We start from the raw sequence: 112,467 nt of genomic DNA on the forward strand, positions 1-112,467 counted from the left end.
CCTCGAAGATCTCCAGGGCCGAGCGCAGCGGCGCGCGGGCGTCGGCCCGGCGGCGGTTGCGGCGCAGCCACCTCCCGTACAGCAGTTCGGTCCGGGCGCGTTCCAGTGGACGGCCGCCTTGATGGTGCGTCCGGACGGCCGCGGTGAAGTGGCGTTCGGCTGAGGCGGTTGGTGCGAGCAGGGCGCGACAGCGATGCGCCACGGCCTGGGCCCATGGCTGGCCGCAGTCTTCGGCGAAGCGCGCGAAGCGGGGGAAACTCCACTCGGCCAGGTCGCGCTGGCCGGACGCGACGGCGGCCTCCACCAGGTCGGGGACGGCGAAGTCGCAGACCATGGTGTGCCGGGTCGTCCCGGAGAGGGCGGCGCGCAGGTGCCGGAGCGCGTCGTCCGGGTCGTCGCGTCCGAGGGCGAGCAGGCCGAGCGAGCAGTCGGCCCAGGCGACGGCCGGTGAATCGCCGAGCGCGCTGCGCGCCGCCTCGGCCTGGGCCTGGCAGTTTTCGGCGTCGCCGATGGCGGCCGCGACGCGCGCGAGGATGCCGTGGACGTGCCCGGCCCGGTGCGCCCGCGCGGTGTCCTCGGCCAGGGTGACCGCCTCGGCGGCGGCCGCGTGCGCCTCGGCATGCCGGTCGAGGAACAGCAGCGCCGAGGCGAGAGCTTGCAGCGCGTCGGGCAGCAGGCCGATCGTCCCGCGGTTCCGGCAGTCCCGGACGGCCCAGGCGGCCAGGTCGCAGGCCCGCTGGTCGGCGCCGACCTGCAGGGTGTGCCGGGCGAGCGCGACCTGCGCGGACGGCGGCAACCGGTCGGCCGGGACGTCCGCGGACACCGCCTCGCGGACGACCGGCCATCCGCGGTCGCCGGATAGCACCGCGGCCAACCCCTGGGCGGCCTGCGCCAACGCGCGCGGCGCCGGATCCAGCGACGGGAAGAGTGGGGCGAGGCGTTCGGCGGCGCGGACGGCGGTTCTGGTGTCCCCGGCGAGCCAGGCGTCCACGGTGGCCTCGTGCAGCATCGCGGCGGCGGTGCGCGGATCGGGCACCGCGGACGCGGCCGCGAGCCGGGTCCGTCCGGCCTCCTCCGGTGACCCCTGATCGAGCCGCACGGTCGCGCGGATGCGAGCCAGCGCCGCGCCGGTGACGGGATCGCCGAGCGAGCGCCCATCGGGCCCGGCCCTGCTGTCTGCGCGATCGGCCAGGTGGACGGCCCGGTCCAGCAGCCCCGCGTCGGCGGCGGCCTGCGCGGCGGCGACCAGGCGGCGGTGGCGGTCGGAGGGATCGGGACTGAGCCGGGCCGCGCGTTCGTAGGCGGCAGCCGCCGCGGCCGGCCCGCCCCGAGCGCTCGCGCCGTCCCCCGCCGCCTCCAGCGAAGCGGCGGTCGGCTCGTCGATGCCTGCTGCGGCGGCGGCCAGATGCCAGGCGCGCCGGTCGTCGTCGCCTGCATCTCGGTGGCTGTCGGCGAGCGCGCGGTGGGTGGCCTGGCGTGTGCGATCGGGCGCGAGGCGGTAGGCGGCGGCGCGGCTGAGCGGGTGGCGGAACACGACGTCCGCCGTGGTGAGGTCGATGAGCCCTTGCTCCTCGGCCGGCCGCAGATCCGGCAGCGCCAGGCCGAGGCGCTCGGCTGCGGCCAGGATGATGCCGAGGTCGCCGGTGTCCTCGGCGGCGGCGACCAGCAGGACGTCCCGAGTGCGCGCGGGCAGCCGTTGGATGCGGTCGCGGAACGCGTCGTGCAGGTGCCCCGAAGGGGACGCGGGCACGGTGCCGTCGGGGTGCCGCCGGGCGGTGAACGCGGTAGTGATCTCGATGAGGGCGAGCGGATTTCCCCGCGCCAGCTCCAGCACGTGCCCGCGCTCCCCGGGCGACAGGGCGGACGCACCAGGCACGCTGCCGACCAGCGACAGCGCGGCGTCCCGGGCGAGCGGCGCCGGGCGCAGTAGCGGCAGGCCGGGAGCCTGCCAACCGGATTCGCTGCGGGCGGCGAACACCAGGGCGATGCCCTCGCTGCCCAGCCGCCGCGCGGCGAACAGCAGGGTCTCGGCCGAGGCGTGGTCGAGCCACTGCGCATCGTCCACCAGGCACAGCAGCGGCGCGTCCTCGGCCAGATCGGTCAGCAGCGACAGGACGGCCAACCCGACCAGGAACCGGTCATGCCCGCTTGGGGAGGACGACGCCGACGACAGGCCGAGCGCTTCGCGCAAAGCCCGCGCTTGCGGGCCAGGCAGTGCGTCAATCCGGTCTCTGTCCTCTCGCAGCAGCAGGTGCAGCGTCGAGAAGGGCAGCTCGCCCTGCGCCTCGATGCCGGCTCCGCGCAACACCCGCATTCCGGACGCCGCCGACGCGGCATGCTCCAGCAGCGCGGACTTGCCCATACCGGTCTCACCATCGATCACCAGCGCTCCGCTACCGCCGTCCCGGACGGCCGCGAGCAGGTCGTCCAGCACGATGGTCTCGGCGGTGCGGCCGACCAGCCGGATCACGACGGCTCACACACGCGTGCCAGCTCGCTGCGCGACGTGAGGCCGAGTTTCGGGAACGCCTTGTAAAGGTGGTAGCCGACCGTGCGGTGGCTGAGGAAAAGACGCGCGCCGATCTGCCGGTTGCTGAGCCCGGTGGCCGCGAGCTGGACGATCTGCCGCTCCTGCGGGGTCAGCACCGCGAGCGGATCGTCCAGCGGGACGGGCGGGACCGCCTCGCGCGGCCCGCCGCTCGCGCCCAGCTCGGTGCGCGCGCGCCCGGCCCATCCGGCGGCGCCGAGCCGCTCGAACTCCGCCAGCGCCGCGCGCAGCATGCGTCCGGCCTCAGCACGGCGGCGCGCGCGACGCAACCATTCGCCGTACAGCAGCCGGGTGCGGGCCGCTTCCAGGGGACGTCCGCCGTCGGCATGCGCATCGACCGCCTCGGCATACAGTGCACCCGCCTCGCCGTCCGCCCCGGACAGCGCCCGGCAGCGCAACGCCACAGCCCGGGCCCACGGCTGGCGGCAATGCGCGGCATACTCGGCGAACCGGACGAGCGAACCGTCCGCCAGATCGGGACGGCCGGTGCGCGCCGCCGCCTCGACGTGATCAGGAAGCGCGAACAGGGCACCGAGCGAGTTGTGCCCGGGGCCGGACACCACCGGATCGAGCCGTTCGAGCGCCGCTTCGTAGCGTCCTTCACCGAGATCGAGCAGCCCCAGCGCCGCGTCGCCCCAGGCGTCGATCGCCGGGCTCCCGCCGGACGCCCGCCGCAACTCGGCCGCCTGCCTCCGAACCGCCTCGGCGTCGCCCTCGATGGCGGCGACCCGCGCCAGCACGCCGGCGAACAGCGCGTTCCAGTGCCCCTGCCCGACGTCCCGGGCCAGCCGGACCGCTTCGGCGATCAGCATCCGCGCCTGCCCGTGCCGTCCTTCGAACAGCTCCACCTGCGCGGTGAACTGGAGCGCCTGCGGCAACAGGTCAAGCGCGCCGCGCACCCGCAGATCGGCCAGGACGGGCTCCATCATCTCCAGCGCCGCCGCATCCGCCCCCGCCCGATGCGCCGCAAACGCCGCCATCATCCGCGTCTGCGGATCCCCCAACCCCGCACCTGTATAAGGGCCAGCACGAGCGCCCCCCACACCCAAACACCCAGCCGCCCCGCCGGATCGGCCCGACTCCGAGCCCGAATGCCCGGACGTCGCGTCCAGATGCCCGGGCATTCCGCCGGGTTGGCCGGCGGCTTCGAGGATGCGGGGGAGACCGCCGGCCAGGTCACCGGCGGCCATCGCGGCGAGGCCCGAGAGCCAGGCGGCCTGCCCCTGGACGGACGGTCCGAACGCGGCGACGCGGTCGGCGGCCTCGGCGATGAGGAGGCGGTCGGCGCAGAACCAGGCGTGCCGCGCGGCCTCCATCAGCAGCGGGACAGCCACCGACGCGTCGTCCACGGTCGCGGCGGCGGCCAGCAGCGTCCGGCCCGCCGCCCACGGCGATCCGCGCACCAGATCGACGGCCGCGTGCAGCGGAGCGAGCCGCGCCTTCTCCACGGGATCGGCGAGCAGGCGTTCCGCGCTCGTAGCCAGCGCCGCCGCGCCCGCCGGGTCGCCGCTCATCGCGGTGCTGTGCGCGGCCTTCGCCAGCCGCCGCCCGCGCTCGTCCCCGGACGCGGTGAGCTCGGCGGCGCGCCGGTAGGCGGTGGCCGCTGCGCCGTGCGCTGCTCGCGCGCCCGCGCGTTCGGCGGCACGGTCGAGCGCGGTCGCGGCCTCGGAGTCGTGGCCGTAGGCGCTGGCGGCCAGGTGCCAGGCGCGCTGGTCCTCGGCCCCGGCTCCGGCCAGCGCGTGCGCGAGAGCGCGGTGCGCGGCGAGCCGTCCCTCCAGCGGCGCACCCCGGTAGGCGGCCGTCCGCATCAGCGGGTGCCTGAACGCCACACCAGACGCCGTCCACCGGATCAGCCGGGCCTCCTCAGCGGGAAGAAGGTCGTCGCGCGAAATGCCGATCGGCGCAGCGGCCCGCAGCACCAACTCCAGGTCCCCGGTCGCGTCCGCGGCGAGGACGGTCAGCAGGTCACGCGTGCGTCCAGGCAACGCCTGAATCCGCCGCAGGAACGCATCATGAACCCCCGAGGCAGCCACCCTCTCGCCGACGCTCCCCGCGCCCGAACCGTCGGGATCGCGCGCGGCCACAATGTCGCGAGTGCGCGCGTTCGGGCCGCCAGCACTGCGCGCGACCAGGCCGCCCGCCCCCTCCGCAACCGAGCCCCCGGCAGCGTGCGCGGCCCGGCCGCCGAGCGTGTGCGCGGCGGGGGTGTTGGGGCTGTCGGTGGGCGGGGCGCTGGGCGCGTGCGGTTCCGAGCTGGCGGGAGTCTTCGCGCTCAGGCTTCCAGGTGCGTGCGCGCTTGGGCCGCCGGGAGTGTGTGCATCCGGGCTGTTGGCATTGTGTGCGGGTGGGGGAGGGGGCGGGGTGTGAGGGTGGTAGGGGGCTGGTTCGGGGAGTTCTATTAGGGCCAGGGGGTTGCCTGCTGCGTCGTGCAGGATGCGGTCGCGTACCGGGGGTGGGAGGTGTGCGCGGCGTTCGGTGAGGAGGTCGGCTGCGGCGTCCGGGGGGAGGCCGGTCAGGGTGAGTTCGGGTAGGCCGGGCGCGGGGAACGCGACCTCGCCGTCCCGGGCGGCGAACACCAGGGCGATGCTCTCGCTGCCCAGGCGGCGGGCGGTGAACAGCAGTGCGTCGGCGGTGGCGTGGTCGAGCCATTGCGCGTCGTCGATCAGGCACAGCAGCGGCGCGTCCTCGGCGAGGTCGGTGAGCAGCGACAGGACGGCCAGCCCGACCACGAAGCGGTCCTGCCGCACCTCGGAGGAGAGGCCGAGCGCGCCGCGCAGTGCCGCTGCCTGCGGTGACGGGAGCGCGTCGATGCGGTCCAGGTCGCGGCGCAGCAGCAGGTGCAGCGCGGCGAACGGCAACTCGGACTCCGACTCGATGCCGACCCCGCGCAGCACCCGCAACCCGTCCGCGGACTGCCCGGCCCGTGCCAGCAGCGTCGACTTGCCGATGCCCGCCTCGCCGCGGACGACCAGGCAGCCGCTCGCGCCGTCCCGGACGTCCCGGACGAGCCGCTCGATCCGCGCCAGCTCCTCCGCCCGCCCGAACACCGTCCGGCTCCGAGGCGAACTCGCGGCAGGCACGAGGACGCGGTCAGGGTCTCGCAATCATGCTCCTTGAGAGTCAGTGCGCCCGCGCCTGGCAGCGCGGCTCGCGAGAATAATAGAGCAGCTGCTCTGTTACGCTCCCGGGCATGCCACGTCCCCGCGTCCACGACCCTGACCGGCTGCTCGACGTCGCCGAGCGGCTGGTCGCCAGCGAGGGCCCGGACGCCGTGACGATCCGGCGGCTCGCGGCGGAGTCGCGGGTGTCCAACGGCGCGATCTACCACGCCTTCGGCTCGCTGCCCGCGCTGCTCGGCCGGATGTGGCTGCGCGCGGCGGCCGACTTCCTGAACGTCCAGGAGCGGCTCTCCGAGGACCCCGACCCGGTGTCGGCGGTGGTGGCGGCGGCTGGCGCGCCCGCGATGTTCGCCGACCGCCGCGCCTACGCCGCGCGCATGCTCGTCGGGATCCGCCGGGACGACCTGCTCGGCCCGGACGTCCCCGCCGACCTCGCCGAGGCGATGCTCGCCCAGGACGAGCGGCTGCTCGCGCTGCTAGTCCGGCTCTCCCGCGCGCTGTGGGGACGCGCCGACGGCCCCAGCGTCGAGGTCGTTACGCTGTGCCTGGTCGACCTGCCGACCGCGTTCTTCCACCGCGCCCTGTCCGAACCGTCCGCCGGCACCCCGGCGATCGCCCTGGACACCCGGCGCCGCCTGGAAGCCGCCGTCCGCGCCGTCCTCGCGCTCCCGCCGCCCCCACGCCCCACCGTCAAGGGACGGTCGTGACCGACGCATCGCCGCCGACCGGTTCGTCCTGACGCACAGTACGAGCCCCGCGCATCATCCGGGACGCGGCGACGGCGGCCCCGGCCAGCAGAACCAGCGCAACGCAACAGGCGCGCTCGGTGGCCCGCGCCGGGCCGTGCGCAGGCGCCGCCGCCAGGAACGTGCTGCCCAGCATCGCGACACCGAGCGTCCCGCCGAACTGCTGCACGGCGTTGAGCAGCCCGGCCGCCGATCCGGTCTCGTGCGGCCGGACGCGGTGCAGCGCGGTGGTGAAGAACGGCACGGTGAACAGCCCCAGCCCCACCCCGGCGACGCCGAGCGCCGGTTCCAGCGCCCAGGGGAACCCGGTCGCGGGCGCGGCGGCCTCCGCGGCGATCATCCCCAGCACTCCGGACGCCAGCACAGCCAGCCCGGCGTACATCAATCGCGCGCCAAACCGCGGGACCAGCCAGGTCCCGGCCGTCCACGATGCCAAAGCCATCCCGCACGACCAGGGCAGCATCGCCAGCCCGGCCGTCCGGGCGTCGGCGCGTCCGCTCTGCAGGCTCATCGCCACCACCAGCGACAACCCGGTCAGCGCAGCCGGGAAGCCGCCATTGCCGAACAAACTCGGCTCCACCAGCGGACTCCGCCCCCGGCGCGCGCTCCACCGCACATACGGCACCAGCCCCGCCAGCGCCACCGCACCGGCCGCGAGCGCCGCCCACGCCCACGACGGCCAGGACCCATCGCCCGCTTGGACGAGCGGGAACACCACCAAACCGCTGCCGAGCATCGCCAGCACCGTGCCCGGCGAATCCAGGCGCGGCCGCCGCTCGGCGCGGTCCTCGCGCAGTGCCCCCGAGGCCGCCAGCACCGCCACGCCCAGCGGGACGTTCACCAGGAACACCCACCGCCACGAAAGCGCCTGGGTCAGCAGCCCGCCCAGCACCGGCCCGCACACCGCCGACAGCCCCATCACCGGGCCGATCATGCCCATCGCGCGGGCCAGCGCCGGACCGTCGAACCGCGCCCGGATCAGCCCGATCGTCTGCGGGATCACCAGCGCCGCGCACGCGCCCTGCACCGCCCGCGCGGCGATGAGCGTCCCCGGCGAGCCCGCCAGCGCGCAGGCCGCCGAGGCGAGGGTGAACCCGGCGACGCCGACGCGGAACGCCCGCGCCCGGCCCGCGATGTCCCCCAACCGTCCGCCGGTGATCAGCAGCAGCGCGAACGGCAGGGTGTAGGCGGCGGTGAACCAGGGGATGGCGGCGGCCGGTCCGCCCAGCCGGGCGTGGATCACCGGGGCGGCGACGTGCACGATCGTGCCGTCCAGCATGTTCATGGCCTCGGCAGTCAGCAGCACCGCCAGTGCTGCGCGTCCTCGGGTAGCGGTCATCGGCTCCTCCGTCTCGTCTCGTGCCACGAGACTGGAACCGGCCCCCGCCGTCGCTCCATCCGAGCCGAGCAAACTGCGGATTCATTCCATGAACCGGGCTTTCGATGCAGAATGCTTCCATGCTCGATGAGCTGGACCGGGCCGTCCTGCACGCCCTGCGGATCGACGGACGCGCGCCGTTCGCCCGCATCGCCGCCGTCCTGGACGTGTCGACGCAGACCGTGGCGCGCCGCTACCGGCGGATGCGCGCCGAGTCCGCGCTGCGCGTGGTCGGGCTCGCCGACCCCGACCAGGCCGGACGGCCGCGCTGGCTCGTCCGCATCACCACCGTCCCGCGCGCCGCGCCCGACCTGGCCCGCGCGCTGGTCCGCCGCCCCGACACCACGTGGGTCAAGCTCGCCTCCGGCGGCACCGAGATCGTCGCGGTCGTCGAGGGCGGCGACGACCATGCGCTGCTGCTGCAGGACATCCCGCGCACCCCGGCCATCACCGCCGTGTCCGCGCACTGCCTGCTGCACACCTACCGCGGCGGACCCACCGGCTGGCACGGCCACACCGCCGTCCTCACCGCCGCGCAGCGCGCCGCACTCGCCCCCGACCTGGAGGCCCCGAGCCCGCGCGGCACCCTGACCGCGGACGCCCCGAGTCCGCGCGGCACCGTGACCGCGGACGCCCCGAGTCCGCACGGCGTCCTCACCGCGGACGCCCCGAGCCCGCGCGGCGCCCTGACCGAGGACGATGCGGACCTGCTCGCCGCCCTGCATCGCGACGGCCGCGCGTCCCTGGCGGACCTGGCGGCGGCGACCGGCTGGTCACCGGCCACCACCGCGCGCCGCCTGACCGACCTGCGCGCGTCCGGCGCGCTGTTCTTCGACGTGGAGTTCGACAACGCCCAGCTCGGCGTCACCACACAGGCGCTGCTGTGGCTGGCGGTCGCCCCGACCCGGCTGGACCGCGTCGGCTCCGTCCTCGGGACCCACGACGAGCTGGCCTTCGTCGCCGCGACCACCGGCCCCACCAACCTGGTCGCGCACGCGTTGTGCGAGAGCCCCGCCGCGCTGCACCGCTACCTGACCCGCGGCCTCGGCGGCCTGTCGGCCATCCGCACGCTGGAGACCTCACCGGTGCTGCGGACGGTCAAGGCCGCCAGCCCCGTCCCCTAGACCCTCGCGCTGTGTTCGGGGGCCGGGCCTTGGCGCGTCGCGTACCACACGGTGCCGATCACCATCACGCACCCGGCCAGTTGTGTCACCGTGGGCCGCTCCCCGATAGCGAACCCGACGAGAATGGCGAGGACGGGGTGAAGGAGCAGGAGCCCGGCACTGACCGAGGGGTGAAGCCGTGGCAGCGCGGTGGTGATCAGAAGCCAGGCGAGCACCTGCCCACTGAGCGCCAATGCCGCCAACCAGCCAAGGGAACTTGCCGGGGGCGCGGGGTCGAGCCCGCCCCACAGGACGCCCATCACGGCTGCAACGACGGCAGCCGCGGCGGTGGACACAGTGACGGAGCTGACGGCTGACCCGCCTCCGCCCCCGATGCGCATCAGGTGGAGATACCCGGCATAGGCAAGCCCGGCCAGCACGCCGAAAACCAGGCCGGAGACAGAGGCACCGCCCGGCCCGCGCGTCGACTCGATCGCACCACTGGCGAACACGACACCCGTGAGCAGCACGGGGACAGAGGCGAGAAAGCGCCGGGAAAGAGCCGTCTTGCTGAAGACCGCCGAGAGGAGAGGGAAGGCCAGAACCTGAATGTTGATCAACACGGTGGCGATCCCGGCGCCAACCTCGTGGATGCTCGCCGCCCAGAACACATAGTCGACGCCGAGGAGCACGCCCGCCGCCAGGGACGCCAGCCGCGAGCGCCAGGTGGTGGCGGCACTCCGCCGACGGACTGCCGCTGCCATGGGGACGAGCACGATGAGCGCGATCGCGCACCGGAAGAAGGCCGCGGTCCCGGCGCTGGTGTCGGCCAGCTTGACGAACGCGGCGGAAACCGAGGTGCACACGGCCCCGCCGGCCACCAGGACACCCGGATGCAGGCCCCCGTGTCGGCGCGCGGGCGCCTGATCGGAGGCTGCGGGACGGATCGGATTCGCCTCAGTAGTCACACCACCCACCCTGCGTCCGAACACCCGTAAGCTCTAGCGCGCATTTCTCGCGAGTATTCGGTAGCGTGGCTTAGGTGTTCAGCTTGGACAGGCTTCGCGCGCTGTCCGCGGTGGCGTCCCACGGGTCCATCGCGGCCGCGGCCCGGGAGCTGCACGTCACTCCGTCGGCCCTCTCGCAGCAGGTGAACAAGCTGGAACGGGAAACCGGCCACCAGCTCCTCGAACCCCACGGCCGCGGCGTCCGCTTCACGCACGCCGGCCGGGTGCTCGCCGCCCATGCGAACCAGGTGATGCGCTCGGTTGCGGCGGCCGAGTCCGACCTTCTCGACCTGGGGACGGAGGTCGTCGGCCCGCTCCATATCGGAGCCGTCGGCAGCGCCATCCGCGCCCTGGTGGTCACCACGCTGGCCGCCCTGGCGCAGGAGCACCCGCGCATGACGCCCACGCTCCGGGACGGCGAAGTCGTCACCCTGCTGCCCGCCCTCCTGGCAGGGGAGCTCGACCTGCTGGTCATCGACAGCTGGGCAAGCAGACCGCTCCCACTGCCCGAGGGCGTGGTGACGCACACGCTCCTCGTCGAGCCCATCAGCATCGCCCTGCCCGCCCGCCATCCGCTGGCAGAGTCCGCGTCCCTGGATCTGGGCCAACTGGACGGCGTCCCGTGGACGAGTTGCCCGGCAGGCACCGAACCGTACGAATCGCTCCTGCAGCTCGCCCGCGCGCACGGCATGGAACCGGACATCCGCTACGCCGTCGCCGAATACGCCTCGCAGCTCAGCCTGGTCGCGGCGAACCTAGCCGTCGCGCTCGTCCCCGCGATGACCCAGCGCGAGGCCTCTCCCGGCGTCCGCTTCGTCCCATGCAAGACACCTCTCCAACGAGAGATCAAAGTCGCGTGGAGAGCGCACGCCGGCGGCCCGCTGATCCGCGCCTGCCTGGAGTTCCTCACGGACGCGGTCGCTCAGGACGCTGGAGACTTCCTACCGACCGCCGGCTCCGTCGCCTAGACCATCTCGTTGGGGTTCTCGCTGTGCTCGGGGATGTCCTGCATGACGTCCCAGTGCTCGACCAGCTTGCCGTTCTCCAGGCGGAACATGTCCATGATGGCCACGCCGCGCTGGCCCGGCACCCGCACCGCGTGGACGCGCGCGGTGACGTAGTCGCCCTCGGCGACCAGCTGCCGCACCTGGACGTGCAGGTCGGGAAAGGCGTCGGCGAGCTGCCGCAGCCGCACCCGCAGCCCGTCCCGCCCGTCCGCGATCTGCGGATTGTGCTGGATGTACCGGTCGCCGAGGAACGCGGTCACACCCGCGACGTCCTTGCGGTTGAAGGCGGTCTCATAGAAGTCCAGGACGGTCTGCTTGTTCGCATCGAGCTGGGCGGACGAGCCGGTCATGCGCATCTCCTTAACTGAACACATGTAGCGCTACGACTGTAGCGTTACACAGGTCTCGCTACAACGCCCGCCACGACGGGCGGGGCTCCGGGAGGTCTCCGAAGAGCGGAGCCCCGCCCTCCCTCGTCCGTCCGGACGCTGTCACCGAACTCCCTGGACGCGGCAGCGGCCGGAGTGGGTTCGGACGAGGGGGCTGGCGGGAGGCGAACGCGGTCAACGGGGCACGCGAACCCGGGGGATCGCATGGCCGGATCGTCGCCCGCCTCCCTGCTTATGCGAGCGAATGAAGCTTGTGCACAGCGCGCTCGACGGCGTCGGGATCTGCGTCGCCGAGCGCCTGCGCGAGGAGATCGCAGGAGGTGGCAATGACGTGCGTCGGGCCCTTGGCGATCCAGCGGCCTTGGTCATCGACCGTGATGCGCCATGCGGGGAAGATCCGGGCGAGCATGGTCAGCATGACCGCTTGAACGGTGATGGTGTGATTCGCGTTGATCATTTCACCACCGTGGGCAGCGCGGCCCAGACGACCTTTCCGCGCCCTTCCAGCATCGACCAACCCCAGTAGGCGGCCATTTTCGCGATCATGGCCAGACCACGACCGCTGTCGAAATGCTCGGCCAGCGAGTCCCTTTCGTCCGCAACTTCGATAATCGGACGAATCTGGGGGCGCGCGTCGCTCCCGTCCTCGACTTCGATCACCGGTCGGCCGTCCTCCGCGACGACCACGCGGACAGGGACGGCGTCGTTCGCCGTGTGGACCAGCGCGTTCGTCGCCAGCTCGGTCATGATCGTCTTCCCGATGTAGATCATGTCGGCATCGCAGCCCATCACACCGAGGACGTCACCCAGGAAATCCCGCGCATCCTTGAGCCCCCTTTCGTCGGTCCGATCGATAATCCAGTGAGGCGTCGGGCTCTCCCGCGCGAGCTGCACAGTCACCCGGTGCCCTCCCTCCATCGACGCGTTTTGCATCTGTCGCCAATGTGATATCCCTCAACTCGGTACACAGGCAATCGACCGAGCTAAGCTGTCGGGAACACGAAAAAATCATGGTCTGTCAGTCAACCGAGTCGAAAGGGTCGGGGGTCCATGGCGGCAGGAGGATCGCAGCCGGCTCTCAGAGCGTTCGGGACGCAGATGCGTCGATACCGAAACCGTGCAAACGTGATTCAGGAGTCCATTGCGACTGCGACGAACACGAGCGTCTCGTTCGTTTCCCTGGTCGAAACAGGCAAGCGGGCATGTAAGCGACGCTTCGCCGAAATAGTGGACGAAATGCGTCAGGCGTCAGGGCAGCTCGTGGAGCTGTGGGACGACCTGTACCGCGACGGAAGCCCCGTGCCGTCCTGGTTCGTGGACTGGGCCACCGTGGAAGGCGAAGCGGCCGAGCTGCTCACGTGGCAGCCCGTGGTGGTGCCGGGCCTCCTCCAGACGGAGGACTACGCGCGTGCCCTGCTGCCCACCGAGGAGGCGCTTGCGAACCGCATCAAGCGGCAAGCGATCCTCCTGCGAGACGACCCGGCTCCGACCCCGATAGTGGCGCTTCTCGGCCGAGCCGTGCTCACCTACTGTGCGGGAGGGGTCGCGACCCAGCGGGCCCAGCTTGATCACCTCATCGACATGGCCGCCCGGCCGAACGTGCTTATCCAGGTCGTACCCTACGAGCGGACCGCGGTGGGTACCGGTGGAGCCTGCGTGCTCGCTACGATGCCCGACCGCAGCGAGATAGCATATTTGGACACGACCACTCGAGGCATCACGACAGATGCCCGCGAGGACATCGCGGGTCTGTCGAGAGCCTTGATGCTCCTGCGAGCTGAGGCACTACCGGAATCAATGTCCCTCGACTTGATTAAGCAGGTACAGGAGGATCTGGAATGACTCCCGACATCAAGTGGCGGAAGGCCACTCGCAGCGCTGGCAACGGCGGGGACTGCGTCGAAGTCGCGTCCCTCACCGGTGCAGTGGCAATTCGCGACAGCAAGGATCCAAACGGCCCCCGACTCGTTCTGACCCCCAGCAGCGCCCACGAAATCGCCGCCGCGATCAAGAACATCTGAGCCTCAGCCACAAGAACGCCCCCTCGTTCCGCCACGAGGTGGAGTGAGGGGGCGTTTCACATCGCTCGTCACACGACGTATCAACCGTCACTCCGAAGCATGCCCATCGACGCGATCCGAAAGGCACGAGAGGCACTATGACGGCGGTCACGCCAGTATGGCGCAAGAGCAGCTACAGCGGCGGAAACCAAGGCGACTGCATTGAGCTGGCCGACATCTCCTCCGAGGTGGGCGTTCGGGACAGCAGGAACACCCAGGGCCCCTACCTCACCATGACTCGCGAGAATCTCGCAGCTCTCACCGAAATTCTCAAGAGCATCTGAGCCTTCGCGTACTTCATAGAGCAGCTGTATCGCGACGGCTGTAGCGTTACGGGTGTCTCGCTACAATGCCCGTCATGACGAGTGCCGCCGAACCCGCTGCCAAACCCCGAGGGCGGAATCCGCGGGGGCAGGGGGAGCGGCTGCGGGAGGAGATCGTCAGCGCCGCGCTGACGCTGCTCGAAGAGCTCGGCGATGACGAGGCGTTGTCGATGCGGGCGGTGGCGCGGGCGACCGGGACTGCCGCGACCTCCGTATATCTGCACTTCAGCGACCGCGATGCTCTGGTCCTGGCGGCGTTGGAGCGCTGCCATGGCGACCTGGTCCGGACGGTCGACGCGGTCGGGGGAGAGGCCGGTGACCCGGTCGCCGGGTTGCGGGCGCGGGCACTCGTGCTTGGGACGTGGGCTTACGAGCATCCCGGCCTTTACAAGGTGCTGCATGAGAGCACGCTCGGGCGCCGGGCCGAGATGCCGTTCAAGAGCCAGGTCGGCGATCGGATGACCGCGGCGGTGCGCGAGTGCATGCGCGCGGGGCTGGTTCCCGAGGACGACGCCGCCCAGGTCGCGCTCGACCTGCGGGCGGCCGTCCACGGCGCGGTGTCGATGCGCCTCAACCAGCCGGACCATGCGTGGCCGCCGCTGGAGGAGCAGATCGAACGGTTCCTGGTCAAGCTCGTCGGCGTGCCGGCCTCCTAGGCGGAGACCGCCGCGCGGCCCGACAGCGCCTCGCGGTAGAAGACTGCGAGAGCGTCGTCGATGGGATGGGCGTCCGGCGCTCCGAGCTTGTTCCACCGGACGAGGTTCATCGCGATCGTCATCTGCCGCGTCCCGTCGGCGCTGGTCACCGAGAGGGCCTGCGCGCCCCAGACCGTGCCGTCGTGACCCCAGAAGGTTCCGGCGCCGGGGATCTCCACGCGGTGCAGGCCGAGCCCGTAGTCGATCTCGCTCTGGCCGTCCTGGGTGAGCACCGGGCCGGTCTTCTGCATCTGCGCCAGCGTCGCCGGTTCCACGACCTCGCCCGCGAGCAGCAGGCGGTAGAAGCGGTTGATGTCGGCGACGGTCGAGACCAGCGCGGCTCCCGTCCCGACCCAGGACATGTCGTAGACGCTGTAGTCGCGCGGCGGGTCGATCGCGCCGAAGAACGCCTCGTACATCCGCGGATGCGGCTCCTCGATGCGCGGACCGTCGGGGAAGGCGGTGTGGGTCAGTCCGGCGGGTTCGATGACGTCCCGCGTGATGTGCTCCTCGGGCGCGAGGCCGGTCAGCTCGCGCAGGAGTTCGCCCAGCAGCAGGTAGTTGGAGTTGGAGTACACGCCGGACGGACCGCCGGGGCGTCCGGCCGGCGGGGCCGCGAGGCCCATCGCGATCAGCTCGGCCGGAGCGAACCGCCGGTCCCGGTTGCCGTCCAGGCTCGCGGTGGAGAACTCGCCGGTGAGGATGCCCGCCAGCGACGGGAACGCGGCGAACAGGTACTCGGGGATGCCGCTGGTGTTGTTCAGCAGCATCCGGACGGTGATCTCCCGGCCGCGCTCGCCCGGCACCAGGTGCGGCAGGTGGATGCCGATCGGGTCGTCCAGGCCGACGCGTCCGCGCTCGACCTGCCGCAGCACGGCCGCCGCGGTGAAGGTCTTGGTGATGCTGCCGACGCGCTGCCGCATACCGGCGGTCATCGGGCGTCCGGTGTCGAGGTCGGCGACGCCCGCCGCGCCGCGCCACACCTGCTCGCCGTCGCGGACCTCGGCGACCACGCCGGGCATCCCCGCCCGGTGGACGCCGTCCAGCGTGGCGGCGAGCTTGCCGGGATCGAACTCGTGCGGCCGGTCGGGGGAGTTTCGGAACACGTTTCGGAACATGTTCCAAAAGTAGCTCGGGCGCCGGGCCCTGTCGATCCCTGAGACCGGGATCACACCCCCGCGCTGCGGGATGGCATGGGCTCGGACCAGGTGGTGGGACGGCATGATGGACCGGTGCCTCGAAGCAACGCGTCCCGCGCCCGGACCGGCCGCCCGCCGGCGACCTCGCGCGCCGAGATCCTCGCCGCCGCGCGGCTGATCATCGAGCGGGACGGCTGGGAGCGGCTGACCGTCCGGCGGCTGGCCGCCGAGCTGGGCATCGGCACCACGACGCTGTACCACCACGTCCGCGACCGCGAGGACCTGCTCGTCCAGCTGCTCAACGAGCACAGCGGCCAGACCCTCCGCGCCGACCTGCCCGCCGACCCCCGCGACCGGATCGTCGCCGCCGCGCTCGCCATGCACGACGCGCTCGCCGCCTGGCCCTGGGCCGCCGAGGTCCTCACCACCGACGGCTTCATCCCGCGCCTGGGCGAACCGGCGCTGCGCGTGGTCGAGACGATCCTGGCCGCCGCGATCGAGTACGGCTGCGGCCGCGAGCAGGCCGTCCACCTGTTCCGCGCCCTGTGGTACTTCACCGTCGGGGAGATCCTCGTCCGCGCGCACACCCGCGACCGCCGCACCGACGCGCTGCGCCCCGGCGACCCGTTCTTCAGCGACGACCTCGACATGTCGGCCCTGCCGAGCCTCGCCGCCATCGGCGACCAATGGCCCGCCCTCGCCGCGCAGGACACCTACCCCCAGGCCCTCGAAGCCTTCGTGGACGGCCTCCTGACCCAAGCCACCTCCTAGCCCCCGTCCCGCCCCCGACCCTCACCGCCGCCGACGCGGCGGCGCCTGCTTCGCGCTGACGAGCAAAGGGTTTACCGCCACGGCGGACCTCTTTCGGACACGGCTTTCCTTTGTGACGCGGACGCGCCGGACGCAAGGCTGGGCGCATTCGAAATCGCGACGGAAAGCGGTTGAGCATGCGCGCATATCTCGGGGTCGTGGCGAAGCGAGGACGCGTTGCCCCAGACCTCCTGGCGGCTGCCACATCGGCCGCCAGGCAGGCGATTCCCACCCCCGAACAGGACGTCCGCCACGACCGGTGGCTGAGTGACCGCGGAGACGTGGCTCTGCTCGGCTGGACGAACGAACCACAAAGCCCGTTACTGCCCGCGGTCATTCGGAAAGAGCGCGACCGCGCACTCGGCTACACCGGCTACCTCGACGATCCCGGCCATGATGAAGTTTCGGTGTGCAATGCGGAAACACTCGCCGACGTGAACGGCGAATTGGGCGGATGCTTCGCGCTGTTCCGCGCTGACGCGATCGGCGCCGAGGCCGCGACCGCTTTCGCGCGCGTCAATCCGGTGTATTACGCCGAGACCGCCGAATGCCACGTCGTCGGCAGCCGCGCGCTGCTGGTGCACCTGGTCGCGCGAGCGTCCGCGACCGGACTGCTCAGGCCGCCACCGGCGCTGGACGTGGCGGCGATGCAACCCATGGTCCGGCACGGCTTCTACACCAACGACGAAACGCCCTTCGATGGCGTCCGCGCGCTGCCCGCCGCCGCGACCCTGACCATCCGTCCCGCAGGCGCGCGCATCACGCAGCAGGAGTTTCCCGAACCCGAACCGGCGCCGCGCTCGACCTCGGCCGCCCGCGCGCGCATCGCCGGGCTGGCCGAGGCGCTGCTCGCCGCCGCACGACCGATCGCCCGCCACGGACAGCCGGTCGAGCTGGCACTGTCCGGCGGACGCGACAGCCGGCTCATGGCGGCCGTCCTCACCGCGGCCGGCGTCCCCATCACCGCCCGCACGCACGGCTTCCCCGACGACCCCGACGTCATCCTCGCCCAGCGGATCGCCCGGGCCCTCGGCATTGACCACCACGTCGACCACCACCGCGAACTCACCGTTTCGCAGCAGCGCCCCGATGCGATCGTCGTGGAACATCCGCTGGCCCGCGCGCACCACGTCATCGGCATGTGCGAGGGCATGACGTCCGCCTACGAACGCATCGACAACCCGACCCCCTACGCACTGGTGCCGCGCACCTCCGGATCCGGCGGCGAAACACTGCGCGGCGGGTTCCTCTACGACCAGCACGACCAGAGCCAACCCGCCCTCGAACGCCGAGTGAAGACCATCTTCCGCTCCGCCGACGCCTTCCTCACCCCCGACGCCCAAGCCCGCGCCGCCAACGACCACGCACCCTGGGCCGAACGTGCCCGTCGCGACGCCCCCGACGTCCTGGACAAGCTCTACCTGCTCTACCGCTCCGGCCGCTGGATCGTCGGCTCGCACACCGCGACCCTGCTCAACGGCCCCTACTACCACCCGTTCTTCGACAACCGGGTCGTCCGCCACGCCCTCATGCTCCCCGCGACCTGGCGGAGCAGCGAAGAGGTCGTCTTCCGGCTCCTGGAACACCTCGCGCCACCGCTGGTCAACATCCCACCGGAAGGCCAGCGCTGGCGCTTCGAACAGGAACGCGCCCGCTCGCTGCGCGACTGGTGGGGATGGCGGCAGCGCGAGGCGCTCCGCCCGCACGGCCGCACGGCCGGATTCAACTGGCGCAAGCACTACGACGACGGCTTCCTCTCGCTGCTACGCGACCAGGTCATGACCGGCCCGCGCGAACTTTTCGACATCGTGGACGAAGTGCAGTGCAAGAAGCTGTTCGCCCAGCCGCCCACCGGCTGGCACAACCAGATCTGGCACATCTTCACCCTCAGCGTCCTGCTGACCGGCAGCTGGCGAACCGAACGACCCGACCTTCCGGACGTCACCATCCCGATACCGCACGGCTGACCTCCCAGCTCCAGCGGCGGGTCAACGGGCGCGGCGCGGCGGCGGCACGTAGCGTGGGCGCAACCGCGACGAGGAGGACGGGACGTGCCGGTGGAACGCGAGGTGGAACCGCAGGTGCGCGAGCTGCGGGAGCTGGAGGAGTTCGCCGACGCGGTCCGGCTGGTCGACCGGATATGGGGACCCAACCAGGACGGTCCGCCCGTCCCCGCCGAGATGATGCGGGCGCTGTCCCACGCGGGCAACTACGTCGCCGGCGCCTACCTGGACGCCGCGCTCGTCGGCGTCTCGGTCGCGTTCTTCGGCGCCCCCGCCGGAACCACCCTGCACTCGCACCTGACCGGCGCACTGCCCGGCGGCGGCATCGGCATGGCGCTCAAGACCCACCAGCGCGACTGGGCCCGCGACCGCGGCCTGACCCGCATCACCTGGACCTTCGACCCGCTCGTCCGCCGCAACGCCTACTTCAACCTGGTCAAGCTCGGCGCGCGGCCGGTGGAGTACCTGCCGTCCTTCTACGGCGAGATGGCCGACACGATCAACCGCGGGGACGAGAGTGACCGCGTCCTCGCCGCCTGGGACCTGACCGGAACCGCATCCCACACCCCGCCGAAACAGCCCGAATACGCGCTGCGCAGCAAGGACGGCCACCCCGAGATCGCCGCGACCGACGCCGCCACCGTCCTCGTCGAGCTGCCCGCCGACATCGAGACGCTGCGCCGCAGCGATCCCGGCGCCGCACGCGCGTGGCGGCTGGCCGTCCGCGAGGTCCTGGGCGGGCTGCTCGCCGGCGGCGCGCGCGTCACCGGCTTCCACGAGCGCACCAGCTACATCGTCGAGCACGCCACCGACCCGTCCACCGGGAGCCGCGGATGAAGATCGAGGGGATCGAGCTGCGCCGGATCGCGATGCCGCTGGTCGCGCCGTTCCGCACCTCCTTCGGCACCGAGACCGCCCGCGACGTGCTGCTCGTCCGCGCCGTCACCCCCGACGCCGAAGGCTGGGGCGAGTGCGTCGCGATGGACCTGCCGCTCTACAGCCCCGAATACGCCGACGGCGCGGCCGACGTGCTGCGCCGCTTCCTGATCCCCGCGCTGCCGAAGAACGACGCGGACGCCTACGCCGTCGAACGCGCGCTGGAGCCGTTCAAGGGCCACCGGATGGCCAAGGCCGCGCTGCAGACCGCCGTCCTGGACGCCCAACTGCGCGCCGCCGGGCAACCGCTGGCCCGCTACCTCGGCGCCGATCGCGATCGCGTACCGTGCGGCGTTTCGGTCGGGATCATGGACTCGGTCCCCGAACTGCTGGACGCCGTGCACGGCTACCTCGACGAGGGCTACGTCCGGATCAAGCTGAAGATCGAGCCCGGCTGGGACGTCGAGCCCGTCCGGGCCGTCCGCGAACGGTTCGGCGACGACCTGCTGCTGCAGGTGGACGCCAACGCCGCCTACACCCTGGTCGACGCGCCGCGCCTCGCCCGCCTCGACGCCTTCGACCTGCTGCTGATCGAGCAGCCGCTCGCCGACGACGACATGGTCCAGCACGCCGAACTCGCCCGCCGCCTGCGCACCCCGATCTGCCTGGACGAGTCGATCGAGTCGGCCGCAGGGGCCGCCGCCGCGCTCACGATCGGCGCCGCGTCCATCATCAACATCAAACCCGGACGCGTCGGCGGCTACCTGGAGGCCAAGCGCATCCACGACCTGTGCCGCGCGCACGGCGTGGCGGTCTGGTGCGGCGGGATGCTGGAGACCGGCATCGGCCGCGCCGCCAACATCGCCCTCGCCGCCCTGCCCGGCTTCACCCTGCCCGGCGACACCTCCGCCTCCCACCGCTACTTCGCCGAGGACGTCACGCCGCCGTTCGAGCTGGACGACGGCCACCTGGACGTCCCGGACGGGCCCGGCATCGGCGTCGAACCCGTCCAGGACCGGCTGCGCGCCTTCACGACCGCAACCGAATGGATCACGCTCTGACCGTCAGGCCCCGAGCTGCTCCGACGCCAGCGCCGTCCCCCGGATCCGCGCGCTGATCTTGGCGAACGCCGTGTCGCGCGAGGTGGAGGTGTCGTCGGCGAACGGGGAGAAACCGCAGTCGTCGCACGTCCCGAGCCGGTCCACCGGCACGTACCGGGCCGCGGCCAGCACCCGGTCGCGCACCTGCTCGGGCGTCTCCACCTGCGGGTCGATCGGATCGGTCACCCCGACGAACAACCGCGCCTCCGGCGGCAGGTGATCTGCGGCGATCGCCAGCACCTTGTCCGGCTCGGCCTCGCTGGCCAGCTGGATGTAGAAGTTCCCGGCCCGCAGCTGGAACAGCTTCGGCAGCAGCTGCGCATAGTCGACGTCCAGGCTGTGCGTGGAGTCCTGGTCACCGCCCGGGCAGCTGTGCACCCCGATCCGGGCGCGCTCGGTCGCCGAGAACCGTTCGAGGACGCGGTTGTTGAGCGCGATGAAGTCGTCCAGCACGCCGCCGCTCGGATCGAGCTTCAGCGACAGCCGCCCCTCGGTGAAGTCCAACTGCACCACATGCGCACCCGTGTCCAGACACCCGCGGATGTCGGCCTCAGCCTCGTTGACCAGATCGTCCAGGAACTGCTCGCGCGAATAACCAGCAATACCCTCGCCCGGGTACAGCAGACTCAGCGCGGACGGCGCGATGACCGCCTGCTTCACCGGCACCTGCGCGATGCTCTGCGCCGCCCGCAGATAGTCGACCGCGTGATGCTGGTACCGGAACGGCCCGGCGGTCAACCTCGGCAACTGCCGGGTGTGCCCGTCGGCGAACGGGATGACGGCCCCGTCGGGCGCCAGGCTGTCCAGCCCGGCGATCGGATAGGTGGCGAAACTCGGCTTGGACTGCTCACCGTCGGTGACGACCGGCGAGCCGACCTCTTCGAGCCGCCGGATGGTCTCGGCGATGGCGATGTCCTGCGCGGCCGCGGCGTCACCGCCGGACGCCAGCGCGGCCAGGACCTCTGCGGAGCGGGGGATGCTGCCGATCGGTTCGGTGGGGATTCCCATGCCTGCGACCGTAAATCACCCTACGAAAACCGTCAATCACTTCAAGTAACACCAGGCCCTCTCTCAGCTGACCGGGGAAGTGGCTTCTAACGTCCGGGCTCGGCGGATCTCCTGCGTGGGCGGTAAGGGCCGAGGTCGGCGGGAATGCGCGCCACGGCGAGAGCGATGGCCTCCTCCAGGCGGAGGCCCTCGAAGAGTGGCGGGGCGGACCAGGAGCTCATGATGGTGTAGCCGCTCCGTGTGGCCGGAAGAAACTCGAGCTGAGGTGTGTCGAATGGGACGTCCGGTTCGGTGGCGAAGCCCAGAGCCCACATGCTGGTGTAGGGATAGAACGCGCGCAGGCGAGGCGTCGCATGCGCGGCTTCGTAGAGAGCCAGAATCTCGGGCCAGTCGGCTTGCTGCCGCGCCATGTCGAGTATTCGCTGCCACTCCGCGGCGATCGCGGACTCGTGATCGTTGTCCTGCGGCCGACTGTGATCTCTCAAGACGTCCGAGGCGTCCGAGGCGTTGGCCGGACCAGGTTGCTCGACGATCGGCCCTGCCTCTTCGCTCACATCGGCTCCGATCAAGAACTCAACCGCCGTCCCCCGATTGTCCGCCTTCCAGGCAAGGCGATCAAGGCACCGGCTCCGCGCCTGATCCAGGAAACAGGCTCAAGTCGCGGAGGACGAGTCGCGGGACGACGACGCGCGCACCATGGGCGAGCATCGACAATTGGGGAGTCGCCAGGCAGCGGAGGCGGGAGAGTCTGATGGCAGAGCTTGCCGATCTTGAAGGCATCATCGGACCCTCGGTGATCGCGCCCCGTCCGGTGGACTGGACAGCGATGGAGGAGACGTTCGGCCTGCGCCTACCTGCGGACTACAAGCGCCTGTTCGACCGGTACGACAACCTCGACTTCGACAACTTTCTGGGGGTGTTCAACCCCGGGCCCGACGCCGATGCCGTCCTGGCCGACGTCGGGGAGGCTCTCGAACCTCTGAGGATCTTGACGGCCGCACACGAGACCATCCACCTGATGGACGACCACGGCCGGTCCCGTCACGCGCCCCGCTTTCCGATCTACCCTCAGCCCGGCGGTCTCCTCCATTGGGGGACGACCCAGAACGGGGACTCCTGCCTCTGGCTGACCACGGAACCCGACCCCGAGCGATGGGACGTCGTGGTCACCGACGGCGGAGACTGGTGGCGCTTCCACGGCACCTTCGTGGACTTCCTGGTGGGCGTGATGGAACGCAGCGTCCGTTGCCCGATCTTCCCGGACGGCTTCCCGTCCAGCCGCCGGGTGGACCAGTTCGAGGTGCACGGCCAGTAGTTGCGCCCGAAGGTGCTCCCATTGTCGCTTCGGTGGCCCGGCGAACCCGTACCGTCGGTCGCGCGAGGGCTGGCGCGACTTCTCTGAACGCCGGACCCCCGGGCGGTCTGGTCGGGGGCGGTGCCGGGTTAGCGTGCTGATGGGCGTGTGGTGCTGTCGTTGCGGAGTGTTTGGTGGTTGGAGGTTTCGTTGTTGATGCAGGATGCGGCGGTGTATTCGCTGCGGATCATCTGGGCGTAGCAATTGCCCAGGGCGGCTTGGCCCCAGTAGTTGGGGTGCAGTGGCTCCTGCGGTGACCCCTGGCTGGGCAGGGGCGCGATGTGGTAGGTCACGAAGCGCACCCATTCGGATTTGCGGTCCGAGCCGGCCTGGGCGGCGTTTTCGGGATGTTCGGTGCCTTGCTGGCACAGGAGATGGCCGTCGAGCGCGTGTCCCTGGTCCATGAAGCGGACGTGCTGTGCGGCGGCGATCGAGCCGAGCCCGGCGTTGAGCTTCTTGGCGAAGGTGTTGAACCAGGTGAAGTCGTCGCGGTGTCCCTCGTCGTCGCGGGTGGACAGCGGGCAGGAGCCGGTCTTCACCCGCCATGCCCAGCCGCTCTTGATGACTTGAGCGGACGGTGGGACGGGCGGAGGGTAGCTCACGAGGTAGAAATCGTAGGTCCCGTCGCCGTACCCGGCGTCTTTCATGACCTTGCGGACCGACTTGATGGCGGACGGGACGCCGCGCGCGCCGGAAGCGGTGGGGATGCCCCAGTGCGGGACTTTGGTCCCGTCCAGGACTCCCTTGTAGTTTCCATCGAGCCAGTTCTGCCATTCATGGCACCGCTTGCGGTCGGACGCCCCGGCCGTGTCGGGTTTGACGTAGCCCTTCACGCATTCTTTGGCGACGTCACTGAGATTGAGGTCGTTGCCGCCGATGGACAGGACGATGGCCTTGACCTTGGGCCTGCTCTTCAGCCACGCGGCCAGCAGCCGTGATTGGGAGACCTCCTGCTGCTTGAAGGGCTGGTCGATGATGTGCGGAGAGCTGGCACCCGAACATGCGAAATTCTTCGACTTCAGGTCGAGTGCGCTCGCCGCCACGGCGATAGGGGCGTGATCGGGGGACCGGTGGCACTGCCCCTCCTGTTCGGTGCCTGGCTCGTACACTTTCGTCAGGTCGTAGTGGCAGCCGAACCCTATGGTGGGCTTGTAGGCCAGGTCGGTGTTATGGCGGCTGCAGCGCATCTTGAGGTCGCTGGCGTTGTTCCCGCGGAAGCGCGCGGCCTCCCCGGACGCGTAACTATCGCCCAGCATGACGATGTACTGCTCCGCAGCCGCCGAGCGGATGGCGCCGTGCGCCGGCGATGCCGCCACCGACAGCGCCGAACCTGCGGCCAGAACCGCGGCCAGAGCCGCGAGGGACTTGTGAGGCCTCATGCAGAATCCCCGGATCAATTGATTACTTAGAGTAGTCAGTTGATCACATTAGGCGATGGGGGCGACGGTTGTAGCGCCGGGGTCGGTGCGTCGCCGTCCATCGTGTCCTGGACGGAGAGGCGAGCCCGGGGTGAGGGCCGGTGCAGCATCTCTACGCGGGGGGTTGGACGAGCAAGGGGGACGGGTGGTGGTGGGTGAAGCGGGCGGGGCCCAGGTTGAGGGCTTTGGCGGTGGTGTTGAGGAGGGCGGGGGAGGTGGTGTTGGCCCAGCGGCCGGTGGTGATGCGGCGGTCGACGGTGTTGATGGCGGCGACGTATTCGGCGTCGGTGAAGGCGCAGTGGCCGATCGCGGCGACGTAGGCCTGGCGGAGCATGGCGGAGTCGCCTGCGGCTCGGACGCGGGCGGCGTAGGTGGCCTCCTGTTCGACCGGGACCAGCTGGTCGGAGACCGTGTGGACGGTGAGTTCGGGGAGCGGCAGGCGGCCGGTGTTGGTGGAGGTGCGGCGCATGGCGTTCAGGGAGTCGCCCTCTGAGGCGTAGCGGGTGCCGTGGTTCAGCGCCGACAGGTCGGCCCGCAGGTTGAGGCTGGCCTTGCGGTAGAGGAACTCGATCTGCCGGCGGTGGGGGGAGCGGCGGATCAGGCGCGAGTAGTCGACGCCGATGTTGGAGCCGCTGTCGCCGCCGGCGGCCTTGGCCAGCGCGTAGCGCCCGGACTCGATGAAGATCAGCTGGCCGGAGGTGAGAGTCCGGGCCTGCTGCTCTTCCTGGCTGGTGTAGTCGCGGGGAGCCGGGGGAGTGGCGCCGGTGGCCCAGGTGGACTGGTTGAGCAGGGCGGCGGCCAGCGCGATGCGGGCGCGGCCCGCCGCGGTGGACTGCGCGGCGGTGACGGCCTTGGTGAGCGCCTGGCCGGACGCCGCGCCCTCGGCCTCGGAGGCGAAGTCGCGGATCTTCACGCCCGCCGCCTGCGGCAGCAGGGTCGTCAGGGCGTACTCGGCGTTGAGCTGGTAGTCGTTCAGGTCGACGCCGCCCGCCACGATGCCGCAGAACGTGGCGGCCCCGGCGATCTTCCCTCTGCCCTGCTGGGCGATGAGGCTGTTGACCAGACCGCCCATGGACTGGCCGACCGCGATCGTCCGGCGGGGTTTGCCGACGCGTTCGCCGAACGCCTGCAGCGTGCCCATCTGGTCGGCGACGGCGGAGTTCAGCGCCCACATCGAGCCGTGCGGGTCGTAGGACGATCCGGCGAGCGCGTAGCCCTGGGCGAGCAGGGCGGCGGCGCTGCCCTTGCTCGGGGCGTTCTGCGCGACCAGCGGGCCGAAGCCGTGGCTGAACAGCACCAGGGTGCCGTTCCATCGGGCCGGGACGTCGGCGATCCAGGTGGCGCCGTCGGGCAGCGTCCCGGTGTGGTGGGTGGTGGCCGGGGCCGGTTGGGCGACGGCGTGGTCGTTCAGCGCGGAGGCGCTGACGGCGAGGGCGGCGGAACCGGCGATCAGGACGGACAGGGTGCGTCGGCGGGTCACGAGTCGTCTCCTCCGGGGGGTGAAGTCCGGCGAATGTACGTCGAAATTCTGACGCTAGTCAAGAATGTGCCCAACAAGCCTCGGCGAGGAGTGGCCGGAGGGGCGCGGGCACTACGCTGCCGGGGTGACCAGCGCCGAAGAACCCGAGCCGCGCCCGCAGTCCCTGCTGCTGTCGTTCTGCGGCATCCACCTGCTCGGACGCAGCCGCGCGGTCTCCTCCGGCAGCGTGATCGAGGTGCTCGGACGGCTGGGGGTCGGCGAGGGTGCGACGCGCTCCACGCTCAGCCGGATGGTCCGCAGCGGCCTGCTGGAGCGGCACCAGCGGGGACGCAAAACCTACTTCGGCCTGACGCCGCACGCCGAGGACGTGCTGGCCGACGGGCGCGACCGGATCTGGAGCACCGGCGCGGTCAACGCCGACTGGGACGGCCAGTGGACCCTGGTCGGGTTCTCGCTGCCCGACTCCTGGCGCAGCGAGCGCCATGACCTGCGCTCGCGCCTGATCTGGGCCGGGTTCGGGCCGCTGCAGAACGGCCTGTGGGCCGCGCCCGGGCCGGTCGACGTCGCCGAGGCCGTCGCGGGGCTGGGGCTGGAGTCGCACCTGCGGGTGTTCCGCGCGAGCGTGCTGCCCCCGACGCAGGTCCGCGAGGTGCTTGAGCAGGCGTTCGACATCCCGGCGATCGCGGGTCGGTACCGGGGCTTCCTGGAGCGCTGGGACCGCACCGACCCGCCCGGCCCTGAGGGGGACGCCCTGGCGCAGCAGCTGCTGCTGCACACCGAGTGGCTGGAGGTCGTCCGCCGGGATCCGCACCTGCCCGCCGAGTACCTGCCGGCCGACTGGCCCGCGGCGCGCGCGGAGTCGGTGTTCCGCGGGCTGTCGGGCCGCTGGCAGCGGGCGGCCGACCGGTCCGCCGCCAAGCTGGACGTCATCGACCCGGCCGGCTGACGTTCGTCACTCTATTGACGGCCGTCAGATTTTCGCCTTACATTCAACGCTCCGGGCTGCGCAGCCTCCCACCCCTGCATCGTCCCAGGAGCACCCGTGTCCCACTCGTCCGCGGCCGCGCCGCCGGCCTCCCCGGCCCAAGCGTCACGGCTCACCACCGGCACTCTGACCGCCGGACTCCTCGCCGTCTGCCTCGCGCAGATCGGCCTGGCCGTCCCGGCCACCCTCAACGGCCTGTTCCAGAGCGACCTGCACCCCGTGGGCGCGCAGCTGACCTGGGTGTCGGACGCGTTCCTGCTGCCCGTCGCCGTCCTGGAACTGACCTTCGGCCTGCTCGGCGACCTGTTCGGCCGCAAGCGGCTGCTGGTCGCCGGCGCCCTGCTGGTCGCGGCCGGCGAGCTGCTCAGCACCGCCGCCGACGGCATCCACCTGCTGTGGGCCGGTCAGGCGGTCGCCGGACTCGGCGCCGCCGCGCTCTTCCCGACCTCGCTTGCCGTCATCGCCGCGGGCACCAGCACGCACGCCGAACGGGCGCGGGTGATCGCGCTGTGGGCGGCGCTGCTGTCCACCGGCGGCTTCCTCGCGCCGCTGCTCGGCGGCATCACCGCCACCTACGGCTCCTGGCGGTGGGCGTTCGTCGGCGTCGCCGTGATCGCCGGGGCGAGCGCGCTGGTCAGCGCGTTCCTCGCCCGTGACTCCCGGTCCCCGGAGGGACGCGGGCTGGACCTGGCCGGGCAGATCACGGTCGGCCTCGGCCTGTTCGCCCTCCTGTACGCGATCATCCAGGGACCCACGGACGGCTGGGGCTCGGTGCGGATCGTCACCGCGTTCGTCGCGGCGGCGGTGTTCCTCGTGCTGTTCGTCGTCGCCGAGCTGCGCGCCCGCTCGCCGCTGCTGCGCCTGGACCTGTTCCGCAACCGCGCCTTCGCGGTCGCCTCCTTCGTCGCCGTGGTCGGCATGTTCGCCTTCCTCGGCACCGCCTACTCGGTGAGCATCCGGCTGGGCGCCGTCCAGGACCAGCCGCCGATGCGCACCGCGCTGGCGTTCCTGCTGCTGAACGGCCTGGCTCTGCTCCTGCTCCCGGTGACCGAACGGCTGCTGCGCTCGGTCGCGCCGTGGAAACTGCTGACGGTCGGTCTCGTCCTCATGGCGGCGGGGGACTTCTGGGCCGCCACCCTGCCCATCCACACCCTGGCCTTCCCACCGCTCATCCTGCCGCTCGGCATGGTCGGCATCGGCTTCGCCGTCACGGTCTCCTCGGTCACCGCCAGCGCGGTCAACACCGTCCCGGTGCCGCTGGCGGGCATGGCCAGCGCCACCACCAACCTGCTCCGCGACTTCGGCTTCACGCTCGGCCCCGCGATCATCGGGGCGGTCGCGCTGAGCCGGGCGAGCACCGCGTTCGGCACCTCGCTGCACGGCTCGGGCCTGCCCGCTGGGCTGCAGGGCGCCGCCTCGGGCATCCTCGCGGAGGGCGGGCCGCTCGCGGTGAACGCGGCGTCGGAGAAGTCGCCGAAGCTCCACCCCGTCCATGACCTGGCGATGTCGGCGCTCGGCCACGGCTACTCGGTCGGCTTCGTCGTCTGCGGCTGCGCCGCACTCCTCAGCGCGCTCCTCGCCCTGGCCGCGCTGCGCGGGCACGGCGCCACCGACGACGAAGCCCTGTAACCCATCTGACGGCCCTGTAACAGCAATCCGGTTGACCCACGCAAGTGAGAGGGAGTGTTTTGAGTACCACTTCGGTGCGGCGGCACGACGACGTCGCGGTCCTGTGCCTCTGCCGGGAGGCCAAGCGCAACGCGATCGACGACGCGACGCTCCTGCGGATAGGGGAGTTCTTCGCCGCGCCGCCCACCTGGGCGAAGGCCGTCGTCATCGCCGCCGAAGGCGACCACTTCTCGGCCGGCCTCGACCTGTCGGAGCTCACCGAGCGCCGCACCGAGGAGGCCCTGGAGCACTCCCTGATGTGGCATCGCGTCTTCCAGCTCATCGACGCGGGGACCCTTCCCGTGGTGGCCGCGCTCAAGGGCGCGGTCATCGGCGGCGGGCTGGAGCTGGCCGCGACCGCGCACATCCGGGTGGCGGAGAGGACGGCGTTCTACGCCCTGCCCGAAGGCCAGCGCGGCCTGTTCGTCGGCGGCGGCGGCTCCGTCCGCGTCCCGCGGCTGATCGGCGCGCAGCGCATGGCCGACATGATGCTGACCGGCCGCGTCTACGATGCGGACGAGGGGCAGGCGATCGGCCTGTCGAACTACCTCGTGGACGAGGGCGACGGCCTTCCGCGGGCGCTGGAGCTGGCCGAACGCATCGCCGCCAACGCCCCGCTCACCAACTTCGCGGTGCTCCAGGCGCTGCCCAGGATCGCCGAGTCCGCGCCCGGCGCGGGCCTGCTGATGGAGTCGCTCATGGCGGCGGTCGCGGCGGGCAGTGACGAGGCCAAGGGCCGGATGCGAGAGTTCCTGGAACACCGAGCGGCGAAGGTGGCGCGATGAGCGAGATCCTCAGCGTCCTGGACACGGAGGTGGCGCGATGAGCAGCGAGAACCTCAGCGCCCCGGAGGTGGCGCGATGAGCGAGATCCTCAGTGTTCCGGCGGCGGACGTGCGCGAACGGTCCGAGATCGGGCGCTACCTGCGCTGGCTCCAGGACGAGCGGAGCCTGTCCTTCGACGGCTACGACGACCTGTGGCAATGGTCGGTCACCGACCTGGACGGTTTCTGGTCCTCGATCTGGGACTACTTCGGCGTCCGCGCGCACACCCCGCCCACCGCCGTCCTGGCCGACCGCTCGATGCCCGGGGCGCAGTGGTTCCCCGGCGCGACGCTCAACTACGCCGAGCACGCCTTCGGACACCCAGCGGACACCGACCGAACGGCGGTGATCGCACACTCGCAGACCCGTCCGCCGATCGAGCTGACTTTCGGCGAGCTGCGCGACCGGGTCGCGCGGGCGCGCGCCGGGCTGGTGCGGCTCGGGGTCGGACGCGGTGACCGCGTTGTCGCCTATCTTCCCAACATCCCCGAAACCCTCATCGCCTTCCTCGCCACCGCGAGCCTGGGCGCGATCTGGGCGAGCTGCGCCCCCGAGTTCGGGCCGCGCAGCGTCGTCGACCGATTCGCCCAGCTGGAGCCCAAGGTCCTGCTGGCCGTCGCCGGATACCGCTACGGCGACCGCGACATCGACCGGCGGGACGAGCTGGAGCAGATCAAGGCCGGACTGCCGGGCCTGCAACACGTCGTCCACGTCCCGTACGGGGAACAGACGATTCCGGACGCGCTGCCGTGGCACGACCTGCTGTCCGAACCGGCCGAACTGGAGTTCGCGCCCGTCCCCTTCGACCATCCGCTGTTCGTGCTGTTCTCATCAGGAACCACCGGCAAGCCCAAGGCGATCATCCACCGGCACGGCGGCATCCTCCTGGAGCACTTCAAGAACCACGCACTCAGCTGGGACCTCCGACCGGGCGACCGGATGCTGTGGTTCAGCACCACGGCCTGGATGCTCTGGAACTCCCTGATGTCGGCGCTGCTGGTCCGCGCCTCGATCGTGATGATCGACGGCAACCCGGTCCATCCCGACCTCCGGGAGCAGTGGCGGCTGGCCGAGCAGACCGGCGCGACCCTGATGGGCGTCAGCCCCGGCTACCTCATGGCCTGCCGCAAGCAGGGCGTCCGCCCGGCAGAGGAATTCGACCTGTCACGGCTGCGCCAGCTCGGCGCTGCAGGCAGTCCCCTCCCCGCGGACGGCTTCCGCTGGGTCTCCGAGCAGTTCGGCGACCGCGTCCTGCTGAACGTGGGGAGCGGCGGCACCGACGTCTGCAGCGGCATCCTCCAAGGCAGCCCGCTCCAGCCGGTCTGGGCAGGGGAGATCTCCGGCGCGTGCCTGGGTGTCGCGGCGCGCGCCTACGACGCCGACGGCCGGCAGATCGTCGGCGAGCTCGGCGAGCTGGTCATCACCGAGCCCATGCCGTCCATGCCGGTCGGGTTCTGGGGCGATGAGGACGGCTCGCGCTACCGGGCCGCCTACTTCACCGACTACCCGGGCGTGTGGCGGCACGGCGACTGGGTGCGCTTCGCGCCCGAGGGTCACTGCGTCGTCGCGGGCCGCTCCGACGCGACCCTCAATCGCGGTGGCGTGCGGCTGGGCACCGCCGAGTTCTACAGCGTCGTCGAGGATCTGCCCGAGATCGACGACAGCCTGGTCGTCCACCTGGAGGACGCCGAAGGCGGCAACGGCGAACTGCTCCTGTTCGTCGTCGCCCGCACCGAACTGGACGAGGCGTTGCGGAGCAAGCTCGTCCGGAGCCTGCGCAGCGCCCTGTCGCCGAGGCACGTGCCCGACGTCATCGGCGCGGTGCCCGCCATCCCGCGCACCAAGACCGGCAAGAAGCTGGAGGTGCCGGTCAAGCGGATCCTGCTGGGTGCCCGCCCCGAGGACGTCGCCAGCGCCGACGCGCTAGCCGACCCCGACACCTTGCACGCCTTCGTCGCCTACGCGCACAAGGAGGACCGATGAGGATCGCCGTCGTCGGCACCGGCGTGATCGGCGCCAGCTGGACGGCCCTGTTCCTCGCCCACGGACACGAGGTCATCGCCACCGACCCCGCCCCGGACGCCGAGGAACGCCTCCGCTCCGCCCTCCCCGACTCCGCCCGCCTGACCTTCACGCATGACCTCGCCGAGGCCGCCCGCAGCGCCGACTTCGTCCAGGAGAACGGGCCCGAGCGGCCGGAAGCCAAGGACGAGATCTTCGCCGTCCTGGACGAGCACGCCCGGGCCGGCGTGGTGCTGGCCAGCAGCTCCTCGGGACTGCTCCCTTCCCGCATCCAGCAGGCATGCACCCGCCATCCCGACCGCGTCCTTGTCGGCCATCCGTTCAACCCGCCCCACCTGCTCCCGCTCGTCGAGGTCGTCCCCGGGACCCTCACCTCCGAGGAGACCGTCGCGGCGGCGATGGACCTCTACACCGCGCTCGGCAAGCGCCCGATCCGGCTGCGCGCCGAACTGCCCGGCCACATCGCCAACCGCCTCCAGGCGGCGCTTTGGCGGGAGGCATACTCGCTGGTCGAGCGCGGCGCGGCCACCGTCGCCGACATCGACACCGCCATCGCCAACGGGCCCGGGCTGCGCTGGGCCCTGCTCGGCCCCTTCCTCAACCAGCACCTGTCCGGCGGCCCCGGCGGCATCGCTCACGTCCTGGAGCACCTCGGCCCGCCGATGGAGGACTGGTGGGCCGACCTCGGCGACCCGCGCCTCACCCCCGAGCTCACCCAGAAGATCGTCTCCGGTGTCGCGCACGAACTCTCCGGAACGGACGAATCCACTGTGGCCGCCGCCCGTGACGAACTGCTCACCGGCCTGCTCGCCGCCAAGGCCCGCACCCAAGGGATGCCATGAACCCCGACACCCTCGCCGCGATCGACTTCCACGTCCACGTCGAGCAGGACGCCCACGGCCACCTCGCCCTCGACGGCGAGCTGATGGACGCCTCCGCCGCCTACTTCAAGGCAGGCACGAACCGCACTCCCACCGTGGAAGACCTCGCCGCCTACTACCGCGAGCGCTCGATCGCCGCCGTGATCTTCACCGTGGACGCCACCCGCGGCCTCGGCCACCCCGCCCTGTCCAGCGAGGCCATCGCCGACGCCGCCCGCGAGCACGCCGACGTCCTGATCCCATTCGGCTCGGTCGACCCGCACGACCCGGACGCCGCCGAACGCGCCCGCAGGCTGGTCACCGACCACGGCGTGCGCGGCTTCAAGTTCCACCCGAGCCTGCAGGCGTTCGAACCCGACGACCAGCGCTACTACCCGCTCTACGAGACCATCCAGGACCTCGGCGTCCCGGCCCTGTTCCACACCGGACAGACCGGCATCGGCGCGGGCCTGCCCGGCGGGCGCGGCATCAAGCTCCGCTACTCCAACCCCATCCTCCTCGACGACGTCGCGGCCGACTTCCCGGGCCTCACCATCGTGCTGGCCCACCCGTCCGTCCCCTGGCAGGACGAGGCCATCTCCATAGCGACCCACAAGGCGAACGTCTACATCGACCTTTCAGGCTGGTCGCCGAAGTACTTCCCGCCCCAACTCGTCCGCGCGGCGGGCAGCATCCTCAAGCACAAGGTGCTGTTCGGCTCGGATTTCCCCGTCCTGACGCCCGACCGCTGGCTCTCCGACTTCAACGCCCTCGACACCATCAAGCCCGAGGCCCGTGACCTGATCCTCAAACAAAACGCCACGCGCGTCCTAGGTCTATAAAGCCCGCAGCACCGCTCAGCCACGCCCGTCGAGCCCGGCTCAGGCCGGCGGAAGAAACTCCTCCGCCGACCTGAGCAAGAGCGTTGGGCTTATTTGCAGGCCAGGACTTCCTGGACGTAGTAGGGGTTGGCGTTGAACCCGGACGGCGGGGTGGGCTTCCAGGTGTGGGAACCGGCGAGGATCACCTCAAGGTCCGCTGTGACGCTGTAACGCGCGTCGAAGGTGAATTGGTGGAGGATGGTGGTCTTGCCACCCCGCTTCAGCGGTTTGCCGACGAATCCGTTGTAGCCGCGGATCGCGTCCTGCGTGAGCTGATCGGCGGTGAAGGCCGGCACGGTCGCCACCGGAATGTCCGAGGGCTTCAGAACGGGAAGTGCGGGTTTATGTGCGGCCCGCTGCTTGTTGAGCGTGGGAAGAACCGTGCGAATGATGGTGTCGCGCTGGGCGTTGAGCGCGGCCTGAACCTTGCCCGGGTAGCGGGACGCGGCACCCTTCTGCGAGTTGTACAGGGCAATGCCCCCGAGCACGTTGGTCTTCCAGTTCCACTGCTGCGTCGGGTAGTCGGCGGGGTCGAGCTGCATGATGCCGATTCCTGCCGGAGGCCCGAAGAGCGGACGGTTCGCCGCGGGATTGGGCAGATTCGACGGGATGTCGGTTTCCTTGGCGGCGGCCGGGCTCTTGGCGCCGAACTGCCGGTAGTGGCTCTCCTTGCAGGCGATCTGCGTGATCGTCGTGGCCAGCGCCGCATTCTTGCCGGTGCTGGCCTTGATGAAGTCGGTCAGATCGCCGCGGACGGGGTCGGTACCGGGCATGTCGAACCAGCGCGGGCTGGATGTGACCGTGCCGCCGGAGACCCCCGGAAGCGCGGCCTTGACCACCAGGCGCCCCCAACCGCCGATGAGCTTGCCGCCGTAGCCGGGCGTCCAGGCCGCCGAGACACCCACGGTCGTGCCCTGCGCCAGCGGCAGCGGCCCCTGCTTCCACTGGGCCTTCTGCTTCGGCGGCCGGATCACCCACCGGTTAAAGGCCTGGAGCGTCCAGGAGAAGTTCACGGTCTGCGGAACGCCGCCAGGGAACCCGGCCACCTCCAGGGTGGCGTTGAGCGCGGGCATCGCGGGTGCGCCGGTGACGGGCAGCCGGGCCCGGTCCTTGGGCGTGACGACGCGCAGGTCGATCAGCGTGACCTGGATGTGCTCGCTCTTCCCGTCACTGGCGACCGCGTCGATGTCCAGCGGACCGGGATGGACGTTCGGCAGGACGACGTGCCAACCGGTGCCCTTCACCGTCGCGGCCCTGCCGTTGACCTTGACCGTGCACTTGCAGGGCAGCGTCCCGACCACCTTGAGGCCGTACGGCCCGGGCACGCTGCTCTTGTCGGGGGGAGGGCTCTCAACCCGCGTGCGGTCGGTGAGCGCGATGATGCTGCCGCCCACGGGACCGGTGATGAACTTGGCCCCCGACAACAGCGTGAACTGGGCGGTGGCCGGATGGGCATAGCAATTGCCGGTCACCACCGACGACACCGAGATCGTGTACGTCCCGGGCTTGGCGTAGGGATGGCTGAAGAAGGCCAGCTGCGCCCCGTTCTGGCCCCCTGGGAAGGTCTGCTTGCTCGTCGCGTGGTCGCCCCAATCAACGCTGGTGGTGAACGTGCACGAACTGGTGGAGCCCACGCTCACCATGTGGAAGCTGACCACCGGATCGGTGCTCTGGCAGTTGGTGAACGGCCCCGAACCGAAACACGGATCGGACGGCGAGGACGCACTGGCCTTCATGCCGTACGTCCCGCCGATCGCGACCCCTCCGCCGCCGTGCCCCGCACGGTAGGTCGCTCCCAGCGCGACCGTCCCCGTGCCCAGCACGAGCATCATCATCAGGACGACGGTGAACCACCGCCGTCCTCTGAACACCCCTGGCATGACGTCCCTCGCTCCGTCGCAGCCGGTGCGCCCCCCGTCGCACGAGTCCATGCCTGGACCCGCCGCAAACGTAACTTTCCGCCCACCCCCCCACCCCGATCGAGACGCTTCCGTGTCCCCGTCTGTCCTCCTATGGACACCCGAACCCCGCAGCCACCCGAAAGACACATCCGCTAGTTATGCTCAGCGCTCAACTGACTTCTTTGGGCAAATGCCGGGCTCTGGCCGGTTGGTATCGAGCCCGGCTCGCGGGTGGCGAGCTTGCGCCACCGTTGGCTCCAGTCCGGCCAGCTCGCCTCGGCAAGGTTGCAGGCGTGTGAGACCGCTAGGGCTTGCGTCCGGTACCGGGGTACAGGCTTACCGTCGAGGAATGGAGCCAAGACAGACGCAGGCCGGTGAGGCGTGGGTGGCGGGCGAGGAGTGGGCGCCGGATGCTTGCAGGCTGCCGACGGCTGAGCGGCCGGTGCGGGAGGCCGAGTTCGACGCGTTGTTCGCCGAGGCGGTCATCGCGGTGGAGCAGGTGGCGGCTGGGCGGGTGCGGTTGCGGTTGAAGGCCGAGCCGCAGGTGGCCGGGCGTGCGGCCGAACTGGCGGCGCGGGAGACCCGGTGCTGTTCGTTCTTCACCTTCGTCCTGACCGCTTGCGGTGGTGAGCTGGCATTGGAGGTCAGCGCCGCCGACCAGCACGCCCCGGTGGTGGCGGCGCTGGCCGAACGCGCCCGCGCGGTTGCCGGGGCCGGGAGGTGACCGAGCTGCCGGGTCTGCGGAGTGGGCAGGTCGCGGCGGCGGCCGGGGTGAACCTTCAGACCCTGCGCTACTACGAGCGGCGGGGGCTGCTGGCGGAACCGCCCCGATCGCCCGGCGGGCACCGGCTGTACCCGCCCGAGGCGGTGACGGTGCTGCGGATGATCAAGACCGCGCAGCGGCTCGGGTTCACCCTGGAGGAGGTCGCCGACCTGCTGGACGCCGGATCGCACAGGCACCGGCGGCCCGACGCCGGACTCCGGGAACGCGCCCGGACCAAGCTGGCCGAGGTCGAGCAGCGCATGACCGACCTGGAGACCATTCGCGGCACGCTACGCCAAGCCATCGACGCCGGCTGCGATGACCTTCTGGCCTGTGCCGACCAGCCCTGCTGCCCGCTGCCGTTCGCCGAACTCGCCCACCCCCGTTCTGAAGAGACCCCCCGATGATGACCTTGGGGACCTATGTTCGCTCGCGATGTCGTCCTGCATGGGGCCAAGAATGCGGAAGGGGTCGTATTGATCCGGTGCGATGCCAAACCTGGTGTGGGGTCTTGGTGGCGTCGTGGGAGGTGCTTGGGGGCTAGGGGACGAGTTGGGTGTAGTGCTTTTGGAGGGACTGGCGGTCTTCGGGGGGCCAGTCGGGGATGGGTTCGCCGCGTAGGCGGAGTTCGATGGTGTCGAGCAGGTGGTGCCAGCCTGCGCCGTTGCGGGCGAGGATGGTGGTGGGGTCGACGTCCTGGCCGGTGGAGACGGCGCGGATGTCGTCCATGTCCAGGGCGTGGGTGAGGGTGAGGCGGGAGCCGCCGCCCATCTCGGAGACCTCCCAGGTCACCACGGCGCTCGGGTTGGCCTGTTTGAAGTAGGTGTGTTCGAGGCGGTGCGGCGGGTCGACGGCCAGCACCTCGTCCTCGACGCGGTGGGTGCCCATGTGGACCATGACGATGCGGCCGCCGGGGCGCAGGTCGAACTCCTCGACGCCCACGCCCATCCAGCGGGTGATCTCGGCGGGGTCGGTGATCGCCTGCCAGGTCATGGCGACCGGCTGGGTGAGCGGCCGTTCGTAACGGAACGTGACCCGGTCGCCGTCGCGCTCGATGATGCCGTCGGTCATCGCGGACTCCTTCCGGTCAGCGGGCTCGCTTTGTTCACTCTGAGTAAGATTTCATGTGCGGAGGTGGGGGTCAAGGACGGGTGGTGGAGGCGGGGAGAGGTTTCTGTGCGTCCATAGCCGAATGCGGGGCGTTGCGGCACGACGGAAGTTGCCAAAGAAAGGGCGCGCGGCTCAAAGAACGGATCAAACGCGTCGGACGGTCTTCGCGAGGGGATCGGAGCCGGGTTATAACCGCCGCAGCGTCTCATTCGTCCCCTCGCCCACAGGAGTCGTCCCATGGCCCCTCTCCGCACCCTGCTCTCGGCCGCCGTGTCCGCCGCGCTCGCGGCGGGAGCGCTGGCGGCCGTCGCCCCGGCCGCGTCCGCCGCCCCCGACCCCGCGGCCGCCCCGGCCGGGAACGGTCCCGAGCGGCACTGGCTCGGGTCGCAGGTCGTCAAGCACGAGCACTTCACCAACGCGCCCGTCGCGCCCTCCCTCGCCGTCACCCAGACGCCCGGCCTGGACGTCAGCGGCTGGCAGGGCAATGTCAACTGGTCGTCGGTGGCCGCCAACGGCGCCAAGTTCGCCTACGTCAAGGCCACCGAGTCGACCAGCTACACCAACCCCTATTTCGCCCAGCAGTACAACGGCTCCTACAATGTCGGGTTGATCCGCGGCTCCTACCACTTCGCCGTGCCGAACAACTCCTCCGGCGCGACGCAGGCGGACTACTTCGTCAACCACGGCGGCGGCTGGTCGGCCGACGGACGCACGCTGCCGGGCATGGTCGACATGGAGTGGAACCCCTACGGCGCCGCCTGCTACGGCCTGTCGCAGAGCGCGATGGTGAACTGGATCCTGTCGTTCAGCAACCGCTACCACTACCGCACCGGCCGCTACCCGGCCATCTACACCGCCACCAGCTGGTGGTCGCAGTGCACCGGCAACCTCGGCGCGTTCGCCTCCACCAACCCGCTCGTGATCGCCAACTACAACGGCTCGCCGGGTGCGATGCCCTACAACTGGAGCTACCAGACCATCTGGCAGTGGGCCGACCACGGCACGTTCCCCGGCGACCAGGACTACTTCAACGGTGACCTGAGCCGCCTGCAGGTCTTCGCCAGCAGCTGACCGCAGCGCCCCGGCCCGTCCATCCGCGCGGGTGGACGGGTCAGGGGTCGATGCGGCCGTTGACGTACACCCACGCGTCGTCGTGCCGGACGAACCGGCTCACCTCGTGCAACCGGCCGCGCTGCCCGTCCTGGACGAAGTGCGCCCGGAACTCCACCACGCCTCGGTTGTCGCCCGGCGCGCCGTCCGCCGTCCGGACGATCTCCAGCCGCTCCCAGTACAGCCCCGGCTCGAACTCCAGGCTCTCCGGACGCGTCGCCGGATGCCAGCTGCGCATCAGGTACTCGTCGTCCAGCTTCACGAACGCGCTGAACCGCGACCGCATCAACTGCTCAGCGGTCTCGGCGGCCGCCTCGCCGCGATGCAGCCGGCCGCAGCAGTCGCGGTAGGACACACCCGACCCGCACGGGCAGGGCTCGGATCGGCGCTTGGGCATGCCGCTATTGTCCTCCCGCCGGCTCCCCGTCCGGCCCGCCGGTCTCGGCGCGGCGGGTGTGGAAGGTGCGGCGGTAGGTGTCGGGCGGGACGCCGACGGTGCGGTTGAAGTGGCGGCGCAGGGTGGTCGCGGTGCCCATGCCGGTGGCCGCGGCGATGGCGTCCACGCTTTCGTCGGTGGTCTCCAGCAGTTCTTGGGCGCGGCGGATGCGCTGGGTGAGCAGCCATTGCAGGGGAGTGGTGCCGGTGGTGGCGCGGAAGTGGCGCCCCAGGTGGCGGGAGCTCATGTTCGCGCGGCGCGCCAGGTCCTCGACGGTCAGCGGCTGGTCGAGGCGCCGGCCGACCCAGGCGAGCAGGTCGCTCAGCGGGTGCTCGCGCGGTTCGGGGACGGGTGTCGCGACGAACTGGGCCTGGCCGCCGGGACGGTGCGGCGGCACCACCAGCCGCCGCGCCGCGGCGTTGGCGACCGCCGAGCCGTGGTCGAGCCGGACGATGTGCAGGCACAGGTCGAGTGCCGCGGCCTTGCCCGCCGCGGTCAGGACGCGTCCGTTGTCGACGTACAGGACGTCCGGATCGACCTCGACGGTCGGGTAGCGCGCGGCGAGGGCCTCGGTGTGCGCCCAGTGGGTGGTGGCGCGGCGTCCGTCCAGTAGACCGGCGGCGGCCAGCACGAACGCGCCGGTGCACAGGGACGCCACGCGCGCGCCGGCGTCGTAGGCGGCACGGACGGCCGCGACCAGCTCGGCGGGGGGATCGGCGTCCGGTTCGGCCCAGCCCGGCACGACCACGGTATCGGCCAGGGGCAGCCGGTCCAGGCCGCAGTCGGGTTCGAGCAGGAAGCGGCCGTCGGCCCGCACCGGACCGGCGCCGCAGATCAGCGGCCGGTACCAGGGGCCGGTGCGGGGCGCGGAGCTGAACAGCTCGTAGGCCAGGGCGAGTTCGAAGTGCAGGATCCCGTCGGCGACGGCGATCGCGACGGTGTGCGTGTCTGAGGCCACGTCCGGAATTGTACGCACCTTGTCGTTTCGGACACTGGCGGGGTGTTCGCGCTGGTCGCGACGATATCCCCATGAACGATCTTCAGAACGCCACCGTCACCGTGCTCGGCGCCTACGGCCACACCGGACGGTTCGTCGTCGCCGAACTGGTCGCGCGCGGCTTCGTTCCCATCCTCGCCGGACGCGACCAGGCCAAGCTGGACGCCTTCGCCGCCGCCTACCCCGATCTGGACGTCCGGCTCGCCTCGGCCGACGACGCCGCCTCGCTCGACCGCGCGCTGGCCGGCGCGGACGCGGTGATCAACGCCGCCGGGCCGTTCGCCGCGACCGCCGCGCCGGTGATCGAGGCCGCGCTCCGCGCCCGCATCCCGTACGTGGACGTCGCCGCCGAGATCGAGGCGAACACCGACACCTTCCGCCTGTTCGCCGACCGCGCCCGCGAGGCCGGGATCGTGGTGCTGCCCGCGATGGCCTTTTACGGCGGGCTCGGCGACCTTCTGGCCACCGCCGCGATGGACGACTGGACCGAGGCCGACGAGGTGCACATCGCCTACGGCCTGGACGGCTGGCACCCGACGTCGGGGACGCGCGCCACCGGTGCGGTGTCCCGGCGGCGCAACGGCGGCCGCCACGTCCGCTACACCGGCGGCGAGCTGACCTACCACGACGACGAGCGGCAGCTCCAGAAGTGGTCCTTCCCGGAGCCGACCGGTGTGCGGGAGGTGTTCGCCGAGTTCTCGATGGCCGACGTGGTCACCGTCCCCAGCCACCTGCCGGTTCCCGAGGTGTGCACCTACATGGCCGTGGAGGCGGCGCGGGACCTGATGTCCCCCGACACTCCCGAGCCGGTCGCGGTGAGCGAGGACGGACGCTCGGCACAGCTGTTCGTGGTGGAGGCGGTCGTGGTCTCGGGCCTGCTGGAACGCTCCGCCGTGGCGTCCGGCCGCGACATCTACGCCGTCAGCGCGCCGCTGGCGGTCGAGGCCGTGCACCGCATCCTCACTGGACAGACCACGACGACCGCCGGGGTCGCCTCGGCGGGCGCGCTGTTCGACGCCGCCGACGTCCTGCACGCGCTGGCCCCGCACCTCACGGTGGACCTGCGCACCGAGAGCGTCCCGGGCCGCCTGGAGGTCCAGTGATGCGCGCCATCAGCCAGGACGTCCTGGGCGGCCCGGAGGTGCTCAAGCAGGTCGAGGTGGAGCGGCCGCATCCTGGCCCGAGCGAGGTGCTGATCCGAGTGCGGGCCGCGAGCGTCAACCCGACCGACTGGATCCACCGAGCCACCGGCCTCATCCTCGGCACGCCGCCGTTCATCCTCGGCTGGGACGTGTCGGGCGTGGTGGAGCAAACCGGACTCGGGGTGACCCTCCACCAGCCAGGGGACGAGGTGTTCGGCATGCTCAGCTACCCCTACGGGCACGGCGCGCACGCCGAGTACGTGGTCGCGGCGGCCCGGCACGTCGTGCCGAAACCCGCCGCGATCGACCACGTCCAGGCCGGTGCGCTGCCGCTGGCCGCGCTCACCGCCTGGCAGGCCCTTGTCGACACCGCGGGCCTGCGCGCCGGGCAACGGGTGCTCATCCACGCCGCCGCCGGCGGGGTCGGGCACCTCGCCGTCCAGATCGCCAAGGCGCGCGGCGCGTACGTGATCGGCACCGCGTCCGCGCCCAAGCACGACCTGGTCCGCTCCCTCGGCGCGGACGAGGTCATCGACTACACCGCTGCCGACTTCGCCGCGGACGTCCGGGACGTGGACGTCGTGCTGGACGGCGTCGGCGGGGAGTACGGTCCGCGCTCGCTGCCGACGCTGCGCCGCGGCGGCGTCCTGGTCTCGATCGTCAACCACGTCCGCGACCTGGACACCGCCCGGTACGGCGTCCGCGCCGCCGAGATGCTCGTCGAGGCCGACCACGCGGGCATGCGGGAGGTCGCGGCGCTGGCCGGGGCGGGCCGACTGCGCGCCGCGATCGACGCGGTGTTCCCGCTGGCCGACGCCGCCCGGGCGCACGCGCGCGGCGAGACCGGACGCGTCGCCGGGAAACTCGTCCTGACGGTGTGAGCACGCGCCAAGCCTCGCGGTTTGGGCGGGGGCTAAGTGGAGGCGGGGCGCGGGCGGGGGACGGGGCCGTCGAACTCGATGCGGATGCGCTTGACCCCGTTCATGAAGTAGGAGCGGAGCATGTCCGGGTCGCCGACCGAACGGGCGGTCGGCAGGCGTGTGTACAGCGCCCGGAACATCTCGGTGATCTCCAGGCGGGCGAGGTTGGCGCCGAGGCAGAAATGCGGGCCGGGCCCGCCGAACCCGACGTGCGGGTTGGGGTGGCGGGAGATGTCGAAGGAGTCCGGCTGCTCGAACACCGCGTCGTCGCGGTTGGCCGACGAGTAGAACAGCATCACCTGGTCGCCCTCGCGGTACCGGTGCCCGTTCAGCTCGTGGTCGCGCACCACGTTGCGGCGGAACGAGATGACCGGGGAGCTGAACCGGACGACCTCCTCGACCGCGCCGCCGATCCGCGCGTCGAAGTCCTCCATCAGCAGCTCGCGCTGCTCGGGGTGGTCGGTGAACAGCTTCAGCCCGTGCGCGATCGCGTTGCGCGTGGTCTCGTTGCCCGCCAGCACCAGCAGCAGGAAGAACGCGCCGAACTCGCGCGGGCTGAGCCGCTCGCCGTCCACGTCGGCGTTCACCAGCGCCGAGGTCAGATCGCCGGTCGGGCGCCGCACCCGCTCGCGGCCCAGGTCGGCGGCCAGGCTGTGCAGGTCCCGGCCTGCGCGCGCGACCTTCAGCAGCGCCCGGCCCGTGCCGACCCGCCCGAAAGCGGGCGACATCGTGGTGTACTCCTCGTCGGAGAAGCCCAGCAGCACGTTGGTGCGCGCGACGATCCGCTGGTAGTGCCGCTCGGGGACGCCGAGCATCTCGGAGATGACCTCGATCGGCAGCCGCACCGCGGCGGCGGCCACGAAGTCGCCGGGGCCGTTGCGGACCAGGTCGTCCACGATCTTCTCGGACCGCTCCCGGACGGTGTCGTGCAGCCGGGTGAGCACCCGCGGCGCGAACGCGCGCGACACCGTCCGGCGGACCTTGGCGTGCCGGGGGTCGTCCATGTTCAGCAGCGTGTCGACGTAGCGGTTCAGCCAGTCGGGCAGGTCGACCGGCGTGGTCGCGTTCGGCTCGCTGGAGAACACCTCCGGCAGCCGGGACGCGCCGGTGACGTCGGCGTGCCTGGTCAGCGCCCAGAAGCCGGGGCTGCGGGGCAGGAACGGGATGGCGGGCATCGGGAAGAACACAGGGCCGGGCTGCTCGCGCAGCCGCCGGAACGCCTTCTCCCGCTGCTCGGCGGGGCGCTGCCAGAAGGTCAGGTCGGCGAGGTCGATGTCCTGTACCCGCGGGGGTTCGGTCGAGGACGGCATGCCGCTCCTTCGCTAGGGACGTGCCTGCCCTCCCGAGTCTGGCAGCGGCTGCCGCCAACTCCAAGTGACCGAACGGAAACGCTATGTCGCGGTCACCATCGAACAGGCAGGCGGTCCGGGCCCGACACGATCCCGCCGCTGCGCCAGGACACCTGCTCGGCCGGGACGGCCAGCTCCAGCGCCGGGAACCGTTCGGCCAGCGTGGCCAGCGCGACCTCGACCTCCAGCCGCGCCAGGTTGGCGCCCAGGCAGAAGTGCGGACCGTGCCCGAACGTCACATGGGACGCGCCGCCCGCCGAGCGCTCGGGCACGAAGGCGTCAGGGTCGGGGAACACCGCCGCGTCCCGGTTGGCGACGGCGATCATCGGCAGGACGGTCTCGCCCGCGCGGACCGTCCCGGACGCCAGCTCGACGTCCTCCACCGCCAGCCGCGGCATCGCCACCGTCGCTGGCGTGTCGTGCCGCAGCACCTCCTCAACCAGCTCCGGACCGACGCGGGTCGGCCACCGGCCCTCGGTCACCAGCGTGAACACCGCGGTCGCGACCAGGTGCGCGGTCGTCTCGTGGCCCGCGGTGATGATGTTGATGACCATGCTGACCAGCTCGGGCCCGGACAGCCCGCTGCCGTCGCCCTCCTCGTCGCGGGCGGCGATCAGCGCGTCCAGCAGCGCGTCCCCTGGATCGGCGCGGCGCTTCTCGACCAGCGCCTCCACGTAGGCCCGGAACTCCCGGCCGGTGGCCGACCGCCGCCGCCCGCCCTCGGGCCCGATCGACAGCGTCGTGTCGGCCCAGACCCGGAACCGGTCGCGGTCCTGGTGCGGGACGCCCAGCAGCTCGCAGATCACCCGCACCGGCAGCGGGAACGCGAACGCCGCCACCAGATCGCAGGGCACCGGCCGCGTGGCCATCTCCTCGGCCAGCTCGGCCGCGATCGCCGCCACGCGCGGACGCCAGGCGGCCGTCCGGCGTGGCGTGAACGCCCCCGACACCGTCCGCCGGATCCGGGTGTGCCGGGGCGGATCCATGTTCAGGAGCGAGTACGGGTCGTCGCTGACGTCCCCGCCCTTGGCCAGCCGCGGACCGCCGGGCCGCAGCTCGCGGCTGAACCGCGGATCGGCCAGCACCCGCCGGACGTCGCCGTGCGCCGACACCGCCCGCATCACGTCCCCGCTGGGAACCGTGACCTCCGGCAGCCCGCCGGGAACTGCGACATCCGGCAGCCCGCCGGGAGTTGCGACCTCCGGCAGCTTGCCGCTCCCGCCCTCGACGTCCATCGAGCCTCCCTGGGTAGCCACCCCCAATGCTCTCCAAACCGTCCTGAAACGTCGAGAGCGGCGATCAGTGCCGCCGCGTGGAGACCGCGCCCGGTGCGGTGTCCGGTTTGGTGGCCTCTCAGCCGGGCAGGCGGTCCAGCAAGGGGGAGATCGTATGAACGACGAAACCGCAGGCCGGACCATCGAGCCGCCCGCGCAAAGCCAGCCCTATCCGGGCCGCACAGGGGAGATGTCGCCCGAGCCGCGCGACGAGATGCGCGACTACACCGGACGCGGCCTGCTGGACGGCAAGCGCGCGCTGATCACCGGCGGTGACTCGGGCATCGGACGCGCCGTCGCGGTCGCTTTCGCCAAGGAGGGCGCCGACGTCGCGATCACCTACCTGGAAGAGGACGCCGACGCGCGGCACACCGCCGGTCTGGTCGAGGCCGAGGGGCGGCGCTGCGTCACCCTCGGCGGCGACCTGGCCGAGGAGCGGCACGCCCGCGAGGTCGTCCAGCACGCCGCCCGCGACCTCGGCGGCCTGGACGTGCTGGTGCTGCACCACGGCACCCAGCAGCCGGTCCAGGACGTCCGGGAGATCGACGGCAAGCAGCTGCGCCGCACCTTCGACGTCAACGTGCTGTCGCTGTTCTGGATCGTCCAGGAGGCGCTGGACCACCTCGGCGCCGGCGCCGCGATCGTGATCACCGGGTCCATCAACGGGCTGCGCGGCAACAAGACGCTGATCGACTACTCCGCGAGCAAGGGCGCCGCGATGGTGCTGTCCCAGTCGCTGGCCCAGTCCTTGAGCGACAAGGAGATCCGGGTCAACTGCGTTGCACCCGGACCGGTCTGGACACCGCTGATCCCGGCGACCTTCCCCGCCGAACGCGTCGAGGGCTTCGGCAAGCAGGCGCCGATGGAGCGGCCCGCCGACCCCGACGAGATCGCCCCGTCCTACGTCTTCTTCGCCGCGAACCGGCTCTCGTCCTACTACACCGGCCAGACCCTGGTCCCGGCCGGAGGCGAGATCCACCCCGGCTGACCCTCAGCCGCCACTGACGCCCCTCAGCCGCTCCGGCTGACCTCAGCCGCCGCCGCACACCTCGGGCCGCTCGGTATCGGGCTCGTCGGCGCGTTCGAGCACGAGTTCGTCGGCGAGGGGCAGGCCCGGCGCCAGGTGGAACAGTGCATACGGCCGGCCGAGCACCGGCAGCGCCACGTTCCGGACGGGCGTCCCGCCAGGCGTGAGCCCTTTCGCGCTGCCGTAGTGCGCGTGGCCGTGGACGGCCAGGTCGACGCGCCGCCTCGCGCCGTCGATCGCCTCGCCGAGCAGGTGGCTGCCCAGGAACGGGTAGACCTCCAGGCGCTCGCCCGCGAGCGTGTCCGCGACCGGCGCGTAATGCGTCAACGCCACGCGCACCTCGCAGTCCAGCGCGTCCAGCGCCGCGCCGAGCCGCTCGGCGGAAGGGCGGCCGTCCTCGACGAGCGCCCGGAGCTCCGGCTCGCTCAAGACGGTATCCGCCACGTCCGGGAAGCCGCCGCAGGACCCCATGCCACCTGCGACGCCGAGCCGGACGCCGCCGCGCTCGATCACCGTGCCGGTTCCCTCCAGGACCCGGATCCCCGCGTCCTGCAGCAGCGCGGTGATCGCGTCCTGCCGGCCGGCGGAGTGGTCGTGGTTGCCGAGCACCGCGATCACCGGGACGTCCGCGCAGGCCAGCTCGGCGGCGGCGACCTCGCCCTCCGCGACCGTCCCGCGCCGGGTCAGGTCCCCGGCGACCAGCAGCACGTCGGCGTGCTCGGACAGCCCGGCCAGGTACGGACCGAGCGTCCCGGACGAGTCGGGCCCGACATGGACGTCCCCGAAGGCGGCGACCCGGATCATGGCGGCGGCTCCTCTCCGCTGAGGGCACCTCAACCTAACCGCACCGGGCGGACGTGCAACCCCCTGGCGTGTAACCGGGACGCCTATCTCCTTGTGAGCACCGCTGAGATCGGAGAGTTCACAAGTGTCCAAGCTCATGCGCAAAGCCCGGGGTCGGCGGCCGCTGGCCGTGACCGCCGCGGCCGCCGGGATCGCCGGGATCGCCATCGCGGCGGCAGGCTTCGCGGCCCCCGCGCAGGCGGCCACCACCTACAAGCTGACCCTCAGCCCGACCGTCAACACCCACTACAACGCCATCAACAACAACGGCGACATCATCGGCGAAGGACCGCAGACCGGGACGGGCGGCACCGCGCCGTTCCTGCTGACGGTGAAGTCGGGCAAGCCGCTCACCCTCAACGTCCCGGCCAACCAGACCGGGTCGGCGTTCGCCATCGCCGAGGCCCTCAACAACACCGACACCGTGGTCGGCGAGTCCGACAACGGCAACTTCACCGCGCTCAAGTGGCCCGGCATCAGCACCCCGACCAACCTGCAGCAGCTGCCCGGGCTGTCCAGCCGGTTCTTCCAGACCCAGGCCACCTCCATCAACGACAACGGCCTGATCGTCGGGTTCGGGGAGGGACCGGGCACCCGTGGCGACACCACCATCGCCTTCACCCTCCAGGGCAGCACCGTCACGCTGCTGCCCGAACTGCCCAACAGCGGCGTCGACGCCCACGCGATCGCGGTGAACGGCACCGGCACCACCATCGTCGGCGACGCCGACGACAAGACCCGGTCCGGCGTCCCGGTGGAGTGGGTCAACGGCGCCATCAAGGAACTGCCGTTCCTGCCCGGCAGCACCGACCTCGCCAAGGCGCTGGGCGTCAACAACGCCGGCCAGGCGGTCGGCGCCGACATCATCCGCGCCGAGGGCAACGCCCACGCCGTCCTGTGGTCCAACGGGACGGTCACCGACCTGCACTTCGGCACTGGCGGCGACGCCCAGGCCAAGTCCATCAACACCGCCGGCGTGATCGTGGGCGACGGCGGCGTGACCGAGGGCGGCGGGCACGCCTTCATCTACCAGAACGGCAAGGCGACCGATCTCAACACCCTCATCCCGGCCGGTTCCGGCGTCACCTTGTCGACCGCGTCCAGCATCAACGAACACGGCGTCATCGTCGGCACCGCCGTCAACGCCCGGGGCCTCACCCTCGGCTTCGAGCTGACCCCCGTCTCCTCCTGATCCGGCTGAAAGCACTGCGACCCTCATAACCCGGACCCGGGGTTATGAGGGTCATGCGTTTCCGGACGGGCGGCTAGCCGTTGGCGACCAGGGCCACGATGTCCTCGATGCGGACGATCTCGCCGCGCGCTCCCCAGTTGCCCTCGGGGATCTCGTTGATGTGCACCCAGGCGGTCGAGGCCTCGGTGAACCGCTCCGGCTCGGGATCGGCGTCGGCCAGCACCTTGGTGACGCGCTCGACGATGTCGCGGCGCTTGGCGTCGTTCATCGACCCGGCCGGGACGCCGACGCGCACCACGTACCTGGGCTTCTCGCCGGCGGGCAGCCGCCGCCCGCCGACGAACCAGGCGTCGATCTCGTTCACCACCAGCCAGGAGATCGAGCGGGCGGCCTCGGTGTCCGGCGCACCCTCGGCGATCATCACCTCCGACACCAGCCGGCCGCCGATCTCCTCGCGGCGGTCGGTGTCCAGCGCGCCCTGCGGGACGAACAGCTCCACGAACGGCATGAGTGCGTCCTTTCATTGAACTCTCGGGTCACCGCACCGTACAGCGGGTGAGTTCAATGAATCAACCCTCTAGGATGGGAGCCATGCAACGGACCAGCTTCGCGGAGATGCACTGCTCGATCGGGCAGTCCCTGGAACGCGTCGGCGAGTGGTGGACGCCGCTGATCGTCCGGGACGTCCACCTCGGCCTGCACCGGTTCGACGACATCGCCGAGAACCTCGGGATCTCCCGCAACCTGCTCACCCGCCGCCTGGAGACGCTGGTGGCGGACGGCATCGTCGAGCGCCGCGCCTACCAGGAGCGGCCGCTGCGGCACGAGTACCACCTCACCCAGGCGGGCCGCGAGCTGGTGCCGGTGCTGATGGCGCTGATGGCCTGGGGCGACAAGTGGGCGACGCCGGAGGGCGGCCCGCCGGTGCGGCTGGTGCACGACGGCTGCGGCGCGGAGTTCACCGCGCAGGTCAGCTGCTCGGAGTGCGGTGAGGCCGTGACCACCGCCAACGTGACCTCCCTGCCCGGCCCGGGCGCCGCCCCTGGTCCAGGAACCAGAGTGCTGCACCGCCGCGCAGCACGGACGCCCGCGCAGGAGTGACCGGGCTCGGACGCGCGCGACTCAGTCCTTGTGTCGTGACGGATCAGGATCCGAAACCCGCGACGGATTCGGCTCGGAAGGCCGCGACGGATTCGGCTCGGAAGGCCGCGGCGGATTCGGGTCGGAAGGCGGGGGCGGGTCCGGGGTGGACGGTTTGCCTGCCACCAAGTCCTGGATGCGGGTGAGCAGCCGCTCGACGGGCTGGTGCACGCGGCGTTCGCGCTTCCAGGAGCGCGCGAGCTTGCGGGGCCGCTTGCGGTAGAAGGTGTGGGCCCAGAGGGAGTTCGGACGGGCCAGCCGGATCGCGCCCACCAGCGCGAACACGCCGATGAACAGGCCCAGCAGCCCGGTCCAGAGCTTGCCCTTGAGGAGGGCGACCACCGCCGGGGCGAGGTTGAGCAGCAGGATCAGCGCCACCTGCCAGGCTGTTCCGGGCACGCCCTTGCTGTCGACAAGGTCGTCCACGCCCAGCGGCCGGATCCCCAGCAGCATCAGCCCGCACAGCGCGATCGCCACGAACACGACCTCGACCGACAGCCGCCCCTCCTCCGACCAGTACACATCCTGCAGGTGCAGCACCAGCGCGAACTCGTCCAGCACCAGCGCGGCGCCGACGCCCAGCAGGCCGGCCGCGACCCCCGCCCACGCGGACGCGTTGTCGGCCACGGCCAGCCCGCCGACGCCGCCCACGCACATGAAGACCAGCCCGAACACCACGTGATGGATGTGGTGCCCGCCCGGGGTGACGTTGCCCGGCCACCACCGCACCTGCTTGCGGATCATCCGGACGCTGAACCGGATGAACAGGAATGCGGCCAGGAAGGCGACGAAGAAGCAGAACAGGCGCAGCCGCCCGGTGTCCACGATCTCCCGCGTGAACCAGGTGCCCATAGCCTTCCGGGCCGCGCTCGTCCCGCCCGTTCCCCACCTCCGTCCACCCTCGAACCTGTCCGCCGGGCCGGGGGAGCGAACCCAAGGAACCGCCAAATGACCTTGGGCGAGGCCGCCGTCAGGACGCCTTGCCGAGGCCCTGGACCAGCAGCTTCGTGGTCTGGGCGATGACGCGGTTGTCGAACTTGGCGTCCTTGGTGTCCCGGTGGGTGTACACCGCGATGATCACCGGTGCGCCGGACGGCGGCCAGGCGACCGCGATGTCGTTGGCGGCGGCGTACCAGCCGTCCGCGGTGCCGGTCTTGTCGCCGACCGCCCAGTCCTTGGGCAGCCCGGCGCGGATGCGCTCGCCGCCGGTGGTGGTGGCCTTCATCCACGTGATCAGCTGCTGCCGGTCCTGCGGGACCAGGGCGCTGCCGACGGTGAGCCGGTCCAGGTCACGGGCCATGAACGCGGGCATGATGGTGTCGCGGCGCTCGCCGGGCGTCCAGTGGTTGAGCGCGGTCTCGAACCGGTCGAGTCGTCCGGCCGGGTCGCCCAGCGACCGGTAGTACCGCGTCATGCCGGCCGGGCCGCCGATCTCCTTGAGCAGGATGTTGGCGGCGGTGTTGTCGCTGGTGGTGATGGCCGCCTCGCACAACTGCGCCGCGGTCATGCCGTTCGCGACGTTTTTCGGGTCGCCGGTGATGGGCGAGCCGTCGACCAGGTCCTGCGTCGTCCAGTGGAACCTGCGGTTCAGCAGGCCCGGGTCGGTCGTGCGGGCCTTGTGCAGGATCGCCCCGCACAGGATCGCCTTGAAGGTGGAGTTGCTCGGCACGCGCTCGTGCGCCCGGTACCCGACGGTCTTGCCCGTGCCGGTGTCGATGGCGAACGCCCCGATCCGTCCCTGGTAGGAGCTCTCCAACTGCCGCAGCTGCTTCTGCAGGTCGGCCGCCGGCCGCACGGCACCGGTCTGCGCGACCCGCTCGCCCGTCGCCTTGGGGGTCCCGGCGCCGCAGGCGGCTCCCGCGAACACCGTGGAGACCGCCAGCGCGGCGGCGCCGAGCCGCACCCGGCCCTTCGGGGTGTGGACGCGTCGCATTCCCGGCTCCCTGCTCTCGTTCGTGATCTTCATCGGGGCACGAGCAGACCAGACGCCCTCGCATCGTGTCCAATATTGGTATCAGTCGCGACCCGATAGCGATTCCCATATCGAGCAAGGTCAAGTGGCCAACGCCGAGTTCTCCGGCCCGGTTGCGGAACGGTCCAGATCGCTGGCGGAGGGCGAGAAGTTCGCCGTGTGTCCGGTGGTGGTCAGGACTCTTGTGCCGGGGGTGGGGCGTGCGCTCGCAGGGGAGACCGAGGAGTGCTCCCCGCGCCACGGACGACTCCCAGCCGAGGCGGTGACCTCATGACCTCCCGACCGTCGACCTCCCGACCGCGAACGAACGAACCGGCACGACGCGTGCTCAGCGGCCTCACGGCCGTCCTACTCGCCTCCTGCTTCGCCGCACCGGCGGCCGCGCGGCCCGAACTCGAACCCGCCGCGCGGACCGCGCCCCTGGGGCAGCCGAAACCTCCCAAGACCGTCCAGATGCCGACCCAGCAGGAGATGGCGCTGTGGCTCTCGCCGCGCGGGGGCCCGCTGCTGGACGAGCAGGGCAAGATCCTTCGGGAGTGGGCGGTCAACGAGGCGGGCAATCCGTACATCCGGACGGTCGCGGTGGACTGGCAGGTCCATGACCTCGACCCCGACCAGGTCGCCAGGTTCATCGAGATCTTCAAGGCCGGATCGCGCACCCCGTCCACCGGCCCGGACGCCTGGGGCCTCTGGGAGACGCAGGACGAGTCGCGGGAGGCGATGCCGCTGGCCGAGTTCAAGAAGCGGCGTCCGGAGCTCTACCAGGCCCTGGTCGCCAAGGGAGTGATCAAGGCGGGTCAGACGCGCGGGGTGATCGCCCAGGAGTCGGGGGCTAACGCGTCCGCCGGGGGCCTGAGCAACGCGGACCGCGCCGCGCTCCGCCAGTCCCTCGCGCCGGGCGAGCCGGCCAACAAGCTGACCCTGCACGCCGAGCGCGTCCTGCAGCGGGAGACCAGCGCGGGATGGTTCATCGCCGAACGGCTGCGGAAGAACGCCCCCGCGTCCGAGATCACGGCCAGGCTGCGGGCATGGAACGCCCACATCAGGCAGTTCCCGACCGACAAGGGGACGCTGAACGCCCTCTCGAACGACGACTTCCTCAACCCGCAGACGCTCCCGCAGCCGAAGACCTCCCAGGGCCTCGCATCGAGCAAGTCGGGCTGCACCGGCCCGAACGGATGCGCCACTTTCACCGAGGGCGCCGAGGCCCTTGTGGACTTCGACACCAGCCTGGACAACGTCATGCACGCCAGGCTCGCGCTGGGGTCCCTGCAGGCGTTCCTCACGCGCGCCCGGCAGTTCGCCGAGGCGGGGGACCAGGCCAGGGTCGACCAGGACCTGGAAAGCCTCAAGCTCACCGCGAGGTCCATCTACGTTCGGGCGCAGGTCGAGAGCGGCGCCAAGGCCGCCCAGTGGGCGACCGCCAGGAAGCTCGCCGGGGCCTACTTGGAAGACGAAGAGGTCAAGGCGTACGCCGCAGGCAAGGACGACATCGGCGAACGGATCCACAGCGCGCTCCTGAAGGTGGACAGCCACGCCCCGAACAAGCAGAAGCAGAAGGACAAGGCGAAGGCCGTAGACGATGCGAAGGCTGAGGTGTGCGACACGGGCAAGGGTTCGCCCGTGCACGCCTCTGGCACGATCGATGGTCGGCGGGTCGTGAATGCGGCGCTGCTCACCGCTGCGAACCCGTGCGGGAAGGACACGTCCAGCGGCATCGCCAAAGCGCTCACCGAACCCGGCTACGGTGGTGTCGACTTCTCGACCTTGGAGCTGCACCACGTCGCCGACGGGGCCGGGACGGGCCTGCAGTTCACCTTCTCCGGACGGCCCGCCGGACCGGGCGTCCAGCAGGACGTCGGGTCGGCCGCCGCCGCGGTCGCCCACAGCACCGCCGACCTGCGGACCTGGCTGGCGCTGAAGCCGGACACGTTCTGGGTGAACCTCAACCCGACCGAACCGGACCGGATCATCGACCCGTCCATGGGGCAGACCAACGCCGGAAAGGCGATGCTGGAGGCCGACTTCCTGCTGAAGAAGACCAGCGGCACCCTCCTCAACCCGGCCACGCCGCTGGGCTCGCGGTACTGGAGCGCGGTGGCGGCGCTCGGGTTGAAATGCGCCACCTCACGCCTGTGGATCGTTCCGGGGGATGTGCGGGTGCGCGAGGACGGCGACTCCCTGTACGTCCTCAAGGCCGGGCTGGCGGTGCAGGTGAGGGCCGAGAACGCGGGCGGGAGGTCCTGCTTCCCCGACCAGAGCGTCCAGGAGCGGTACCAGCGGATCGAGCAGTCGATGGTGCTGCCCGAGGTCACCCGGACGGTCAACACCGCGCCCGAGTACGCGCCGCTGCGCCGCGCCTTCCTGTCCCGCGTCATCGCGCAATGGATGCGCGAGCGACATGCCAAGGGCGCGCACACCGCCTTCGACAAGCTCATCGACTCCGGTGACGTCGCCTCCGTCCGCCTCACCGACGGCTGGCAGCCGCGGCAGGTCCTCGACGCCTACGTCAAGGCCTTCAACAGCGGCGATTTCACCTACAAGCGGACGACCGCGCAGGGCAACACGACCCTCACCGAGACCTTCACGGTCGGCGGCGTCGACTTCAGCCAACTGCATCCGGCACGCAGCGGCGCGGACGCCATGAACCGCCAGATTCCGCACCTGCCCGACACCGTGAAGGCGTCCAGGAAGGCGCCGTCCACCGCGTCCGATGGGACGATCTGGCTTGGTGAGACCGCCAAGGCCCCGGCCGGTGCCTGGTCGCGCACCACCGACTCGGTCCGGTCCTTCTTCAGCGGACGGCTGGGCCTGTTCGCCCTGATCGTCGTCGGCCTGGCCGTGGTCGGGGTGGGCCTGCGGCCCCGCCGCCGCAAATCGTCCGGCTAGCCGGACGTCTCGCCGGACGTCTCGCCGGACGCGGGCACCGCAGCGGCGGCGTCCAGGAGGCGTGCGGCCAGGGCGCGGAGGTGGACGGCGAGTTCGGGCGGTTCGTGCACCTCGAAGGGAACGCCGATCTGCGCGACCCACACCGCGAGTTCGTCGAGCGTGTTGGATCCGGCGTTCAGAACGCACGCGTCCTCGCCGCGCGGTTCCACCGTCGCCACGGTCGGCGGGACCCGCGCGGCGACCACCCCCGCGGGCGCGTGCAGGGTGAAGCGGCCCTGGTACCGGTAGGGCCGCACCGAGATCTGCTCGGCGACGTAGCGGGCCAGGTCGCCGCCGGGCGGCTCGCGGGGGGTGAAGCGCGGGCCGTTGGGCGAGCGAAGCCGCATCCGGTCGACGCGGAAGGTCCGCCAGTCGCCGCGTCCGGTGTCCCAGGCGACCAGGTACCAGCGGCGGCCCGAGCTCGCCAGCCGGTACGGCTCGGCCGCGCGCGGCGCCTCGGCGCCGTCGCGGGCGCGGTAGTCGAACCGCAGGCCCTCCCGGTTGCCGATCGCCGCGGCGATCGCGGTCAGCGTCGCCGGGTCCACCGCGCCCGCCGCGGCCAGCGGGACGGTGGCCGCGCGCAGCGACCCCACGCGGTGCCGCAGCCGCGACGGCAGCACCTGTTCGAGCTTCTCCAGCGCGCGGACGGAGGTCTCCCCGATCCCGGCCACGCCGGAGACCGCGGCGGTGCCGAGGCCGACGGCGACAGCGACCGCCTCCTCCTCGTCCAGCAGCAGCGGCGGGACGCCCGTCCCGGCGCCGAGCCGGTACCCCGGCGCACCCGCGGTGGCGTGCACGACGTAACCCAGTTCGCGCAGCCGGTCCACGTCGCGGCGGATCGTGCGGGGCGAGACGCCGAGCTGCTCGGCCAGCTCGCTGCCCGGCCAGTCCCGCGGCGACTGCAGCAGCGACAGCAGCCGCAGCAGCCGCGCCGAGGTCTCCAACATGCCCCGCATCCTAGGACAGAACCTGACCTAGCAGGTTCCTAGAGTCGCAGACATGAACCAGAACACGCAGATCCGCCCCTACACCGTCGACGTCCCCGAGGAGCGGCTGACCGACCTGCGCGACCGGCTGGCCGCGACCCGCTGGCCGGACGAGCTGCCCGGCGTGGACTGGTCCTACGGCGTCCCGGTCGGGTATGCGCGCGAGCTGGCCGACTACTGGCGCACCGGGTTCGACTGGCGCGCCGCCGAGGCCCGGTTGAACGCCTTCCCGCAGTTCACGACCACCATCGACGGCCAGAACATCCACTTCCTGCACGTCCGCTCGCCCGAGCCGGACGCGCTGCCGCTCCTGCTCACGCACGGCTGGCCGGGCTCGGTCGCCGAGTTCATGAAGATCATCGGTCCGCTGACCGACCCCGCCGCGCACGGCGGCGACCCCGCCGACGCCTTCCACGTCGTCGCGCCGTCCCTGCCGGGGTTCGGGTTCTCCGGGCCGACCACCGAGCCCGGCTGGGACATGGCCCGCGTCGCCCGCGCCTGGGCCGAGCTGATGCGCCGCCTCGGCTACGAGCGGTACGGCGCGCAGGGCGGCGACAGCGGCGCGGTCATCTCCCCGCTGCTCGGCCGCGCCGACGCCGAACACGTCGCGGGCGTGCACGTCAACGGCGGTCTCGGCTTCCCGTCCGGCGACCCGGCCGAGTTCGCCGGCCTCACCCCGGACGAGCTGGCGCGGCTCGGCCAGTACCAGGACACCGACCGGGCCGGCTACGCGATGATCCAGTCGACGCGTCCGCAGACGCTGGCGTTCGGCCTGCACGACTCACCGGCCGCGCAGCTGGCGTGGATCGTGGAGAAGTTCAAGGAGTGGACCGACCCCGCCCGCGACCTGCCCGAGGACGCCGTGGACCGCGACCAGATGCTCACCGACGTCAGCATCTACTGGTTCACCGGCACCGCCGCCTCGTCCTGCCGCTTCTACAAGGAGGGCGCGGCCTCCTGGGGCGCCCCGACCGGATACTCGGCCGTGCCGCACGGCGTCGCGGTCTTCCCCGGCGACCCCGGCGTCCGGCGCATCGCCGAGCGCGACCACAAGGTCGTCCACTGGTCGGAGTTCGGCACCGGCGGCCACTTCCCCGCGATGGAGGTGCCCGACCTGCTCGTCCAGGACGTCCGCGCCTTCTTCGGCCCGCTGCGCTGACCCGTCCGGACCCGCGCCCGGCCGGGGCTCAGCAGCCGGGCGCGGCCCCGTTCGTTCGTCGGGCGCGGCCCGTTCGCCGGTCGGGTGCGGTCCGTTCGCCTGCGGCGGCGCGGTGGACCCTGCCATGATCAACTGCGGGTGTCGCCGATGTGGAAGGTGCTGCTGTGATTCTGGAGATCCGGACCTATCGCCTCAAGCCCGGGACCACGGACGGCTACGTCCGGGCGATGCGCGAGGAGTCGGTGCCGTTGCAGCACAAGTTCGGCATCGACGTGGTGGACCACGGGGTGTCGCTGGTGCAGGAGGACGGGCACGAGGAGGCCTACCTGATCCGCGCGTTCACCTCGCTGGAGACCTACCGCGCCCAGGAGGACGAGTTCTACGGCAGCCCCGACTGGCGCGAGGGGCCCCGGGAGGCGATCGTCTCGCGCATCGAGGCCATCCACACCATCGTCACCGAGGTCACCGAGCAGGCCGTCGAGGCCCTGCGCCGCCCGGTCGGGTGACCGGCGGGCGGCGCGGCTAGGGCTGCTCGCCGCTGAGCAGCGGCTCGTCGTGGGCGCGGATGTCCTGGTTGGGCAGCCCGCCGGGGTGGTGGCGGCGGACCTGGTCCAGGCAGCTCAGCGCGATGTCGAGATGCTGGCGCTTGCTGGCCTCGTAGAACTTCGCCGCCTCACCCGACAGCTTCGGCTCGGCGTGCAGCGGCTTGTCCGACACGCACAGCAGCGTCGCGTTGGGGATGCGGTAGCGGAAGCCGTTGGCCGCGATCGTGGCCGACTCCATGTCGACCGCCACGCACCGGGCGGCGCGCATCGTCGCCAGCGGCTGCCGCTGGTTCAGCTCCCAGTTGCGGTTGTCGGTGGTGTACACGGTGCCGAGCCGGTACTGCACCGCCCGCTCGTCCAACTCGTCCAGGAGGAACTGGTTGAGGCGCGGCGTCGGGATCACCGGGACGGTCGTCGGGAGCACCTCGTCCAGCACGTGGTCGGCGCGCAGGTAGGCGGTGGCCAGCACGAAGTCGCCGATCCGCTGGTGGTTCCGCAGCCCGCCGCAGTGCCCGATCATCAGCATCGTGTCGGGCCGCAGCACCGCCAGGTGGTCGGTCGCGGTCTTGGCGTTGGCCGGGCCGACGCCGATGTTCACGATGCTGACGCCGCCGCCGTCCTCGGCCTTGTGGTGCCAGGCGGGCATCTGCACGTTCTCCCGGACCGGCCCCTCGGCGTCGGGGAACCGCTCGCGGAACGCCTCGATGTGCATCGCGTAGTTGGTGAACAGCACGTACCGCTGGAACGACTCGGCCGGGGTGCCGCAGTAGTGCGACAGCCGGTCCAGCGACAGCGCCATCCGCTCGGGGCCGAACAGGAACAGCTTCTTGGCCCGCACATCGAACCGCTCCTCGTCCAGCGCCGCGAAGAACTGCGGATCGTCGAACGCCAGCTGCCGCCGCGACGGCCGCACCGTGATCTCCGCGCCCTTGGACAGCAGCGCGCTCAGCTCCCGCCGCAGGTACCAGCGGATCGCGGCCGGACGGGCGAACTCCCCGACCAGCCGCGGGTTGTGCCGCGACCACGGCCGCGAGACCTCCAGGGCGGCGTACCAGCCGTCCCGGTCGACCGCCTCCAGCGCGTCGAGCAGCAGCCCCACGCCGCCCTCGATCTCGCCGGGCCGCAGCGCCGACCCCTCCACCGAAACCTCGCCCACCTCAACCGCCATGATCCCTACCGTAGCCACCGCCCCCACCCCGAAAGCCCCCCGGCCCGCCCAGCCGACCGGCGGCCCGCCCGGCGGCCTGTTGACCGATTCTTTCCCGGAGCGATGAATTCGGCGGACGCCGCCGGTCGTATTGGTTGAAAGGGACAGCCGAACGGCGCGGCGACGCCGCCCAGGGAACGGAGACCGGAATGGCGGAAAGTCTGGACAAGGAGTTCACCGCCCCGCTGGTGACCAGCGAGGAGAAGGGCGGATGGACGTACGTGGTGATGCCTGGATCAGCGGAGTACTTCGGCACCCGAGGGCTGGTGAAGGTACGCGGAACCATCGACGGGCACCCGTTCCGCAGCTCGTTCATGGCCCTGGGCGACGGCACGCACAAGCTGCCGGTGAAGGCCGACGTGCGCAAGCGGCTCGGCAAGGAGACCGGCGACAAGGTCACCGTCCGCCTGGAGGAACGCCTCAGCTGACGGCCGCCGTCCGCGCAGGTCAGAGGCGGTCGTGGGGTGGACGTTACGACCGGGCGCCCGGGGGAAGCCTCGCCTCATGGATCACTCGAAGGCCCCGGTGCTGGACGCGCTGGCCGCCTACCACCGCCGCGGCGACGTCCCGTTCACCCCGCCCGGGCACAAGCAGGGCCGCGGCGCCGACCCGCGCGCCCGGGAGGTCCTCGGCGACGCGGTGTTCCGGTCGGACGTCCTGGCGATCGCGGGGCTGGACGACCGCCGCTCGTCCCAGGGCGTCCTGGCGCGCGCCCAGAAGTTGATGGCGGACGCGGTGCACGCCGAGCACACCCCGACGCGCGCGGCGTGCTGGTCACCAGCCCCACCCCCTACGGCACCTGCGCCGACCTCGCCGCCATCGCCCAGGTCTGCCACCGGCACGGACGGCCCGTCATCGTGGACGAGGCGTGGGGCGCGCACCTGCCCTTCCACCCCGACCTGCCCGCCTGGGCGATGGACGCCGGCGCGGACGTGTGCGTGACCTCGGTGCACAAGATGGGCGCCGGGCTGGAGCAGGGATCGGTCTTCCACCTCCAAGGCGGCCTGGTCGACCCCGACGTGCTCAGCTCCCGCGCCGACCTGCTCGGCACCACCAGCCCGTCCGTGCTGATCTACGCGGGCCTGGACGGCTGGCGGCGGCAGAGATGGTCGAGCACGGCGAGCGGCTCCTCGGCGACGCGCTCAAGCTGGCCGAACGGGTCCGGCAGGCCATCGAGGCCATCCCCGGCATGCACGTCAACCGGGACGAGTTCGTCGCGCCGGGCCGGGCCTTCGACCTCGACCCGCTCCAGGTGATCATCGATATCGAGGGGATGGACGGTGTCACCGGCTACCGGGCCGCCGACTGGGTCCGCGAACACCACGCCGTCAACCTGCACCTTTCCGACCACCGCCGGATCAGCGCGCAGCTCACCTTCGCCGACGACGAGGCCACCGCCGACGCGCTGCTGGCGGCCCTGCGCGACCTGTCGTCCAGCGCCGGAACGCTGCGCGGCGCGCCCGCCGTTGACGTGCCGACGCCTGAGCAGCTGCGGCTCGACCAGGCAGCCCTTCCGCGCGATGCGTTCTTCGGCCCGGCCGAGCAGGTCCCCGCGGATGAGGCGGTCGGCCGCGTCTGCGCCGAGATGCTCACCCCGTACCCGCCCGGCATCCCGGCCGTCATGCCGGGCGAACGCATCGAGCGGCCCGTGCTGGACTACCTGCGCTCGGGCGTGCGGGCCGGCATGTCCGTCCCGGACGCCGCCGACTCGACCCTGGCGTCCGTCCGTGTCACGATCGAGACCTGAGCCCGCCGCCGGTCAGGCGAAGTCCGCGGGCGTCATGCCCGCCGGATGGCCGGGCGGCCACTGCACCAGCTCGATCCGGTAGCCGTCGGGATCGGTGATCCAGGACGTCCGCATGCCCGGCCCCGGCTCGGCGGGCGGCTCGGCGGCGACGCCCTTGCCCGCCAGGTCGGCGATCACCGCGTCCAGGTCGTCCACCTGGACGACGAGATGGTTCACCGCGCCGGTGTCGCCGACCGGACGCGCGGGATCGTGCACGAGCTCAAGGCTGACGAACGGATCGTCCGGCAACCGCAGCATCGTCAGGCTCCCGAACGCCGTGTCCGGAACCCGCCCGACCACGGCGTACCCGAGCGCGCGGTAGAAGGCGAGCGACCGTTCGATCTCGCTGACCCGCAGCCCCAGATGCAGCATCCGCATGTCCGGCAGCGTAACCGAGCACGTGATCGGAACCGGTGCCGGACGTCCACCATCCCAAACATGGGTGGCGGGAGGTTGCCGGTGGTAACGGAGCTCAGGACGTCCCATGGCCGCTGAGTCCTCGGCCCGGAGCGGGCGCGGCGGCCTTGCGGGGTGCGCGGCGGCGGGCGCGGCGCTGCTGGGCGGCTTCGCGCTGGGCGCCTTGCAGAACCGCGACATCATCGGAGGCTGGACGTACTGCTCGGGCCTCGCGGCCGGCGCCGTCGTCGACTCGGGGGACTCGTTCGGGCTCGGGTTCGGGCTGCTGTTCTTCCGGCTGCCGGGCTACACGCTCTGCCTGGTGATCGGCGGGGCCGCCGGCATGCGGCTGACGCGGGGACGGCCGCGATCCGTCCGGGTCGCGGCGGCTCTGGCCGGCGCATTCCTGCTCGCGGGACTGGCGTTCTGGGGCGACTACGCCCTCAACAACGGCCTCGGGCCCATGGACGTGTCGCGGCGATGCCCGCAAGGGCGTCCGCCCTGGTGGCCGTCATGGGTGCCGCTCAGCATCCGGACGTGACGCGGTGAGGCCGGCGCGGACGGTCTCGTAGAAGGCGGTCAAATCGTTCAGCAGGGTCTGGACGGCGTCCGGGTCTGCGGGGTCGGCGTCCAGGAGCCAGTCGGCGATCAGCTCGAACAGGCCGCCCACCAGGCCGGTCGCCATGGCGCGGGTGGCGGGCATGCCGCTGCGGCGCCAGACCGACTCGACGAAGGCGGCGGCCCAGCGGCGGTTCTCGCGGCGGCGGCGTTCCATGGCGGGGGAGACGGCCGCGGCCCCGCCGAAGGTCACGATGGCGCGGCGCGGGTCGTCCACCATCGCGTGCGCGAACGCGACGACCAGCTCACGCTCGGCGTCCAGGCCGGGCTCGGCGTCCGCGGCAAGGGCCTCGAAGCGTTCGGTGACCTGCGCTTGCGCGTGCTCGGTGATGTCGCCGAGCAGGGCCAGGTAGCAGTCCTCGCGGCTTTCGAAGACCTCGTAGAAGCCCTTGGTGCCCACGTAGGCGTGCTGGCAGAGCTGCTCGATCGAGGTGGCGGCGTAGCCCTGGCCGGCGAACAGGTCGAGCGCGGCGTCCAGGAGCTGGCGGCGCCGCTGCGCGCGCCGCTGCTCGGCGTCCATGCCGCGGATGCGGCGGGCCCGCGGGGCGCCGCCGGTTCCGGAGGGGGCGTCGGTCGGGAGGTGGGAACGTGCCACGCGCCGACCGTACCCGGTTTTAGCAACAAGCATCCTTGTTGCTAACAAGGCATCGTGTTGTAATCGGCGGGCCACCACCGAACCACCGGAGGTCCCGCCATGCGCCCACCCCTCGCCCGCGCCCTGCTCGCCTGCGCCGCACTCGTGTTCGCCCTGGTCGGAGGCGTGCCCGCCGCCTCCGCCTCGTCCTCGGGCTTCAACGACTGGAACTGCCGCCCCTCGGCTGCGCACCCCCGGCCCGTCCTGCTGCTGCACGGCCTCGGCGGCAACGGACCCGGCAACTTCCTGTCCCTCGGCCCGTTCCTGGCCGGGCAGGGCTACTGCGTGTTCGCGCCGACCTACGGCGAGGCCCTGCCGCCCATCCCGGTCGGCGGTTTCGTCCACATCGACCAGTCGGCCAAGGAGATCGCCGGGACCATCGACCAGATCCTCGCCGCGACCGGCGCCGACCGCCTCGACCTCGTCGGGCACTCCGAAGGCGGCTTCCAGTCCCTCTACGTACCCAAGTTCACCGGACGCGCCGACCGCATCGACCGCGTCGTCGCACTCGCCCCGCCCACCCACGGCACGACCTTCGCCAACCTCGTCACCATCGCGCAGAAGCTCGGCATCATGCCCCAGGTCAACCAGGTGCTCCAGGCCGCCGGCTGCGCGGCCTGCACCGAACTGGTCACCGGCGGCGCGTCCGTCGCCAAGCTCACCACCGGGCCGATCGCCCAGCCCGGCGTCACCTACACCGTCCTGGCGTCCCACTCGGACGCGCTGGTCACGCCCAACGACACCGCCTTCGTCCGCGAGCCCGGCGTCACCAACGCCTACGTCCAGGACACCTGCCCCAACGACCCGGTCGGCCACATCGGCCTCGCCTACGACTCCGGCGTCGCCCAACTGATCGCCAACGCGCTCGACCCCGCCCACACCCGACCGGTCACCTGCACCATCGGCCTCGGCTTCTGACCCTCAGCCGGACGCGCCCTCCTCTCAGCGGAGGAGGGCGCGTTCCAGCAGGGCCGTGACCTGCTCGGTGTAGCGGTCGGCCGGCCAGGCCAGGTCCTCCCAGGCATGCTGCGCCGTCAGCGCCCACATCAGCCGGGCGGCGTCCTCCACGCTCCAGCGCTCCGCGAGCCGGTTCTCGGCCGCCAGTCGCGCGACGACCTGCTCGCAGCGGCGCAACCGCCCCTCCTCGCGCTCCCGCCAGGCGGCCTCGGCCGCGTCATCGCTGCGCCGCAGGACGTCCAGCGCGGTCGCGATGCCGTGCAGCCGCGGCTTGAGCCGACTCTGAAGCGCCACCGCCTCGCGCAGCGCGCTGAGCCCGTCCGGCGCATCGTCAATGCGCGCCTGCTCCCGGGGTGTGCGCGCCGCGGCGTCGGCCGCGCGCGCGACCTCCAGCAGCAGCGTCGCGCGATCCTCGAAATGCAGGTACAACGCCTGCCGCGACACCTGCGCGCGCCGGGCGACCTCGCCCATGGAGATCGGCGCGCCCGGCGCCTCCTCCAGGAGTTCGCGGGCGGCGTCGAGGATGCGGGCACGGGTCGCGGGGTCACCTCTTGACACCCTGTCAAGCATAGTCGTACGGTCCTGCTTGACAGGGTGTCAAGCAGGAGGGGGCCCGGGATGCTGGTCCATCCGGCGGGGCAGGGCCGGACGCTGGTCGTCGGCCCCACCCGCAACACCGTGAAACTCCAGGGCGCCGAATCCGGCGGCGTCGGTGTCGTCGAGATGGAGTTCGCGCCCGGCTTCCCCGGTCCTCCGCCGCACCGGCACGCGGGCGTCGACCACGTCTGGTACCTCCTGGCGGGCGGCCTGGAGATCCTCCTCGGAGAACGGACGCTGCGCCTGACCGCCGGAGACTTCGCGTTCGTCCCGCGTGGTCTGGTCCACGCGTTCGCCAACGGCGGCGACCGTCCCGCCACGCTGCTCCAGGTGGACACACCGCACGCGCTCGACGGCTACTTCACCGATCTCGCCGAGGCGTTCCCCGCCGGAACCACCCTCGACCCCGCCGTGATCGCCGAAATCCAACGCCGCCACGACACCACCCCGCTCGACGGCGTCGCGGGATGGATCTGACCTCGTCCCGCGCAGCGCCGTCTCCACACCCCGCTTCCATCTCCGTCAACGAAGCGGAAGGGGCAACCCCCATGCAACACCGTTCGAACCCTCTGCTGAGGGTCGCAACCGTCCTCGGCGTCCTCGCCGCTTGCATCGCGGTCGCGATGCCCGCACGCGCCGACCTCACCGGCTTCCAAGCCGTCACGTCGCCTTACCACACGGTGCCGTTCAAGGGCTCTGCGTATGTCCCGATCACCTGCCCGGGCGGGACGACCCCCATCAGCAGCGGTTACAGCGGCAGCATCTCGCCGTACCGGCGGCTGACGACCTTCTCCTACTTCGGGAACACCTCGCCCTGGATTCCCGGCGGCACCGGAGCCGCCCCGGACGACGTGGTGACCGAGTACGGACTCTGCGCGACCTCAGCCGCGCTCAGCGCGCACGGGATCAACCCCTCCTCCCTGCACTACGTCTTCGGGAACCAGGGGACGATCAGTCCCGGCGGGACCAAGCTGCCGTGGGCCGCGTGCCCGTCCGGCGAGACCGCCTTGTCCGGAGAGTTCGTCGCGACCGGCCCGGGAGTCACGACATGGGGCGACTTCCCGTTCGGCACCAATGAATGGGCCGTGGCCTTGCGCAACAACAGCGCGTCCGACCAGCAGGTGTACGTCGCGGCCCTGTGCGCGCAGGCCGAGCGGGCCCAGGTCATCACGCAGTCGCTCGCGCCCAGCGGAACCATCGGCGACGCGTTCGCCGCACAGCAGAACGCTATCTGCCCATCCGGAACCGTCGCGACGGCGGCCGGTCTGTGGGCCGACCAGAGCACCGCTGAAATCACCACCCTCCGGCTGGGGAGCGTCGGCTACAACGGGGCCTACGTGTACGCCGCCAACATCAACACCGTCCCGACGGGGACCGTCTACGCCCTTTGCCTGGGGTGAGGCGTGGCGACACGCTCGTGGTCTCGGACGAAGATCACGAGCGTGATCGTCCGGGGCGGGGCGCTCACCTGCGGCGGGATCGCGCGAGGGCGCGCAAACGCCTGTGGCGTAAGGCTTCCGGAGCGATTCGGGCGGGTCGGCGACGGTACGATATGGAGGCGAATTCCCCGAACTCCGAGGTGCACATGGCCGAGTCCCCGCAGATCCCCATCGGCGTCCCTACCGCGGCACGCGTCTACGACGTGATGCTGGGCGGCAAGGACAACTACGCGGTGGACCGGGCCGTCGCCGAGGCCAGCCTCGCCATCATGCCGGAGCTGCGCGAGATCGCCCTGCACAACCGCGCGATCCTGCACCGCGTCGTCCACCACCTCGCCGCCGACGAGGGCATCACCCAGTTCCTCGACCTCGGCTCGGGCCTGCCGACCGTCCGCAACACCCACGAGGTCGCGCAAGAGGCCAACCCGAGCGCGCACGTCGTGTACGTCGACATCGACCCGATCGTCCTGGCGCACGGCCGCGCGATCCTGGCCGACAACGCCAACACCACCGTCGTGACCGCCGACATCCGGCAGCCCGCCGAGCTGCTCGAGCGTCCCGAGGTCCGCGCGCTCATCGACTTCGACCGTCCCGTCTGCATCATCCTCGCCGGCATCCTGCACCACCTCGCCGACGACGAGAACCCCGGCCAGATCGTCCGGACGCTCCGGGACGCGGTGCCCAGCGGCTCCTACTTCTTCATCACCAACTTCACCCGCCTGGGCGACGCCCCCGAGTCCGTCGCGCTGGAGAAGCAGCTCCTGGAACAACTCGGCACCGGCCGCGTCCGCACCCCCGCCGAGCTGGCCGCCTTCTTCGACGGCCTGGAGATCCTGCCGCCCGGCCTCGTCCCGCTCCCGCTGTGGCGCCCCGAGGAGCCCGTCCTGGACGCCAGCACCGTCGACGTCCGCTTCATGACCGGCGGCGTAGGCCGCAAACCCTGACCAGCGCGACCGCCTGACGTTCTTCCGCGCTGCTTTTCGACGCGGAAGAACGTCACCGGCGGCTGCGACACTCCTCCTTCATGACGCCTCCGCCGAGCTGGCTCGACGACCTGTTCCCCTTTCCCACTCCGCCTGCGCTGGCCAAGGTGGTTGATATTGCGTGGGAAGAGGGCTTCCTCGGGACGGATCTGTACGAGGAAGGCTTGTACGACCCTTACCGCGTGCAAGGGAGCTTCGCTTTGCCGTTCGACCTTTGCGAAGTGCCGCAGGCGCCGGACGGCTGGGAGGACTGCTATCCCGAGGGTGTGTTCCGCCGACACATCGTGCCGTTCTGGTCGGTGCCCGAGCTGTTGCCGTTCGCGGATTTGGGCAGCGGCACCTATATCGGCTGGGTGGTTCCCGCGCCGGAACTCGGCCGGACGGATCACCCGGTCGCGTCCTTCGGGCATAAGAAGCCGGGCGTCATCGGCCGCGACACAATGGACGGCCTGGCCTTCCTGCTCGCGCTGGCGCTGCGCAGCGGGGGAGAGCACCGCGAGGCCCAGGTGGCGCGGCTGGCCGCCGAACTGGGCCTTGAACCTCGTCCTGAATACGGGGTGAGTCCGGACGGCAGTGATGCCGAGATTCCACTCGACCTCGCGGCCCCGACCGGCTGGCGGCACGAACCCGACCCGTCCGGCATCGGTATCGGCGTCCTCGCGCCGCACGACGCCTTCGCCGACGAATACCCCCGCTTCACCGGGGAGATCGACGCCATCCTGGACGATGCCTCCCGGCTGCTCGATGCAGGCCGGCCAGCGAGTGCTCTGCTTGGGCTCACCGCCGCCTATCACGAGGACGAGCAGCGCATCCCAGAGCTGTACCCGCTGTGGGCCCGCGCCTACGACGACCTCGGCCGCCCGCTGCTCCGCGAACGGCTCGACGTCATGCTGGAAGACCATTCGGGTTAGGGGACGTCCTGCGGGAGGGCCTGCTCCGGCCCGATCTCGTCTCCGGCCTCGTCGACCTCGACGTACTCGCCCGACAGCCGGACGCCGTGCCGTCGGCAGCAGCGGGCCAGGTCGGCAAGCCGGTCGCGAGCGGTCGCCGGGCCCTGGCGAAGCTCCCCCTGGAGGTTGAAAGGCGGCGGCCCCTGCCCGTTGGGGGCTTCCTCGACGTAAAGGTAGAGCGTGTCGTCTTCATAGACGACATCCGAACCGAATACCCGCGGCCGGAGCCGCAGCATGCTAACCGGCAGCCAGTCAGTCAGGGCCGCTTCGACGGCGCCCGCGCCGCTTTCGGTCTCCGCCCACGCGTTGAATTCGGTGAAGCGTCCCGGTTCGGGCTTTGCTAGGCGGTCGCGCAGATCGGGAAGCGAGAACAGGTCGCGTCCGGCTTGGAGATCGGCGCGTAGCAGCTCCGCCATCGGAGCCGGTTCGAGTTCCGCCGCGGCCAGGGCGTCGGAGGTGAGGGGCAAGGTCTGTGCGCTGGTGGGGACTGAATCGTCCGCCGCGCGCGCCAGGTAGAGGTAGCAGGTCCAGTAGGGGTGGACGGCGGTGATGTGCAGCAGGCTGCCGATCACCGCGTCCACGCCGATCTGCTCGCGGACGAGCCGGACCAGCGCCTCTTCGCGCCCGTCGTCGAAAATCCGCCCACCGGGCAGCTCAAGACGCGTCGCCCGCACCAGCAGTTCTCCCCCCGCAGAGACCACTGCGGCGACGACATGCTGCGGAGTGTCCACCCGGCGAAGCTATCAACGCCCTGGTCCCCCCGGCGCTGAGGCGGGCCGCGGAGCGGGTCAGAGGTTCTCGTCTGGGGGGATCAGGGCGTGGATGCGGGTGCCTTCGCCCGGGGCGCTGGTGATGGTGAGGGCGCCGCCCAGTTCGGCTAGGCGGTGGCGCATGCCGTCCAGACCGAAGCCGCCGGGGGAGTCGGGGCTGCGCGGGGTGCCGGCGGTGAAGCCGCGGCCGTCGTCGGTGATCTCCAGCTCGATGCCGTGCGGCTCGCGGGTGAGGACGAGGCCGACGGTCGTGGCGTCCGCGTGCTTGCGGATGTTGGCCAGCGACTCCTGGGTGCAGCGCAGCAGCGCGATCCGGGCCTGCTGGTAGACGTCGATGTCGTCCAGCTCCGCGTGGACGGTCAGTCCGGTGTCCTCGGCGAAGCGGTCGAGGGTGCGGCGGAGGGTCTGGGCGATCGAGCCCTGGTCGGCGCGCGGTGCCGACCCGACCAGGATGCGCGCCTCGGCGAGGTTCTCGCGGGCGGTGCGTTCGATCGAGAGCAGTTGCTGGGAACTGCGCGCGGTGTCGGCGTCGATGCCGGCGCGGGCGGCCTCGGCAAGGACGATGATGGACGCGAAGCCCTGGGCGAGGGTGTCATGGATCTCCCGCGCGAGCCGTTCGCGTTCCCGGGCGGCGCCTTCGCGGCGGTGCGCGTCGACGAGCTGGCGCTGGGTCTCCTCCAGCTCGGTGCTCAGGGCGCGGGCCCGCTCGTCGCTCTGCCGGATGTACCAGTGCATCAGCAGCCCGACCAGGACACCCGCGACGTAACCGATACAGGTGAACACGGCGTTGCCGTTGCCGAACCCGTCGCCGGCGGCCCCGCCCAGCAGGGTGGCCGCCGCCGCGGCACCGCTCAGGGCGATCGCGAGCCGCGCGCTCCCGGCGAGGATCCAGAACAGCGGCAGGGAGATGATGAACATCGCCGCGCCGCCCTTGAGCGCGTACGACTGCGCGCCCAGGCCGGCCGCGAGCACGACGAGGAACACCCGCGGCCCCAGGACGGGGTTCCGGGGAAGCCACCGGACGATCACGTAGCAGATTCCGAGCGCGGCCAGCAGCGCCAGCGTCCACGACCGCGTGGCGGCCGAACGGTCGGCCACCCCGATGGCGGGCGGAACCAGGCCGAAGACGAGCCACAGAACCGAGTACCCGAGGTGCAGCCTGCCCAGTTGGGGGCGGTCGGTCGGCCGCGGCGCCGGAATCATGCCGATCAGCCTACTTTCGCCGGCGGACGGCCGGTCCCCGCCTCACCCTGCGTCCGGCGCGTGCCTCCCTGCGTGCGGTGCGTGCCGTCCTGCGTCCGGTGCGTGCCGCCCTGCGTCCGGCGCATGCTTCGGGACGGCCACCAGACGGCGTCCCCGAGCAGCAGCATCAACGCGGGAAGGATCACCACGCGGATGACGAACGCGTCCAGCAGCACCGCCGCCGCCAGGCTGAACCCCATCTGCTTCATCTCCATGATGTGCAGCGGCACGAAGCTGGCGAAGACCGTCACCATCACGAAGGCCGCGCTGGTCACCACCCCGGCCGAGCCGCCGATGCCGTCCAGGACGGCCTGCCGGGCGGGCACGCCGCGCGCCGCCGCCTCCCTGATCCGGCTGATCACGAACACCTGGTAGTCCATCGACAGGCCGAACAGGATCACGAACAGCAGCAGCGGGACGCGGGAGCCGACCGAGCCGGTGGAGTGGAAGGCGAGCGGCCCCTCCGCCCAGCGCCCCTGGAACACCAGCACCAGCAAGCCGAGCGACGCGCCCGCCGACAGCAGGTTGAGCAGCATGCCGACCAGGCCGAGCACCACCGAGCGGAACGCCCAGACCGTCATCGCGAACGTCGCCGCCAGCAGCGCGCCGATGATGAGCGGCAGCTTCCGCTTCTGGTGCTCCGGGTAGTCGGCGTAGCGGGCCACATCCCCGGTCACCGCGGCCTCGACGCCGGGCAGCCTGCCGACGGTGTCCGGCAGGAGCCGCTTCCGGACGGTCTCCAGGGAGCGCAGGGCGGCCTTGTCGCTCACGTAGTGCGGCACCGCCAGCTCCAGCAGGCTCACCCGTCCGTCCGGCGAGGTGCGGAGTCGCGCCGTCCCGGCCATGTCCGGGTCGGACTCGGCCCGCGCGGCGAGATCGCGGAGCGCTGCGGTCACCTCGTCCCTCCTGCCGGCATCGGCGCGGACGACGATCCGGTTCGTGGCCTTCAGCTCGGGGAACGCCCGGTTCAGCCGGTCGAAGGCCTGCATCGCGGGCAGGCTCCGGGGGTAGGTCTCCGGGCCCATGTCGGTCAGGTTGAGACCGAGCAGCGGCGCGGCCAGCGCGAGCATGGCGACGACCCCGGCGGCGAGCGTGGCGACGGGATGCCGGCCCGTGGCGCGCAGCAGGGCGGAGGTGACCGGCCCGCCACCGGACGCGGTCCGCCGCGTCCGCGCCGTCCAGGCGAACCTGGTCGGACGGTCGCCACGGCGCGCGCGGCGGCGCTCGGCCCGGGCGCCGAGCTTGGCCAGCAGCGCGGGCAGGACGGTCATCGAGCTGGCGACCGCGACCAGGGTGACGACGATCGCGGCGGTGGCGATGGAGGAGAAGATGACGTCGTCGGCCAGGTACAGCGTCGCGCTGGACACCATGACCGCCAGCCCCGACACCAGCACCGCCCGGCCCGAGGTCGCCGCGGCCAGCTCCACGACCGCCCGCGGGCTCAGCGCGCCGTCCGCGCGGGCCCGCTCCTCGCGCTCGCGCTTGAGGTAGAACAGGGTGTAGTCGACGCCGACGGCCATCCCGATCAGCAGGATGATGTTGACGCCCACCCCGCTGTCGGGGAAGGCGTGCGAGGCGAGCAGCGACAGTCCGACGGCCGCGACGATCGAGGAGACCGCCAGCAGCAGCGGCATCAGCGCCATCGCGACCGACGCGAACACCAGCAGCATCGTGACCAGCGTGATCGGCAGCGCGATCAGCTCGGTCTTCGACAGGTCCCGGTCGCGCAGCCCGTCCACGGCCTTGCCGATGGACGTGCCGCCGGTCTGCTCGATCCGCAGCCCGGGACGGGCCGCCTGGACCCGCGCGGTCTCGGCCCGCAGCGGGGCGAGGTGGTTCTCGGCGTCCAGCTCGGGGCCCTTCAGCGTCACGTCGACCCGGACCGCCGTCCGGTCGGCGGACCGGACCGGCGCCGAGACCGCGTCCACCTCGGGCAGCGCCTTCATCCGGTGGACGACGTCCAGCGCGGCGGCGGCCGCCGCGTGCCGGTCGAGCGGCCCGCCGCCGGGCCGCGCGGTGATCAGCACCCGCTCCACCGCCCGCTGCTCAAGTCCGCCCGCGGCCGCCAGGGACTCCGCCCGCCCGGCCTCGCCTATGCGGAAGTCCTCCGACGTCGCGGCGTGCCCACCGACCGCCATGCCGACGCCGAGACACAGCGCCACGAACAGGAACCATCCCGCGATCGCGCGCCAGGGATGCCCGGCACTCCATCGAGCCACCCGCAGGGGGAGTTTCGTCATGCCCCCAATGCTGTTGGCGGCGCGCCGGGCCCCGACAGGCTCGACCGGTTGAACCTCGTGTCCACCGACCGGTGGACACGAGGTTCAGTGCAAGCCGGCTACGGGATCACGGTGAAGGTGAATCCGGTGCTGGTCGGACGGCGCAACGGGGTCTCGCACTTGATCCGGCGCAGCACCTGGCTCCTGCTGAGGCCGAGCCCCTGCGCGATGAGCCGTTCTGGACGCACCAGAACCGGGTCCGCGAAGGCGACCCCGATCTGGACCGGCCAGCCCTCGTCGATCCACGGCGACGCGGCGTCCAGCCGCCACGACCCGTCCCAGTCCAGCGCGCAGCGGTTGCGCTGGGCGAGCCGCGGGTCCAGCAGCGTGGACGCCACCAGGCCCGGGTCGTTGACGCGGTAGCCGCGAAGCGCGGCCGGATCGAAGGACCGCACCGGGGCGCGGTCGTGGACGGTGAGCTTGATCGTCCGGTTGCAGGACACGCAGCGGACGAGCAGCCACACGTCCAGCAGCTTGCCGTTGGCGTTGACGCGGAACCGGCCGTCACCGGTGGTCGCCGACCCCGAGCGGCAGTCCGGGCAGCGCACCGAGACCAGAGGCAGCCGGGTTCGCCGGACGACCCAGGGCAGCACGATATGAACATGTGAAGACATGAGCCCTCAAGACCTGACACGAGGCCGTTTGTGCGCGGCCTCGAACGCTGGATGACCGGGTGCTCCAGGGCAGCCCGGCAGAACCGACGTGCGCGTCGGCTACAGGTGAGCGGAAAGACGTGTCAGGTCTAAAGAGCAGGCGGGGTCACGCGGTTCTGTCCTCTGTCCTCACGGCGATGGGCTGCGCGCAACCTACGGCAATACGGCACGAACTCTCAACGTGATTTCCGCGGCCGCCGCGGGCGCCAAAGGGTCACCAAGTGACGGGGAGGGCGCGGGGCCGGCGGACGAAGCGGGTGAGGTGCCAGGGGATCTGGTCGGCGGGGACGGCGAGGTCCAGGTCGGGGAGGCGGCGGGTGAGGGTGGACAGGGCGACCTGGAGTTCCATCCGGGCCAGGGACGCGCCGACGCAGCGGTGCAGGCCGAAGCCGAAGGCGAGGTGGGGGTTGTCGGCGCGGGCGATCTCCAGGGTCTCGGGGTCGGGGAAGACCGAGCCGTCGCGGTTGGCGGCCGACAGCTCGACCAGCACCTGGTCGCCCGGGCGCATCTTGACGCCGCCGACCTCGGTCTCCCGCAGGACGAAGCGGGGGAACGAGCCCTGGGCGATCAGCGGGACGTAGCGCAGGAGCTCCTCGACGGCCGAGGGGACCAGCTCGGGGCGGGCGGCGAGCTTCCGGTATCCCCGGTGCGCAGCAGCAGGAACACGAAGTTGGGGATCTGCGAGGCGGTGGTCTCGTGCCCGGCGGCCAGCAGGGTGCGGATCAGGTTGACCATCTCGTCGCGGCTGAGCCGGTCGCCTTCGACGCGGGCGCGGACCAGGGCGCCGATGAGGTCGTCGGTGGGGTTCTGGACGCGCCGGTCGGCCTGGTCGGCCAGGTAGTCGTTCATCTCGTCGATGCTGGCCAGGACCTCGTCGGGGGACAGGCCGCCGGCGTCGATGAGGATGTCGGTCCAGGCGGTGAAGCGGGACCGGTCGGCGGTCGGGACGCCGAGCAGGTCGCAGATGACCTGGATCGGCAGCGCCAGCCCGAAGGACTCGAACAGGTCGGCGGGCGGGCCCTGCTCGACCATCGCGTCCACCAGGGCGTCGGCGATGCGCTCGGTGCTGGGCCGCAGCCGTTCGATCCGGCGGGGCGTGAAGGTGTGGAAGACGAAGCGCCGCACGCGGGTGTGGTCGGGCGGGTCGGTGCTCACCATCGTCTGGACGGTGATGTCGACCGGCGTGATGCGGGCGATGTCCTCGTCGGCGATGCCGGCGCGCCGCGGGTCGCGCCCGAAGGCGGGGCTGCTGAGCACGTGCCGGGCGTCGGCGTGCCGGGTGACCAGCCAGGCGGGGGCGCCGTAGGCCGGCTGGACCAGGACGGGCGCCCGGTCGCCGCGGGCGTCGCCGAGCCGCGGGGACGGGCGCAGGGCGTGGTCGGTGGGGAAGGGGAAAGCGGGGAGTTCGGGCATGGCGGATCCCATCGGGGTCGTGCACGGCGGGTCGGCCCGGGACCGAGTCAAAGGCCAAAAGGACGAATCGCGCAATCCTGAACAAATCGCTCTGATCATCACGCTAGCCGCGCCGTACCGCCGCAACAAGGCAGGCTTCTCTAACCCGTCTTTCACCTCCTCCTACGCCTTTGCCGCGAACGCCTTTTCGATGCTGTCCGGAAATCGGGAGGACGCCGCGCGGCCGCTTCTGCCAGTCTGTCGAGCTGATCATTAAGGAGGTCCCATGCCGGACGGCGAAACGACGATTCTCGGTGAGTTCAGCGCGCGCCTGCACAGCGGCGACATGGACGTGGTGACCGACGCCCTGCGCGACTACCAGCAGGCGCAGGCCGACACCCGGTGGGGCGTGGACAACCCGTACCGGCCGCTGGACAACGAGGTCCTGTTCGTCGCCCGCGACATCCTCGACCGTCCGCCCGCGCCCGCCCCCGCCCCCGCAGCCGACGACGAGGACGAGGACGAGGACCGCGCCGACCCGGTCCCGTGGGCCCTCACCATGCTGTGGCACCTGGGCGAGGACGAGGACGCGGAACGGATCGCCGCCGTCCTGGAACGCGCCACCGACCCCGGCCTCCGCGAGGACGCGCTGTCCGCCGCGTCCACCGCACTCGCCGACGGCGAGGAGCCGAACCCGCGGCTGCTGGCGGCCGTCAGCGCCGTCGCCCTGGACGAGACGCTGGACGCCCGGGACCGCGAGCGCGCGATCAGCGCGCTGGGCGACGTCGACACCCCCGAGGCGGAGGCCCTGATCGTCGGCCTGACCGAGTCCGCCGACATCAGCGTCCAGGTCTCGGCCGCGCTGCAGCTCAGCTCGCCGCGCAAGGTCCGGGCGCACCGCGCGCGGCTCCGCCGGCTCGTCGACTCCTGGCCGCCGGACGCGAGCCCGTGGGCCGGTCACGTCCGCGACGCGCTCACCGGGTTCCACAGCACGTACTGGAAGGACGCCAACCTGGACGATCCGGACCTCCGGGCGGCGCACGACGAGCTGATGTTCCCGCTGAACGACGAGACCTGCCTGGAGGCGTTCGCCACGCTGCTGCGCAGCGACGACCCGGTGGCCATCGGCATCGCGCTGGACCACTACGAGTCCTGGGAGGGCCTGCGCAAGACCCTGGACGACGGTGACCTTGCCGAGGCGCGCCTGCCCGAGGTGCTGGAGCGCGCCCGCGAGGTGCTGCGCCGCCGGATCTCCCCGGCCGAGGTGAGCGCCCTGAACATGATCGCCGCCCAGCACGCCGAAGCGTCCGACGCCGCCCTGGTCGTGGACGTCCTGAGCCGAACCGACTCCGACACCGTCCGGCACGAGGCCCTGTGGGTGGCGCTCGGCGTCTTCGGCAAGTCCGAGACCCCGGATGCCGGACTCGTCGAAGCGGCCGGCGGGGTGCTCTTCGATCCGTCCGCCGGGCGGCATGCGAAGGAGACGGCGGTCCGCATCCTGGCGGACGGCCTCGGCGCGGCGGCCGATGAGTTCCTGCTGCGCGCGCTGCGCGAAGAGGAGCCGAAGGTGCAGGCGCACGCGGCCTTCTACCTGGTGCGCACCGGAGCGCTGGACCGCCACCGTCCCGTCCTCGAAGCCGCCGCGGACGCCTGGGAGGGACGCTCCGCGCACCGCCCCTGGGGCGAGGACCCGGCCGAGATGATCTTCGGTAAGCCGCACAGCGTCCACTGGGCAGGCCACCGCCTCCCGGACCCGGACCTGCGCCAGGCCCACCGCCGCCTGCGCCGCCGCGAGATGGACGACTCCTACCACCAGGCCATGCGCACCCTGCTCAACAGCGGCGACGAGGCCGCCGTCGGCATCGCCCTGGACCACTGGTGGGACGCGGACGGCGCCGTCGCGCGTGGCGGTGAGGCCGCCCGCGAACCGGCGCGCGACCTCGTCCTGACCCGAGTCGGGGAGATCCTGCGCGGACCGGCGTCGCGTCCGGAACTGAGCCGCGAATACGGCCCCACCGCCAACCACCTCACGGCCCTGTCAGCGCTCAAGGTCGCCGCCCCCGACGACCTCACCATCCTCGCCGATGCCCTGGACAACCCCGACGCCCCGCACCTCAACGTCCTCCTGGACGCCTCCGAGGCCCTCCAGACCACCGGTCGAACCCAACCCCGACTTGCCCAAGCCCTGGAGCGTTTCGTCCAGAACGCCGACGCCGACGACGGCGACCAAGCCCTGGCCCGGCAGTTGCTGGAGGAGCTCAGCCCGGGCAGCGGACGTAGCCGATGACCTTGCCGTTGGAGTCGCGGATGGGGCACCAGCCGCGGTTGGTGGTGGGCTGCGGGCGGTGGGTGTGCGGCGGGGTGTAGGCCGGACGCGGTTGCCGGGGGTGCGGACGGGTCGGGGGCGGGCTGTCCTCGGTGTCGTCCTTGGACGGCGAGGGGGACGCGCTCGACGGTGACGCCGAAGGACGCGCGGGGGACGGCGAGGACGGGGTGGGCGCGGGCACGGTGACCGTGGTGGTGACGGTGACCTGGGTCGGCGTGGGCGCGGCGGACACGTCGGACTGCTGGGCCAGGATCAGCCAGGCCGCCAGCCCGCAGGCCGCCGCGCCGGTCGCGGTGCCGACGGCCAGGCCGACCGTGCGGGAGCGGCGGTGCCGCGGACGGCTCGGCACGCGCCACGGCTCGTCCGGCGGGAGCAGCGGCGGGACGGTGACCAGCGCGGCCTGGTTGACGCCCGGTGCCGGCGCGGTCTGCATGAGTCCGGGGACCTCGGTGTCGGCGGGCGGCAGGTTCGTCCACCATTCCTCGGCCGGGTCGGCGTCCTGCGCCCAGAACTCGGCGTTGGGGTCGGCGGGGACCAGGACGTCGCGGTGCAGGTCGGGGCCGGCCGGGCCGACCACGCCGCGCGCCTCCAGCGCCTGCAGCACGCGTTCGGCGTCGGTTCCGGACAGCCCGAAGCGCCATTGCAGCATCGACCGCGAGGTGAAGCGCGCCGTGACCACCTCGCGCTGGATGCGGTCGACCAGCGCCGCGTCGATCTCGTTCATCGGCGGACCTTGACCGCGCGCCAGGAGGTGACCGACCGGAGGAAGTTCTCGTCACCCGGCCAGTAGGTCTCGAACCGCGCGGAGGTCAACGGCCGGTACTTGAAGGCGTAGGTGCCCGCCTTACCGGTTTTGACGGTGCCCAGCAGGCGCACCTTGGAGCCGGAGGTCCGGATGTAGATCCGCACCCAGCGTCCGGCCAGCGGATGCGCCTTCCCGGTGGCGTCGACCTGCTGCAGCGTCCCGCTCAGGGTGAGGGTGCTGCCGCGGCGGACGGGCGACGGCTTGGCCGACAGCCCCACCCGCGTGCGGAAGCGGCCGTCGACATAGGCCACGCCGCTGGTCGCCGACAGGTTGTCGCTGGCGGCGGGCAGGACGGTCGCCCAGTAGCCGTCGGCCATCACCCGGGGACGGAAGACGAAACCGCCCGAGCCGTTGGTGGTGGTGTTGGCCGTCCAATGCCACGTCTTGCCGTCCTTGGCCCAGTAGAGGCCGACGGTCGCGCCCGCCAGCGGCCCGGTCGCCGTCGCGCCGCGCCGGGTCACCCGTCCCTGGACGGTGATGGTGGTGCCCAGCCCCGCGACGCGCGGACCGGCCATGTACCCGGTGATCGCGGTCTGGTAGTGCAGCGCGTACCAGGCGGTGTGCGTGGCCGAGGCGCCGTAGCCGTCGCCGCTGGCGGGCTGGTAGCGGGCGCTCCAGTATCCGGACAGCGGCGCCCGGACGGTCCGGGTGTAGGTGCCGTCCGCGTTGCTGATCACGGTGCCGAGGTAGGCGCGCTCGCGGCCCTGGGCGTCGGTGACCGCCAGCCGGACGGGCTGGGCGCCGAGGCCGGTCCAGCTCGTCCCGGCGCGCCGTTCGAGCTTGCCGACCAGCACCACCTCGTCGCCGACCAGCGCCGGGGCCGGGTTGGTCCACAGCGACACCCGGGTGGCCTGGACCGCGGCCGACGCCGGCGCGATCCCGGCGCCCCCGACCGTCACCACCGCGCCCGCGACCACGACGACAACCCTGCGCACGATCGAGCCTCCCGAGACACCAGCGGCCACCCCGCGTCACGGGGCCGACACCCGCCACTGTGACGCCTGAGCCGGATGTCCAGCCATGTGCCCCGCTGGCCGGAACCGGCCGCCGCCGACTTCACCGCGGCCTTGACCAGAGAGCCCGGGCCCGTGTCGATACACTCGCCCGGATCGAAGGGAGAAATGGGGGCAAATGGGCGATACCGGGGGTTATAGCGTCGGGTGGCTGACGCTGAGCTTGATCAACGCGGGGCTCGCGCAGGGCAAGGGACGCAGCGGACTCAACTGGTTCCTGGCGTCGCTGCTCCTCGGGCCGTTCGCGACGTTTCTGATCGTGGTGTGGGACCGTCCGGCGCCTCGCCGCTGATAAGACTGGAGCGCCGGTCGGTGGGAGGGTTGGCTCGTGCGCGAGGTTGCTTCGAACGTCTTTTGCGTCGGCGGCACCGACGTCAACTGGGTGCTGGTCCGGGACGGCAATGACCTGACTCTGATCGACGGCGGGTGGTACGGCGATACCGAGGCGGTGCTGGACTCGATCGGCGCGCTCGGCCGGCGTCCCGAGGATGTGCGCGCGGTGCTGCTGACGCATGCCCACATCGATCACATGGGTGCGCTGACCCGGTTGCACGAGCAGTACGGGGTGCCGGTGTACGCCTCGCCGCGCGAGGTGCCGCACGCCCACCGGGAGTTCCTGGAGCAGGCCACCCCTCTCGACATCGTGAGGATGGCGTGGCGGCCGAGCGGGGTTGCGTGGAGCCTGCGGATCGTCCGGGCGGGGGCGCTGCGGCATCTGGCGCTGCCGTTCGTGCGGCCGTTCCCCAATGAGGGCGCGCTGGATCTGCCCGGACGGCCCTTCCCGGTGGAATGCGCCGGGCACACCTCGGGACATAGCGCCTTTCTCCTGCCGGACGCCGGTGCCGTCGCGACCGGCGATGCGCTGATCACCGGCCATCCGGTCACGCGCGTCCTCGGGCCGCAGCTCATCACCGACCGCTTCGCGCATGATCCGTCCCAGGCGGCGGCCTCGCTGGACGCCCTCGCCGGGCTGGACGCCGACGTCCTCGTCCCCGGCCATGGCGAGCCGTGGAACGGTTCCATGAAGGAGGCCGTGTCCCTCGCCCGGTCCCAGGGGGCCGGCGGCTGATCAACCCTCGGGGGAGTCGTCCGGTTCGGGGAGGTTCAGGTAGCGGACGACCATCCGGGCGACGAAGCCGGCGATGCGCTCGGGCGGGCCGTCCGACAGGATCAGGTGGCTCATCGTCAGCCGGACGGCGGCGTCGACGACCTCGGCGAACGCGGCGCGGTCCAGGTGCGGCCAGCGGTCCAGGGCGTGCTCGACGATCCGCGCGGACGCGGTGAACAGCACCGGCTCGGCCTGCGTGGTCAGCAGCGGCAGCAGTTCGTCGCCGCCCGCGCCGGTCAGCACGACCTTCTTCAGCGGGTCGTCGGCCGAGGTGACCAGCGTGTAGCGGACGGCCGCCGCGACCGCCGCGTACAGGTCGTCGTGCTCGGCCAGCACGCGGTCGATGCCGTCCAGGTAGCGCTCGTTGTCGCGCAGCACGACCGCCTGCGCCAGCCCCCACTTGTCGCCGAACTCGTTGTAGACGGTCTGCCGGCTGACTCCGGCGGCCTCCGCCGCGTCCCGCATGCGCAGGCCGCGGTAGCCGCGCTGGACCAGCAGCTCGGCGGCGGCGTCCAGCAGCGCCTCGCGGACGGGGCTCGGCCGGTCGGGGACGGCGGGGTCGGGCGGGGTCATCGAGGCTCCGGGCTTGCGGGCGGACTCACGGACGGCGACGGCGCCGTCCCTTCCAGGCATGGCCTCATGGATATCGGTTCGCTGTCAAGAACGGCCGTCATTATCCTCGGGCGCGTGGCGAACGACGAGTACCTGGACGTCAACCGGGCGATGTGGGACGAGCGCGTCCCCGTCCACGTCGCCAGCGACTTCTACGACGTCGCCGGGTTCCGGGCGGGCACGGACACGCTGCGCGACTTCGAGACTGCCGAAGTGGGGGACGTCGCCGGGCGGTCCCTCGCGCATCTGCAGTGCCACTTCGGGCTCGACACGCTGTCGTGGGCCCGGCGCGGCGCAAAGGTGGCCGGGCTCGACTTCTCCGCGCCCGCGATCGACACCGCGCGGCAGCTCGCCGACGAGACCGGCCTGGACGCGCGGTTCGTCGTCGCCGATCTCTACGCGGCGCCCGAGGCGCTCGGCGAGACCTACGACATCGTCTACACCGGGCTCGGCGCGCTGTGCTGGCTGCCCGACATCGAGCGCTGGGCCAAGACCGTTGCCGCGCTCCTCAAGCCCGGCGGGTTTCTGTACTTGGCGGAGTTCCATCCGTTCGCCGACACCCTCGACGAGGAGACGGGGACGGTTCTTACTTACGACTACTTCGACCGCTCACCGCAGGAATGGAACGAGCCAGGCACATACACCGACGGCGGTGCCGCGCTCGGTGCCGGCCGTTCGATCGAGTTCCTGCACGGTGTCGGCGACGTGGTCAGCGCCGTGATCGCCGCCGGTCTCCGGCTGGAGTTCCTGCACGAGCACGACCACACGCTTTGGCCGCGCTACAAGACGCTGGAGAAGAGCGGCACGTCCTACCGGTTCTCCGAGGGTCGGCCGCGCGTCCCGCTGATGTACTCCCTGCGCGCCACCCGCGCTTGACCGCAGCGTGGACACGCCTGTCGTTCGGGAGCGGTGGCTACGGGACGCAGGCGGATTGGACGAAGTGGTCGTAGCGGACTTCGGCCGGCGGGCCGCAGGCGACGACGCGGCCGTGCGCGAGGACGTGGACGGTGTCGCAGACGCCCAGGACGCGCTCCAGATCGCGTTCGACCAGCACGATCGCGAGGCCCTCGGCGGCCAGGTCGCGCAGCAGCACCTCCAGGGCGCGGGACGCGGCCTCGCCCAGTCCGGCGGACGGCTCGTCCAGCACCAGCGCCCTGGGCCGGGCCGCGAGCGCGCTCGCCAGTTCGGCGAGTCGCGCGACCTCGGCCGGCACCGCGTCCGCGCGGCGGTCGGCGAACCCGGCGATGCCCAGCCGGGTAAGTAGCGTGTCGGCGGTCTCGCCGGTCAGGGCCAGTGCGGCGCTGCGGCGGCGGCGCCGGTCGAGCCGGTCGCGTCCGGCGATCTCGCGGCGCGCGACCTCCTGTTGGGCCACCGCCTGCACGGTGTCGCGGACGGTTCGCCGCGCCGAGCGGCCGCGCGGACGAGACGGCTGCTGGAAGGTGCGGGCGAGGCCGCGCCGGGCGACCTCGCCGGGGGAGCGGCCCAGCAGGTCCGCGCCGTCCAGCAGGACGCTGCCGTCCATCGGACGGCGCAGCCCGCACAGCACGTCGCACAGCGTCGTCTTGCCCGCGCCGTCCGGGCCGAGCAGGCCGGTGACCGCGCCCGGCGGCGCGGTCAGTCCCGCGCCGTCCACGGCCGTGACCTGGCCGAACCGCACCGTCACGCCCGCCGCCCGCAGCCCCTCGCCGGGGACCCGGCCGGCGGTGTCCCGCCGCTCGCGCATGCGCACCGCCATGTGCTCCCGCAGGTGTCCCGTGTGATCCAGGTCATGTGATCGGGATCACTAGAGGCCACACGATAACGGCGCGGGCATGCTCGAATCCAGCCCCTACGCGCCCCCCTCAGCGCACGCCCTTGATCGGAAGGACCGTGGCGCCGCCGAGCAGCGCCAGCACCGCCGCCACGATGTACAGCGCGGAGTAGCCGCCCAGGCCGTTGATGACCAGCGCCGCGACGAACGGCGAGACGATCTGCGGCCCGGCGTTGGCGATGTTCAGCACCGCCATGTCCCGGCCCGCGTCGCCCTCGCTCGGCAGCACCAGCGTGACCAGGGAGGTGTCCACGGCCATGTACACCCCGAAGAACAGGCCGTTCAGCACCGAGAAGGCCAGCATCGCGCCCCAGGTCGGCGCGAACAGGGGGATCAGAAGCGACACCGCCATCCCGGCGCCGCTGATCCCGACGAACGCGCGCCGCCGGTCGAGCTTGTCCGACAGCGGCCCGCCGACCACCGTCGACACGATCGACACGACCGCCGAAACCGTGCTGAGCAGCACCACCGCGTCCGCGTGCTTCATCCCGGACGGGACGCCGGTGATGTGGTCGTCCAGCATGTACAGCAGGTACCCGAGGATGCTGAAGTAGCTCAGGATGATCAGCGCCCGGCCGAGGAACACCCAGCGGAAGTCCGGCACCGCCAGCGCGGACAGGAACGAGCGCGCCGCCTCCCGGAAGCCGGGCGCCGGGGCCGCGGCCGAGGCGGGCAGCTCGTCCGGACGCGGGTCGTGGGTGGTGAGCATCATCGCCATCGCCGCGACCAGCACCAGGCCGAGCGTGGCGTAGCCCCAGCCGAGGTGGTCCACGAACCGGCTCGCGATCAGGCCGCCGACCACGGTCGCGACCGTCGTGCCCGCGCCGACCATCGCCGACGCCGTGCCGCGCCGCTCGCGCGGCACCCGGTCCGGGACGATCGCGGTGAGCGCGGCCTGCACCAGGTTCGCCGCGCCCTGCGCCAGCACCCAGCCGACGCCGAGCAGCAGCAGCCCGTGCGCGCTGCCCATCAGGACGAGGAACGCGAGCGCGACCACCGCGCCGCCGAGCATCCAGGGGTTGCGGCGTCCGAACCGGGACCGCGTCCGGTCCGACAGCGCGCCGCCGATCGGCTGCAGCAGCGTCGCGAACGCCGCGCCGATCCCGGTGATGATGCCGAGGCTGGTGACCTTGTGGTCGGGGTCGATGTTCCCGACCTGGGTGGGCAGCAGGATCTGCCCGACGCCCATGTAGACCGCGAACACCGCCGCGTTCCCACCGAACAGCGCCCACATCAGCCCACGCTGCCGCCCCGCCCCCACCGCAGCGGACGCCGCGGGGGACTCGTCGGCCGGTGCGCGGGACGGCGTCGAGGGCTTGCCGGACGGGGTGGACGCGGGTGTGCCGGGGCGCGCGTCCATTCCGGCGGTCACCGGACGGCCTTGCGGGACGCTCGGATGGGGTTCATGGCTGCGCCTCCAGGGGTGAGGACTCCGCGCCGGGCGCGGAGCGGGGTGGGCCTCGACGAGACGGGGAACCGGCGGCCGTCCGTCCGGCGGCCGCGGTCCCGAGGTTGGTGAAACGTATCACTTATACGTATAAAGTCCATAGGGCGCCCGCGCCGCGCTGGTGCCGACCCCTGCCGAACGGAACACTGGCCGCGATGAAACTGCCGCCCTCCGCCTCCGACCGCCCGCCGACCAGCGTCGACGTCGCGCGGCTCGCGGGCGTCTCGCAGGCCACCGTCTCCTACGTGCTGAACGACGCGCCGGGCGTGCGGATCAGCGAGGAGACCCGCGCGAAGGTCCGCGCCGCCGCGGACCGGCTGGGCTACGCCCCGCACGCCTCGGCCCGCGCGCTGAAGACCGGGCGCAGCGACCTGGTGCTCTGCCCGGTCCCGGACGTGGCGCTCGGGTCGCTGTTCGGGATCTGGATGCGCGAGATGACCGAGCGGCTCGGCGAGCGCGGGTTCCGGCTCGTCCTGCTGCAGGGGGATGCGCAGGCGAAGGGCGTGGCCGCCGCGCGGGCGTGGGCGGAGTGGCGTCCGGCGGCAGTGCTGGTCCAGGAAGACCGGCTGACCCGGGCGGCCGTGCGGCAACTGCACGCGGCCGGGACGGCGGCGGTGGTCGCGATCGGGCCCGAGCCGTCCGCGCTCACCCCGACGCTGGTCTTCGACGACGCCGGGATCGGCCGCGCCGCCGCCCGCCACCTGATCGAACGCGGGCGGAGACGGCTGGCAGCGGTCGTCCCGACCGAACCGGTGCTGCGCGATTTCGGCGAGCGCCGCCTGGCCGGCGTGCTGACCGAAGCCGCCGAAGCAGGTGGGGCGGCCGGAAGTGGTCTGGCGGTCGAGCGGGTGGATCTGCCGTTCGACGAGGGCGCGGCCGCCGCCGTCGCCGCGCGCTGGGCCGTCTCTCCGGATCGTCCGGACGCGGTGTTCGCCTACAACGACGAGTACGCCGTGCTGATGTTGCGCGCGCTCCAGGACGCCGGGCTGGACGTGCCGGGCGACGTGGCGCTGGTCGGCGCGGACGACCTGCCGTGGGCGGCGCTGCTGCGGCCCCGCATCAGCTCGGTGCGGATTCTCGGCGAGGGCGCGGCGGGCGACACCGCCGACTGGATCGCCGGGCTGATCCGCGACCGCGAGCGCTCCCCGGCGGTGCACCGCGCGCTCACCCGGGTGGAGATCGTGCCGCGCGAATCGTCCTGACGCCGCGCGAATCGTCCTGACGCCGCGCGAATCGTCCTGAAACCGCGCCTCGCCCGGCCCGTCCCGGTCTACGATCATGCCGGGACCGGCGGCGAGCGGGAGGACGCATGGACGGCACGGCCGGGCTCGGCACCGGGATCGACACCTCGACGCCCAGCGTCGCCCGGATGTACGACTACTTCCTGGGCGGCAAGGACAACTTCGCGGTGGACCGGGCCGCCGCTGACCGGATCAAGGCGGTCGTGCCCGACACCTACGAGCTGGTGTGGGAGAACCGGCGCTTCCTGCGCCGCGCGATCGACCACCTGACCGGCCTCGGCGTCCGGCAGTTCGTCGACATCGGCGCGGGCCTGCCCACCCAGGGCAACGTGCACGAGATCGCGCAGCGGACGATCCCGGAGGCCCGCGTGGTCTACGTCGACAACGACCATTTCAAGTCGGGTTGTGCCCACGCTCCCGCCGCGTGACGCTGCTGGTCAGACAGCACGGAAGCCCCTGGAACATCTTTGGTCCAGGGGCTTCCGCTTTGGCCCGCGTGGAGGTCGCGGGCCGTCTGGCCGCGAGTGCTCCGGGAGCATGCTCAAACCGGAGCACTCACGGTGTCTGACGTGGGGCCCGCCGGGGTCGAATCCGGCGGGCCCCACAGGGCCCTTCACGCGCCGACCAAACGCGTCTGGGCCCTTTGAAGCGTGCTCGCGGACTGCACACCACCGGCCGCAAGCACGCGGGTATCAGGGGGACTCGTTCGGAACGGGCCCCATGCGCCTGGAGACTTCAAGCAGGACGTCCAGGAACTCCGAGCGCGCGAGTTTGCGAACAGCATCGCGGGAATCGCTCAGGTAACCGAATGAGGTCATGCGGGCCGTCCATTGCTGCTCAACTTCGGCCCAGGCGACATCGAGCGCGTCCATTACCGGCACGACGGCGTGCCGAGCTAGGGCTATCCGCGCATCCGTGCTGGTCAGAGCACTGATCAGCGATCCCATTGCATCGGGGTAGTCCTGCGCTTCCCACGACGTTTCCCACAGTTCCGTCACGATCGGAACGACCACGGCAGGGGACGCCGTACGCGCGAGCGGATCCGGAATATCGGCAGGCGGGATCTCGTCCGGATCGTGAGCGTGCGGGCCCATCACATGACCCGCTCGTTGAGCGTTCGCTTGATCCTCCACACGACGTCGGACAAGGCGTCCGCAGGCCCGATAACGTCGCCGTCACGCTCGGAATCCGGCGCGTGCACTACGTACCACCATTTCCCGTCCTGGTAGTCCGCACGAACACGGATGCCGATACCACCTGGGATAGTGAGGCGCAGGTGCCGCGCGACGCTGGGGCGGGTCTCGCCCCAGTTGACGCGAATGCCCTCCCGGATGGCCGCGTCCTCCAGGTCCGCGAGAGCATGAGCGCGGACGCGGGTGGGGAGAGGTTGGTCTACCGGCGGCGGGTTGGTTGCGTCTCTGACATGCCGCCCGTGGCGACGTCCGAGCCTCATGATGGACCTCCGAATACGAGATTCCGAAGAGACATGACACGGGATTCGCCGGTTTGGGGTGAAACAAGAGTCGATTCACACTCCAAGCCGATATCTTCCCAACGGGTTTGCTCAAGCACTGGTGAAGCGGCTGAGCTTGTGTTCTACTACCCGTTAAACGTTCATCCTTTCGACACAAAGAGTGTCCCCGAGCGCGCGCGACGGTCAATGAAGGTCGTCAGAGCGGGTATGGGGACGAACGTTTCCTCCGAAACGTTGAACGTTTCGGCGACGGAGAAGAGGCACAGGTGGGCGGATTGAGCGCGAAGGACATCGCGGCCGTCCTGCGGAGCCGGATCTTGGACGGCTCCTACCCCCGTCGTTCGGTGCTGCCGAGTCGGCGCGCGCTGTCAGAAGAGTTCGGAACCAGTGAGACCACGATCACGTGGGCACTGCGGCCATTGCGCCGCGAGGGACTGGTTTCGCCGGAACAGGGAAGAGGAACCATCGTGACCCACATGCCACGAATCACCAGGGATGCGCGGGATCGGTACAACGAGTCCAAGCGAGCCGACGACAGAGGCGGCTTTGCCGCCGAGGTACGGCGGCAGTCCATGACTCCCCGGTCCGAAACCGTCGTGCGCCGCGAGGTGCCCCCTGCTCGGGTGGCCGAACTGCTCGGCACGGAGCCAGAGCAAGAGGTTCTCGTGCGTTATCGCGAGATGTATGCGGACGATGTCCTGATGCAGATCGCGCCCAGCTACATTCCCGGAGACATCGCCTTTGGGACTCAGTTGGAGGACCATACCCAACCGCAGGGCGGCATGTTGACGACCATGCGCGAATTGGGGCACGAGGAAGTGTACGCGGACGAGTACCTCACGCTCGCTCGCGTTCCCGACCAGGATGAAATCGACCGGTTCGGGATCTCGGAGGATCAGCCGGTATTCGAACTCTTCCACCAGGCATACGACAACGCCGGGAGGGTCGTGGAAGTGTCATGGCATCGGGGCCCATGCTCTCGCTGGGCGGAGTTCATCTACCGAGTCCGGATCAAGGAACAGGACTAGCCCAAGCGCCAAGCAGGGAGGGGCCCCAAGCCGGTCGGCTTGGGGCCCCTCCCTGCGTTGCTCCCCGGACGTCACCTAGAACCGCGCCTGAGAGCGTCTGAGACGCCCCCAGACGGCCCCTAGCGCGAGGGTGGCGGACAGGGTGAGCATGAGCGCTGTAACGGCGCATGAGGCGGCTTGTGAGTCGATGTCGTCTCGGCTGATGTTGTGGAGCGTGCGGCCGCCGAAGTTGACCGTGTAGGAACCGAGGAAGCTTGTGCTGATCACGGTCCCGGCCGCGCCTTTGGGGACTGATCCCATTCCGAGCGACCGGCGCGCGGTCACTCTGTCACCACGTTTGTAGGTCATAGGGTCAGGATGCTGTTTCAGGGCTGTCATGCCCACAATCATCCGGGTATTCGTCCGCTTGCGGCCGGAACTCTTCACGCAGGATGATCGCGAGAATCTGGAATGCCAGGTCATGCAGTAGCGCGCGTTCGTGGTTCATCCGGTACGTGTTCGGCGTTACGCCGTAGATGCGTGCGGCTTCTCGCCTACGCGTCTCTAGTTTCTTGAGAACGCTGGAATCCCCGTCCACAGAAAGCGTGATGCGGAGCGCTGCCGCATCGGTTCTATTCTCCCGCTCGATTCCCCGCCGGATGACTTCCTCGGCGAGAATCGCGCGGTGTGAATAGCATTCGTCCGACGTATCGTCGGATGGGATGAGTAGGTCTATGAGCGGCCGGCCGTGCTCGAATAGACGATTGGCCCGGACGCCGTAACGGACCACACAATGCAGACGCTCATAGATTTGGTTCGCGTCGATTCGCTGTGGGCGCAATACCCCCGTCCCTTTCTCTCCGCCCCCCGTGCGGCTACTTCCGTCCCCGTTCCGATCCCTTCACCCGGTGGGACCGACAGCCCCTGGTACGACTGTCCACGCAGCTCCACGGTTCCGTTCCCGACGGCAGTCCGAACGTTGCGGATCGACCGGAATACCGAAACGATCAACGGAAACCCTGACTGACCTGCGTCAACACTCCCAGGTGATGCCCTCCGTTTCGCTTGCACGAAAGACTGTTCGACGCTGAATCCACGGTACGCGCCTCCCTCCGCTTCCGTCACGTCAGTTACGACCACCGGTCAGGAGACCTCTTGACCTGGGGCGATAGCAGCATCTCGGCAGTGTTCCGGCAGACCATCCGCAGTAAGACGGCAGCACTCAGGCGAGACGAAAGCCGGGAAAACGGCGTTCATCCGGCGGGTTCGCTGATTGTTTTCCGGCGGAATACGCGGCCACGCTTGGAGGGTCACATTCGACCCTGTGAAAGGCACGATGACCCATGGCCGTGTACTACCGCCGGTCCATCTGGACCAAGATTCTCGCAATCCTGGTCGCCATCCCGATCGTCGCGTTCCTCGCGAACCTCACCTACCGGTGGCTGATCCCGCTCCTCCCGTTGGTAGGTGGCGCAATCCTCATCATCGTGTTCGTCGGGCTTTTCCTCCGGCGTCGCCGGTACTGAGCGGATGACGACGTCATGATGTGGGCTCCGGCGATTGAGATCGTCACAGTCTGCCTAATCGTGTTCCTCGCGGAACTCGCCTTTCAGGCGTGGGCGTCGCGGACGTGGCGCGCGGACCTGACGGCGTTCCGGATGAGGTTTCCCGCCGATCTCGACATTGACGACGTGACGCGCGCGTTGACCGTGCTGGCCGGTTCGACGCGTCGGCGTCCGGTCGTCTTCGAGATCCACGCGACGTCGCGCGGCATCGCGCATTACATGCTGGTGCCGTCCACGCTCGCGCCTCGCATCATCACGACCCTCACCACCGTCTTGCCGGGAACCCGTGTGGAGGAGGACGCGGAGTATCTGACCGGTCGGCCCGCCATCCGGCTCGCGCGGGAGCTGCGCAACACGCGCGCGTGGCGGCCGCTGGCGGCAGCTCGGGGCGTGTCGGCAATCGCGGGTGTCCTGTCGGTGCTGTATCCGCTGGGACGGGGGGAAGTCGTCCGAATCCAGTGGACCATTCGCGCGACCCGCCATACCCGACTCAAAGGCGAACCCCCATCGGAACTCATCCGGGACTTCCGCGAGAAGCAGGCGTATCCGCTCCTCCAGGCGTGCGGAAGGGTCGCGGTATCGGCCCCTCACAAGGCGCGTGCGGCCCTGCTGATGTCGGGGGTACTGGAAGGCGCGGGAGTGCTCAACGCTCCCGGTGTCGCGCTCGTGAGGCGCTTCCTGCCGTCCGCCTACGTCGCGGGGAAGGTGTATCCCCGTTCCCTGCCGTTCGGCCCGTGGCCGTGCCTGCTGAACGCCAATGAAGCGGCGGCATTGGTCGCCTTCCCTACGGCGGGCATGGGCAGCATTCCGGGACTGGCGACCGGTAGCGCGCGGCAATTGCCCGTGCCCGTGGACATGAGCCATTCCGGGCTCGTCATCGGGGAGAGCAACTATCCCGGGATGATGGGACGTCCGCTGACTCTCATGCCGGACGATCGTTTGCGGCACGCGACGATCCAAGCGCCTACCGGCGCGGGGAAATCCGAACTCATGGCACGGATGATTCTCCAGGACATCTATCAGGGATTCGGAGTCGTGCTCATCGATCCGAAATCTGATCTGGTCTCGGACATCCTTTCCCGGATTCCGGATCACCGCGTTGATGACGTGATCCTGATGGACCCGTCCGCCGTGAGTTCACCGGCCGGTTTCAATCTCCTGCAAGGTGGCCATGACGAACTGTCGCGGGAACTTGTGGTGGATCGGGTGACGCATATCTTCTCGGAGTTGTGGCGGTCATCCTGGGGGCCGCGCACGGCCGACGTGATGCGCAACGCGCTCCTCACGCTCGTGTTCGCCAAAGCGCCGGACGGGTCCGCGTACACACTCGTGGAGATTCCCGAACTCCTCACCAATGACGAGTTCCGCCGAATGGTCCTCCGGAAGACAAAAGTCACGCCGTCTGTCCGGCAGTTCTGGGCCGCTTACGATGCCATGAGCGACGCGGAAAGAATCCAGGTCATCGGGCCCGTCATGAACAAGCTCCGGGCCTTTACCGTGAGAACCCCACTCCGGCTCATGCTGGGCCAATCGGAAGGCGTCGATCTCGGGGAGGTTTTCCGGAACGGAAAGATTCTCCTAGTGCCGCTCTCCAAAGGCGTGATCGGTCCCGATGCCGCCGCGTTGCTAGGGTCGCTTCTCGTCGCGTCCCTGTGGCAGGAATGCCTCAACCGGACGACCGTTCCCAAGCAAGCACGGAAGCCGGTATGGGGCTATCTGGACGAGTTCCCCGACATTCTTAAGTTCGCCGCCGGCGGAGAATTAGCGGACATTCTCGCGCAGGCGCGCGGCCTGGGCTGGGGCCTCACTCTCGCCTATCAGTATCTCGACCAACTCACCGCCGACGTAAAGGCGGCAGTTCTGGGAACGGTGCGCACACAGATCTGTTTCCAGATGGAATACAGCGACGCAAACGAAATGGCGCGCAGGTTCGCGCCGTTGGACCGGAATGACCTAGCCGGCCTCGGCGCTTACGAAATCGCGATGCGGCCCTGCATAAAGGGCCACACCGCGCCACCGGTCACCGGCTTCACCCTCCAACTCCCGGAGCCCGAATACGACCCTGAAATCCTCGCTGCGCGGTCGCTTGAGCGGTACGGAATGGACCGTCCGGCGATAGACGCGAGCATCGCAAACCGTATCTCTCCGAGCACCGCCGAACTTCCCGGTCCGCGCTCTTACGGACAAGGGAAGAAAGGCAGCGATCCCCGATGAGCGACGCGAATAGCATTCGTCCCGGCTTTCGTCTCGACTTTCGGTTCGGCTTGCGTATCGCGGAACGCTGGGCACGCGCGTCTTCCCAGGTCAGCGACCCAAACGACCGGGATGAACCGCCGACTCTCCCTACGGTGTCCCCGGACCTTTCCCGCTCCCTCCCTTCCTCTTCCCGCTCCCAACCCCCCACTCCCCCCTATTCCGGCCGCCCCCCTCGCCCCCCTTCCAAAATCGACCGTCGAACGAATTGGCTTGAAAGCCATTTCACGCCGCGAGACTGGGAGATCATCGAAACACTTTACCGTGTGAATTGCGCTACGGGGAGGCAAATCCAGCGTCTCCATTTCGCGGAACTCGCGAGCGCGCAACGCTCCACGCAATATGTCCTTCGGCGTCTCCTGCAATGGCGCGCGATCGTCGCAGACGGTGGCGCGATCGGTGGAATCCTCCGAGGTTCGGCGCAACGGATCTATTCCCTAGATCCTGCCGCGTACCGGCTGATGCGCATGCGTGAAGGGCTTCCGGTCAAGCGAATGCGGCCCGAAATGTCACCCGTCGCGCACTGGCTTAACTGGCATTCAATCATCGTCACGGAACTGTATGTGCAATGCCGAGAAGCAGAACGCGCGGGCACGCTCGGACTCCTCGAATTCACCACGGAACCGGCGTGTTGGTGGCCGAACGGAAACGGCGGGTTCGTGCGGCCAGACGCCTATGTGCGAATCGACGTCCCGCACTCTGACCTGTTCCAAGACTGGTGGATCGAAGTCGATACCGGAACCGAACAGATCCCGCGTGTCCGGGAGAAGTTCGCGCGATATCTGGATTACGCAGAACACGGCGGAACCGGCCCTAGCGGGCACGTGCCGCGCGTCCTCCTATCCACTCTGGAGGAATCCCGCGTCCCGGTTCTCAGGCGCGCCGTGACGCGCTTGGGGAGCAACGCCGAACATCTCATCCAGGTGATGCCGTTCGGGACGTCTGTCGCGCTTCTGAGCGCATTCGCAACCACTCCCAGCCGAGAGGAGACCGACCAATGACAGACGAAGGGATCAACCTCGTGTACCGCATCGCGGTCGCGGGCGGACTCCGCAATTTGGCGTCCCTCATTGAACGACGCATGGACCTTCCCGTTCCCCGCAATGTCGAGATCAGCTATTCCGTCATCGCGGACTCTGATGAGGACGCGCGGGCGGAAGTGGACCGTATCGCCGGAATCCTCGGAGAGACCCCCGGATACCCCTACGGCGATTCCCACTACATCGTCACGCACGATTTCGGTCCCGTGACGTATGCGGCCGTCGCGATCACCCGCGAATACATGGACAGGTACCGCGCCGAAATGGAAGCCGAATACTCCGACCCGCGGAAGGAAACCGGGGGGTCGGAATGAAGACGCTCCGGACCCTCACGGGGCACGTGAACGCGCCGTTCGACCGGATCACCTCACCGCATTTCGCGCGGGAACTCCACGGGCTCAGCCAAGCGTTCATGGCGCTTCTCGCCGGATTCGCGGTCACTGCGTGGATCGTCGCCGAACCACACATCGGCCTCATTCTCTGCGTCCTGGGCATCGCGGCCGTTCCGCCTGCGTGGCTCATCGCGACCCTTACCGCACGTATGGCGCTGGAAGTCGCCATGGTGATCCTTTCGATTCACCAGGAATTCAGTAGGCAAACCCATTCCACCTCGCTCCGCATCACCGAATCCGCGACCGGCCCGACCGGAAAGGAACTCGAAGAATGACCCGCATGAATCCCGAACCGGGCAGAAAATTCATTCACTGGGCAACGCGCATCCTCCCAATTGCCGTCGCGGTCACCCTGCTGTTGGGCGGTGCCCTGTGGGGACTGTCCTCCGATGATGGGACCGACCTGAAAGGCCGCACCACCAAAATGGGACGGCTTTCACCCACCCCCACCCCGCCCCCGCATCCCGCGCCCTGCAATCCCTTCGGATGCGCGGTAACCGGCCCGAGCGTGACCGACGACTACGCCAAATCGCATCTCCTCACCTTCGCGGAACTGCGCCGGAACGCCGATATCCGGTACGAGCGTCCCGCGTCCAAAACGAACGCCCTCCCGCCGAAATCCAACGATTACCTCCCCGCCTGCGACTGGTCGCAAAAGCCGCTCGCGAGCAACCACCTTCCCGGACACACCACCTACAACCGGTACTTCAATTCGTACTGGTGGCAGTACCCGCAATGGGCCTCCACGCCCAAGGACCGGCCGCCGCGCTATCGGTTCGTGGAGAACGTCATGACCTATACCGATCTCCTGCAAGAGGTCACCGACTGGGCAACGTTCAAGAACATGACATGCAAACGACCCGCCCCAACCAAAGCCGGAACCCTAGCCGGCTGGCAGATGTTCCGACGAAGCCAGACGATTCACTGCCTGAACATTCACTGGCACACAAGCTATTGCAGCTTGTACGAGGACTATTTCATGCGCGGGAACGTCATCATCGCGCTTGAATGGTCCGAGGCACCGGACGACCACCACCACGCACAACACACCGCCGATCATCTCGACAACGTCATTCTCGGCAAGTTCAACAAAGGCATGCCCACGCCATGACCACCCCCAGGAACCTCCCCCCATACCAGCGACGCAGAAAGTCCGTCCTTCGGCTGTTGTTCTCCGGCGACTACAGCCAACACGTCACGACGCATCTGCTCACCACCGGGTATCGAATCGTCGTCATCGCCGACGTGTTCGCCGTCCTTGTCGCGCTGTGGATCGCGTACGGCCTGCAACAGATTCGATGGATCGGTTGGGGAATTCCCGCCCTGATCTACATCGGAGCGCCATTCCTCGGCCTGCTGACGCTGGCGCTCGTACGGGTCTGGTCCGAATACCTGACCGTGATCTTCGGCATCTCGGGACGCATACATGACCTTGACGCCAAGCTGGGCTATCTCGCTGGCCGCGCCTACGCCGCTGAGCAAGCTGCCAACGCCTCCGTTCCTCCCGACCCGCGTCCATGACCGGTCCGCCCAACAACGACGCTCAGGGACGCTCTCAGGGCCGCACCGAGAGTGAAGCCGTCTCCGCCCCGTGGGAACGGCTCATCCGGACGCTCACGGCCCTGCAACCCAGAACCGGACCCGAACACCGGTGGCGGTCCCGCGCCCTCCAGAACGCGTCTCAGGCAGCTGCGCAAGCGGCACCGGAACTCACCTCCCAGGACGCGCGCAAATGGAGCGTGGTTCTCATCGCTCACCGCGTTCGGCTACCCGAAGTGCTGCGCCACATCCAGGCGGGCCGCATCGTGGTCGTCGTCCCCGCAGACCACGAAACCGACTGACCCGCCACAGACGCGCCGCCCGGACACAGAAAGGGAACCGCCCGGTACTCAGTACCGGGCGGTTCCCTTTCCTGTTCCACGCGCGGACTATGCCGCCCGATCGGCCTCCCACCGGAAGCACAGGCCGTTCCCCAGATCAGCGAACTCGTTCCGATCCTTGAATGCGTCTTCCGCGCCGGAGCCCATGAGGATTTCTGGTTTCCCCTCGACGAACCCCAGGACCAACCCCCAGGCGGCTTGCACAGCGCGGACCATTCGCCGTTTCACCGCGTCATCACCGTCCGCCCACATCTGAGCGACCGTCTGACCGGTGGGCGCGTAGTCGAACCGGTCCGGCACGACAACGAACGTCTCAAGGCGCGCTTTCACGGCCTTCCGCTCCGCGACCAACGCATCAAACTCGTCGTCATCCTCGGCAGCCGAGAACTGCGCCTGAATCTTGCGGAGAGCGGCATTCAGCGCGTCACGCTCATGAGCGTTCCCCGCTACCCGCTGGAAAGCGAGGATGTCCGACCGATCCTCACTGAACACACCTTCAATCAAAGCGACGACCGGTCGGGCATCGGTCCCCCTGAACCGCCCACACGAAACACGACGCTTGCCGTACCCACCACATCGCAGCATCGGCGTTCGGGGATTCCCCGCCGGAGTAAGGCCACCGTTGATGTAGAGCTTCCCGCCGCACCCTGGACACGGCAGGAGTCCCGAAAGCCAATTCGACGGACGCGCGACCGGACGTCCACCCTTGTTCCCCCGACCACTGGTCTTGTTCGCGTCCAGAACCGCATTCGCACGCCACCACAACGCGGAATCCACTACCGGAGAAACACGATGCGTCCACGTCTCCGTCACCCCTTCATAGGTGTAAGAGCACTCCACCACGCCCGTATGGTTCGCACCGAACCGGAGCAGATTCTTCACGCTGTTCGGGTACAAGTCATAGGCCCGTCCGACCGACGACAGAGACTCACCCTTCGAGATGCGCTCAAAGATGTCGTTCACGGCCTGCGGGTCCGTGCAATACGCTTGCTTGGCGTACCGCTTCCCCTCGCTCTCCCAGAACACGGGCAAGTGCCCATGGTGCGCACCATTGTCACGGATCATACAAATGCCACGATAGGTCGTGGCCTTCACCGTCTTGGACTTCTCGGCGTTCGCGTGCTGCGCAACCAACGTCACGATGCGCCCAGCAAAGTCCGACTTACCGAACGTCGGCTCAGAAATCGACAGCACGTCACCACCGATGGAACGGATCGCGAGAAGGATTTCCGCTTGCGCGTCCAAATCTTCCCGCCGATCCAGCCGAGACGACTCCGTCACAATCAACGTGTCGTATTCACCGCGCCCCATATCCGCGATTGCCTCACGCAATGCCGGTTCCTGCGCGCCTTCGGAAGCGCTGTACCCCCTGAGCCGGAACGTCTTCACGATCGTGATCCCGTGCTCTCGCGCGTACTTGTCTATGGCCCTGACCTGGGAACTCTCGTCCTGGCTTCCCGTGCTGACCCTGATCCACGCGGCGGCAAGGTTCATGGTGCGCTCCCTCCGGGACGGCATGCCCTACACCGTGCACACTACGCGGCAAGACCTGACCCGATCGTCCTGGCCCATGGCCGGGCGCTGCTCGCCGACAACCGCTCCACCACGGTCATCCAGGCCGACCTGCGGCATCCGGAGACCATCCTCGGCCATCCCGAGCTGTGCGAGCTGATCGACCTGGCCGAGCCGGTCGCGCTGCTGCTGGTGGCGATGGTCCAGTTCGTCCCGGACGGCGACGACCCCGAGGGCCTGGTCGCCGCCTACCGCGACGCGCTGGCGCCCGGCAGCCACCTGGTGCTGACCCACCTGACCGACACCGGCACCGACCCGGCCGGACGCGCCGCCGCCGAGGCGGTCTACGCGGGCGCCAGCTCGCCGCTGACCTTCCGCTCCGCCGCGCGCATCGCGGGCTTCTTCGGCGACTTCGCCCTGGTCGAGCCGGGTGTCGTGCACGCCTGCGACTGGCGTCCGGACGAGGAGGCCGCCGAGTTCCGCACCGACTGGCTGCTGTCCGGCGTGGCCCGCAAGCCCTGACCGCGCCCCCGGATAACGGGAGGCCGGGAGAGCCGTCCGGCCGGTAGCGTTGGTGGTTTCGCCCATCCACCGCTCCGACCGGAGGTCCGTTCGCATGCCCGGAAGATCCGACACCGCACCCGGCAGGCCCGCACCCGGCACGCCCGGAACCGCCGCACCCGGCACCGCCGCACCCGGCGCGTCCGCGGCTGATGCCGCCGCAGCCGACGTCCTGAGCGCCGAGCGCGCGCACCTCGCCGCCGCGCGCGAGGCGCTGCGCCGGATGCGCGAGCACGCCGAGGGCCTGTCGGCCGACATGGCCGCCGACTGGGTGTCGCGGCAGTACCTGGAGTCGCTGCTGGACCAGCGGGTGGCCGCGCTCGCCGACCAGCCGGACACGCCGCTGTTCTTCGGCCGGATGGACCGCGACGGCGACACGGCCCGCGACAACCCCGACGACGAATCCGCCGCAGCCCTGGACGCCGACGAGCCGGGGATCGCGACGATGCACGTAGGACGGCGGCACATCCACGACGACGACGGCGACCGGCGCCCGCTGGTGCTGGACTGGCGCGCCCCGGTCTGCCGCGCGTTCTACCAGGCGGGACCTGCCGACACGATGGGCTGGCGCCGGCGCCGCCGGTTCGGGTTCTCCGGCGGCGAGCTGACCGCGTTCGAGGACGAGCCGCTCGACGCGCCCGTCCAGGCGTCCGCGCTGCTCACCGCCGAGATCGAGCGGCCGCGCTCGGGCCCGATGCGCGACATCGTGGCCACCATCCAGCCCGAGCAGGACGTGATCGTCCGCGCGGAGCTGGGCCGGACGGTGTGCGTGCAGGGCGCGCCCGGCACCGGCAAGACCGCCGTCGGCCTGCACCGGGCCGCCTACCTGCTGTTCACCCACCGGGAGCGGCTGGCCCGGTCCGGGGTGCTGATCGTCGGGCCGAACCGGGCGTTCCTGGGCTACATCTCGGCCGTGCTGCCCGCGCTCGGCGAGGTCCGCGTAGACCAGGCGACCGTGGACGACCTGCTCGGCGCGCCGACCGGCGCCGAACCGGCCGCGGTGTCGGCGGTCAAGGGCGACGCGCGGATGGCCGAGGTGCTGCGCAAGGCGCTGTGGCAGCGGATCCGCAAGCCCGAGGAGGGCCTGGTCTACACGCGCGGCGCGGCCAAGTTCCGCCTCGCCGACCACGAGGTGCGCGAGACCGCCGCCGGGCTGCGCGGCACCACCCGCTACGCGGCCGGGCGCGAGGCGTTCGCGCAGCGGCTCGCGCACCGGATCCTGGTGCTGATGGAGCAGCGCGGCGAGGCCCCCGACGACCGCGTGCAGGACCAGGTCGCCCGGTCGCGTCCGATGAAGCAGCTGGTCGAGGCGGTCTGGCCGAAGGTCACCCCCGAGATGGTGCTGCACGCGCTGCTGTCGGACGCCGCCACCCTGCGCGCCGCCGCGCGCGGCATCCTGACCGACGAGGAGCAGGCCGCGATCCTCTGGCCCAAGCCGCCGCGCTCGCACCGCTCGGCCAAGTGGACCGCCGCCGACCGCGCCCTGCTGGACGAGCTGGCCGACCTCATCGAGCGCACCCGCTCGCTCGGCCACCTGGTCGTGGACGAGGCGCAGGACCTGTCGGCGATGCAGCTGCGCGCGCTCGGCCGCCGCTGCGCCGCCGGGTCGGCGACCGTCCTCGGCGACATCGCGCAGGGCACCACGCCCTGGTCGGCGCGCTCGTGGGCGGAGGTGCTCGGCCACCTCGGGCAGGACGGGCAGGTCACCGAGCTGGCCGTCGGGTTCCGCGTGCCGGGCAGCGTGCTGGACTTCGCGGCCGCGCTGATCCCGCACATCGCCACCGGCCTGGCCGCGCCGCGCTCGCTGCGTCCGGGCGCCGGGGCGCTGACCGTCCGGCAGACCGGGGACGTGCCCAAGGACGCCGCCTCGACCGCCGCCGCCCTGCTCGGCCTGGAGGGCACGGTCGGGCTGATCGTCCCGGACGCCGAGGCCGGCGCGCACACCGCGGCGCTGGAGGCCGCCGGGATCGCGCACGGCGTGCTCGACCTGGCGAGCACCGGCGAGGGCGAGCGGCTCCAGGTCGTTCCGGCGACGCTGGCCAAGGGCCTGGAGTTCGACCATGTCGTGGTCGCCGAGCCCGCCGCGATCGCCGCCGCCGAGGAGCGCGGGCTGGCCCGGCTGTACGTGGTGCTGACCCGCGCGGTGACCTCCCTGACCGTCCTGCACAGCGCGCCGCTCCCGGCCGCGCTGACCGCCGGGTAGGCCCGGCGGGGCGTCGTTGACGCGGCCGCGGACGGCTCCCTAGGGTGGCGCATACCGACCGGTTGGTATGTCCCCTGCGGAGGTCCGTCCGTGAGCACAGCACCGCCCGACGCGGAGGAACTGCAGCGGCGCGTCGCCGCCTTCCTCGCCGCGCACGACCCCGCCGAGACCGAACGGCTCGACTTCCTTCGCGCCCGGTTCGACGCCGGGCTCGCCTGGGTCCACTACCCCGAGGGCCTCGGCGGGCTCGGCGCGCCGGTCGCGCTCCAGCACGGCGTGGACGTGGCGTTCCACCGCGCGGGCGCGCCCGACAACCATCCCGAGGCGATCGGCATCGGGCTCGGCATGGCCGCCCCGACGATCCTGGCGTTCGGCACCGAGGAGCAGAAGCGCCGGTTCCTGCGCCCGCTGTGGACCGGCGAGGAGGTCTGGTGCCAGCTGTTCTCCGAGCCCGGCGCGGGCTCGGACCTGGCCGCGCTCGGCACCCGCGCCGTCCGCGACGGCGACTCCTGGACGGTCACCGGGCAGAAGGTCTGGACGTCCATGGCGCACGAGGCGCGCTGGGCGATCCTGGTCACCCGCACCGACCCGGACGTCCCCAAGCACCGCGGCATGACCTACTTCGTCTGCGACATGCACGCCCCGGGCGTGGAGGTGCGGCCGCTGCGGCAGATCACCGGAGAGGCCGAGTTCAACGAGGTGTTCCTCACCGACGTCGCCATCCCCGACGAGCACCGGCTCGGTGAGGTGGGGGAGGGCTGGCGGGTCGCCACCACCACGCTGATGAACGAGCGCGTCGCGATCGGCGGACGCGCGGCGCCCCGAGAGGGCGGCATGATCGGCGTGGTCACCGGGCTGTGGCGGGACCGTCCCGAGCTGCGCACCCCGGGCGGACACGAGGAACTGCTGAAACTGTGGGTGCAGGCCGAGGCCGCGCGGCTCACCGGCGAGCGGCTGCGCCAGCAGCTCGCGGTCGGCAGCCCCGGTCCCGAGGGCTCGGCCGCCAAGCTCGCCTTCGCCCGCCTCAACCAGCAGATCTCCGGCCTGGAACTGGAGCTGCTCGGCTCGGAGGGGCTGCGCTACGACGACTGGACGATGCGCCGCCCGACCGAGGTCGACTTCACCCGCCGCTCGCCCGGCTACCGCTACCTGCGCGCCAAGGGCAACTCCATCGAGGGCGGCACCTCGGAGATCCTGCGCAACATCATCGCCGAACGCGTGCTGGGCCTGCCCGGGGAGATCCGGGTCGACAAGGACGTCCCGTGGAAGGACCTGCCGAAGTGAGCGACCTGCTGTACGGGGAGATCGAGGACGACCTGCGCTCCGGCCTGCGCGGCATGCTCGACCAGCGCGCCGCCTGGCCCGAGGTGCTGGCGGGCACCGAGAAGGACGAGCCGTCCGACGCCGCGCTGTGGGACGTGCTGGACGAGATCGGCGTCCTGGCCCTGCCCGTGCCCGAGGCGCAGGGCGGCGCCGGGGCGTCCTGGCGCGAGACGGCCGTTGTGATGGAGGAACTGGGCCGCGCCGTCGCGCCCGTCCCGTTCCTGACCAGCGCCGTCATCGCGACCGCGGCGCTCCTGGCCGCGGGCGATGAGCTGGTGCCGCAGCTGGCCTCCGGGGACCGGACGGCCGTGCTGGCCGTCCCGTTCGGCACCGCGCCGGACGCGCCGCTGCCGGCCGTCCGCACGTCGGGCGGCCGCCTGTCCGGCGAGATCCGCGACGTCGCCGACGCGCTGGCTGCGGACGTCCTGCTCGTCCCGACCCCGGACGGCCTGTACGCCGTGGACGCCGCCGACACCACCCGCACCCCGGTCATCTCGCTCGACATGACCCGCCGCCTTGGCGACCTCACCCTCGCCGACACCCCCGGACGGCTTGTCGCCACCGGCGAGGAGGCTGTACGCGCCGGGCTCACCGCCGGTGCGGCGCTGCTCGCCTCCGAGCAGCTCGGCCTGGCCGAACGCTGCCTGGAGATCACCGTCGCCTACCTGAAGACGCGCTACCAGTTCGGCCGTCCGGTCGGCTCCTACCAGGGCCTCAAGCACCGCCTGGCCGACCTGTGGACGTCCATCTCCGAAGCCCGCGCGGTCGCCCGCCACGCCGCGTCCTGCCTGGCGACCGGCGACGCGGACCTGCCCGTCGCCGCCGTGCTCGCCCAGGCGCACTGCTCGGAGGTCGCCGTCCGCGCCGCCGAGGAATGCGTCCAGATGCACGGCGGTATCGGCTTCACCTGGGAGCACCCCGCGCACCTGTACCTCAAGCGCGCCAAGGCCGACGCGCTCGCCCTCGGCACCCCGTCCCACTACCGAGCCACCCTGGCCCGCCTTCTCGACCTGCCCCCGAGCTGAGGCTCAGGCAGGGGTGAAGGCGATGAGGTCCGCGCGGGTGGGCGGGTCGGCGCCGGGGCGGGTGCAGGTCAGCGAGGCCGCCAGGACGGCGCGTTCGAGCGCCTGCGCGGGCGCGCCGCCCAGCCCGGCGCGGCCGTCGGCGCCGAGCAGGCCGTGCTCGTCCAGCCCGGCGAGCAGCGCGGACATGAACGCGTCGCCCGCGCCGACGGTGTCGACGACCTTCACCGGCGGCGCCGGGCGGTGGATCTCAGTGTCGCCGAGCAGCGTCGCGCCTGCCGAGCCGTGGGTCACCACCACCAGCGCCGGGCCGAGCGCGCGCCAGCCGCGGGCGATGCCGAGGGGGTCGGCGCCGGGATGCAGCCAGCCGATGTCCTCCTCGCTGGCCTTCACCACGTCGCTCAACCCGATCTGCCGCTCGATGCGTGCCAGCTCGTCCGGGCGCGGGCCCATCAGCGCCGGGCGGACGTTCGGGTCGAACGACACCGTCGCCGACCGGCGCGCCGCCGCCATCATCGCCTCGACGGCCGCGGGACCGCCGCCGAGCGCGGCGGCCAGCGACCCGGTGTGCAGCGCGACCGTCCCGTCCGGCAGCGGCGCCGCGGACGGCTCCCAGGACAGCGCGAAGTCGTAGGCCGGGACGCCCGCCTCGTCCAGCGTCACGATCGCCATGCCGGTGAACCGGGACGGCTGGACGACGACCGCGACGTCCGACTCCTCCAGGTGCCGGACGACCAGCCGCCCGAAGGCGTCCTCGCCCAGCCCGGTGACCAGCGACGGCGGCACGCCGAGCCGGCCGAGGCCGACCGCGACGTTCGCGGGGCTCCCGCCCGGGACGGCCCGGAAGAGGCGCTCGCCGCCGGCCGGGGCCAGGTCGACGAGCGCCTCGCCGAGAACGGTGATCCGGCTCAACAGCCCGCCTTGTACAGGATCTTCTGGATGTCGGGCTGGGTCAGGTTGTCCTTGGTGACCACCGTCGCGTCCGTCGGGATGGACGGCGTGACGGCCTGCTTCTTCACCGCCGCGACCGCCTGCTCGACGCCCTTGGCGCCGATGTCGCCGGGCAGCTGCGCCACCAGCGCCTGCACCACCCCGTCCTGGAGCTGCTTCACCTGCGCCGGACCGGCGTCGAACCCCACCATCTTCACCTTCCCGAGCTTGCCCGCCTGCTGCAGCGCCGACCCGGCGCCGGTCGCGGAGTTCAGGTTGGTGGCGAACACCCCGGCGAGGTCGGGGTCCCTGGCCAGCGCCGCGTTCACGATCTTGCTGGCCTCGGACACGTCGTTGTGCGAGTACTGCACGCCGACGTACTTCACGTTCGGATGGCTCGCCTTGATCTCCTGCTCGAAGCCCTTGATCCGCGCGTCCACCGTACTCACCCCGGGATCGGTGGAGATCACCAGGACCTTGCCCTTGTCGCCGATCTGCTTGCTCAGCGCCGTCGCGGCCGTCGCTCCGCCCTTGAGGTTGTCGGTGCTGATCCGCGACACGCCGATGGACGAGTCGTCCACGACCGTGTCGACCAGCACCGTCTTGATGCCCGCCGCCTTGGCCTGCTTCAGCGGCGCGATCAGCGCCTTGGTGTCGGTGGGCGCGATCAGCATCGCGTCCGGCCTGCTCGCCACGACCGAGTTCACGATCGGGGTCTGCAGCGTCGGGTCGAACTTCTGCGGGCCCTGCACCTTCAGGTCCACGCCCATCGTGGCCGCCTGCCGCTTGGCGCCGCAGGCCATGGTCTCGTAGAACTCCTCGCCCGCCATGCCCTGCACGAGCGTGATCTTGACCTTGCCGCCGGAACCGGAGCCGGAGCCCGAGTCCGAGCACGCCGTGGCCGCCGCCGCGACCAGCGCCGCCGCCGTCAGCACGCCGATCAACCTGCGCATCGCTTGCCTCTCTGCCTGTTTCTCTGGGGGGTGGTGGCCAGTGGCGGCCGCGGTCAGTGGTCGCCCGCGCGGCGCCGCCACTGGTCCAGGTAGACGGCGACGATGAGCACCGCGCCGACGACGACCTGCTGCCAGAACGGCTTGACCCCGAGGATCTGGAACCCGTTCTGCAGCACGGCCGGGATGAACACGCCGATCACGGTGCCGATGACGGTGCCCGCGCCGCCGAACAGGCTCGTCCCGCCGATCACCACCGCCGCGATCGCCTGCAGGTTGTCGGTCGAGTGCGCCGACACCCCGGTGATGCCGTACTTGGCCAGCGACAGGTACCCGGCCAGGCCCGCCAGCAGCCCGGCCAGTCCGTACACCTTCACCAGCTGCCGCTCGACGCGCACGCCCGCGTGCCGCGCCGCCTCGGTGTTGGACCCGATCGCGTAGGTGTGCCGTCCGAACCGGCACTGCGCGAGCAGCACCGCCAGCGCCACGGTCACCGCCGCCGAGATCCACACGATCTCCGGGACGCCGAGGAACTTGTCCAGCCCGAGCCCGAGGTTCAGCCGGCTGGAGGCCCGCATGTCGACACCGCCGGTGATCAGCAGCGCGCCGCCGAGCGACATGCCGAGCGTGCCGAGGGTGACGATCAGCGCCGGGATCCGCCCGTAGGCCACCACGAACCCGTTCAGCACGCCCCACGCCAGGCCGGTCGCGACCGCGACCAGCGGCCCGACCCACAGCGCCGTGCCCGACTCCGCGCCGACCGCCTCCATCGCCTTGGCGGCGGTCACCGCCGAGAACACCAGCACGCCGCCGACCGACAGGTCGATGCCGGACGTGATGATCACGAACGTCATGCCGACCGCGAGCAGCAGCAGGATCGCCGCGTCGCCGACCATGTTCAGCAGGTTGAAGCTCGTCGCGAAGCTGTGCGGGCGCAGCGCGCCGAACGCGACGAGCATCGCCGCCAGCACCAGCGCGATCCACACCACCTGGCTGCCCGCCACGCGGTCCAGCACCGCCCGCCCGCGGAGCCCGCCCACCTGCGCGGCCATCGGCTCACCGGCCTCCACACTCATCGCTCCTCCTCACGAGCCGCAGCACCGCGCTCGTCCCGCCCCGCGCCGTCCACACGCGTCGACCCGTCTGCTCGCGTCGGCCCGTCCGCTCGGGGCGGCCCGTCCGCGCGGGTTGGCGTGTCCGTGCGGGTTGGCCCAGCCGCGCGGGGCGGCTCGCCGGTGGCTTCTTCGGCGGCGGTGGCCATGGCGTCGGTCATCGCCTCGGACGTCGCGCCGGTCATCGCGGCGACCAGCTCCTCCATCGAGACCCGCGCGGTGTCGAAGCGGGCCACCCGCGCGCCCAGGCGCAGCACCTCGATCCGGTCCGACACGGCCTTGACGTCCTGCATGTTGTGGCTGATCAGCACCACCGCGACACCGGTGTCCCGGACGCGCCGGATCAGGTCCAGGACGCGGCCGGTCTGCACCACGCCGAGCGCGGCGGTCGGCTCGTCCATGAACACCACGCGGCGTGCCCAGGTGACCGCGCGCGCCACCGCGACACCCTGCCGCTGCCCGCCCGACAGCGTCGAGACCGGCACCGTGTCGGACTTCAGCCGGATGCCGAGCCGCTCGCACTCGGCGCGGGCGCGGTCGCGCATCGCCTTGTGGTCCAGGAAGCCGAGCCGGCCGAGCAGCCCGCCGCGCAGCACCTCGCGGCCGAGGAAGAAGTTGGCGGCCGGGGTGAGCTGCGCGCACAGCGCCAGGTCCTGGTGGACGGTCTCGATCCCCGCCTCGCGGGCCTGCTCGACGCGGTCGAAGGCGACTGGCACGCCGTCCAGCCGGATCGTCCCGCCGTCCGGCCGCTGCACCCCCGACAGGATCTTGGTGAGGGTGGACTTGCCCGCGCCGTTGTCGCCGATCAGCGCGACGACCTCGCCCGCGTGCACGGTGAAGTCCGCGCCGCGCAGCGCCTCCACGTGCCCGTAGCTCTTGACGATGCCGCTGGCCTCCAGCAGCGGCGCGCCGGTGGCGGCGCTCTGGCCGGTGCTCACTTCTGCTCCTCCTCGGGGGCCGGCGGCAGGCAGCGCAGCACGTCCAGCCCGGTTCCGCGCAGGCTCGTTCCGCCCGCGCCGTAGGGCACCAGGACGGTCTGGCCGCCCCGCACCGGAAGGCTTCCGCCGTCGAACCGCAGCTCGCCCGCCCCGCGCAGGACGACCAGCACCGCGAACCCGGGCGGGAACTCGGCGCCGTCCCCGGCCAGCTCGGCGCGGAAGAACGGGTCGGCGGCCTCGGGCAGGACGCGCCGCGCGCCGCCGCCGGTGACCGGCATCTGCTCGCGCGTGCGGACCAGCGCGGCCACCTCGTCCGGTGACCAGGCCCGCCGGTCGACGCACTGGAGCGCGAGGTCCCAGCCGAGGTCGAGATGGCCGGACTCGTCGCCGCCGGGCGCGAAGTCCTTCCACTCCAGCATCACGCTGAAGTCGGTCGGCTCCTGGAGCTCGACCACGAACACGCCCGCGTCGATCGAGTGCGGGATCCCGGCCGGGATCAGCACCGCGTCCCCGGCCCGGACCCGCACCGGGTTGGTCGCCGCCAGCATCGCCGCGACGTCCTGCTCGGCCGACCAGGCGCGCAGCCGCTCCTCGGGCACCTCCTCGCGGAAGCCGATCCGCACCGTGCCGCCGTCCTGGTCGGCGGTGCCCAGCACCAGCCACGCCTCGGTCTTGCCGAACGCGCTGCCCAGGTGGGCCCGCGCGAACGCGCGGCTCGGATGGCAGTGCACCGGCAGCCGCTGCCCGGCGTCCAGCAGCTTGACCAGCAGCGCCGTCGAGTCGCCGAACCGCCGCACGTGCTCCGGGCCGAGCCAGCCGGCCGGGTCGGCGGCGACCGCGTCGGGCAGCCGGCGCCCGTCCGGCAGGACGGTCACCCCGGCGGACGCGTCGTCGATCCGGCCGGTCGCCGAGCCGACCCAGTCTTCAGGACGGTGGTCGTCGGGAGGCCGCACGCCGCGGAACCGGGCGATGGCCTCGCCGCCCCGGTAGAAATGGCGCGGCTGGTTGGCGGGCAGGGGGAGGGGTCGCACGCGTCGGTCCACCTCTTCCGGAGGGAGAACGCCGGGGTTCCGGGCAGCGGCCCGGGGTCCGGACGGATGTCAAAGGATGAGGGCGGGGGATGAGGCCGGGGATGAGGGCAAAGGGGGCGGGGGCGGCAAGCGGGCGGCATCGGAAGCGACGCCGCGAATCGGTCGGTCCGTTGCGGCCTTACCTTCGGCCCGAATGACATCGTTGTCAACACTCGGCCGGACGCCGTGACCCGCCCGTGACCCGGCGGGGACGCGAAACCCCCGGTGGAGCGGGCCTGCGGAACCGGGCGATCGGCGGACCCGGGCGTCCCGGACGCCCCGTCGGAGATAACGTTGGACCGTGACGAACGAGGACAAGCCCCGCCGCCCCACGATCTCCGACGTGGCCGCGGCCGCCGGGGTGAGCGTCAAGACCGTGTCCCGGGTCATCAACAACGCCCCCTCGGTGCGTCCCGAGGTCACCGAGCGGGTGCTCGCGGCGATCAGCAGCCTCGGTTTCCGCCGCAACCACATCGCCAGCTCGCTGAGGTCGGGGCAGCAGACCGCGACCATCGGGCTGATCATCGAGGACCTGGCCAACCCGTTCTACTCCGCGCTGGCCGCCGCGATCGGCCGCTACGCGCGCGAGCGCGGCACGCACCTGATCACCGCCAGCTCCGAGGAGAGCCCGGAGCTGGAGCGCCAGCTGTTCCTGGAGCTGTGCCAGCGCCGGGTGGACGGCCTGATCATCGTCCCGGCCGGCGGCGACCACTCCTACATGCGCCCCGAGCTGGAGATGAACACCCAGGTGGTGTTCCTGGACCGGCCGCCGGCGGGCATCCTGGCCGACAGCGTGCTGATCGACAACGCCGGCGGCACCCGCGCCGGGGTCGAGGAGCTGCTGGCCCGCGGGCACCGCCGGATCGGCGTGCTCAGCGACTCCACCACCGTCTACACCGCCCGCGAGCGGTTGTCGGGGGTCCGCGCGGCGCTCACCACGGCGGCCGTCCCCTACGAGGACGCCCTGGTCAGGACCGATGTGGGCGACCCCGAGCAGGCCGCCGCGGCCGCCGCGGCGATGTTCCGCACCGGCGAGCCGCCGACCGCGTTCTTCTGCGGCAACAACCGGATCACCGTCGGCGTGCTGGCCGAGCTCGGCCGCCTCGGCGCCGAGGCCGACCTGGTCGGCTTCGACGACTTCGAGCTGGCCGACCTGATGCCCCGGCCGTTCACCGTCATCGCCTACGACGTGGGCGAGCTCGGCCGCACCGCCGCCGCCCGGCTGTTCGACCGGATCGGCGGCGACCGCTCCTGGCCCGCCGAGACCGTCCTGCCGACCCGCCTGATCCACCGCGGCACCGCCGTCCCGGCCTCCTGAGCCCCCGGCCTCCTGAGCCCCGGCCTCCTGAGCCCCCAGTCCCTGCCCTGACCGCGGGGACGCCGGGGAGCTTTTGGGACAACGTTGTCATTGATATTGCCCGAGGTCGGTGCGTGTTTTCGGGCTGGTTGGGGGACTTGTTGCTTGATTGGGCCCTTGACGCGCCTGGGGACGGGCTTCACGATCTAGGGCGTCCTGACAACGTTGTCTCGGAGGAGCGCGTATGCACAGGCCGCGCCTACCCAGGCCGGGTCTCCCCGGACCCCTCCCCGCCGCCCGGCCACCGCGCCGGACGGCCCGGCGCCGTCCCGGACGGTCCGCCCGCCGGATCGCCGTCCCGGCCGCCCTGGCCCTGATCCCCCTGCTCCCCGTCGCGGCCGCGCAGAGCGCCCACGCCGCGCCCGACCCCACCTCCTACGTCAACACCTTCGTCGGCACCCAGGACGGCGGCCCGGACTTCGGGCACGGCGGCGGCGCGGGGGAGAACTTCCCCGGCGCGGTCGTCCCGTTCGGCATGATGCAGTGGAGCCCCGACACCGTCCGCAACGCCGGCGGCGGCTACAAGTACGAGGACGACCGTCTGCGCGGGTTCTCCATGACCCACATCTCCGGGCCGGGCTGCACCGGCGCGCAGGACTTCCCGGTCATCCCGGTCTCGGGCACCATCGGCCGCTCGCCCGCCACCCACGGCGACGACTACGTGCAGACCTTCAAGCACGACAACGAGCAGGCGAGCCCCGGCTACTACGCGGTGACCGCCGACTCGGGCGTCAAGACCGAGCTGACCGCCTCCACCCGCGGCGGCGTCGGGCGCTTCACCTTCCCCACCGGCAAGCCCGGCACGCTGCTGCTGAATGTCACCGGCTCCATCCACGGCGTGGACGACGCCGAGGCCACCGTGAGCGGCAACACCGTGGAGGGCTGGGCCAAGACCGGCGGATTCTGCGGCGCCTCCAGCCGCTACTACGTGTACTTCCGCGCGACCTTCGACCGTCCGGTCAAGGCTTATGGCACTTGGAAGGACGACTCGGTCGAGCCAGGCCAGTCCGTCGCGCGCGGCGCCTCGCCCGACAAGGTCCCGCAGGCGGTCAAGCCGTCCGGACGCGCGCACAACGCACCCGGCGGCAAACCGGTCAAGGAGCAGCGGGCCTTCACCGGCGGTGTCAACGTCAAGGGCCCCGGCTCGGGTGTCTACCTGCAGTTCGACTCCGGCCAGCCCGTGCAGATGCGGTCGGCGGTGTCGTATGTGAGCCTTGCCGGAGCGCGCGCCAACCTCAACTCCGAGGTCGGCGGACGCGGTTTCGACACCGTCCGCACCGCCGCGCACGCCGCCTGGCAGAAGCGGCTCGACCAGGTCAAGGTGTCCGGCGGGTCCGAGGACCGGTTGCGCACCTTCTACACCGCGCTCTACCACGCCCTGCTGCAGCCGTACGTGTTCGACGACGTGGACGGCACCTACACCGGCTTCGACTACCGCACGCACAAGGTGCGGCCCGGCCACCACCAGTACGCCACGTTCTCCGGCTGGGACATCTACCGCAGCGAAGCCCAGCTCATCTCGTTCCTGGCCCCTGACGTCGGCTCGGACATCGCCCAGTCGATGTACGACGACGCGCACCAGATCGGGAACGTGTGGGACCGCTGGTCGCACCAGAACACCATCACCGGTGTCATGGTCGGCGACCCGTACCACTCGATCGTGTCGTCGGCGTATGCGTTCGGCGCGCGCGACTTCGACGCCAAGGGCGCGCTCGCGGCGATGGTGGACGGCGCCAACCGCGTCGGCGCCAAGTCCGGCTACACCGAACGTCCCGGCAACGCCCAGTACCTCAAGCGCGGCTACCTGCCGATGGACACCTCCACCACTCTGGAATACGGCCTGGCCGACTTCGGCATCGCCCAGCTCGCGCAGCGGCTCGGCGACACCGCCACCGGCGACGCGTTCATGAACCGCGCGCAGAACTGGCAGAACGTCTTCAACCCGGCCAACGCCTGGATCCAGCCGCGCATGTCCGACGGGTCGTTCTACAGCCCGTTCAACCCGGCCGACTCCAACTCCTACGTCGAGGGCAACGGCGCCCAGTACAGCTGGATGGCCTACCAGAACGTCGGCGGCCTGTTCGACCTGATCGGCGGACGCGACGCCGCGGCCAAGCGCCTCGACACCTTCTTCACCAAGCTCAACGCCGGCCCGCACGAACCGTACGCCTACCTCGGCAACGAACCGTCCCTGCAGACGCCGTGGCTGTACGCCTGGAGCAGCACGCCCTACAAGACGCAGGACGTGGTGAACCGCGCGCGCAACGACCTCTACAAGCCCACCGCCGGCGGGCTGGTCGGCAACGACGACCTCGGCACGATGTCGGCCTGGTACGTGTGGTCGTCGATCGGCATGTTCCCGGTGATGCCCGGACGCGCCGAACTCGTCGTCAACGGCCCCGCCTTCGACAAGGTGGAGATCCGGCGCTCGTCCGGGCAGCGCTTCACCATCAACGCGCCCGGCGCGTCCAGCAGCCCCTACATCCAGTCGCTCAAGGTGAACGGGCAGGACTCGTCCAAGCTGTGGCTGCCCGAGTCGTTCGCCACCGGCGGCGGACAGCTCGACTACACCATGGGCGCGCAGCCCGACACCAAGCTCGGCACCGCCGACGCCGACGTGCCGCCCTCGTTCAACCAGGGCGCGCACGCCTTCATCTCGGCCGCCAACCCCGGCATCGTCGCGGTCGAGCCGGGCGGCACCGCGACCACGACCCTGCGCGTCCAGGCCCTCGCCAAGGGCGGCAACGTGAACTGGACGGCCAAGCCCCCGGCCGGCGTCACCGTCAGCCCGTCCTCCGGGACGCTGGCGGTGCCCGACCACGGCCAGGCCGAGCAGCAGGTCACCCTCAGCGTCGCCGCGGACGCCAAGGTCGACCTGTACTCGGTGCCGTTCGACATCTCCGGCGCGGGCGAGGCGGCGGTGTCGGTGAACGTCGCGCACAAGGGCACGATCGAGTGGTACCAGAACAACGCGGGCATCTCGTCCGACGGGACGTCCGCGGCGGCCGACTTCGACGGCGGCGGCTGGACCTACTCGGCTCAGGCGCTCGCCAACGCCGGCGCCAAGCCCGGCGGCCAGATCACCTGGAACGGGTTCACCTTCACCTGGCCGAACCGGCAGCCGGGCCAGTTCGACAACGTCCAGGCGCAGGGGCAGACCGTCGAGCTGCCGCAGCCGCCCACCGGCACCCGGCTGGCGTTCCTCGGCGCGGGCGGCAACGGCGACGCCCCGTCCAGCGTCACCATCACCTACACCGACGGCACGACGCAGAAGTCCGACCTGTCGATGTCGGACTGGGCGCTCGGCGCCGACGCCTACCCGCCCAGGTACGGCAACCAGATCGTGCTGAAGACGCCGTACCGCAACTCCGGCGACGGCGGGAACCAGAAGATCAACGTGTACGTGTTCGGCGCGACCCCGATCGACCTCGCCGCGGGCAAGCAGGTCAAGAGCTTCACGCTGAACGCCCCGGCGAGCGGCGGCTCGCTGCACGTGTTCGCCTGGTCCTTCTCCTGATCCGCTGAAACCGCACCGAGCCGCCCGCGGAAGGCCTCCGGGGGCGGCTCGGACGTGTTGAACGCATGCTCTGGACGCCCGGTCCGGACGCGCGGGTCAGACCGAGCGGGTCGGACCGAGCGTCGTCGGACCGAGCGTCGTCGGACCGAGCGTCGTCGGACCGAGCGTCGTCAGACCGTGCGGCGGCGGCGCCAGGCCAGGCGGCGCAGCAGCGGCTCGGACGCCGCGACCTCCGGATCGTCCGTGAGGATGAGCGAGTCCAGCAGCGAGTCGAACGACGGCGGCCGGACGCACACCAGCGTCGCGCGCGTCCGCCGGGCGCAGTGCAGCCGCACCGACGGCCGGATGATCCGCGAGAGCAGGCTCCGGTCGCCGTGCCCGACGACCAGGATGTCGTCGTCGCGGGCCAGCCGGACCAGCGTCGCGCCCGGCTCGCCGACCAGCGCCAGCGCCGTCATCTGCACCCCGTGCGGGGTGCCGCCCGCGACCTCGCCCAGCGTGCGGGCGATCAGCTCGGCGCCCGCCGCGCGCAGCGCCTCGGTGATGCCGCAGCCGATCTGCCCCGCCGCCGACACGTGCGGCGGCAGCGGGGCGGCGTGCACGACCAGCAGCGCCAGGCCCCTGAGCCGGGCCTCGCCGATGGCCCACGACAGGGCGCAGCGCGCGCCGGGCGAGTCGTCCACGCCCACGACGACGCGCGGCCCGCCCTCCGGTCTCACGATCACGGTCCCCTCCCGCGGGAGCCTGCCACCGACCCTGCGGCGATGTGTGCCCTCCAGGGTGCAGCCTTACCCGCTCAGGTGGAAGTGTTTACACGCGTTGAACCGCGGGTTTCTGGCCGGAGTCCGCCGGCTGGCGCGTGCACCGCCCGAATCGGGCCGTCAGACGCGGTCTGCGGCGATCAGGAGGTACTGGAACGAGCCGTCCTTGTAGGACGACAGGAACGCCTCCTCGATGCCGGTGGCGACCGACGATCCCGCCCTCAGCTCCCAGTACGGGATGGTCGCGGCGGTCAGGTCGATGACCCGCGCCGGGACCAGCCGGTTGGCGGCCATCGCGGCGAAGTAGGTCCGCCGCGAGTGCACGCCGCACTCGTAGTGCGCGTTGATCGTCGAGACCGCCTTGGACGGGATCTGCCCGTACACGTCGTTGTAGCAGCCGGTGATGGTGACGTAGCGGCCGCCACGCGCCAGCAGCCGGGCGTGCGCGGCGAACAGGTCGTACAGGTCCACGTACATCGTGGACTCGTTGTTCCAGATCGAGTGGAACTCCCCGGCGGGCAGGCCGGTGTCGAGCATGTTCGCCAGGTGGAACTTCACCCGGTCGGCGACGCCGCGCTGCGCCGCCTGCTCGTTGGCGAACTTCACCTGCTTGGCCGAGATCGACACCCCGTCCACCCGGCAGCCGAACCGCTGGTTGGCCAGGAAGCTGCTGCCGCCCCGGCCGCACCCGGCGTCCAGCACGCGGTGCTCGGCGCCGAGCCGCCCGCCCGCGAACGACAGGTTGTCCAGCAGCAGGTTCGCCTGCGCGGACTCCAGCCGGTGCAGGTCGGCGATCACCGCGTCGTCGCCGCCCTCGGCGACGCGGGGCGTCGGGTCGCCGATGCCGTAGTGGTGGTGGAAGAACCCGTCCACCTCGCCGAGCCGGATGTTCACCGGGTCGGCCTCGGCGTTCCAGTAGGCGGCGACGTCACCCTGGTAGGCGGTCAGAGCGGGCTGGGACATGGGTCATCTCCTCGTGGTGGTGTCAGTTGGGAAGGAGAAGCGCGAGGTGGGCGGCGAGCGCGGTGGACGGCGGGCGGATCGGTCGGCGGGTGGGGGACGGCGAGGGCGGACGGCGAGGGCGGGACGGGTCAGGGCGCGGTCGCGTACCGGGTTCCGACCAGGCCGGAATGCCACTCGTGGTTGCCCGCCGCCCAGTTCGACAGGCCCGCCAGGTAGCGGGCGAGGACCGGGTCGGTCGGGGCGAGCAGCGCCGACAGCGCCTCGAAGTCGTCCATCAGCTCGTTGTGGATCTCGATGGTCTTCTGGAACGCCTCCTCGATGCCCACACCCTCCTCGTGCGCGATCACGGTGGGCAGGCTGTGGTGGACGCGCTCCTGGGCCATCTCCTTGCGCAGCGAGTACAGGTCGTTGACGATCGTGGTGGCGTTGGACGACAGCGCGGTCGCGCGCTGGACGTCCGGCCGGGCGAACATCGAGGCGGGCAGCTCGTAGCCGCCGACCGCGTCGGTGATGGTCAGGCAGGGCCGGAAGTTGTTGAACTGGCGCTGCGCCAGGTACTCCCACACCGCCGGCGTCCGGCCGGTCTGGATGCAGGCCGCCTCCGCGCAGTAGCCGAGGTACAGGTTGCAGATGTCGTGCCGGTACCGGTGCGCCTGCGCGGGCGTCGCGATCCGCTCGAAGTAGCCCATCGCCGACCGCATCGCCCGCAGCGCGGGATGCGAGGCCAGCCCGGCCAGCCACTTCGGGATCTGCGGCTTGGTCGTGTGCAGCGGGTCGATCGCCGATTGCGCCACCAGCAGCCGCGCGCCCAGGCCCTCGGGATGGCCGCCGAGGTCGGGCTCGCAGAAGTAGTCGTCCACGGCGTTCTCGCCGATGTACAGCATCCCGGCGGCGACCAGGTGGTCGAAGGACGCGGCGTCCGGATGGCACATCACCACCGAGCGCCCCGGGTCGAAGGCCAGGAACATCGCGCGCAGCTGGTCGCCGGGGTAGAGCTCGACCTCCTTCTCGGCCCAGATCATCAGCCGCTCGTTCACCCGGTCGGCCAGCGCCCGGTCGTCGCGCAGCGGCCGGCGGAACTTCAACCCCTTGATCACCTTGGGCTGCTCGTCCTCCCCGTCCCGGCCCTGGCCCTTCCGCTCCTGCACCTTCGCCGCGGGCTTGGCCTCGGGCTCGGACACGGCCTGGACTTCAGGCGCGCACTCGGGCGCGGCTGAGGGTTCGAGGTCGGCTGCGGGTTCGAGCTCTGGCGCGGGTTCGAGGTCGGCTTCGGTGTGGACGGCGGGCTCGGCGAGGCACTCGGCTTCGGGTGCTGTCGCGGGCTCGGTGAGGCATTCGGCGTCGGCCGGGGGTTCGGGGGCGCAGTCGGGGTCGGTGACGGGGCAGGCGGTGGCGGCCGCGTCCGGCAGGTCGGGGGCCTGCTCAGGCTCGGGCGCCGGGGGCGGCTCCGGGACGTCCGCCGGGACGGGTTCGCACCTGAACAGCCGTGCGGCCGAGGTGCCGAGGCCGGTCGGGCCGGACGGCAAGGAGGCGAGCTCGTCGGGGAACTCGCCCGGGAACCGCTCGGACAGGTCCGCGATCGCTGCTGGGTCTGTCGTTCCGGTTCGGGTGTCCACCGCTGACCTGCTTTCGCGAGGGGGCTGACCGGCGCGCGTCCGTTACGCCGCGATTACAAAACGTAGTGACGGCGCTTCTGATCGTGAATAACCAACCGGTGAGGTCCATCGGTCCCCGCAGTCACATGGGCGTGGTGCCGGAACGCTTGCCCCATCCCGCGGCATGGCGTCCAGGGGGATGCGGCCGGATCCGGGCACCGAACGCCGAGGTCACGTAGGTTGGGACGCTCATAATGTGACTTCGACCGCAAAATGTCGGTGGCGTCGCCTACGGTCGGAGCAGCTCAACTGCGGCGGATCGGTCCACCCCCCAAGCGAATCGGCCCACCGCCTACAACCCACCGCATCCAAGCGGCGCCCCGGGCGCACCCGTCCGGGAACGCGTCGGAGCGCTGCGTCCAACCCACCGCGTCGGTCTGTGAGGGGTGACCCCAATGGCGAACAGCACCATCGACCAGGAACGGGAGTTCGAGGAGCTCGTCGATCCGTACCGCCGCGAGCTGCTCGCGCACTGCTACCGGATGCTGGGCTCGGTCCACGACGCGGAGGACCTGGTCCAGGAGACCTACATCCGGGCCTGGCGGTCCTACGAGGGCTTCGAAGGCCGGTCCTCGCTGCGCACCTGGCTCTACAAGATCGCCACGAACGTGTGCCTGACCGCGATCGAGCAGCGCGGGCGGCGGCCGATGCCGACCGGGCTCGGCGGCCCGAGCGGGGAGCCGGAGCGCCCGGTCGTCGCCTCGGAGGAGGTGCCCTGGCTGGAGCCCGCGCCGGACAGCATGATCGGCGCCGACCCGGCCGACCCGGCGGCGATCGTCGCGGCCCGCGAGTCCACCAGGCTGGCGTTCGTCGCCGCGCTCCAGCACCTGCCCGCGCGGCAGCGGGTCACGTTGATCCTGCGGGACGTCCTGAAGTGGAAGGCGGCCGAGGTCGCCGAGCTGTTCGGCACCAGCACCGCGTCGGTGAACAGCGCCCTGCAGCGCGCCCGCGCCCAGCTGGAGGAGTCCAGCCCCGAGCGGGACCACCTGGTCGAGCCGACCGACCCCGGCCAGCGCGACCTGCTGGAGCGCTACGCCAAGGCGTTCGAGGACGCCGACATCGACGGCTTGGTCGAGCTGTTCAAGGAGGACGCGGTGTGGGAGATGCCGCCGTTCCCCGA

111 protein-coding genes and 1 pseudogene (2 of these 112 running past the window's edge) are annotated in these 112,467 nt (G+C 71.2%); 62 read left to right on the forward strand and 50 right to left on the reverse strand.

The genetic code is table 11. The features are described 5' to 3' along the window. Together FHU30_RS34060 and FHU30_RS34065 are read right to left on the reverse strand one after the other, a co-directional pair. Positions 1-2,470, reverse strand: the 5' portion of a protein-coding gene (locus tag FHU30_RS34060; RefSeq protein WP_253881647.1) for an AAA family ATPase. The gene continues 296 nt to the left of window position 1, outside the view; 2,470 of the gene's 2,766 nt are visible here — the first part of the coding sequence; its start codon is at positions 2,468-2,470; its stop codon lies off the left edge, out of view. Further along, positions 2,467-5,652: a helix-turn-helix transcriptional regulator gene (locus FHU30_RS34065; RefSeq protein ID WP_253881648.1), complete on the reverse strand. Its 3,186-nt coding sequence runs from the start codon at positions 5,650-5,652 to the stop codon at positions 2,467-2,469. Before FHU30_RS34065 ends, FHU30_RS34060 begins: the two co-directional genes overlap by 4 nt. Positions 5,653-5,738: 86 nt before the next feature. On the opposite strand from FHU30_RS34065, the gene FHU30_RS34070 reads away from it, so the two are divergent. After that, positions 5,739-6,374 carry a TetR/AcrR family transcriptional regulator gene (locus tag FHU30_RS34070; protein ID WP_253881649.1) on the forward strand — a complete coding sequence of 212 codons (636 nt, stop codon included), beginning with the start codon at positions 5,739-5,741 and terminating at the stop codon, positions 6,372-6,374. On the opposite strand, the gene FHU30_RS34075 is transcribed toward FHU30_RS34070, so the two are convergent. Next, positions 6,358-7,752 carry an MFS transporter gene (locus FHU30_RS34075; RefSeq protein ID WP_253881650.1) on the reverse strand — a complete coding sequence of 465 codons (1,395 nt, stop codon included), beginning with the start codon at positions 7,750-7,752 and terminating at the stop codon, positions 6,358-6,360. The two genes, FHU30_RS34070 and FHU30_RS34075, sit on opposite strands and share 17 nt — an antisense overlap. A gap of 119 nt (positions 7,753-7,871) precedes the next feature. Between FHU30_RS34075 and FHU30_RS34080 the strand changes: the two genes are divergently transcribed. Continuing rightward, a complete protein-coding gene (locus FHU30_RS34080; protein WP_253881651.1) occupies positions 7,872-8,915 on the forward strand; it encodes an Lrp/AsnC family transcriptional regulator in 1,044 nt (347 codons plus the stop codon). On the opposite strand, the gene FHU30_RS34085 is transcribed toward FHU30_RS34080, so the two are convergent. Continuing rightward, positions 8,912-9,862 carry a DMT family transporter gene (locus tag FHU30_RS34085; protein ID WP_253881652.1) on the reverse strand — a complete coding sequence of 317 codons (951 nt, stop codon included), beginning with the start codon at positions 9,860-9,862 and terminating at the stop codon, positions 8,912-8,914. The two genes, FHU30_RS34080 and FHU30_RS34085, sit on opposite strands and share 4 nt — an antisense overlap. Before the next feature lie 74 nt (positions 9,863-9,936). Between FHU30_RS34085 and FHU30_RS34090 the strand changes: the two genes are divergently transcribed. After that, the gene (locus FHU30_RS34090) at positions 9,937-10,869 is read left to right on the forward strand and encodes a LysR family transcriptional regulator (RefSeq protein ID WP_253881653.1); all 933 of its coding nucleotides are present in this window, start codon (positions 9,937-9,939) and stop codon (positions 10,867-10,869) included. Here FHU30_RS34090 and FHU30_RS34095 read toward each other — a convergent pair. The 3 genes from FHU30_RS34095 to FHU30_RS34105 all read right to left on the reverse strand — a co-directional run bounded on the left by FHU30_RS34095 (position 10,866) and on the right by FHU30_RS34105 (position 12,197). Next, on the reverse strand, positions 10,866-11,258 hold the full coding sequence (locus FHU30_RS34095; RefSeq protein ID WP_253881654.1) for a nuclear transport factor 2 family protein: 393 nt from the start codon (positions 11,256-11,258) through the stop codon (positions 10,866-10,868). The two genes, FHU30_RS34090 and FHU30_RS34095, sit on opposite strands and share 4 nt — an antisense overlap. Positions 11,259-11,529: 271 nt before the next feature. Then, on the reverse strand, positions 11,530-11,754 hold the full coding sequence (locus FHU30_RS34100) for a hypothetical protein (protein WP_253881655.1): 225 nt from the start codon (positions 11,752-11,754) through the stop codon (positions 11,530-11,532). Further along, positions 11,751-12,197, reverse strand: a complete 447-nt coding sequence (locus tag FHU30_RS34105) for an ATP-binding protein (protein WP_253881656.1) — start codon at positions 12,195-12,197, stop codon at positions 11,751-11,753. Before FHU30_RS34105 ends, FHU30_RS34100 begins: the two co-directional genes overlap by 4 nt. A gap of 150 nt (positions 12,198-12,347) precedes the next feature. On the opposite strand from FHU30_RS34105, the gene FHU30_RS34110 reads away from it, so the two are divergent. The 4 genes from FHU30_RS34110 (at position 12,348) to FHU30_RS34125 (ending at position 14,336) form a co-directional block, all read left to right on the forward strand. After that, positions 12,348-13,139 carry a helix-turn-helix domain-containing protein gene (locus FHU30_RS34110; protein WP_372504011.1) on the forward strand — a complete coding sequence of 264 codons (792 nt, stop codon included), beginning with the start codon at positions 12,348-12,350 and terminating at the stop codon, positions 13,137-13,139. Beyond that, positions 13,136-13,318 carry a DUF397 domain-containing protein gene (locus tag FHU30_RS34115; protein ID WP_253881658.1) on the forward strand — a complete coding sequence of 61 codons (183 nt, stop codon included), beginning with the start codon at positions 13,136-13,138 and terminating at the stop codon, positions 13,316-13,318. The genes FHU30_RS34110 and FHU30_RS34115 overlap by 4 nt, the downstream gene beginning before the upstream one ends. Positions 13,319-13,455: 137 nt before the next feature. After that, entirely contained in the window at positions 13,456-13,641 is a 186-nt protein-coding gene (locus tag FHU30_RS34120) for a DUF397 domain-containing protein (RefSeq protein WP_253881659.1), read from the forward strand. A gap of 74 nt (positions 13,642-13,715) precedes the next feature. Then, entirely contained in the window at positions 13,716-14,336 is a 621-nt protein-coding gene (locus FHU30_RS34125; RefSeq protein WP_253881660.1) for a TetR/AcrR family transcriptional regulator, read from the forward strand. On the opposite strand, the gene FHU30_RS34130 is transcribed toward FHU30_RS34125, so the two are convergent. Further along, positions 14,333-15,493 (reverse strand): serine hydrolase domain-containing protein, encoded by a 1,161-nt coding sequence (locus FHU30_RS34130; RefSeq protein WP_253881661.1) that lies wholly within the window; start codon positions 15,491-15,493, stop codon positions 14,333-14,335. The genes FHU30_RS34125 and FHU30_RS34130 overlap by 4 nt on opposite strands. Positions 15,494-15,607: 114 nt before the next feature. On the opposite strand from FHU30_RS34130, the gene FHU30_RS34135 reads away from it, so the two are divergent. The 4 genes from FHU30_RS34135 to menC all read left to right on the forward strand — a co-directional run bounded on the left by FHU30_RS34135 (position 15,608) and on the right by menC (position 20,264). Beyond that, complete coding sequence (locus FHU30_RS34135; RefSeq protein ID WP_253881662.1) at positions 15,608-16,285, forward strand: TetR/AcrR family transcriptional regulator; 678 nt, start codon at positions 15,608-15,610, stop codon at positions 16,283-16,285. A 473-nt stretch (positions 16,286-16,758) separates the two neighbouring features. After that, positions 16,759-18,291, forward strand: a complete 1,533-nt coding sequence (locus FHU30_RS34140; RefSeq protein WP_253881663.1) for an asparagine synthase-related protein — start codon at positions 16,759-16,761, stop codon at positions 18,289-18,291. 84 nt (positions 18,292-18,375) lie between these two features. Next, positions 18,376-19,164, forward strand: a complete 789-nt coding sequence (locus FHU30_RS34145) for a GNAT family N-acetyltransferase (RefSeq protein ID WP_253881664.1) — start codon at positions 18,376-18,378, stop codon at positions 19,162-19,164. Beyond that, on the forward strand, positions 19,161-20,264 hold the full coding sequence (gene menC, locus FHU30_RS34150) for an o-succinylbenzoate synthase (RefSeq protein WP_253881665.1): 1,104 nt from the start codon (positions 19,161-19,163) through the stop codon (positions 20,262-20,264). Before FHU30_RS34145 ends, menC begins: the two co-directional genes overlap by 4 nt. Positions 20,265-20,267: 3 nt before the next feature. Here menC and FHU30_RS34155 read toward each other — a convergent pair whose 3' ends face one another. Both FHU30_RS34155 and FHU30_RS34160 read right to left on the reverse strand, forming a co-directional pair. Beyond that, positions 20,268-21,311, reverse strand: a complete 1,044-nt coding sequence (locus FHU30_RS34155; protein WP_253881666.1) for a uroporphyrinogen decarboxylase/cobalamine-independent methonine synthase family protein — start codon at positions 21,309-21,311, stop codon at positions 20,268-20,270. 86 nt (positions 21,312-21,397) lie between these two features. Continuing rightward, positions 21,398-21,865, reverse strand: coding sequence for a DUF6193 family natural product biosynthesis protein (locus FHU30_RS34160; protein WP_253881667.1), 468 nt, complete (start codon positions 21,863-21,865; stop codon positions 21,398-21,400). A 197-nt stretch (positions 21,866-22,062) separates the two neighbouring features. On the opposite strand from FHU30_RS34160, the gene FHU30_RS34165 reads away from it, so the two are divergent. After that, positions 22,063-22,626, forward strand: coding sequence for a hypothetical protein (locus tag FHU30_RS34165; RefSeq protein ID WP_253881668.1), 564 nt, complete (start codon positions 22,063-22,065; stop codon positions 22,624-22,626). A gap of 128 nt (positions 22,627-22,754) precedes the next feature. Here the strand turns inward: FHU30_RS34165 and FHU30_RS34170 are convergent, their stop codons facing one another. Together FHU30_RS34170 and FHU30_RS34175 are read right to left on the reverse strand one after the other, a co-directional pair. Further along, complete coding sequence (locus tag FHU30_RS34170) at positions 22,755-24,044, reverse strand: SGNH/GDSL hydrolase family protein (RefSeq protein WP_253881669.1); 1,290 nt, start codon at positions 24,042-24,044, stop codon at positions 22,755-22,757. A gap of 151 nt (positions 24,045-24,195) precedes the next feature. Beyond that, positions 24,196-25,563: a DUF6351 family protein gene (locus FHU30_RS34175; protein WP_253881670.1), complete on the reverse strand. Its 1,368-nt coding sequence runs from the start codon at positions 25,561-25,563 to the stop codon at positions 24,196-24,198. Between the two features lie 124 nt (positions 25,564-25,687). Here FHU30_RS34175 and FHU30_RS34180 point away from each other — a divergent pair, with 124 nt between their 5' ends. The 6 genes from FHU30_RS34180 (at position 25,688) to FHU30_RS34205 (ending at position 32,764) form a co-directional block, all read left to right on the forward strand. Then, positions 25,688-26,509 (forward strand): PaaX family transcriptional regulator, encoded by an 822-nt coding sequence (locus FHU30_RS34180; protein WP_253881671.1) that lies wholly within the window; start codon positions 25,688-25,690, stop codon positions 26,507-26,509. Positions 26,510-26,605: 96 nt separating this feature from the next. Next, on the forward strand, positions 26,606-28,177 hold the full coding sequence (locus tag FHU30_RS34185) for an MFS transporter (RefSeq protein ID WP_253881672.1): 1,572 nt from the start codon (positions 26,606-26,608) through the stop codon (positions 28,175-28,177). Positions 28,178-28,236: 59 nt separating this feature from the next. Beyond that, a complete protein-coding gene (locus FHU30_RS34190; RefSeq protein WP_253881673.1) occupies positions 28,237-29,001 on the forward strand; it encodes a crotonase/enoyl-CoA hydratase family protein in 765 nt (254 codons plus the stop codon). A gap of 75 nt (positions 29,002-29,076) precedes the next feature. After that, a complete protein-coding gene (locus FHU30_RS34195) occupies positions 29,077-31,023 on the forward strand; it encodes an acetoacetate--CoA ligase (RefSeq protein WP_253881674.1) in 1,947 nt (648 codons plus the stop codon). Continuing rightward, on the forward strand, positions 31,020-31,904 hold the full coding sequence (locus FHU30_RS34200) for a 3-hydroxyacyl-CoA dehydrogenase NAD-binding domain-containing protein (protein WP_253881675.1): 885 nt from the start codon (positions 31,020-31,022) through the stop codon (positions 31,902-31,904). The genes FHU30_RS34195 and FHU30_RS34200 overlap by 4 nt, the downstream gene beginning before the upstream one ends. Further along, entirely contained in the window at positions 31,901-32,764 is an 864-nt protein-coding gene (locus FHU30_RS34205; protein ID WP_253881676.1) for an amidohydrolase family protein, read from the forward strand. Before FHU30_RS34200 ends, FHU30_RS34205 begins: the two co-directional genes overlap by 4 nt. Positions 32,765-32,853: 89 nt before the next feature. Here FHU30_RS34205 and FHU30_RS34210 read toward each other — a convergent pair whose 3' ends face one another. Further along, positions 32,854-34,287 carry a hypothetical protein gene (locus FHU30_RS34210; protein ID WP_253881677.1) on the reverse strand — a complete coding sequence of 478 codons (1,434 nt, stop codon included), beginning with the start codon at positions 34,285-34,287 and terminating at the stop codon, positions 32,854-32,856. A 127-nt stretch (positions 34,288-34,414) separates the two neighbouring features. Between FHU30_RS34210 and FHU30_RS34215 the strand changes: the two genes are divergently transcribed. The 3 genes from FHU30_RS34215 to FHU30_RS34225 all read left to right on the forward strand — a co-directional run bounded on the left by FHU30_RS34215 (position 34,415) and on the right by FHU30_RS34225 (position 35,874). Further along, the gene (locus FHU30_RS34215) at positions 34,415-34,591 is read left to right on the forward strand and encodes a hypothetical protein (RefSeq protein WP_253881678.1); all 177 of its coding nucleotides are present in this window, start codon (positions 34,415-34,417) and stop codon (positions 34,589-34,591) included. Positions 34,592-35,053: 462 nt separating this feature from the next. Continuing rightward, on the forward strand, positions 35,054-35,428 hold the full coding sequence (locus FHU30_RS34220) for a hypothetical protein (RefSeq protein WP_253881679.1): 375 nt from the start codon (positions 35,054-35,056) through the stop codon (positions 35,426-35,428). Beyond that, positions 35,425-35,874, forward strand: a complete 450-nt coding sequence (locus tag FHU30_RS34225) for a MerR family transcriptional regulator (protein WP_253881680.1) — start codon at positions 35,425-35,427, stop codon at positions 35,872-35,874. The genes FHU30_RS34220 and FHU30_RS34225 overlap by 4 nt, the downstream gene beginning before the upstream one ends. 133 nt (positions 35,875-36,007) lie before the next feature. Here the strand turns inward: FHU30_RS34225 and FHU30_RS34230 are convergent, their stop codons facing one another. Next, positions 36,008-36,538: an SRPBCC domain-containing protein gene (locus FHU30_RS34230; RefSeq protein WP_253881681.1), complete on the reverse strand. Its 531-nt coding sequence runs from the start codon at positions 36,536-36,538 to the stop codon at positions 36,008-36,010. Between the two features lie 276 nt (positions 36,539-36,814). Here FHU30_RS34230 and FHU30_RS34235 point away from each other — a divergent pair, with 276 nt between their 5' ends. Then, entirely contained in the window at positions 36,815-37,648 is an 834-nt protein-coding gene (locus FHU30_RS34235) for a lysozyme (RefSeq protein ID WP_253881682.1), read from the forward strand. Positions 37,649-37,688: 40 nt separating this feature from the next. Here FHU30_RS34235 and FHU30_RS34240 read toward each other — a convergent pair whose 3' ends face one another. Then, entirely contained in the window at positions 37,689-38,084 is a 396-nt protein-coding gene (locus FHU30_RS34240; protein WP_253881683.1) for a YchJ family protein, read from the reverse strand. Between the two features lie 4 nt (positions 38,085-38,088). Next, positions 38,089-39,081: a helix-turn-helix domain-containing protein gene (locus tag FHU30_RS34245; RefSeq protein WP_253881684.1), complete on the reverse strand. Its 993-nt coding sequence runs from the start codon at positions 39,079-39,081 to the stop codon at positions 38,089-38,091. A gap of 71 nt (positions 39,082-39,152) precedes the next feature. Between FHU30_RS34245 and FHU30_RS34250 the strand changes: the two genes are divergently transcribed. After that, positions 39,153-40,223, forward strand: a complete 1,071-nt coding sequence (locus FHU30_RS34250) for a saccharopine dehydrogenase NADP-binding domain-containing protein (protein WP_253881685.1) — start codon at positions 39,153-39,155, stop codon at positions 40,221-40,223. Next, positions 40,223-41,143 carry an NADP-dependent oxidoreductase gene (locus FHU30_RS34255; protein WP_253881686.1) on the forward strand — a complete coding sequence of 307 codons (921 nt, stop codon included), beginning with the start codon at positions 40,223-40,225 and terminating at the stop codon, positions 41,141-41,143. The genes FHU30_RS34250 and FHU30_RS34255 overlap by 1 nt, the downstream gene beginning before the upstream one ends. A 32-nt stretch (positions 41,144-41,175) precedes the next feature. Here FHU30_RS34255 and FHU30_RS34260 read toward each other — a convergent pair whose 3' ends face one another. After that, complete coding sequence (locus FHU30_RS34260) at positions 41,176-42,492, reverse strand: cytochrome P450 (protein ID WP_253881687.1); 1,317 nt, start codon at positions 42,490-42,492, stop codon at positions 41,176-41,178. 92 nt (positions 42,493-42,584) lie between these two features. Further along, on the reverse strand, positions 42,585-43,766 hold the full coding sequence (locus FHU30_RS34265) for a cytochrome P450 (protein WP_253881688.1): 1,182 nt from the start codon (positions 43,764-43,766) through the stop codon (positions 42,585-42,587). A gap of 154 nt (positions 43,767-43,920) precedes the next feature. Here FHU30_RS34265 and FHU30_RS34270 point away from each other — a divergent pair, with 154 nt between their 5' ends. After that, the gene (locus tag FHU30_RS34270) at positions 43,921-44,793 is read left to right on the forward strand and encodes an SDR family oxidoreductase (RefSeq protein ID WP_253881689.1); all 873 of its coding nucleotides are present in this window, start codon (positions 43,921-43,923) and stop codon (positions 44,791-44,793) included. Between the two features lie 42 nt (positions 44,794-44,835). Here FHU30_RS34270 and FHU30_RS34275 read toward each other — a convergent pair whose 3' ends face one another. After that, the gene (locus FHU30_RS34275; protein WP_253881690.1) at positions 44,836-45,636 is read right to left on the reverse strand and encodes a metallophosphoesterase family protein; all 801 of its coding nucleotides are present in this window, start codon (positions 45,634-45,636) and stop codon (positions 44,836-44,838) included. A gap of 124 nt (positions 45,637-45,760) precedes the next feature. Between FHU30_RS34275 and FHU30_RS34280 the strand changes: the two genes are divergently transcribed. Next, positions 45,761-46,867: a DUF3466 family protein gene (locus FHU30_RS34280; protein WP_253881691.1), complete on the forward strand. Its 1,107-nt coding sequence runs from the start codon at positions 45,761-45,763 to the stop codon at positions 46,865-46,867. A 73-nt stretch (positions 46,868-46,940) separates the two neighbouring features. Here the strand turns inward: FHU30_RS34280 and FHU30_RS34285 are convergent, their stop codons facing one another. Next, a complete protein-coding gene (locus FHU30_RS34285; protein WP_253881692.1) occupies positions 46,941-47,375 on the reverse strand; it encodes a tautomerase family protein in 435 nt (144 codons plus the stop codon). An 83-nt stretch (positions 47,376-47,458) separates the two neighbouring features. Here FHU30_RS34285 and FHU30_RS34290 point away from each other — a divergent pair, with 83 nt between their 5' ends. After that, positions 47,459-47,968 (forward strand): winged helix-turn-helix transcriptional regulator, encoded by a 510-nt coding sequence (locus FHU30_RS34290; RefSeq protein WP_253881693.1) that lies wholly within the window; start codon positions 47,459-47,461, stop codon positions 47,966-47,968. 21 nt (positions 47,969-47,989) lie between these two features. On the opposite strand, the gene FHU30_RS34295 is transcribed toward FHU30_RS34290, so the two are convergent. Both FHU30_RS34295 and bla read right to left on the reverse strand, forming a co-directional pair. Continuing rightward, entirely contained in the window at positions 47,990-48,859 is an 870-nt protein-coding gene (locus FHU30_RS34295; RefSeq protein WP_253881694.1) for a hypothetical protein, read from the reverse strand. Positions 48,860-48,977: 118 nt separating this feature from the next. After that, on the reverse strand, positions 48,978-49,940 hold the full coding sequence (bla, locus tag FHU30_RS34300) for a class A beta-lactamase (RefSeq protein ID WP_253881695.1): 963 nt from the start codon (positions 49,938-49,940) through the stop codon (positions 48,978-48,980). Between the two features lie 363 nt (positions 49,941-50,303). Between bla and FHU30_RS34305 the strand changes: the two genes are divergently transcribed. After that, positions 50,304-52,868: a hypothetical protein gene (locus tag FHU30_RS34305; protein WP_253881696.1), complete on the forward strand. Its 2,565-nt coding sequence runs from the start codon at positions 50,304-50,306 to the stop codon at positions 52,866-52,868. On the opposite strand, the gene FHU30_RS34310 is transcribed toward FHU30_RS34305, so the two are convergent. Further along, positions 52,865-53,854, reverse strand: coding sequence for a helix-turn-helix transcriptional regulator (locus FHU30_RS34310; protein ID WP_253881697.1), 990 nt, complete (start codon positions 53,852-53,854; stop codon positions 52,865-52,867). The two genes, FHU30_RS34305 and FHU30_RS34310, sit on opposite strands and share 4 nt — an antisense overlap. A 52-nt stretch (positions 53,855-53,906) precedes the next feature. Here FHU30_RS34310 and FHU30_RS34315 point away from each other — a divergent pair, with 52 nt between their 5' ends. Both FHU30_RS34315 and FHU30_RS34320 read left to right on the forward strand, forming a co-directional pair. Continuing rightward, positions 53,907-55,052: an epoxide hydrolase family protein gene (locus FHU30_RS34315; protein ID WP_253881698.1), complete on the forward strand. Its 1,146-nt coding sequence runs from the start codon at positions 53,907-53,909 to the stop codon at positions 55,050-55,052. A 164-nt stretch (positions 55,053-55,216) separates the two neighbouring features. Beyond that, complete coding sequence (locus FHU30_RS34320) at positions 55,217-55,558, forward strand: NIPSNAP family protein (RefSeq protein ID WP_253881699.1); 342 nt, start codon at positions 55,217-55,219, stop codon at positions 55,556-55,558. 16 nt (positions 55,559-55,574) lie between these two features. Here the strand turns inward: FHU30_RS34320 and FHU30_RS34325 are convergent, their stop codons facing one another. After that, positions 55,575-56,765, reverse strand: coding sequence for an AMP nucleosidase (locus FHU30_RS34325; RefSeq protein ID WP_253881700.1), 1,191 nt, complete (start codon positions 56,763-56,765; stop codon positions 55,575-55,577). A 188-nt stretch (positions 56,766-56,953) separates the two neighbouring features. Between FHU30_RS34325 and FHU30_RS34330 the strand changes: the two genes are divergently transcribed. From FHU30_RS34330 to FHU30_RS46515, 4 genes and pseudogenes are all read left to right on the forward strand, one after another. After that, entirely contained in the window at positions 56,954-57,232 is a 279-nt protein-coding gene (locus tag FHU30_RS34330; RefSeq protein ID WP_253881701.1) for a DUF1905 domain-containing protein, read from the forward strand. A 76-nt stretch (positions 57,233-57,308) separates the two neighbouring features. Continuing rightward, positions 57,309-57,490 (forward strand): annotated as a pseudogene (locus FHU30_RS47800) (ornithine decarboxylase); the annotation flags it as partial. A gap of 81 nt (positions 57,491-57,571) precedes the next feature. Next, complete coding sequence (locus FHU30_RS34335; protein WP_253881702.1) at positions 57,572-58,060, forward strand: aminotransferase class I/II-fold pyridoxal phosphate-dependent enzyme; 489 nt, start codon at positions 57,572-57,574, stop codon at positions 58,058-58,060. Positions 58,061-58,389: 329 nt separating this feature from the next. Continuing rightward, positions 58,390-58,551 carry an Orn/Lys/Arg family decarboxylase gene (locus FHU30_RS46515; protein WP_301324103.1) on the forward strand — a complete coding sequence of 54 codons (162 nt, stop codon included), beginning with the start codon at positions 58,390-58,392 and terminating at the stop codon, positions 58,549-58,551. A 12-nt stretch (positions 58,552-58,563) separates the two neighbouring features. Here FHU30_RS46515 and FHU30_RS34345 read toward each other — a convergent pair whose 3' ends face one another. After that, positions 58,564-58,968, reverse strand: a complete 405-nt coding sequence (locus tag FHU30_RS34345) for a VOC family protein (protein ID WP_253881703.1) — start codon at positions 58,966-58,968, stop codon at positions 58,564-58,566. 106 nt (positions 58,969-59,074) lie between these two features. On the opposite strand from FHU30_RS34345, the gene FHU30_RS34350 reads away from it, so the two are divergent. Further along, the gene (locus tag FHU30_RS34350; protein ID WP_253881704.1) at positions 59,075-59,527 is read left to right on the forward strand and encodes a hypothetical protein; all 453 of its coding nucleotides are present in this window, start codon (positions 59,075-59,077) and stop codon (positions 59,525-59,527) included. Here the strand turns inward: FHU30_RS34350 and FHU30_RS34355 are convergent. Then, entirely contained in the window at positions 59,498-60,199 is a 702-nt protein-coding gene (locus FHU30_RS34355; protein ID WP_253881705.1) for a TetR/AcrR family transcriptional regulator, read from the reverse strand. The genes FHU30_RS34350 and FHU30_RS34355 overlap by 30 nt on opposite strands. A 99-nt stretch (positions 60,200-60,298) precedes the next feature. On the opposite strand from FHU30_RS34355, the gene FHU30_RS34360 reads away from it, so the two are divergent. Continuing rightward, positions 60,299-61,156 (forward strand): esterase/lipase family protein, encoded by an 858-nt coding sequence (locus FHU30_RS34360; protein WP_253881706.1) that lies wholly within the window; start codon positions 60,299-60,301, stop codon positions 61,154-61,156. Between the two features lie 24 nt (positions 61,157-61,180). Here the strand turns inward: FHU30_RS34360 and FHU30_RS34365 are convergent, their stop codons facing one another. Next, complete coding sequence (locus FHU30_RS34365) at positions 61,181-61,753, reverse strand: TetR/AcrR family transcriptional regulator (protein WP_253881707.1); 573 nt, start codon at positions 61,751-61,753, stop codon at positions 61,181-61,183. A gap of 60 nt (positions 61,754-61,813) precedes the next feature. On the opposite strand from FHU30_RS34365, the gene FHU30_RS34370 reads away from it, so the two are divergent. From FHU30_RS34370 to FHU30_RS34385, 4 genes are all read left to right on the forward strand, one after another. Continuing rightward, a complete protein-coding gene (locus FHU30_RS34370) occupies positions 61,814-62,269 on the forward strand; it encodes a cupin domain-containing protein (RefSeq protein WP_253881708.1) in 456 nt (151 codons plus the stop codon). Between the two features lie 71 nt (positions 62,270-62,340). After that, the gene (locus FHU30_RS34375; protein ID WP_253881709.1) at positions 62,341-63,192 is read left to right on the forward strand and encodes a hypothetical protein; all 852 of its coding nucleotides are present in this window, start codon (positions 62,341-62,343) and stop codon (positions 63,190-63,192) included. A 185-nt stretch (positions 63,193-63,377) separates the two neighbouring features. Further along, positions 63,378-64,175: an SAM-dependent methyltransferase gene (locus FHU30_RS34380; RefSeq protein WP_253881710.1), complete on the forward strand. Its 798-nt coding sequence runs from the start codon at positions 63,378-63,380 to the stop codon at positions 64,173-64,175. Positions 64,176-64,255: 80 nt separating this feature from the next. Next, entirely contained in the window at positions 64,256-65,125 is an 870-nt protein-coding gene (locus FHU30_RS34385) for a hypothetical protein (protein WP_253881711.1), read from the forward strand. On the opposite strand, the gene FHU30_RS34390 is transcribed toward FHU30_RS34385, so the two are convergent. The 6 genes from FHU30_RS34390 to FHU30_RS34415 all read right to left on the reverse strand — a co-directional run bounded on the left by FHU30_RS34390 (position 65,122) and on the right by FHU30_RS34415 (position 71,521). Further along, positions 65,122-65,895, reverse strand: coding sequence for an NUDIX hydrolase (locus FHU30_RS34390; RefSeq protein WP_253881712.1), 774 nt, complete (start codon positions 65,893-65,895; stop codon positions 65,122-65,124). The genes FHU30_RS34385 and FHU30_RS34390 overlap by 4 nt on opposite strands. A 57-nt stretch (positions 65,896-65,952) precedes the next feature. Then, a complete protein-coding gene (locus FHU30_RS34395; protein ID WP_253881713.1) occupies positions 65,953-67,137 on the reverse strand; it encodes a sensor histidine kinase in 1,185 nt (394 codons plus the stop codon). A gap of 5 nt (positions 67,138-67,142) precedes the next feature. Next, on the reverse strand, positions 67,143-69,416 hold the full coding sequence (locus FHU30_RS34400; RefSeq protein WP_253881714.1) for an MMPL family transporter: 2,274 nt from the start codon (positions 69,414-69,416) through the stop codon (positions 67,143-67,145). Between the two features lie 98 nt (positions 69,417-69,514). Further along, a complete protein-coding gene (locus tag FHU30_RS34405) occupies positions 69,515-70,048 on the reverse strand; it encodes a DUF1062 domain-containing protein (RefSeq protein ID WP_253881715.1) in 534 nt (177 codons plus the stop codon). 274 nt (positions 70,049-70,322) lie between these two features. Next, the gene (locus FHU30_RS34410; protein ID WP_253881903.1) at positions 70,323-70,721 is read right to left on the reverse strand and encodes a cytochrome P450; all 399 of its coding nucleotides are present in this window, start codon (positions 70,719-70,721) and stop codon (positions 70,323-70,325) included. Beyond that, positions 70,676-71,521, reverse strand: a complete 846-nt coding sequence (locus tag FHU30_RS34415; protein ID WP_253881716.1) for a cytochrome P450 family protein — start codon at positions 71,519-71,521, stop codon at positions 70,676-70,678. Before FHU30_RS34415 ends, FHU30_RS34410 begins: the two co-directional genes overlap by 46 nt. Between FHU30_RS34415 and FHU30_RS34420 the strand changes: the two genes are divergently transcribed. Both FHU30_RS34420 and FHU30_RS34425 read left to right on the forward strand, forming a co-directional pair. Then, positions 71,520-71,777, forward strand: coding sequence for a hypothetical protein (locus tag FHU30_RS34420; protein WP_253881717.1), 258 nt, complete (start codon positions 71,520-71,522; stop codon positions 71,775-71,777). The genes FHU30_RS34415 and FHU30_RS34420 overlap by 2 nt on opposite strands. 9 nt (positions 71,778-71,786) lie before the next feature. Beyond that, positions 71,787-73,787, forward strand: coding sequence for a hypothetical protein (locus tag FHU30_RS34425; RefSeq protein WP_253881718.1), 2,001 nt, complete (start codon positions 71,787-71,789; stop codon positions 73,785-73,787). Here the strand turns inward: FHU30_RS34425 and FHU30_RS34430 are convergent. Together FHU30_RS34430 and FHU30_RS34435 are read right to left on the reverse strand one after the other, a co-directional pair. Then, positions 73,759-74,550, reverse strand: coding sequence for a hypothetical protein (locus FHU30_RS34430; protein WP_253881719.1), 792 nt, complete (start codon positions 74,548-74,550; stop codon positions 73,759-73,761). The two genes, FHU30_RS34425 and FHU30_RS34430, sit on opposite strands and share 29 nt — an antisense overlap. Next, positions 74,547-75,566: a collagen binding domain-containing protein gene (locus tag FHU30_RS34435; RefSeq protein WP_253881720.1), complete on the reverse strand. Its 1,020-nt coding sequence runs from the start codon at positions 75,564-75,566 to the stop codon at positions 74,547-74,549. The genes FHU30_RS34430 and FHU30_RS34435 overlap by 4 nt, the downstream gene beginning before the upstream one ends. 196 nt (positions 75,567-75,762) lie before the next feature. Here FHU30_RS34435 and FHU30_RS34440 point away from each other — a divergent pair, with 196 nt between their 5' ends. Further along, positions 75,763-75,936 carry a hypothetical protein gene (locus tag FHU30_RS34440; protein WP_253881721.1) on the forward strand — a complete coding sequence of 58 codons (174 nt, stop codon included), beginning with the start codon at positions 75,763-75,765 and terminating at the stop codon, positions 75,934-75,936. A gap of 36 nt (positions 75,937-75,972) precedes the next feature. Continuing rightward, on the forward strand, positions 75,973-76,713 hold the full coding sequence (locus FHU30_RS34445) for an MBL fold metallo-hydrolase (RefSeq protein ID WP_253881722.1): 741 nt from the start codon (positions 75,973-75,975) through the stop codon (positions 76,711-76,713). Here the strand turns inward: FHU30_RS34445 and FHU30_RS34450 are convergent, their stop codons facing one another. Continuing rightward, complete coding sequence (locus FHU30_RS34450; RefSeq protein ID WP_253881723.1) at positions 76,714-77,385, reverse strand: TetR/AcrR family transcriptional regulator; 672 nt, start codon at positions 77,383-77,385, stop codon at positions 76,714-76,716. Positions 77,386-77,439: 54 nt separating this feature from the next. Here FHU30_RS34450 and FHU30_RS34455 point away from each other — a divergent pair, with 54 nt between their 5' ends. Continuing rightward, the gene (locus FHU30_RS34455) at positions 77,440-78,240 is read left to right on the forward strand and encodes a class I SAM-dependent methyltransferase (protein ID WP_253881724.1); all 801 of its coding nucleotides are present in this window, start codon (positions 77,440-77,442) and stop codon (positions 78,238-78,240) included. Between the two features lie 37 nt (positions 78,241-78,277). On the opposite strand, the gene FHU30_RS34460 is transcribed toward FHU30_RS34455, so the two are convergent. Together FHU30_RS34460 and FHU30_RS34465 are read right to left on the reverse strand one after the other, a co-directional pair. Then, positions 78,278-79,099, reverse strand: a complete 822-nt coding sequence (locus tag FHU30_RS34460) for an ATP-binding cassette domain-containing protein (protein WP_253881725.1) — start codon at positions 79,097-79,099, stop codon at positions 78,278-78,280. A gap of 106 nt (positions 79,100-79,205) precedes the next feature. Beyond that, positions 79,206-80,546: an MFS transporter gene (locus FHU30_RS34465; RefSeq protein ID WP_253881726.1), complete on the reverse strand. Its 1,341-nt coding sequence runs from the start codon at positions 80,544-80,546 to the stop codon at positions 79,206-79,208. 230 nt (positions 80,547-80,776) lie between these two features. On the opposite strand from FHU30_RS34465, the gene FHU30_RS34470 reads away from it, so the two are divergent. After that, on the forward strand, positions 80,777-81,823 hold the full coding sequence (locus tag FHU30_RS34470; RefSeq protein ID WP_253881727.1) for a LacI family DNA-binding transcriptional regulator: 1,047 nt from the start codon (positions 80,777-80,779) through the stop codon (positions 81,821-81,823). A 107-nt stretch (positions 81,824-81,930) separates the two neighbouring features. After that, positions 81,931-82,290 (forward strand): SAM-dependent methyltransferase, encoded by a 360-nt coding sequence (locus FHU30_RS34475; RefSeq protein WP_308211451.1) that lies wholly within the window; start codon positions 81,931-81,933, stop codon positions 82,288-82,290. Positions 82,291-82,554: 264 nt separating this feature from the next. On the opposite strand, the gene FHU30_RS34480 is transcribed toward FHU30_RS34475, so the two are convergent. Both FHU30_RS34480 and FHU30_RS34485 read right to left on the reverse strand, forming a co-directional pair. Further along, complete coding sequence (locus FHU30_RS34480) at positions 82,555-82,956, reverse strand: hypothetical protein (protein ID WP_253881728.1); 402 nt, start codon at positions 82,954-82,956, stop codon at positions 82,555-82,557. Continuing rightward, positions 82,956-83,315: a hypothetical protein gene (locus tag FHU30_RS34485; RefSeq protein ID WP_253881729.1), complete on the reverse strand. Its 360-nt coding sequence runs from the start codon at positions 83,313-83,315 to the stop codon at positions 82,956-82,958. The genes FHU30_RS34480 and FHU30_RS34485 overlap by 1 nt, the downstream gene beginning before the upstream one ends. Before the next feature lie 296 nt (positions 83,316-83,611). On the opposite strand from FHU30_RS34485, the gene FHU30_RS34490 reads away from it, so the two are divergent. Then, complete coding sequence (locus FHU30_RS34490; protein WP_253881730.1) at positions 83,612-84,364, forward strand: GntR family transcriptional regulator; 753 nt, start codon at positions 83,612-83,614, stop codon at positions 84,362-84,364. A 352-nt stretch (positions 84,365-84,716) separates the two neighbouring features. Here FHU30_RS34490 and FHU30_RS34495 read toward each other — a convergent pair whose 3' ends face one another. Continuing rightward, on the reverse strand, positions 84,717-85,184 hold the full coding sequence (locus tag FHU30_RS34495) for a hypothetical protein (protein WP_253881731.1): 468 nt from the start codon (positions 85,182-85,184) through the stop codon (positions 84,717-84,719). Between the two features lie 502 nt (positions 85,185-85,686). On the opposite strand from FHU30_RS34495, the gene FHU30_RS34500 reads away from it, so the two are divergent. The 7 genes from FHU30_RS34500 to FHU30_RS34530 all read left to right on the forward strand — a co-directional run bounded on the left by FHU30_RS34500 (position 85,687) and on the right by FHU30_RS34530 (position 91,114). Beyond that, the gene (locus tag FHU30_RS34500; protein WP_253881732.1) at positions 85,687-85,869 is read left to right on the forward strand and encodes a hypothetical protein; all 183 of its coding nucleotides are present in this window, start codon (positions 85,687-85,689) and stop codon (positions 85,867-85,869) included. A gap of 15 nt (positions 85,870-85,884) precedes the next feature. After that, complete coding sequence (locus FHU30_RS34505; RefSeq protein WP_253881733.1) at positions 85,885-88,122, forward strand: type IV secretory system conjugative DNA transfer family protein; 2,238 nt, start codon at positions 85,885-85,887, stop codon at positions 88,120-88,122. 305 nt (positions 88,123-88,427) lie between these two features. Beyond that, positions 88,428-89,162, forward strand: a complete 735-nt coding sequence (locus tag FHU30_RS34510; RefSeq protein ID WP_253881734.1) for a replication-relaxation family protein — start codon at positions 88,428-88,430, stop codon at positions 89,160-89,162. Then, a complete protein-coding gene (locus FHU30_RS34515; protein ID WP_253881735.1) occupies positions 89,159-89,515 on the forward strand; it encodes a hypothetical protein in 357 nt (118 codons plus the stop codon). Before FHU30_RS34510 ends, FHU30_RS34515 begins: the two co-directional genes overlap by 4 nt. Then, the gene (locus FHU30_RS34520; RefSeq protein WP_253881736.1) at positions 89,512-89,868 is read left to right on the forward strand and encodes a DUF4282 domain-containing protein; all 357 of its coding nucleotides are present in this window, start codon (positions 89,512-89,514) and stop codon (positions 89,866-89,868) included. Before FHU30_RS34515 ends, FHU30_RS34520 begins: the two co-directional genes overlap by 4 nt. A gap of 5 nt (positions 89,869-89,873) precedes the next feature. Further along, the gene (locus FHU30_RS34525) at positions 89,874-90,704 is read left to right on the forward strand and encodes a hypothetical protein (protein ID WP_253881737.1); all 831 of its coding nucleotides are present in this window, start codon (positions 89,874-89,876) and stop codon (positions 90,702-90,704) included. Between the two features lie 56 nt (positions 90,705-90,760). Next, complete coding sequence (locus tag FHU30_RS34530; protein ID WP_253881738.1) at positions 90,761-91,114, forward strand: hypothetical protein; 354 nt, start codon at positions 90,761-90,763, stop codon at positions 91,112-91,114. A gap of 407 nt (positions 91,115-91,521) precedes the next feature. Here FHU30_RS34530 and FHU30_RS34535 read toward each other — a convergent pair whose 3' ends face one another. Beyond that, positions 91,522-92,991, reverse strand: coding sequence for a recombinase family protein (locus FHU30_RS34535; protein WP_308211453.1), 1,470 nt, complete (start codon positions 92,989-92,991; stop codon positions 91,522-91,524). Between FHU30_RS34535 and FHU30_RS34540 the strand changes: the two genes are divergently transcribed. The 4 genes from FHU30_RS34540 (at position 92,875) to FHU30_RS34555 (ending at position 98,097) form a co-directional block, all read left to right on the forward strand. Next, the gene (locus tag FHU30_RS34540) at positions 92,875-93,507 is read left to right on the forward strand and encodes an SAM-dependent methyltransferase (protein ID WP_253881740.1); all 633 of its coding nucleotides are present in this window, start codon (positions 92,875-92,877) and stop codon (positions 93,505-93,507) included. The two genes, FHU30_RS34535 and FHU30_RS34540, sit on opposite strands and share 117 nt — an antisense overlap. 94 nt (positions 93,508-93,601) lie before the next feature. Then, positions 93,602-95,749 carry a HelD family protein gene (locus tag FHU30_RS34545; RefSeq protein ID WP_253881741.1) on the forward strand — a complete coding sequence of 716 codons (2,148 nt, stop codon included), beginning with the start codon at positions 93,602-93,604 and terminating at the stop codon, positions 95,747-95,749. A 90-nt stretch (positions 95,750-95,839) separates the two neighbouring features. Then, on the forward strand, positions 95,840-97,033 hold the full coding sequence (locus FHU30_RS34550) for an acyl-CoA dehydrogenase family protein (protein ID WP_253881742.1): 1,194 nt from the start codon (positions 95,840-95,842) through the stop codon (positions 97,031-97,033). After that, entirely contained in the window at positions 97,030-98,097 is a 1,068-nt protein-coding gene (locus FHU30_RS34555; RefSeq protein WP_253881743.1) for an acyl-CoA dehydrogenase family protein, read from the forward strand. The genes FHU30_RS34550 and FHU30_RS34555 overlap by 4 nt, the downstream gene beginning before the upstream one ends. A gap of 3 nt (positions 98,098-98,100) precedes the next feature. Here FHU30_RS34555 and FHU30_RS34560 read toward each other — a convergent pair whose 3' ends face one another. Genes FHU30_RS34560 through FHU30_RS34580 form a run of 5 tightly spaced genes read right to left on the reverse strand, consistent with a single transcriptional unit; the run spans position 98,101 to position 103,055 of the window. Beyond that, positions 98,101-99,006, reverse strand: a complete 906-nt coding sequence (locus FHU30_RS34560; RefSeq protein ID WP_301324076.1) for a carbohydrate kinase family protein — start codon at positions 99,004-99,006, stop codon at positions 98,101-98,103. Beyond that, positions 99,003-99,977, reverse strand: a complete 975-nt coding sequence (locus FHU30_RS34565) for an ABC transporter substrate-binding protein (protein WP_253881744.1) — start codon at positions 99,975-99,977, stop codon at positions 99,003-99,005. Before FHU30_RS34565 ends, FHU30_RS34560 begins: the two co-directional genes overlap by 4 nt. A gap of 53 nt (positions 99,978-100,030) precedes the next feature. Next, on the reverse strand, positions 100,031-101,050 hold the full coding sequence (locus FHU30_RS34570; RefSeq protein ID WP_253881745.1) for an ABC transporter permease: 1,020 nt from the start codon (positions 101,048-101,050) through the stop codon (positions 100,031-100,033). Next, a complete protein-coding gene (locus tag FHU30_RS34575; protein WP_253881746.1) occupies positions 101,047-102,024 on the reverse strand; it encodes an ATP-binding cassette domain-containing protein in 978 nt (325 codons plus the stop codon). The genes FHU30_RS34570 and FHU30_RS34575 overlap by 4 nt, the downstream gene beginning before the upstream one ends. After that, positions 102,021-103,055 carry a class I mannose-6-phosphate isomerase gene (locus tag FHU30_RS34580; RefSeq protein WP_253881747.1) on the reverse strand — a complete coding sequence of 345 codons (1,035 nt, stop codon included), beginning with the start codon at positions 103,053-103,055 and terminating at the stop codon, positions 102,021-102,023. The genes FHU30_RS34575 and FHU30_RS34580 overlap by 4 nt, the downstream gene beginning before the upstream one ends. Before the next feature lie 340 nt (positions 103,056-103,395). Between FHU30_RS34580 and FHU30_RS34585 the strand changes: the two genes are divergently transcribed. Next, a complete protein-coding gene (locus FHU30_RS34585) occupies positions 103,396-104,412 on the forward strand; it encodes a LacI family DNA-binding transcriptional regulator (protein ID WP_253881748.1) in 1,017 nt (338 codons plus the stop codon). A gap of 223 nt (positions 104,413-104,635) precedes the next feature. Continuing rightward, on the forward strand, positions 104,636-107,968 hold the full coding sequence (locus FHU30_RS34590; protein ID WP_253881749.1) for a GH92 family glycosyl hydrolase: 3,333 nt from the start codon (positions 104,636-104,638) through the stop codon (positions 107,966-107,968). Positions 107,969-108,138: 170 nt separating this feature from the next. Here the strand turns inward: FHU30_RS34590 and FHU30_RS34595 are convergent, their stop codons facing one another. From FHU30_RS34595 to FHU30_RS47370, 3 genes are all read right to left on the reverse strand, one after another. After that, complete coding sequence (locus tag FHU30_RS34595) at positions 108,139-108,693, reverse strand: universal stress protein (protein ID WP_253881750.1); 555 nt, start codon at positions 108,691-108,693, stop codon at positions 108,139-108,141. A gap of 156 nt (positions 108,694-108,849) precedes the next feature. Then, positions 108,850-109,692, reverse strand: a complete 843-nt coding sequence (locus tag FHU30_RS34600; RefSeq protein ID WP_253881751.1) for a geranyl diphosphate 2-C-methyltransferase — start codon at positions 109,690-109,692, stop codon at positions 108,850-108,852. 128 nt (positions 109,693-109,820) lie between these two features. Continuing rightward, entirely contained in the window at positions 109,821-111,308 is a 1,488-nt protein-coding gene (locus FHU30_RS47370) for a terpene synthase family protein (protein ID WP_253881752.1), read from the reverse strand. A 434-nt stretch (positions 111,309-111,742) separates the two neighbouring features. Here FHU30_RS47370 and FHU30_RS34610 point away from each other — a divergent pair, with 434 nt between their 5' ends. Further along, positions 111,743-112,467, forward strand: the 5' portion of a protein-coding gene (locus FHU30_RS34610) for a sigma-70 family RNA polymerase sigma factor (protein ID WP_253881753.1). The gene runs 253 nt beyond the window's last position; 725 of the gene's 978 nt are visible here — the first part of the coding sequence; its start codon is at positions 111,743-111,745; its stop codon lies off the right edge, out of view.

The sequence above is a fragment of the Actinomadura rupiterrae genome (assembly GCF_024172125.1).
Classification (GTDB): domain Bacteria; phylum Actinomycetota; class Actinomycetes; order Streptosporangiales; family Streptosporangiaceae; genus Spirillospora; species Spirillospora rupiterrae.

Bases quoted from the DNA above. Each gene is read 5' to 3' on its own strand.
- FHU30_RS34070 (WP_253881649.1), top strand. From the start codon at position 5,739: ATGCCACGTCCCCGCGTCCACGACCCTGACCGGCTGCTCGACGTCGCC.
- FHU30_RS34075 (WP_253881650.1), bottom strand. From the start codon at position 7,752: ATGACCGCTACCCGAGGACGCGCAGCACTGGCGGTGCTGCTGACTGCC.
- FHU30_RS34080 (WP_253881651.1), top strand. From the start codon at position 7,872: ATGCTCGATGAGCTGGACCGGGCCGTCCTGCACGCCCTGCGGATCGAC.
- FHU30_RS34095 (WP_253881654.1), bottom strand. From the start codon at position 11,258: ATGACCGGCTCGTCCGCCCAGCTCGATGCGAACAAGCAGACCGTCCTG.
- FHU30_RS34100 (WP_253881655.1), bottom strand. From the start codon at position 11,754: ATGATCAACGCGAATCACACCATCACCGTTCAAGCGGTCATGCTGACC.
- FHU30_RS34110 (WP_372504011.1), top strand. From the start codon at position 12,348: ATGGCGGCAGGAGGATCGCAGCCGGCTCTCAGAGCGTTCGGGACGCAG.
- FHU30_RS34115 (WP_253881658.1), top strand. From the start codon at position 13,136: ATGACTCCCGACATCAAGTGGCGGAAGGCCACTCGCAGCGCTGGCAAC.
- FHU30_RS34120 (WP_253881659.1), top strand. From the start codon at position 13,456: ATGACGGCGGTCACGCCAGTATGGCGCAAGAGCAGCTACAGCGGCGGA.
- FHU30_RS34125 (WP_253881660.1), top strand. From the start codon at position 13,716: ATGACGAGTGCCGCCGAACCCGCTGCCAAACCCCGAGGGCGGAATCCG.
- FHU30_RS34130 (WP_253881661.1), bottom strand. From the start codon at position 15,493: ATGTTCCGAAACGTGTTCCGAAACTCCCCCGACCGGCCGCACGAGTTC.
- menC (WP_253881665.1), top strand. From the start codon at position 19,161: ATGAAGATCGAGGGGATCGAGCTGCGCCGGATCGCGATGCCGCTGGTC.
- FHU30_RS34155 (WP_253881666.1), bottom strand. From the start codon at position 21,311: ATGGGAATCCCCACCGAACCGATCGGCAGCATCCCCCGCTCCGCAGAG.
- FHU30_RS34165 (WP_253881668.1), top strand. From the start codon at position 22,063: ATGGCAGAGCTTGCCGATCTTGAAGGCATCATCGGACCCTCGGTGATC.
- FHU30_RS34170 (WP_253881669.1), bottom strand. From the start codon at position 24,044: ATGAGGCCTCACAAGTCCCTCGCGGCTCTGGCCGCGGTTCTGGCCGCA.
- FHU30_RS34195 (WP_253881674.1), top strand. From the start codon at position 29,077: ATGAGCGAGATCCTCAGTGTTCCGGCGGCGGACGTGCGCGAACGGTCC.
- FHU30_RS34200 (WP_253881675.1), top strand. From the start codon at position 31,020: ATGAGGATCGCCGTCGTCGGCACCGGCGTGATCGGCGCCAGCTGGACG.
- FHU30_RS34205 (WP_253881676.1), top strand. From the start codon at position 31,901: ATGAACCCCGACACCCTCGCCGCGATCGACTTCCACGTCCACGTCGAG.
- FHU30_RS34220 (WP_253881679.1), top strand. From the start codon at position 35,054: ATGGAGCCAAGACAGACGCAGGCCGGTGAGGCGTGGGTGGCGGGCGAG.
- FHU30_RS34230 (WP_253881681.1), bottom strand. From the start codon at position 36,538: ATGACCGACGGCATCATCGAGCGCGACGGCGACCGGGTCACGTTCCGT.
- FHU30_RS34235 (WP_253881682.1), top strand. From the start codon at position 36,815: ATGGCCCCTCTCCGCACCCTGCTCTCGGCCGCCGTGTCCGCCGCGCTC.
- FHU30_RS34240 (WP_253881683.1), bottom strand. From the start codon at position 38,084: ATGCCCAAGCGCCGATCCGAGCCCTGCCCGTGCGGGTCGGGTGTGTCC.
- FHU30_RS34250 (WP_253881685.1), top strand. From the start codon at position 39,153: ATGAACGATCTTCAGAACGCCACCGTCACCGTGCTCGGCGCCTACGGC.
- FHU30_RS34255 (WP_253881686.1), top strand. From the start codon at position 40,223: ATGCGCGCCATCAGCCAGGACGTCCTGGGCGGCCCGGAGGTGCTCAAG.
- FHU30_RS34260 (WP_253881687.1), bottom strand. From the start codon at position 42,492: ATGCCGTCCTCGACCGAACCCCCGCGGGTACAGGACATCGACCTCGCC.
- FHU30_RS34265 (WP_253881688.1), bottom strand. From the start codon at position 43,766: ATGGACGTCGAGGGCGGGAGCGGCAAGCTGCCGGAGGTCGCAACTCCC.
- FHU30_RS34270 (WP_253881689.1), top strand. From the start codon at position 43,921: ATGAACGACGAAACCGCAGGCCGGACCATCGAGCCGCCCGCGCAAAGC.
- FHU30_RS34275 (WP_253881690.1), bottom strand. From the start codon at position 45,636: ATGATCCGGGTCGCCGCCTTCGGGGACGTCCATGTCGGGCCCGACTCG.
- FHU30_RS34285 (WP_253881692.1), bottom strand. From the start codon at position 47,375: ATGCCGTTCGTGGAGCTGTTCGTCCCGCAGGGCGCGCTGGACACCGAC.
- FHU30_RS34290 (WP_253881693.1), top strand. From the start codon at position 47,459: ATGCAACGGACCAGCTTCGCGGAGATGCACTGCTCGATCGGGCAGTCC.
- FHU30_RS34295 (WP_253881694.1), bottom strand. From the start codon at position 48,859: ATGGGCACCTGGTTCACGCGGGAGATCGTGGACACCGGGCGGCTGCGC.
- bla (WP_253881695.1), bottom strand. From the start codon at position 49,940: ATGCGACGCGTCCACACCCCGAAGGGCCGGGTGCGGCTCGGCGCCGCC.
- FHU30_RS34310 (WP_253881697.1), bottom strand. From the start codon at position 53,854: ATGTTGGAGACCTCGGCGCGGCTGCTGCGGCTGCTGTCGCTGCTGCAG.
- FHU30_RS34315 (WP_253881698.1), top strand. From the start codon at position 53,907: ATGAACCAGAACACGCAGATCCGCCCCTACACCGTCGACGTCCCCGAG.
- FHU30_RS34325 (WP_253881700.1), bottom strand. From the start codon at position 56,765: ATGGCGGTTGAGGTGGGCGAGGTTTCGGTGGAGGGGTCGGCGCTGCGG.
- FHU30_RS34330 (WP_253881701.1), top strand. From the start codon at position 56,954: ATGGCGGAAAGTCTGGACAAGGAGTTCACCGCCCCGCTGGTGACCAGC.
- FHU30_RS46515 (WP_301324103.1), top strand. From the start codon at position 58,390: ATGCTCACCCCGTACCCGCCCGGCATCCCGGCCGTCATGCCGGGCGAA.
- FHU30_RS34345 (WP_253881703.1), bottom strand. From the start codon at position 58,968: ATGCGGATGCTGCATCTGGGGCTGCGGGTCAGCGAGATCGAACGGTCG.
- FHU30_RS34350 (WP_253881704.1), top strand. From the start codon at position 59,075: ATGGCCGCTGAGTCCTCGGCCCGGAGCGGGCGCGGCGGCCTTGCGGGG.
- FHU30_RS34360 (WP_253881706.1), top strand. From the start codon at position 60,299: ATGCGCCCACCCCTCGCCCGCGCCCTGCTCGCCTGCGCCGCACTCGTG.
- FHU30_RS34370 (WP_253881708.1), top strand. From the start codon at position 61,814: ATGCTGGTCCATCCGGCGGGGCAGGGCCGGACGCTGGTCGTCGGCCCC.
- FHU30_RS34375 (WP_253881709.1), top strand. From the start codon at position 62,341: ATGCAACACCGTTCGAACCCTCTGCTGAGGGTCGCAACCGTCCTCGGC.
- FHU30_RS34380 (WP_253881710.1), top strand. From the start codon at position 63,378: ATGGCCGAGTCCCCGCAGATCCCCATCGGCGTCCCTACCGCGGCACGC.
- FHU30_RS34385 (WP_253881711.1), top strand. From the start codon at position 64,256: ATGACGCCTCCGCCGAGCTGGCTCGACGACCTGTTCCCCTTTCCCACT.
- FHU30_RS34395 (WP_253881713.1), bottom strand. From the start codon at position 67,137: ATGATTCCGGCGCCGCGGCCGACCGACCGCCCCCAACTGGGCAGGCTG.
- FHU30_RS34400 (WP_253881714.1), bottom strand. From the start codon at position 69,416: ATGACGAAACTCCCCCTGCGGGTGGCTCGATGGAGTGCCGGGCATCCC.
- FHU30_RS34420 (WP_253881717.1), top strand. From the start codon at position 71,520: ATGGCGGATCCCATCGGGGTCGTGCACGGCGGGTCGGCCCGGGACCGA.
- FHU30_RS34415 (WP_253881716.1), bottom strand. From the start codon at position 71,521: ATGCCCGAACTCCCCGCTTTCCCCTTCCCCACCGACCACGCCCTGCGC.
- FHU30_RS34425 (WP_253881718.1), top strand. From the start codon at position 71,787: ATGCCGGACGGCGAAACGACGATTCTCGGTGAGTTCAGCGCGCGCCTG.
- FHU30_RS34430 (WP_253881719.1), bottom strand. From the start codon at position 74,550: ATGAACGAGATCGACGCGGCGCTGGTCGACCGCATCCAGCGCGAGGTG.
- FHU30_RS34440 (WP_253881721.1), top strand. From the start codon at position 75,763: ATGGGCGATACCGGGGGTTATAGCGTCGGGTGGCTGACGCTGAGCTTG.
- FHU30_RS34450 (WP_253881723.1), bottom strand. From the start codon at position 77,385: ATGCCTGGAAGGGACGGCGCCGTCGCCGTCCGTGAGTCCGCCCGCAAG.
- FHU30_RS34460 (WP_253881725.1), bottom strand. From the start codon at position 79,099: ATGGCGGTGCGCATGCGCGAGCGGCGGGACACCGCCGGCCGGGTCCCC.
- FHU30_RS34470 (WP_253881727.1), top strand. From the start codon at position 80,777: ATGAAACTGCCGCCCTCCGCCTCCGACCGCCCGCCGACCAGCGTCGAC.
- FHU30_RS34475 (WP_308211451.1), top strand. From the start codon at position 81,931: ATGGACGGCACGGCCGGGCTCGGCACCGGGATCGACACCTCGACGCCC.
- FHU30_RS34480 (WP_253881728.1), bottom strand. From the start codon at position 82,956: ATGGGCCCGCACGCTCACGATCCGGACGAGATCCCGCCTGCCGATATT.
- FHU30_RS34485 (WP_253881729.1), bottom strand. From the start codon at position 83,315: ATGAGGCTCGGACGTCGCCACGGGCGGCATGTCAGAGACGCAACCAAC.
- FHU30_RS34500 (WP_253881732.1), top strand. From the start codon at position 85,687: ATGGCCGTGTACTACCGCCGGTCCATCTGGACCAAGATTCTCGCAATC.
- FHU30_RS34505 (WP_253881733.1), top strand. From the start codon at position 85,885: ATGATGTGGGCTCCGGCGATTGAGATCGTCACAGTCTGCCTAATCGTG.
- FHU30_RS34515 (WP_253881735.1), top strand. From the start codon at position 89,159: ATGACAGACGAAGGGATCAACCTCGTGTACCGCATCGCGGTCGCGGGC.
- FHU30_RS34520 (WP_253881736.1), top strand. From the start codon at position 89,512: ATGAAGACGCTCCGGACCCTCACGGGGCACGTGAACGCGCCGTTCGAC.
- FHU30_RS34525 (WP_253881737.1), top strand. From the start codon at position 89,874: ATGAATCCCGAACCGGGCAGAAAATTCATTCACTGGGCAACGCGCATC.
- FHU30_RS34535 (WP_308211453.1), bottom strand. From the start codon at position 92,991: ATGCCGTCCCGGAGGGAGCGCACCATGAACCTTGCCGCCGCGTGGATC.
- FHU30_RS34545 (WP_253881741.1), top strand. From the start codon at position 93,602: ATGCCCGGAAGATCCGACACCGCACCCGGCAGGCCCGCACCCGGCACG.
- FHU30_RS34565 (WP_253881744.1), bottom strand. From the start codon at position 99,977: ATGCGCAGGTTGATCGGCGTGCTGACGGCGGCGGCGCTGGTCGCGGCG.
- FHU30_RS34570 (WP_253881745.1), bottom strand. From the start codon at position 101,050: ATGAGTGTGGAGGCCGGTGAGCCGATGGCCGCGCAGGTGGGCGGGCTC.
- FHU30_RS34590 (WP_253881749.1), top strand. From the start codon at position 104,636: ATGCACAGGCCGCGCCTACCCAGGCCGGGTCTCCCCGGACCCCTCCCC.
- FHU30_RS34600 (WP_253881751.1), bottom strand. From the start codon at position 109,692: ATGTCCCAGCCCGCTCTGACCGCCTACCAGGGTGACGTCGCCGCCTAC.